Source organism: Candidatus Peregrinibacteria bacterium (assembly GCA_016699755.1).
Classification (GTDB): Bacteria; Patescibacteriota; Gracilibacteria; order CAIRYL01.
Map to the genome: position 1 here is coordinate 865,072 of CP065009.1, position 115,343 is coordinate 980,414.

Consider the following 115,343-nt stretch of genomic DNA (forward strand, 5'->3'; position numbering starts at 1 on the left):
GCTACTAAAGTGGTGGAGAATACGTTTCGAGACATTAATATTGCGTATGTGAACGAACTCGCCAAATCGTTTGATCGCATAGGGATTGATCTTGTTTCAGTGCTTCGCGGAGCAGCAAATAAGCCCTTTGGTTTTCTAGCACACTTTCCGGGATGTGGCGTTGGCGGACACTGTATTCCTGTTGATCCGTACTATCTTATTCGCGAAGCGGAAAAAAGTGGGCTTGAGCACTCTTTTTTGCGAAGAGCGAGAGAAATTAATAACAGCATGCCAGAGTACACGGTTTCTCTTTTAGTGGATGCCCTTAATGATTGCCACAAATCAATTCGAGGAACGCGCATTGGGATTCTGGGCATTTCCTATAAAGCTGAGGTGGGAGATATTCGGAATAGTCCGGCAATGCACATTCGGGATATTTTGGAAGAAAAAGGGGCAGAAGTTCAGATGTACGATTCATTTCTCTCGGAAGTATCCGACAAAAAAAATACTGCTGAAATTTTGGAATATGCTGAGGCAATTCTTATCGCCACCAACCACAAAGAATTTCGTGCCCTTTCCCCTGAAGATTTTCTTCGCTACGATATAGGGGTCGTTATTGATGGAAAAAACATCTTCCCTGATCCGAAGTGTTTCTGGGAAAATGGCATTTCTTACCGTGGCATTGGACGCGGAAACCCCTCTTCTCCCGCATGACACACCTCCTCATTGCCCTCCCCGCACTGAACGAAGAAAAACGCATTAGCTCTGTTTTAAAATGCCTGCCCAAAAAAATCCTTGGCATTGAAGAGGTGCAAATATTGGTTATTGATGACGGAAGCCACGACAACACCGCAAATATTGCGCGAGAATTCGGGGTGGAGGTAGTGCAACACAAAACAAATCAAGGTGTTGGTACCGCCTTTCAAACCGCTGTCAAAGAAGCGCTCGAGCGAAAGGCAGATATTTTAATGACATTTGATGCCGATGGACAATTTAGTGTTAATGAAATTCCGACTTTGCTACAACCAATTCTTCAAAAAGAAGCAGATTTTGTAACGGGAAATCGATTCCCAAAAGGAGCTACTCGTCCAAAAAATATGTCTCGAGTAAAACATTGGGGAAACAAGAGGATGAGCAAACTCATTTCACGACTCTGTGGAGAAGATATTCAGGATGCAGCATGTGGCTTTCGAGCCTACTCTCGAGAAACCCTTTTAAACCTTAATCTCATGGGGAGTTTTACTTATACTCAAGAAACCATTCTCGATTTGTGTCATAAAAAATTTCGACTCGCACAAGTTCCTATTGCGGTTCAGTATTTTTCAGATCGATCTTCACGGGTTGCTGAGAGTATTTTGCGATATACACAGCAGTCGCTTCTCATTATTTTCCGAGCCTACCGAGATTATCATCCTCTTCGTTTTTTCGGATATTTCGCGCTCCTCCAAATGGGAATTGGTTTTTTTTTGGGAACAATACTTTTCCTTCACTATATTATCGCAGGAAGTTTTACTCCTTATAAGTTCCTTGGATTCGCTGGACTCGCCTTTTTCCTTTTTGGCGTCATTTTATTTGTAGTTGCCATTTTTGCAGATATGCTCGACCGCATTCGAAAAAATCAGGAACGGATCATTGCCCTTCTTAAAAAACAGGAATATGGAGAGTAGAAATATTTTTATTCTGCTCGGAACACGAGCACAACTCATTAAAATGGCACCAGTCATGGTGGAATTACAACAAAGAAACGCGCCATACCAATTTCTTTTTACCGGTCAACACCAAGAAACTATTGAGGACATCATTCAAAACTTTGGCATAAAAATGCCAGACAAAAATATTGGAGGAGATGAAGAAATCATAGGAGTTTTTCAGATGTTATTGTGGCTTATTCGCGTTTACAAAAATACCATTCGCAAAAAAGAAGAATTTTTTGGAAAGACCTCGCCAAAAGATATTCTTGTTGTGCACGGAGATACTATTTCCACTCTCTTGGGAGCTTATATTGGGAAAAAAATTGGACTTCGAGTGGCACATGTGGAATCTGGACTTCGTTCGTTTCGCCTTTTTCATCCATTTCCCGAAGAAATAGTACGACTTCTCACCTTTCGTCTTTCGAATATTTTCTTTTGCCCAGGACAATGGGCATTGCAGAATCTGAAAAAATACAGAGGAAAGAGAAAAAACACCGGACACAATACCCTACTCGATGCCGTGCGCCTCGTAAAAAATCCTACAAAATCTGAAGACATTATTCCGAACACAAAATTTATTCTTTGCTCTATTCATCGATTTGAAAATATTTTTCATCGAAAACGTTTTCAGAGAATTCTTGAACACATTATTCTTCTTGCCCACACTTTTCCGGTTCTTTTCGTCCTTCATCCCACCACAAAAAATCAACTCCACAAATATCCAGATTTACTTGAAATGCTCATACAAGAAAAGAATATCTCTCTGCGACCTCGATATGATTTCTTCACATTTATCAGCCTTCTCAAAAAATGTGAATTCCTTGTTACTGACGGAGGAAGTAATCAAGAAGAGTGTTTCTATCTCGGAAAACCATGCCTTTTGATGCGAAAAAAAACAGAACGCCAAGAGGGACTCTCGGAAAATGCCATTCTTTCAGAATACGAGCAAAAAAAAATAGAATACTTTCTTAGGAATTATTCTTCTTTTGTACGAAATCCTATTCCCGAAACAATTTCCCCTTCTCAAAAGATTGTTGATTTTCTCTTAAAATAGATAAGAATGATTTCTTCACTCGCCATCATTACCGTCAATTGGAATAGCGCCAAATTTACCAAGGCATTTTGTGAAAATTTAGATCGCCTTTCCTTCTCCCCCTTTTGTATTGTGGTCAATAACGACCCAAAAGAATCTGTAGCAATGCAAAAACTCTCAAAAGAAAAGCGGGTGATTCTTGAGACGGGAGAAAACAAAGGCTATTCCGGAGGAATAAATGAAGGACTTCGATACGCTATGAAAAAAACGGATGCTGAGTTTTTTCTCATCATCAATAACGATGTTTCATTTGAGGAAGATTTTTTTGATATTCTGCTCCATGGAATGCAAGCACAGGAAATTCGAAGTCCCATTATATTTTATATGAATACAAATATTATTCAAAACACAGGCGGGAATATTTCCCTTTTTTTGGGAGGAACACGAAACTGCAATAAAAACGTCCCACTCGAAAAGATAAAGGAGGGATCGCCAGATTTCTTGAGCGGCTGTTGTCTTCTCCTTTCTCGAAAAACGATAGAAGAAGTTGGATATTTCGATGAAGACTATCACTCTTACTACGAAGATGTCGATTTTTCTGTTCGGGCAAAACGAAAAGGATACAAACTCAACACTCTTACAGGAGCAAAACTCTGGCACTACCACTCGGCTTCCACAGAAAATGTTCCCGAATACAAAATTCGCATGATTGCTCGAAACAGCATTCTCTTTGCTCGAAAACAACTTTCTTTTCCAAGGAATGGACTATTTATTTTTTGTTCCATTCTTCGGGGCGCGTTGCAACACATTCCCAAAAAAAAACGAGTTCCGTTTTGGCAAGGAGTCTCCGAAGGATTCTCATTTCGTTTTTCCAAATAGGAGATGTTTGATACTTTTCAGCGCTACTTATTTCCGGTGCAATATATTAAAACAAGAATCATGCGCCCTCCCCTCCCCGTACCTATTCTTGAGGTGGGACCAAATGGTCCTGGTCTTTTTCGCTGTTTCCAAAATTCTGACATCTCCCTCACAACACTCGATATTACAGATGCTCATGCAGGGGAAAAAAAAGAATATCCTGAAATTAACTTTATCACTTATGATGGAGAAAAAATGCCGTTTCCCAGTGACGCATTTGAAATAGTGCTTTGTATTGATGTTCTTGAACACATTCCACCAGAAAAACGGAATCATTTTTTGGGCGAACTTTTTCGAGTATCTCGTAAAACAATTTTCCTTTCGTTTCCAGTCTCCACCTCACGTGCCCCCGAAAAGGTGCTCCAGAAAATCTTCTTTAATCGCTTTTCCTTTTTACGGGAGCACGAAAATTTTGGACTTCCTGAACTTTCAGAAATACATTCCCTCGTAGAAAAAAATACCGATTGGAAAAGAGTAAAAACTGAAGGAACAATAAACCGATGGCTGTGGATTCCCGTAAAACTCTTTTCTTCTCTTCTTCATCAAATACTCAAAAAGAAGAAACAGGGAATTCGACGAACATTTTCATTGCATCAAAAAAGCCTCGGAAAATTGCTACGATTCGGCACATGCTACTCTTATACTCTTCTTCTCGAAAAAAAATGAAAAATGGTATCTCCGCATATCTCGTGGCATATCATGAAGAAAAAGTCATAGAGCGATGTCTCAAGAGTCTTGTCGGAGCAGTTGATGAGATTATTGTTATTCACGATGGTCCCTGCCGAGATAACACCATAAAAATTGCCCAAAAATATACGAAAAACGTATACGAAGGAGAGCGACGAGGAATGACCGAACTCCATCGCATTGATGCCCTTCAGAAATGCTATTTTCCTTGGGTGCTTCAAATGGACGCAGATGAATTTCTTTCTGAAGAATTGCGAAAAGCACTCTCTAGTCTCACTCAAGAAGATGATATAAATGCTTATGGATTTCTCTGGAAAATTTGGAATGGAAAAGAATATCTCACGAACTCTTTTCCTTTTAAAACCGTTCTCTTTCGCAAAGAACAGATGGGATACATCGCCTGTCCTCACAAAAACCCATTCGTTCGCGGAACAACAAAAAATATCCCGCTTCCCCTTGAGCATCAGCCAAGTTTCAATAATTATACGCTTCGCATATTCCAAAAAAAATGGCGCCCATGGATAAAAGTGCACGCCACTTTTTTGACGAATGGTGATTTTCCGGCGTTTCAAACCTCCTCGAAAGAGCTTGAAGTATTCCAAAAAAAACAATGGCGAATACGGAAATATGCGCATCCAATCCTCGCACCAGTTTGGTTTTGCTATGCTTTTTTGAAATCACTCTCTGCTGGATTTTATAAAAACCCAAAGGTATGGCACATCCCTATTCTTCAGGGAATGTATGGTTTTTTCCTTTGTCTTGAAATATGGAAAAACAGGAGAAACTAGATTTTTCCATTATTATTCCGGCATATAACGAAGCAAAAAACCTACCACGATTATTTGCAAGTATCTCTCACATCGATTATCCGAAGGAAAAATTGGAAATTGTTGTCGTAGATGATGCCTCACAAGATGAAACGCTGAAACTCAAGAAAAAATATGAGTCGATTCATTTTATTCAGCACAAAGAAAATAGAGGGCGGTTTGCCACCAGAAAAACAGGAGCTCTCACAGCAAAAGGAAAGTGGATTCTTTTTCTTGATGCCCGAACCATCCCCTTTCCTGATATTCTAAAAAACATCTCTAAATTGCCGTATGATATTATTTTGGGTCACAGCCTTCCCCAAGAAAAAGAAACAATTTTTGAAATTTTGTTTCGAGCAATTCGAGAAAAATTTTTCTCTCGTTTTTATAGAGAAAAAGAAGGAATAATTCTTTTGACAACAGAAAATTTTGATTCCTATCCCAAAGGAACAACTCTGCTTTGCGTTCGAAAAGAAGTATTCATAAAAGCATATACTGTTCTCGATGAAAAAGATTTTGGAAAAGATTCATCCGATGATACCAAGGTTCTTCGATTCCTAGTGGGACTTGGGAATATGGCAATATGTCCAACTGTTCGTGTGATAAGCTACGGAAGGAATAATTTTTTTCAAAGTGCTCTTCATCTTTTTTTGCGAGGAGCAAAGTTTTTCGACTACTACGGAACGAGAGAGAAAAAGAATTTTTGGCTTGTCCTCATCATTCCAGTTATCTTGGGCACTATGCTTATCACTTTTCTTTGGGCTTTTCCAAAAATCGGACTTCTTCTTTTTGGAGCCACGTGGATTCTTCTCTCCTTCTGGCTTTCGGGAATGCAGAAGAGGTTCCTTCCTATTTTTCTTATGCTCCCTATTGTGACAACGCTCTTTTATCTCGGTATAATACGAGGAATTCTTTTGAAGATATTCGCAACAGAAAGAAAATGAACCATTTTCAAAGAAGCTGTACACTGACTTTTGATATTTGTGAGTTAAAAATGATTAAAAAGATCATTCGCCCCACATCATGAAGTGGAACCAGAAAAATATTATCATCGGGATATTTCTTGCTTTCTTTTTTCTCTTTTCAGGAATATTCCTCACAAAAAGCGAAGGAACACTTGAAAGGCTAGAGGAAATTCCTCTTTCTATTTTTGGGATATTGGCACTCATTGTCGTTATTGGACTTTTTTTGAACGGGCTCTTTCTTTCACTTGTCGCAAAACCATTTGGCATTTATATTCCTCGTGCCTTCCTTCTTTCTTGCGCCGCTTCACTTCTCAATATGATTACTCCATTTCGAGGAGGTGCTGTTTTTCGAGCATGGTATCTCAAAAGCACCCTTGGAATGAAATATAAAGATTTTGTCATCAGCCTTTTTGGAAACTACCTCATTGTCTTTCTCACTTCCTCTGGAGTGGCACTATGTCTGCTCTTTTTTATTCAGATGAAAAAGACTGAGTTCTTTTTTCCTCTTGCTCTATTTTTCAGTATTCTTTTTCTTGGGTGTATCAGTATACTCCTCTTTCCAAGACCAACATTACGAAAAGGATTTTTTGCTCACAAATGGAATAATGTTGTACAAGGCTGGAACCTCATTAGATCATCCCGATTACTTGTATCAGAACTCATTGTTATTGCCCTTGGAAATCTGCTTCTTGAAGCCATTGGAATTATGGTTATTTTTCATGGACTGAGAGAATCGATTGACGCAATCTCTGCTCTTTTTATTGCCGCATTTTTGGTGGTAGGAATTTTTATCAATATCACTCCTGGTTCTCTCGGAATTTCAGAGTCACTCACAGTTTTTGCAGGAATTCTCCTTGGAATTTCACCAGAGATTATACTCCTCGGAACACTATTGCGACGTGGTATTGGAATAATAACCATTCTCTTTTTGGGAATTCCTGCAAAATTCCTTCTTTTGTATTCCCACTCCCCCCTTGAAAAACAAGAAATATAACAATTTTCAGCGCCTTCTTTTGGTGTGTATTTGGACATCCCTTGTTGTTCAAGGACTTTTTTTTGTGTTCTTCATAAAAGAAGCGGTTACACCAGATGAGAACTATCATCTCTCGCTCATTGAACTTCACGCACACTCATGGAAAATGTACCCCTCGCATGTTCCAGAAACCGAAGTACATGGAGCGATAGAGGGTACTCCATACTTCTACCACCTCTTTATGGGAAAACTTTTCCATCTTCTTCCTCAAGGTATTCCTCTCCGAATTTTAGTAAAGATGATAGGATTCCTCTTTTCTCTTGGAACGATTTTCTTTGCATGGCGCACGTTTGAACATGTCGCGGGAAAAGGATACATAAACATTCTCGCTCTTGGAATCTCATCGCACCTCCTCGGATACATCTATTTAACGGGATCGGTAAGCTACGATATTTTTGCGAACTTTTTCGCCTCTGGAAGTATTTTTCTCTTTGTTGTTTTTTTGCAACAAAAAGATACTAAATCATTTCTACTCTGTATTGGATTTCTGGCACTCGGTTCCATAAGCAAAATCACCATACTTCCACTTGCAGGAATTCTTGGAATTTTGATGTTTGTTGCCGGAAGAAAACAAATATTTCAAAAACAATTTTGGGCGCCCCTCTTTGTAAAAAAAATGGGATATTTTCTTTTGCTCAGCACCGTGGTTCCAGTGTTCCTTGGAATCTACCTTTACGGAGGAAACCTTTTTCAATATCACCGATTACTTCCGACCTGCGAGCAAGTACTCTCAAGAGAGGTGTGTCAAAAAAACCCTTTTGTCAAACGGGATGAACGATTTGGAAAAGAACAAGAAAATATTCAAAACTCCTACGCCTACACGCCAATGAGCTATGGACTTGAATGGGCTTCGCTGATGAATCAAAAAATCACGGGAATAGAGGTCTATCAAAAAATCTGTCATACCAAAAATGCTGATTCTTGCTCGTTAGCTCCTGAAGAGTATTTTTGGTGGAGAGAACATATTTATCCTCCGAAATGGTTTCAGAATATAACAATAGTTCTTGTCGTGATTTCGTTTTTTTGTGCGACTCTCTTGGGAGCCACTTCTTTTTTTAAAATTCCGCTCTTCTCATATATGCCAAAGAAAATTCCTTGGAAATCTCTACTCACACTTACTATTATTACGATTTTTTATGCGACAACTATTCTGTGGGTGAACTATCATGCATACCTTCTTTCAGGAAGAACAAATACAGCACTTCACGGACGATACCTTTTTCCTGTTCTTCCAATACTGTGTTTTTTGGGAGTCTATTTTTTTCTTATTTTTCTTCCAGAGCGATTACAAGCGGTAACAACAGTATTCCTTTTTTCTCTCTTTTTTTGGGGATCGCTCCCCACTCTCCTACTCCATTCAGAGAGCAAATATATCACGACATTTGAAGAAGGACTCCTTCCCGATGGACCGTGCAATGCGCAATCTCCATACTGTGGACCGCTCAATCCAGATCAGTGGGAATATTGCCCTTCAGAACGCGCATGGAAATGTATTGACAAATAAGAGGGCTATTTCCGATTCCAATTCCGGACAAGAATACCAAGAAGAATAGCACAAAGGAGAATAACAGAGGTGGGAATAACACCGTACTCCAAAAGAGCATCGGTTTCATACCCTTTGTAATTTCTTCCGAAATCAACAAAAGCACTCTGCACCACAAGCCCCCCTAAAATAGTAGGAATAAAGAAGAGAAGGAGAAAAGAAAACCATTTTCCCAGTGGATATTTTGCATGTGCATTTACAAATGAACGAATATTTTCCGCCCCATATCCCCATGCCAAAACAAGAACTTCTGTAAACCCAACAGCAAAAATTCCATATTGAACAATAAAATGATCAACAATTCCCAAAAGGTAGAGACCATTTCCAAACGCAAAAGGAAGAGAAAGGAAAAAAAGAAGGGTACAAACAATAAGCACAAGAGTGGAGTAATCTCTTTTTGGAAAATAATCCACCACGGTAGAAACAACTGCTTGCACCAAAGAGATCGCGGACGTAAGTGCCAGAGAAAGAATAGTGAGGAAGAAGAGAATCGCCAAAATATTCCCCGCACCAGATGGAAGGAGAGTGAGGGCTTTTGGAAAGATAATGAAGGCAAGTTCTGGACCACCCTTAACGACCTCTGTCACCGCAACCCCCTCTTCTCCCGCCATATATCCAAGAGTAGAAAAAATAGCAATACCCGCAACAAAGGCGATAAAAGTATCTCCCAAAACCACAAGAAATGCGGATTTTACGAGATCTGCTTTTTTCTGGAAAAGTGCGCCATACGCAAACATTACTCCAAACCCAAGCGTAAGAGTAAAAAAGACCTGTGCAGCAGAGGCAATCCAGATGTCAGTATGCAAAAGCTGCTCCCATTTTGGAACAAAAAAGTATAAAAGTCCTTCTCCGGCATTTTCAAGAAAAACACCGTTGATTGCGAGAATACCAAGACAAAAAAGTGGAAGAGGCGTAAGAATAAGAACTGAACGAGAAATCGATTTCATGCCCAAAAAGAGAATGAAATAGACAAAAATCCACACGAGTAGAAGCCCAACAGCAATATGAAGAACTATGTCCCCCCACTCTTCAATACCCGAAGAACGGTGTAAAACGGTTTCGTAAAAAAATCGCTCTGTATCCGCTCCCCATGCGAGCGTTGGAGAGGAGATAAGATAGTTTACCGACCAACTCATGATAACCGAGTAATAGCTCATTACTCCTGCTGCAGAAAGCACCGCCCAAAAACCGAGAAATCGAAATGTTCCGCGTTTATCTGCTTTAGCAAGTGCCTCTGGTGCCGCTTTTCCCGTTTCTTGCCCTACTGCACTTTCCATAAGAAGAATAGGAAACCCAATAAGTGCAAGACAAACGAGGTATGCCACAAAAAATGCGGCTCCTCCGTACTCGTATGCCATATACGGAAAACGCCACACATTCCCAAGTCCTGCGGCAGAACCAATGGCCGCCAAAACAAATATTTTCCAGCTCGGCCAAGAGGAGAGCATTTTTGAGGTCGTCATAAAAGCAAACAAAAACAATCTGTTGTATGCCATACATTCCGGTTTTCATCCACTTTTTTTTCGTGCGCTTTCCTAAAAAATGTGGGATACTGGCGTTACTTTTTTACAGAATTGAATGTATACCGGACTCATTTCTCAGTATTTCGGACAGAATGGAAAACACACACAGCATGTCTCACTTCTTGTTCCAACGGTCATTGACAAAACTCCTACCGGAGAACGAGTTTATGATATTTATTCTCGTCTCCTCGAAGATCGCATTATTTTTCTCGGAAGTGCGATTAATGATGCCGTAGCAAATACGGTTATTGCCCAGCTCCTCTTTCTAGAGAAAAAGGATCCAAAGAAAGATATTACCCTCTACATTAATTCTCCTGGAGGAAGTGTTTCCGCAACACTTGCCATGATCGACACTATGGATGTTATTAAGCCAGATGTTTCCACAGTTTGTGTTGGAATCTCCGCAAGTGGCGGTGCACTCACGCTCGTTTGTGGAACCAAGGGAAAGCGTTTTGCTCTTCCTCATTCGGAAGTTATGATTCATCAACCGCTTGGAGGCGCAGAAGGTCAAGCAACAGATATCGCCATTGCTGCAAGTCACATTATTAAAACAAAGGACCTTCTAAATGAAATGATTGCTGAGCGCACTGGTCAAAAATTAGACAAGGTTAAAAATGATACAGAGCGTGACTATTTTATGAATGCAGAAGAGGCAAAAAAATACGGTATTGTCGATGAAGTTATCGGAAAATAATACCGTTTGATTTTTTATCATGCCACTTCTTGAATCTTCCCAAATAAATATGGGAGAGTGAAAGTCGGTGTGAGATATTCTTTTTTTCCTCTTTTTCTTTGGGATCATGAAATCATTCACAATTGCCTTTCTCTCCTTCTTTTTGCTGAATCCAATTGCTATTGGATTTTCCGATACCGAGCAACCCTCTGTTATTCGACTATTAGAAGCAAATATTTTTCCAGATGAGGAATATTTTCATCCTAATGAATCTTGTAAAAGATCAGATTTTGTCGTTTGGGCACTCAAAAATATTGGAGAAGATGTTTCGGGGGGACATTTTTTAGAACCTTTTGCTGATGTTGCTCCTTCACAAAACTTTTCTCCTTTTGTAGGAAAAGCTTGGCAAATGGGGATTGTTGAGACGAAGAAACTCTTTTGGCCATCTCGTGGAATTCAAAAAATTGATGCGCTCTCCATGGCACTCCAACTAGAAGGAATAAATATTCCTCGCGGTGGATTTTCGCTCGAATACAAAGACCTTCCCAAAGAGAGTTTTCAACAAGGAGTTATTGCCAAAGCACTTGAAATGGGCATTACACGAGACGAAACAAAAACAACGTTTGGCACAAAAAAACAATTAAGTCGATTGGAATGCGCACAAATTCTTGATGCTGTTCGTCTTTCTCGAAGCTCAGAACACCCTCTTCATATTCAAATCAAAACGAAAAAAAGTGAATCAGATATTCCTCATGGTGATGTGCTCTCTGAAGTTTTGCAGGCACTCACTACACAATATCTTCGCGCAGAAACCTTGAACGAAGACGGACTCATGGAAAGTGCCATTCGTGAGATGGTGAACACTGTCGGAGATCCCTACACGGTATACTACAATGAAGAAGAGGTGCGACAATTTCTTACGAGTGTTGGAGAAAGTAATGAATTTGGTATTGGTGCACAGGTCGATCTCAATAAAGAAAATCAACTTGAAATCATAAAGCCTCTCCGCAATAGCCCCGCAGAAAAAGCAGGTCTTCAACCAGGAGATATTGTTTTACGAGTAAACGATGTCGATGTTACCGGAATGCTCCTCGAAGAATCTGTAAAGCTCATTAAGGGAGAAGACGGAACGGATGTTTTTCTCACTATTCTTCGAGGAAAGCGAGAAAAAAAAATAACAGTAACTCGTGGAACAATTACACCAGAATCCATTTTTGCCAAACCATATGGAGAATATCTTCTTATAGAAATGAGCTTTTTTGGGAAAGATACTGTTTCCAAATTTCAACAAGTAATAGAACAATATCCAAAACTTGCAGAACAAGGAATTCTTCTCGATTTGCGAAACAACCCTGGTGGCTTTCTCGATACTGCTATTAATCTGTTAGCACTTCTTCTTCCTCCAGATTCTGTGGCCGTTAAAACAAAGGGGCGAGACATTTTTCACACAGAAACCGTCCGAGGACCAGGAACATACTCATCATTCCCTCTCATAATTCTGGTAAACGAAAGGTCGGCATCGGCGAGTGAAATTGTAGCAGGAGCTATTCAAGATCATAAACGAGGATCTATTGTGGGAAACACCACTTTTGGAAAAGGAACCGCACAAAATCTTCTTCAATTTAGTGATGGTTCTGCCCTTAAAATGACGATTGCTGAATGGCTTACCCCAAATGACAGAAGCATTCAGGGAATAGGAATTACCCCCGATTTTCCATTTATCGAAAAAGGAAGTGATACAGCAATTTTGGATTTTGCTTCTCGACTTATTCGACGAAACCAATGGAAACCGAGCGAAAAGGAATAATTCCCGCAACTTCTCATTTTTATATTGGAGAATACCAGTGGTCTTAAAAAACATCTCCGCGAAATAATCCTTTTATTATTCCGCATTCGTATGCCATCTCACTCCCCAAAAAACGTTAAAAAGAAGTCTCCTCCAAAAAGTCAAAAGGAGAGAAATGGTGAAAAATCACCACAAAACTCCAATGAAAAAAAAGAAGGAGTAACACCCAAAGCGCTACAAGTGCTCTCTTCTTTTTTTCAAAAGGGAAAAATCTTTTTCAAGGAAAAATTTCTTCTCTTTCGCAAAAACGTTCCAAGAGTCCAAGAAGCACTCATAAGAGGAGTTCCTTTTTTGGGAAAATGTAGTATAAAAGCGATCACCATGAGTTTTGAAATTCTCGCCTTTTTCATCACCATTACGATTATTTGGCGTTTTCACGCTCCACTCCTTCTTTCGTCTCTCAATTTGTACGACGAAGGAGTTTCGCTTATGGGAGCAAAACGGCTCAGCATGGGTGAACTCCCCTATCGGGATTTTTTCACCATTTACATGCCACTCAAGTTCACACTTCTGGGTGGCGTTTTTTATCTTTTCGGAACAAACATTTTTGTGGCACGCGTCTTTTTTCATGTCATTTCCCTTTTTGGATTTTCAGCGATATATCTTCTTTTAAGACGATCTTCAAATATATTCTTTGCTGTTTTGGGAACACTTTTCCTGTCACTTTTTGGAGAGTTATCACTAACCCCATTTTTTCTCGTCTTGCTTGCTTGGTGGATACGAGAAATGACACAAAAACCAACGGCACGATTCCTTCCTTTTTTTGGCGGAATACTCCTTGGGCTTCTTCTTCTTTTACGCATTGATTTTGGAGGAATGATGAGTATTTCGGTATTCTTCCTCCTGAGCACTTTTTTTCTTCTCTCCCGAAAACAGGGAACCTCTTCTCCCCTCTTTCTTTCACTCATTGGAAAAATAGGTATTGGACTTTTTGGCATCTTATTTCCAGTAGGAATAGCTTTTTGGAAACTTCAGCTTTTTTCCGAGTTCTGGAGCCAAGCTATTTCTTTCCCTCTTTTTGGAAAATACCAAGAGCTCCGTCACCTTCCTTGGCCAACACCCTCTTCTCTTGCCGAACCACTCTCGTCTTTTACCATCAATATACTCTCTCTCTCGCAAACATTTGCTTGGTTTTTTTGGATGATTCCATTTATAACCGCCACGGGATATTGGGTGTATCGTGGATCGCAAAAAGGATTCCCCAAAAGTGCATTCGTTACCAATATGTTTCTTGGGTTTTCTACTCTTGGCGCATTTTTCTACGCGAGTCACCGATCAGACTTTGGGCATGTTCTGTTTCTCAACGTCTTGGGAGCTCTTTTTCTTATTCATCTCTGCACGACCTTTCGACAAAAACGAGATACCCTATTCGTGCTTCCATTCCTTGTGCTTCTCGCACTTTCTCCCGCAATTGATATTTTGAAGAATCGGTCAGATATATTGGTATCAGGAAAGAAGGAGTATACTTTCTTCCCCGTGGCTTTTCCAGTATCACCACAAAATGACAATCTTCAGAAGACACTCGACTTTTTTGAAAATGTTCCAAAAGAAGAAAAAGTATATGTTGGCGTTCGGGATACGAGTCGGGTATTTGTCAATAATGTTGTTCTTCCTTTTCTCTTAAAACAACCGGTTGCCACAAAATACCACGAACTTCATACAGGAATTGTTACAACGCTCCCTATTCAGCGAGAAATGATTCAAGAACTCAATGATGTAAATTTTGTCGTGCTTTGGGAACAGTTTATTTGCGAGCCAAATTTAGGATGTGTTTCCACAAATGTTCACGTACTCGATGAGTACATTCAGAAAAACTTTTCTCGCGTTCAGAAATTTGGAGAATATGAGATCTTAAAAAGAAAAGAAGCATAGGCTAAGACCCATTCCTTCCGAAAAAAAGTTACGAGAAATCTTGCTTTTTCTCATATTCTTTGGTATTATGAGAATGAACACACAAAGAAAACGCCGAGAAAAAGCCAATTTGGCGAAGACAATGTGTTCAAAATGTTTTTTAATTTTTTTTCTTTTTTTTCACACACACATGAAAAAATTCGCTCAAAAGGGTTTTACCCTCATCGAGCTTCTCGTGGTGATTACCATTATTGGTATTCTCGCTACTGGAGCAACTGCCGTGTATTCTTCTGCTCAGCAGAAAGCACGTGACTCCATTCGTCAGAATGACATTCTCGCCCTTGCTTCTGCTATTGAGCAGTCGTTTGGTGACGATGCCTACTACCCTGCAACGAACGAGCTCTACGCACAGCTCGTATCCAATAAATACATGCAGATTCTTCCTGCTGATCCAAAAACCGGACAGGCAGACTCTGCCACTATTTTTGGATACGTCTATGGGGCAAGCAAAGATAGTAATAATGTTGCCGGACAGCTCTACGAAGTAAGCGCAAACTTTGAGAATGCTGGTAATGCCGCTTCAAAAGAGGTAAATACCTTTGATGGTGGAAACGATGCCGTTCGTTGGGAAAAAGGAGTTGGTCAGGATACGGTTGATACCGCAACTGACACTTCTGCTCCTACTGGTACCAACACCTACGGAGATCGAGACGGTGATGGAACTGATGAGGCTGGTGATGCCACCGCTATTGATGATGTTACCTCAGCTTCCTAATCCATATTGAGATACGGATTTCAAAAACCCCGTCCCGATTTTAATCAGGACGGGGTTTTTTTTATGCTCAAAATGGGAGATACTCCCTCAGATTTTTCTCATAGCACAATGTTCATTGTTCTCGAGGGCATTGACGGCAGCGGAACAACGACCCAAGCGAATCTACTCAGCAAAGCCCTTTTCCAAAAAAATATTATAACCTTTCTCACAGCAGAACCAACAGATAGAAGCATTGGGAAATTCATTCGCACAGCACTTTCTGGAGAGAGACGGTTTTCTCCGCGCGCACTTCAGCTCCTCTTTTGTGCAGATCGAGAAGAGCATTTATGCAAAGAAATACTTCCGGCGCTCAGAAAAGGAGAAACGGTTTTATGCGATCGCTATACAATAAGCACTATCGCCTATTCTGCTCTTTCGGGAGACATGAATTTTTTTTCAGGAATCAGTGCATTCTTCCCAGAACCAGATCTCACTATTTTTCTTACAATATCAGTAGAAAATGCACTAAAGAGAATTGCACAACGCTCAGATCAGCGAGATATTTTTGAACAACAAGAAAAGCTAGAAATTATCGCCAAAGAATATGACCGACAAATGGAACGGATTTCAGAAGAAAAAAAATTGATTTTGGACGCCATGCAATCTCCAGAAGAAATTCATCAGAAGATTTGGAATCGTATATTTAGCAAGAAAAATTCGTAACCTGTCGTTACCAAATTTAAAATGGAAATGGGGATTATTCTGTCAACCAGCGTGGTTGACCAAGTGTCCAGCGAATTGTCTTTTCCAGAGAGTCCTCAAAGGTTTTTGGCATTTTCCATCCCAACGAGAAGATTTTTGACCCGTCGAGACTATATCGAAGGTCGTGTCCTGGGCGAGAAGAATGAAAATCGGTCATTTCGTAATGGAGCGGCTTTTCGAGAATCTTCGCAATAAACTCCGCCATTTCCAAGTTATCGACCTCTTTTTCTCCGGTAATGTGAAAATCCTCGCCAATCACCGAAGCACCTTCTTCGATCTTTTGAATTAAAAAAGAATAGGCATCTGCCACGTTTCGCGCATGAATATAAAAACGACTTCCTGCTTTTGTTTTTTCAGGATTGGAATGAATAGAAATAGCTTCTCCACTTTGAACAGCATTGATCACCTTGGGGATAAATTTTTCGGGATGTTGTCGCTCGCCAAAAATATTCATAGAACGAGTGATGATCGCCGGCAATTGATATGAATTTCGGTATGATTTTACAAGCATCTCTCCACCACTCTTTGTTGCAGAATAGGGATTTGTCGGGTTATGCCGATCCTCTTCTCTGTAGTTGATTCCCTCAGAAGCCGGACCGAACACTTCATCCGTAGAAAAGTAGAAAAAACACTGCAACTGAGGAAGTGACCGAGCAAATTCCAAAATATGATATGTTCCAACAACATTACTGAGTACAAAAGGCTCGGGGTTCGTAATAGAGTGATCGACATGGCTTTCCGCACCAAGGTGGAGAATGTAATCTACATTCCCAATTTCTTGTTTTACCCCAACTGTAAGCGGATAACAAAAATCGGCACAAAGTACGGTGACACGCTTATCATCATATGCAGAAATATCGCGCAAGCGATCGAAACCAAGCGCCGCGTAATTGAGCTTATCGAACACAACAATCTCGACATCGGTTGTTTTGAGAAAATGTTCCACAATATGATGTCCCACAAAACCTGCTCCACCAGTGATAAGAATGCGCATAAGATTACAAATACAAAAAAACGAGACTATTATTTCAGAAAAAAAATGAAAAAACACTTTTCTTTTTTGAGAGAAAATATAAAAACTATGGTGTGCAAAAGACGAATTGGAAAAATCGACTTTACAGAGCACATAACCAAAATCAGGATGACTGACTCTCTCTTTTCTCACACCGCAAAAATATCTGCGCCACTTGCAGAGCGTCTTCGCCCCATATCGCTTACCGATATATTTGGGCAAGATCACTTGCGAGAACCTTTTCAGAAACTCATTGCTTCTGAGGGGATGATTTCTTTTGTCCTCTGGGGTCCACCCGGAACAGGAAAAACAACCATCGCTCGTATTTTTGCAGATCAGAAAGATGCTCATTTCGAACCATTTTCTGCCGTTTCTGAAGGAGTCAAACGTATACGAGAAATTGCAGAAGAATCAAAAAACAGACGAGAACTTTTGGGGAAAAAAACCATTCTCTTTGTTGATGAAATCCATGCACTCAAAAAAAGCCAACAAGATGTCCTACTCCCCCATTTAGAATCGGGAATTTTCTATCTCATTGGTGCCACGACAGAAAATCCAAGTTTTTCTCTGAATAGTGCCCTCCTTTCGCGCATTCGTGTATTCCTTCTTCGAACGCTTTCAGAAGATGCTCTTCGAAATATTCTCCAACACGCGAAAGATACCTCTGGAAGAGAAGTTGAAAAAGCGGCAGAAAACTTTCTCATCGCTTTTGCCAATGGAGATGCACGAACTCTTCTAAATCTCCTAGAAGCTTCTTTTTTACAGGAAAATGGAATGATAAAAGAGAAACATCTTCGTAAAATTGCCACAGAAAAAACAATTCGATACGACGCATCAGGAGATGAGCATTATTGGAGTGTATCCGCATTTATCAAATCGATGCGAGCCAGTGACGAAAATGCCACTGTCTATTACCTCGCGAGGATGCTTTCTGGCGGAGAAGATCCGCGATTTATTGCAAGAAGAATGATTATTTTTGCGAGCGAAGATATTGGATTAGCAGATCCAAAAGGGCTCCTTCTCGCCACCACCGCTATGAACGCAACAGAAAAAATAGGAATGCCAGAGGTACGCATTGTTCTCTCACATGTCGCAACATATTTGGCTCGTGCCCCAAAAAATAATGATACCTACTGTGCCATTAATGCGGCAATGGAGGAAGTTGCAAAGAGTGGAAATCTTCCTGTTCCTTTGCATCTCAGAAATGCCTCGACAAATTTCTTAAAAACTATTGGTTTTGGGAAAAATTATGAATATCCGCATAATGGAAAGAAGAACACAAAAAATCTCCCAAGCGTTCTTGTAAACACAAACTTCTTTCAAAAAGAAAGTGAAATTGAAAGCCGTTCATAAAAAACATTTGACAGAAGAGAAGTGAGTTTCGTAGAATTCTCTAGCTATTTTTTTTGGGGATTGTCGAAACAGAGTGATGTGATTGAAGCGGAAGGGGTTATAGAAGAATGCCTTCCTAATGCTATGTTTCGGGTTCGTCTTACTGAAGGGCCTTTCCCAAAAGATCATCAGATTTTCGCTCACGCTGGAGGAAGACTAAAAAAATACTCCATTCGCGTTATTGTGGGAGATGAGGTGACTGTTGAAATCTCTCCTTACGATCTTACCAAGGGACGAATTGTGTTCCGAAAATCAACCTCTTCCTATCGAAAGAAATCATGAAAGTTCGCGCCTCTGTCAAAAAAATATGTCAAAATTGCAAAATCATTCTTCGTGATAGGGTGGTTCGTGTCATTTGTAAGGACCCAAAGCATAAACAGCGACAAGGCTAACTCATAATTTCTTTTTTCCGAGGTCAAGTGCCAACAAGAATTTCTGGAATAACGCTTCCCAACAAAAGAGCTGTTATTGCCCTAACGTATGTTTATGGAGTAGGAAAAACAACAGCAGAAAAAGTGCTTCAGAAAGTAGGAATTGATATGAACAAGCGCGCCGATAGTCTTACGGAAGAAGAAGCAACTCTTATTCGTAAGGAACTCGAAAGTATTCCTCACGAAGGAGATCTCCGCCGAAAACTTCAGAATGATGTTAAACGGCTTCAGGAGATTAGTTGCTATCGTGCCTATCGTCACCGACGAGGACTTCCATGTCGCGGACAGCGGACTCGTTACAACGCTCGTACGAGAAGAGGAAGAAAAGTGACCATTGCGAATAAGAAAAAATAATTTTTCCCTGATTCATGCCTCCAAAAAATTCTTTAAAGAAAGGTCAAAAGAAACGCGTTCGCAGAACAGTTCTTTCTGGCGTTGTTTCTATTCTTGCAGGGTTTAATAATACCATTATCACTATTGCGGATGAGGAAGGACAGACCATTTCGTGGTCAAGTGCGGGATCATCTGGATTTAAAGGATCTCGGAAAAGTACGCCTTACGCCGCTCAAGTCGCCACAGAAAAGGCCGCAGAAACCGCAAAAATTGCGACTGGTCTTGAAAAAGTTCGCGTTCTCGTAAAAGGTGTAGGACCAGGAAGAGAACAGGCCATTCGAGGACTTCATGCATCTGGATTGGAGATTGTTGCTATTATTGATAGGACACCCATTCCTCACGGAGGCTGTCGGGCAAAAAGACCACGGCGAGTATAAGTATTTATTTTTTTACGCTCTTCACATGAGATATACGGGCCCAAAAGCACGGCTTTGCAGAAGAGAGGGGGTAAACCTCTTTGGACCAGAGAAGTATACAAAAATCACCCAACGACGGGCGAGTGCCCCTGGTGTACATGGATCAGCACGAGGAAAAAAACTCTCAGAGTTTGGGAATCAGATGCGCGAAAAGCAAAAGGCAAAACGAATGTATGGAGTTTCTGAAAAACAATTTCAGCGATATGTAAGTCGTGCAACTCGCTCAAAATCCACAACTGGTAATCGACTTCTCCAACTTTTAGAACTTCGTCTTGATAATGTCATCTATCGTGCTGGTTTCGCTCGAACACGAATGCAGGCAAGACAGTTTGTTACCCATGGACACCTCTTAATCAATGGAAAAAAAGTTGATATTCCTTCAATTGAAATATCTGTTGGAGACGTCGTTTCTCTCCATGAGAGAATATTTGATAGCCCCTATCTTTCAGATATCGCCTCACTACAAAAGTTTGCTCCAAAATGGCTCCAAATTGATGTCAAAAAAAAGACCATTACCATTTCTCGACTCCCCGAAGATGACGAACTTGAGATGGCAATTGCTGTTCATCGAATTATCGAATTTTATTCCCGCTGATTTCTCTTTCCCGTCATCCTCCGATGCATATCATTCATGAAGAAATCGGGCTTCCCAAAATTACTTTTCAGGAAATTGGGAAAAATACTGCCCGCTTTACAATCTCCCCCCTTCCAAACGGATACGGAAGAACACTCGGCAATACTCTTCGCAGAGTTCTTCTTTCTTCAGTACCAGGAGCCGCTATTACTGCAGTTCGCATTGAAGGTGTCTCCCACGAGTATTCTACCATTCCGGGAATGAAAGAATCTGTTCTCGACTTTTGCCTCAATCTCAAAAAGGTGGCAGTTCAAAAGCATGGAAAGGGAATAGAAATCGCTTCTCTTTCGACAAAGCGTGAAGGAGAAATTTTTGCGAAGGATATTCACTTCAGTAGTGATGTAGAATATCTTAACCCAGATTTTCCCATTGCCTTCCTCGGAAAAAAATCTGATGGAATAAAGGCTGAAATAAAATTAGACAAAGGAGTTGGCTATCTTCCTGCCGCACAACAACAGCGAGAAGCAGAAGAGGGAGAGAATTGGATCTATATTGACGCTACTTTTTCTCCGGTGACACGAGTCCGATATGATGTCTCTGCAACACGTGTTGGAGAGAATACAAATCTCGATAAGCTTGAGGTTGAAGTAGAAACAAACGGATCGCTTAGTCCTGAGGATGCAGTGAAGTTTTCTTCAAATATTCTTCAATCATATTTTTCCTTTTTCCAAAGAGAGGGGGATCTTGTTGTTGAATCAGATTTTATGACAAGCTCAGCGAATATTGCCATTCCAAAAGAAGAAGAATATGATGATGCTCCTCAAGAAAGCTATACTCCCATTGAAGTACTCAACCTTTCACCACGAACCCTCAATGCCCTCATCAATGGAGAAATCGGATCTATTGAAGAGCTTGTAAAATGCTCTCCCGCAAAGCTCGAAAATCTCCGTGGATTTGGAAAGAAGGCGATGGATGAGGTGCGAGATATCCTTGCTACTCGAGGCTTTTCTCTTACTGAAGAAGAAGAATGAATCACAGAAATGCTCATAATCGACTTGGCAGAATTGCAAAGCAGCGAAAAGCGCTTGTGCGAAATTTGATGACATCCCTTCTCCGCTCAGGGAGAGTCCGAACAACAGAGGCGAAGGCAAGTGTTCTTGTTTCGGAATTTGACGAGCTCGTCACCACTGTTCGTCGTCAAAAAGAAAAGAGAGAGCAGGTTCGTACTGCAAAGAAAGTTCTCTTTGGGGAAGAAGCACAGCGCGCCCTCTTTGAAAAAGTAATCGACAATGCACAACGATCCTCTGGATACACCAGAACAACTCGTCTTGGACCACGTCTTGGGGATTCCGCAGAACTTATTCTCGTAGAACTTTTTTCCTCTGAAAGCGTATGAAAACTCGTATTCTCACCACTCCACCAAAAGAAAGAAAATGGCACCTCATTGATATGAATGAGAAAGTACTTGGTCGTACAGCAACTCATATTGCTGATTTGCTCCGAGGGAAAGGGAAAGCAGATTTTACTCCTCATATTGATAATGGAGATGGGGTGATTGTTATTAATGCCAGCACCATTCGTATGACAGGAGAAAAATGGTCACAAAAGAAATATTATTCTCATTCTGGATACCCAGGGGGGATAAAGGAGATATCCGCAGAAAATCTCCATGAGAAGGATCCATCTGCTCTGCTCCACAAAGCTGTTTCTGGAATGATTCCAAAAAATAAACTCAAGAAAGACATCCTGAAGAGACTTCGTATCTTCCCCTCTGCAGAACACACCATGCAAGCTCAAAAACCAGAGCCGATCGCTCTGTAATTTGTTTCTTTTTCTTTCGTCCGTCCATGCCAGCAAAAAAAGAGGAAAACATTTCCGAGAAAAAAAATACTCAGGCAAAGAGTGTCAAAAAGGAGGAATCTAAAAAAGAGAAAGGAACTTTAGAAAAAAAGACCTCCCCTACTCCAAAAACTCCAAAAAAGAGCTCTGATGAAGTATCGAAAACAACCTCTTCAAAGGGGAAGCAGAAAAAGATTCGTATTGAGGAAAAATTTTCTGGTCGACAGTATACCCTTGGTGTAGGAAAACGAAAGAGTGCTACCGCCCTCGTTCGACTTTACGAAAAAGGAAAGGGAGAGCTTTTTGTAAACAACCAACCATTTTCTCAGTACTTCTTCGATATTCTTATCGAAAAAGCTTCTTCTCCAATGGATATTATCGGACAAGAAGCATCGTTTGATATTACGGTAAAAGTAATGGGAGGAGGAATAAATGCACAATCTGAAGCAGTTCGACATGGAATTGCTCGAGCACTTGTTCTACATAATTCAGAATGGAGACCACTTCTCAAAAAAGCAGGATTACTCACCCGTGATGCACGTGTAAAAGAGCGAAAGAAGCCAGGGCTGAAGCGTGCTCGAAGAGCACCTCAGTGGAAGAAGCGTTAGTATCAAAAGGGAGCTTTTTTCATTGTTCTTCTAGGGGCGCCGAAGAATTTCCTCTCTTCTCTTTTACACTCTTTTTCTAATGAAGCGAATTGTCATCGTAGTGGCACCAGAAAATTTTCGCGATTCTGAATATATTGTTCCGTACTCCTTCTGGAAACAGTTTGGGGCTAGCGTTAATCCTTCTTGTTCGGAAAAAACGGCAGTTGGGCGTTTTGGGTACAGAGTCGAAATCGATCTTCTTCTTTCTGAAGTAAGAGAAGAAGATTTTGATGCTCTTTTCTTTGTGGGAGGAGGAGGTAGTCTTTCATATGAGTCTGATCCACACGCAAAAACACTTACAGAATCTTTTGTTCGTGCGCAAAAGCCAGTTGGTGCTATTTGTGCCGCTCCGCAAAATCTTTTAAAATGGGGTCTTCTCTCTGGAAAAAAATGTACCGGTTACAATGTAGATGGTGTTTTTGAAAAAATGTGTGCAGAATATGGCGCGGAATACGTCCACGCACATACAATAACCGATGGTCTCTTCTGTACTAGCTCAGGACCACTTGCAACCGAAGAAACAGCAATCGCATTTTGGAATCTCATCTCCAATAAAGAGGTATAAGCAAGATTCTTAATCTATCACTCGACACCGTGACTTGATTTTTTCCGCTAGAAATCAGAGAATTCGTTCGATTTCTTTTTTTTCCTATTCCAATGAACGGAGAAGATCATTTTGCCGATTTTGACGAGGAACTTACAAGTCAACCCATCTCCTCTGCTGGCAATGGTAATAGATCACAACAGCAAACACGAAGTCAAAGTAATTTTCAGGGGAACAGACAGTTTTCTCAGGAAGTTTTTTCCGAAAAAATTTCCGCAAAAATGCGAACATTCTTTGTCGATGTTAAAGAGAGTTCAAATGGAAGATTCTTGAAAATTTCAGAGAAGTCTCGTGGTGGACAGAAAAGCACCATTATGATGGATGCTGAAGATCTTCCGACATTTATAGAGGCTCTCAAAAAAGCGTATGAAGTTATGTCTTCATAGAGAATCGTCACCACCCTCTGGTCTTCATATTGCCATTATTATGGATGGAAATCGCCGATGGGCTTCTCAAAAAAGTCTTCCGTCGGCTATGGGTCACAGAAAAGGAGTACAAGCACTTGATGCTATTGTTCGTATTGCTACAAAGCGGAAAGATGTTTCCGTACTTTCGATCTATGCACTTTCGACAGAAAATCTTCAGAGGAGTCCAAAAGAACTCAAAAATATCTATGGACTCCTCAAAAGTTATGCGGCTGAAAAAGAGGAGGAGTTTCAAAAAAATGATGTTTCTGCCTTTTTTCCAGGAAATCTTCAGCTCATTCCAAAGGATATCAAAGAAGCACTTGAAACACTCTCTAGAAAAACAAAGGGTGGAAAAGCACTTCAACTCCATATCTGTATCGCATACGGTGGGAAAGATGAAATTATTCGCGCAACAGAAAAACTTATCCAACGCAATCTTCCTGTGACAGAAAAAAATTTGGAATCATGCCTCGACTTTGCAAATACTCCTCCGGTCGATCTTCTTATTCGTACGGGAGGAAAAAAGAGAATTTCCAATTTTCTTCTCTGGGAATCTGCGTACGCAGAAATTTTCTTCTCTGACGTTCTCTGGCCAGATTTTTCAGAAAAGAACTTAGAAGAAGCCCTTCAGTTTTTTGCGGAACAGAAACGCACATTTGGAAAATAAACACTCACCCCTTCGCTCCCTCTGCTAGATCAAGCAATGCTGTCTCTGGGTTTTCCGCTTTTGTGATTCCGCTTGCAATAAGCACTCCCACTGCACCAAGTTTTTTTGCAATGCGAACATCTTCTCCATTTTTCACCCCTGCTCCGACGAGTACTGGAACTCGGGAAATCTGCTCAACGGAATGAGAAATAAGCTCTGGACGAGCAGTAGAAATAGAAATATCACCGCCAATGAGCTCTGGAGGCTCTACTGCAATAACATCCGCTTGGCACATTTCAGAGAGCTCCTTCCCCTCTTGATCTGTTTCTGCGCAGACACAAACAAAGAGACCGACTTCTTTTGCACGTTGTACGGCAGAAATAAGCTTTTTCCGCTCAGAAAAACGATGCTCACTATGGTTGAGAATTACACCACTCGCCCCCGCCTCTCGCAAAGCTTCTGGAAGCATCCATCCGGTATGAGAACCATACGAAATACCATCACAGTACTGAGCAAAAACGGGAATACAAACCTCTTGAGAAATACGAAAAATGTCCACTGCTTGAACCGCTACAGCAATGGAAACCCCTGTTTTTTGAGAAACAGATTCGTGAATCTTTGCGAGAACAAGAGCATTTTTTCCTGTCCCACTCAAAGCTGTTTTAAAATTCGTGAGGATAACGGGAATATTCATAAAGAGAAGAAAAAGCACCTAAGAGTATGACGTATTCTTGAAAAGAGCTCAAAAAAAAGAGAAGGTATGTACATGGCAAAAGCAAAATCATCTTTGGCGCTCCAAAAGAAAGAGAACATTTTCCTTCTCACCGGAGAAAATGGGTACGATCTCCAAAAATTTCGAAAAAATTGGGAAGATGGAGCGCAAGAAAAGTATGGGGAATATAATATTGTTCGATACGACTTAGAAGAAAAATCAGTTTCAGAGCTTCTTGGCGAACTTTTATCACCTCCTTTTTTTGGAGACGGGCGACGAGTATTTTTTTTAGAATCCTTTCCACCTCCGCCCCCTCCTCGACCATTTTCTGAAAAACGAAAGGAAGAGTTTGCTATACTCATTGATACTCTTGCAAAACTTCCCGAGGAATGTGTTGTCATTCTCATTTCTCCTACTCCCGATAAGCGCACAAGCGCTTGGAAAACAGCGGAAAAAATTATAGGAAAAGTCTATACTTTCCCCTTGTGGGAGCGAAATCGAAACGGAATCTTTTCTTTAGAAGGGCTTTCACAAGCGAGTAATTGGGCACAGCAAAAAATAAGAGAATTCGGAGAAGAGCTCTCACCGGCATCGGCACGTTTTCTTGTGGAATATATAGGAGGAGACCCATGGAATATCGCAGAGGAATGTCAAAAATTAGCACTTTTTTCACAAGAAACTGGAGAGAAAATTTCTCTCAATCATATCAGAAAGCTCTGTATTCCAACGGAAGAGATGGAGAATTTTGCTTTTGGAAGCACCGTTCAAAAAGGGAATATTTCGGATATTGTTACACTTTTTGAACAACTCGTTGTTGCGGAAAGTAGCCCACTTGCTGTTTTTGCACGAGATATTCTCACAACATTTCGAAGTATTCTTCTCTCGCGAATTGCTAGGGACGAAAAACTATCTGCCGAAGATGTTGGATTGCACCCATTTGTATTTCAGCAATCTCGAGAAACCGCACTTCGCTTTGAAAAAAGTGATCTCCTTCATTTTTATGACACCCTCAAACGAATAGACCAAGAAATAAAAAATGGGCTGATTCCTGTCAACTCAGAAAAAACAGCATTCTTTTTGTTAGAAATTGAGCGTGCTCTCCTTCAGCTCTTTCGGCTATTTCCAAAGCGCCACTCTTAAAGCAGATTGTCAGGATACAGAAAACAAGAGAAGATGGTGACAGACTTTTTTCTTTCCTTTTTTATGAAAAAAAATTTCTTTCTTTTTTTTGTGGGTACGCTCTTTCTTTCGCCACTCAGTGCAGAAGCAATGTTCACAGATGTTCCAGAGGTTTCTTCCAATTATGAAGCCATTTTATATGTTCAGTCTCGCGGACTCGTACAGGGATATTCTGATGGCAGTTATCAACCAAACGCAAAAATTAACCGCTACGATTTTACCAAAATTATTATTTCGGCACGTTTTTCCGAGGAGGATATTTTTCGTTGCAACACCACGGAATATTTCTTTTCTGATGTTGCACAAGGACAGTGGTTCACACCATATATTTGCACCGCCAAAAAGAATGGAATCATTAGTGGATTTGGAGATGATACTTTTCGAGGAGAAGAAAACGTGACCATGTATGAGGCGCTTAAAATTATTTTCGAAACTTATGAAGTCGATACGTCCTCATACGAAAAACCCGAACAAGAGTGGTATGAAAAATACATAGACGACGCCAAATCGACAGGACTCTTAGTGGATGCCTCTCACGAGGCAAATGACACTATTACTCGAGGAAATATGGCAGAACTTATTTTTCGCCAAGAAGTGCCCATCAATGAAAAAGCGATGCCAAAAGAAACACCAACAGCAAAAGAGGCTCCTTCACATTCCGAAGCAGAATCCATGAATGAAGTATTTCGGGGTCTCGACTAGTTAAGAGATTTTTTTCGTAAGATTTCCAGTATTTTATCATAGAGATTTTCATTTCAATAATTGAATCGGAATTCTGTTTCTTTTAAGTGAAGAAGGGACTTTTCTTTCTGAATTCCGTTGAAATTTTCCTCCTGCTGGAGTCTCCTGCAAGGGACTCCGGCAGACTTATTGCCTGTTTATTTATTCATACAAAACATCAACGCTATATTGCCCTACTCCAGCTACATAATTCAAGACACTGGAGTGGAGATATAGCTGATGAAGTGGTGGCGCACTCTATTTAGTGCTTATGTGAAACGATTAACGCTGGAGTCCTCTAAGGAGAGACTCCAGCGGGAGGAAAAGACACTATAAAAGTAGTTTATCGGATTGATTATCATCTTTATTTCTTCTTTTTTCGTCTTGCTCCTGAAGCGTCCCCTTCTCTTTTTCTTCATCTAATAATTCTTGAAATATTTTTCTGTCTTCTTCGTTCATTTCTTCAAAATTGTGATACCACCAAGTATCTCCAGTTTCAGAGTTAATCTTGGCGAAAGTAGGGAAATCTTTTTTTGATGAATAATTATATTCTATGTCTTTATTGAAAACTACTTTTTCGTATAAGTAAAATTTTTTATTTTCATTTGGAAAAATAATAATTTTTACCGGTTTTCCTAGTATATATATATCTATCTACTAATTTATAGTTTTTTACATCTGTAACAGTAGGAATGCCCTCCCTTCTTTTTGAAAAGGAATAGGTTCCATCTTCAAGCCAATTCTCATAATCTATGAGACCTATCATTTCAATCACTTGAGAATCGAGTGAAGCTGGCAGTATTAACTCTTCAATATTAAAAAAAGAACCAGCACGCATAAGCACAAAAGCACGATTATTGTAAATATATGCAGAAAAGAAAAAAAGTATCACAAAAACAACAAAGAGAATCGCTCGTCTTTTTTCCTTTCTGCCAATAATGTCTTGTTTAGGATTCATTTATAATTGAGATTAATCATCACTATTTTCTTCTTTCTTTTTCTTCTCTCTTTTTTCAGAAATATTAATATGAACATTATAATTATTTATTACTCCAGATTGTTGATCTTCATAAGCCATGTTATTTATTGCTCCAACAGCACTACCTTTGAGAGATTGATATTCCTCCTGCTGGAGTCTCCTGCAAGGGACTCCGGCAGATAAAGCCAACAGAGTGCTTATTCATATAGAACATCAACATCATAATGTCCTATTCCTTTTTCATAATTCAAGGCACTGGAGTGGGTATATCGTTCGGGAGTATCTGCTAAATTCCAAGGAGGTTTACAAGGGTTGTTGTGAATATAATTTAGTTTTTGATGATACAGGTCTGCGTTACTCATTATCTTAGAGTCGTATCTGTCTTCAAAGACTTTATGTCTTGCTCCTTTTTCTCTTCTGGCTGCTTGAGAGAATAATTCTAAAATATCCTGTTTGTTGTCTTCCAATAAATATTTTGAAATCTTGTATGCCATAAAGCGTTTTGCATTTTGGATAAGCTTAGGGATTGGTGGAGATTTATCTGAGATATAAATGAGACCATGAAAGTGATTGGGCATGATGACGTATCCATGAATCTTGTTTTGGTATTTTTCTTTTTGATGATCGAACCATTCATAAAAGAGATCAAAGTATTTCTGAGAGGTGAGTATTTTTTGCCACTCGCAAATGGTAAACGTGATGAAATAGATGTTATTTGCTTCAAACTCTGTTTTGTTACGAGTAGCCATGAGCTGGAAATGAGGAAGGTATGATATTGTATTTTAATGTTTATGTGAAACGATTAACGCTGGAGTCCCCTATCGGGAGACTCTAGCGGGAGGAAAAGACACTATAAAAGTAGTTTATCGGATTGATTATCATCTTTATTTCTTCTTTTTTCGTCTTGCTCCTGAAGCGTCCCCTTCTCTTTTTCTTCATCTAATAATTCTTGAAATATTTTTCTGTCTTCTTCGTTCATTTCTTCAAAATTGTGATACCACCAAGTATCTCCAGTTTCAGAGTTAATCTTGGCGAAAGTAGGGAAATCTTCTATTTTTTTATAGTATTTTCTTAAATCTTTCCCTTGCTGTTTATAGTCCAATACATAATATCGAAAATCATTTCTAATGGATTGATGATTTCCCTTTGGTTTTTCAAGAATATATATATATATATCATCTACTTTAAAATTTATGATATGATCATTTATTGGAAAATTATCTTTTGAATATTGGAAATATAAACTGCCATCATCAAGTCGTTGAATATATTCTGTGTTTCCAATTTTTTTTAGAACTTGAAAATCGAGTGAAGCTGGGAGTATAAACTCTTCAATATTAAAAAAAGAACCAGCACGCATAAGCACAAAAGCACGATTATTGTAAATATATGCAGAAAAGAAAAAAAGTATCACAAAAACAACGAAGAGAATCGCTCGTCTTTTTTCCTTTCTGCCAATAATGTCTTGTTTAGAATTCATTTATAATTGAGATTAATCATCACTATTTTCTTCGCCGGACGGGGTATGTCTTTAGACTACCCCGTCCGAAACATTTTGTGCTATGGAAAAGAGCAGAAGGAGTCATTAGTTTTTACAAACGCGGAAACGTTGCGAACGGAGGGATTTCATCTAATTTCGTCGGGATTAGGGGAAGCTATTTTCTTATATAGCTCTGAATCAGAAATTAAGATATTGATTTCTGCATTCTCTGAATATTCATATTCTTCTTGATTTTTTCTTTCATAAGCTACACCTCTCGATATAATATACCAATATTCTAATATTTCTCCTTTTTCTTTATCGTAATATTTTCCTAAAGGAAATGATGTAATATTTTTTTTAACACATTGTAAACTATCATCCTTAAAATAATAATCCGATTTTAAATCTTCGTGAGAACCATCAAAAAACACTGAAATTTTTTTTAGTTCCTTATTATCAAGAAGATATTTCTCTATATTAATTGTTGCGAGGTTGTAAATTTTACTCCCTTCTATTGAATATGATTCTGAAGATAAATCTTTATATAGGTTCACATCCTTGAGAGTTATCTTGTTGAAATCTGAAATATGCATTTCTATATCTTGGCAATAGCTATAAATATTATTTAGTTTTACATGGGGACTGCTGTCGCCAGTAGTAAGGGAAAAAACGACAAAAAAAAGGTATATTATTGTTTTCATTCTTCTTCAAAAGACATTTGAAAATGAGGTGGATCAACAATCCCATCGTCTTCGATAGTCCAATCACCTCCCCACTCAAATCCAAGATTTTTTGCATATTGAGCTATATCATCCGTAATATGTGTCCAAATTGGTTGACCATTTTCGTCCATTTTAACAACATCAATAGCAAGTCCATAGTTATGGTAACTTTGCCCACCTTTTGCATCTGTTACGATATTCCCAGGAGTCGTTCTTCCCTGTTCATAGAGTCGATCTTGTTCTTCAATAGAACGATAGCCTGTCGTAATTCTAAGCTTAGTACCATTTTCTTCTGTAGTGTTAATAAAATCTGTTGCAGAAACTTGTAAACGTGAATCCAAGACTGATATTCTTCTATTCGTGACAGAATCCCACGTTTCATCTGTAAAAGATTCAGGGTCGCTGAGAAATCTTTTTAATGCTAAGCCTGTTTTTTTCAATAGGTCTTTCCCTATGCTTTTGTCTTCAGGATTATCTTGGTATTTTTGGTAGACATTATGTAACCATCCTTCTCCATCAGGATCCCCTTTTAAAATTTTAGAGACCTTACTGGAAAGAGAGTCATCTTTCTTTATTCTTCCCGTTGGATCCACATACTTCAACGGATTATTCCGCACATACGCATACTTGTTGAGAGATTGTGGATCGGTGAGATCGCCTGCCCACGGATCAAGTGAAAGAAACCGTGCGATGTTCGAGTCGTAGTAACGCGCTTCGTAGTAGAGCAGGTCGGTGTCTTCGTCTCGTTCTTTTCCGGTGTACGTATAATCGTTTTCATATTCTCCTTCTTCTATTCTGCTATCTCCAAAAGGATAATAGTCATTAAGGGCAATAATTTTTCCGGTTTCGTTGGTATCGACACTGGCTCCGCTCAGGTGATCGGTGTGGTGGTAGATCAGTTTCTTTTCTGGTTCTTCTCCGTTTTGGGGTGGGGTGAGTTTTCCGGTCTGGGCAAGGGAGCCTCCGGTTTGTATACGAATTCCTCCTCCGTCAAAAATAGGTTCAGTGGCAGGAGCAAAGGGGTCGGCAAAGAGAGTGGAATAAGAAATCATAACTGTATTGTAGACTTTTTATGTCCGAGTCCAAAAGACTCGGATGAACGGAGGGACAACTTTTTTATTATACAGCTGGCTTCATCTAAAAAAATATCCTGGTCATCTTCTTTCGCCAGCATCGTGATAACCACTGGAATATTTTTTATAATATACTCAAAATATACCCCCTCGACACTATCTACACCATAGTTGCATATTCCCAACCTAACAGGTCTTTCAGAAATTAAGTAATCTATCATTGAAAATGATTTTGCATTATTTATTTTAAGACATTCATATTTCATACTGTCATCATCCATCGTCCCAGCACGAATAAGGATTTTATTAGTGAAACCAAAATCATCGGTATTTTTAAAAAAGACATCCGACAAAGGAATATTGTATTTTTGTTTCTCCTCATCACCTACCTGCTTCCAAATATAATTGCATGACACTTTTGAAAGTTTTGAACTGCTAATACTTTTGCCAAGATCAATGATCCGTTTTTGATCAGAAAATTGATAAAAAACAAGAGAAACAGAAATCATACAAATCGGAACCAGTAAGTAATAACTTCTCTTGAGTAAGTCTGACTTATTTTTTGATGGAACAAAAATAAGCTTAATTCCATAGAGCATTAGTAGCCCGATACCAGCTAGACCGACAGAAGATACAAATAAATCCATAATTATAATTCATAAACCTATTCAGACTCTTCCTCGTTTTCTTCATCTTCGTCATCCCCCCCAAAAAAATAATTAATTGCATTTGTAAGAATGGATTTTCCGGTAGAAACAATTCCTTCGTTTGCAATAGAATCTTTTTTCCTCCTGCTGGAGTCTCCTGCAAGGGACTCCGGCAGACTTATTGCCTGTTTATTTATTCATACAAAACATCAACGCTATATTGCCCTACTCCAGCTACATAATTCAAGGCACTGGAGTGGAGATATAGCTGATGAAGTGGTGGCGTACTCTATTTAGTGTTTATGAGATACGATTAACGCCGGAGTCCTCTAAGGAGAGACTCCAGCGGGAGGGAAATCGTAGGCGTAGGTTCTGGTGTAATCATCATTATTAGCGGTATTGGTGATGGTGGCAGAAGTGAGACGGTCGAGATCATCATACGTGTAATTTGCAGTCTTGGCGGCATCGGTTGCTGAAGCATCTCTTATTTGGGTGATGTTTCCGGCTTTGTCGAAGGTGTAGGTTCGTCTTTTGGATTGGTATGCGGAATACTTTCCTGAATATGATTTTCTGGATTGTTTTGTGGTTTGATGATGTGTGAATTTAGTGAGCAAGTGATGGATGAATGTTTATCGAGATAATAGCGAAAGTTAGGATTAATGTGAATGACGATTAACGCAGGAGTCCTCTAGGGAGAGACTCCAGCAGAAGGGAAGCGATGCCAAAAGAAACACCAACAGCAAAAGAGGCTCCTTCACATTCCGAAGCAGAATCCATGAATGAAGTATTTCGGGGTCTCGACTAGTTAAGAGATTTTTTTCATAAGATTTCCAGTATTTTATCATAGAGATTTTCATTTCGATAATTGAATCGGAATTCTGTTTCTTTTAAGTGAAGAAGGGACTTTTCTTTCTGAATTCCGTTGAAATTTTCCTCCTGCTGGAGTCTCCTGCAAGGGACTCCGGCAGACTTATTGCCTGTTTATTTATTCATACAAAACATCAACGCTATATTGCCCTACTCCAGCTACATAACTCAAGGCACTGGAGTGAGTATATAGCTGATGAAGTGATGGCATACTCTATTTAGTGTTTATGTGAAACGATTAACGCTGGAGTCCTCTAAGGAGAGACTCCAGCGGGAGGGAAAAATCTATGATCTGTTTTTAATGCTTGAGCTAAGAAAACATTTCATATTCTCTGCAGTAATATAAAATGTTCTTTCTCCTCGAAATGCAAAAATAAAAGATACATATGGATAATTACCTTTGTCCATTGAAACATATTCTAAAGTGGCATCTTCAGACAAAGGAATTTTCTCATTGCGTTCTGTAACTTGTATCCCATAAAAATTAATGAAGCAAAATTCTACACATGTATACTCCTTGTCATCAAACAATCTTTCCCCATGGCATTCAAATATCAGGGAAAGTGTATTTTTGTATGTATCAATCGCCATTCCCGCAAAGTATACGCCATTATGTAAATCTATTATGCCTTCCGAAGTGGGAACTTCGATGCCCGGTATAGAGAAATCTTCCCAAAGAATTTCTACATTTTTTTTATTCATGAATAATATAAATATTTAAATTTTACCTTCATCCACCACTACTTTTTTCTGCTCCTGCTGGAGTCTCCCGATAGGGGACTCCGGCAGATAACGCCAACAGAGTGCTTATTCATATAGAACATCAACATCATAATGTCCTATTCCTTTTTCATAATTCAAGGCACTGGAGTGGGTATATCGTTCGGGAGTATCTGCTAAATTCCAAGGAGGTTTACAAGGGTTGTTGTGAATATAATTTAGTTTTTGATGATACAGGTCTGCGTTACTCATTATCTTAGAGTCGTATCTGTCTTCAAAGACTTTATGTCTTGCTCCTTTTTCTCTTCTGGCTGCTTGAGAGAATAATTCTAAAATATCCTGTTTGTTGTCTTCCAATAAATATTTTGAAATCTTGTATGCCATAAAGCGTTTTGCATTTTGGATAAGCTTAGGGATTGGTGGAGATTTATCTGAGATATAAATGAGACCATGAAAGTGATTGGGCATGATGACGTATCCATGAATCTTGTTTTGGTATTTTTCTTTTTGATGATCGAACCATTCATAAAAGAGATCAAAGTATTTCTGAGAGGTGAGTATTTTTTGCCACTCGCAAATGGTAAACGTGATGAAATAGATGTTATTTGCTTCAAACTCTGTTTTGTTACGAGTAGCCATGAGCTGGAAATGAGGAAGGTATGATATTGTATTTTAATGTTTATGTGAAACGATTAACGCTGGAGTCCCCTATCGGGAGACTCTAGCGGGAGGAAAAGAAATCATTTTATTGATCCATTTTTTATTGTGTGCTTTATAAATTCTATTTAACCCCTCGTTTGGTCGAGTCTTTTGGACTCGACCGTTTCTCTTGCCAATGGAACAAGGAATATGGAGTATTCTGTTTTGGTAAATACATTAATCCATTTCACAATAGTGAAAGTGAGAAAATAGGGAATGCTAGGTTGTTTGGATTTACAGTTCTTTGTCATGGTTGTTAGGGGTTATTTTTATGGTCGAGTCCAAAAGACTCGACCGAACGGAGGATGCTCTCATTTTAAAGAAAAAAGATCTGTAACTTCTGAAGAAAACCAAAAAATAAATAATTACAACTCTGCCCTCCAAAAGAAAATTTCGCAACTTGCCAACCTGGCAAGCTTATAAAATCAAAAATATATCCAAATATAAGGAGAAAAAAAGAAAAAAAGAGTGATACCGGCGGAGCAAAAAAAAGAAAAGAATATTTTTTAGTTTTTCTATATAGGGAATAGGAAAGATGGATTGAAATAAAGAAATAAAGAACAGTGGAGAGAAAGGCAAAATTAATAGACTCACATGTCGCAACTGATTGGTAATACTTCAAAAGAATAAGGCTTATGCCAATAATAGAGAAGGACAGAAGAATATATTGCAAATATTCTTCTCTACTTTTGAGAGCAAACTTTATTCTTCCAAGAATAAAAGCATAAAAAAAGAAATATCCAAAAGTAAAAATTGTAAAATAGCCAAAATAGAAATTATATATATCAGAATTAATTTTATCTAACTGAGCAAGTGATGTAGAAGTAACGAATATTCCAAAAGGAAAAAGGATTAAAAACAGAAAATCAAAAATAATATTGAGGACATTTTTCATAAAATAATTCTAAAATGAAGGTGTATAAACGACTGGAGTTACATTCCCCCACCAAACTTCAGATCTCCACTCAAATGGAACCCCAGAAAAAGGAAGCCTTGATGGTCTTGGTTTGTATCCACTAAAACTTACAGATCCCTGAGATGCATAGACAGGTGTCCTAAAATGTGTAGAGAAAGCATTTCCTATGCTCCAGTCACCACCAAAAAAAGCATGGCATGAATAAAGATGAATTTGTAAATTCTTATCTTTTGATTTATTTCCAGTAAACAAATCATAAATGCTCATATCACTACTATTTTTATACATCTCTAATGAGGCATGTTCATCATTTGTTATCGCATAACGATATCTTCTTTCTCCTGAATCAAGTTTTTCTTTTTGATCATCGGTAAGTTCATCATACGGAACAGTTGAAAGAAAAAGTGAACTAGAATCACCATGTCCATAATATTCAATCATATCAATATCGTCTATCGTTTTCAGTGCTTCGTTAAATTCATCTGGAGTTTTTGCATAAACGACATGCACTTCTTCTTCATACCCATCTTCTATTAATTGCTCCTTTCTCTGATTCGCTTTATCAACAAATTCTTTTGGATTATCTTCATTTTCATAATTTTCACCTGCAAAAATTACGGCATCTAACCCAAATGGATCCACATACTTCAACGGATTATTCCGCACATACGCATACTTGTTGAGAGATTGTGGATCGGTGAGATCGCCTGCCCACGGATCAAGTGAAAGAAACCGTGCGATGTTTGAGTTGTAGTATCTCGCTTCGTAGTAGAGCAGGTCGGTGTCTTCATCTCGTTCTTTTCCGGTGTAGGTATAATCGTTTTCATATTCTCCTTCTTCTATTCTGCTATCTCCAAAAGGATAATAGTCATTAAGGGCTATTACACTTCCATTGATGTTAGTATCGACACTCGCTCCGCTCAGGTGATCGGTGTGGTGGTAGATCAGTTGATCTGATGATGGTTCTTGTTGGGGTGGGGTGAGTTTTCCGGTCTGGGCAAGGGAGCCTCCGGTTTGGATATGAATTCCTCCTCCGTTTTCTATGGTAATGGAGTAGGTGTTCAGGTCTACTTCAAGGGTGCCGGTTTGGGTTATGGTGAGGGTCACGTTGTGGGGAGATTCTATGCCTTTCGGGAGACTCCAACAGGAGGGAAGTAGCATGTGTTGCCTAAAACTTTCAATATCAGCACCATTAAATTCATGTATTGCATGAAGTATATCCACATCTTCGCCTACAAATTGATTATTATTCATTGTTCTTGAATTTCTTTTTCAATTATTACTGCATTAAAGATGTCAGTTAAATCTTCGATAAATAAACCTAATTTTGTTGGCTCATCATTACAGTCTAAGCCAAGTTTAAGGAATAGATTTATCAATTGCTCAAAAATATTCAAAATTTCTTTATCAGTATAAAAATTTGCCCCTTCTTTAAATAAATATTCAGGTAAATAAAAATTTAAAAAATCAACTTGCCCTCTGTTAAGTGTTACTTTATTAGTCATTCTTCTTTGATTTACTTTTCTCCCTATAACCTTTTTTATTTGTTACTCTTATGATAATTACTTTTCCTAATTTATTCAATACGACAACAGCATTCTTACCAAATGAGCCTTCAGGGATCTCTAATTATAAAACTTTGAATTTCTTTAGTCATATTATTTTTAAATTTTGTTGAACCTATACCAATAATTAAATATCTTTTCCAATTATCCCATCTAAATTCATCAGGGATCGCAGTAAAAAAGAAATTTTCAATAACCTCTTTGGTATTTTCAGACTCTATTGTTCCCGTTATAACCTGATCTTTTTCTGGAGAGTCTAGTATGCTAAGTAAAAAAAGAAGATTTTCAAAAACCAAATCTGAATATTCTCCTGCTATCCAAATTCCAACAGGATTACTCATAATCACATCAGACAAAATTTTTTGAAGATAGCTTTTATCATTTTCAGAATATTTCTCAAAATAAAATAAAATCATCGAATTATGAAAAATACTCTTTTTGATAAATAAATTTAATAATAATTCATTAGACTCATAAAAAACATCTTTATCTAAATAATTGCCTAAAAAGTTTATATTACTGGTCATATTATCCATTACCACCATTGGAATTACTACTTCCATTACTTCCACTTCTTTTCAATTTATTCCGCCTTATGAACCTTCTTATGGTTTTTATCTGATTAGCAACATTTTTTATTGTACCCTGTACTTGTGATTTGTACTCTAATTTACTAACTTTTTCCACATGAATTCTTAGTGATTTTCTTGCTGAATCCAAAGCCTTGAAGACTGATCCCGAACCATTTTCTTTATATTGCTTTTTTAACTGATTATAGATTTTTTTATTTATTGTTGATGTTTTCTGTACGGTTTTTTGTACACCTTCTCCCGTTTTAACTGCTTTCACCCCATCCACCACATCATCACCCTTCTTTGCCATCGTCATGGCAACCCCAGCTCCTCCGGGAAGACCGGGGATAAGCGTCGCACCAGCATCAATGGCAGAAGCAAAAAGGGCTTCTCCAAATTCTTTTGCATCTTGTTTTAAACCCTGAACAGCATCTGTTTTTAGAGATTCATTTTTAGTAAATACTCCATAGCCATATCGTACTCCTTCGTATGCAATCTCGACTGTATTCTTTACAAGGGTGCCAATATCTATTGATACATTTAACACATCCCAACCGGTCTCAAAGAAATTCCCCGTCGGATCCACATACTTCAAAGGATTATTCCGCACATACGCATATTTGTTCAGAGATTGTGGATCGGTGAGGTCGCCTGCCCATGGGTCAATCGAGATGAATCTGGCGATGTTCGAATTGTAGTATCTCGCTTCATAGTAGAGCAGGTCGGTGTCTTCATCCCGTTCTTTTCCGGTGTAGGTATAGTCGTTATGAAAGTCTGTTGTTGTCTCTTCTATTCTTTCATTTCCGTAGGGGTAGTAATCGGTAAGTTGGAGAATGTTTCCGTTATTGTCGGTATCTACAGATGCTCCGCTCAGGTGATCGGTGTGGTGGTAGATCAGTTTCTTTTCTGGTTCTTCTCCGTTTTGGGGTGGGGTGAGTTTGCCGGTCTGGGCAAGTGAGCCTCCGGTTTGTATGTGGATTCCTCCTCCGTTTTCTATGGTAATGGAGTACGTGTTCAGGTCTACTTCAAGAGTGCCGGTGGGGGTTATAGTGAGGGTCACGTTTTGGGGAACAGTAACACTTTGGGGGGCGGTTTGGAAATTGGCAATCATAACTGTATTGTAGGCTTTTTGTGGTCGAGTCCAAAAGACTCGGATGAACGGAGGGCTATTTCTGCAAAAATCGAAAACTCTCTGCCATCTGATTATCCAAAAAGATTCCATCATTATTCCAAAATATTCCCTCTTGTCCGATATCCCATGAAACAGCTCGTTTGTTTTTTGCATCGTATTTCATAACGGTCATAAAGTTCAGAAAACAATCAGATTTTCCAAGCTCTTTTCCATCATAAGGAGTAAGAACATCAAAAACATCCTGCTGAGATATCGGAACTTTTTCTCCAAGACTACACTTCTCTCCGTATGTTTCCTTAATAAATTGATCGAGCTCTTCGTCATTGCTCACGGCTTTAAAATTCATTCTCCAAATTTTTGAATTTTCTTTTTCTAAAAGGTCAAAAGTGTTTTCCTTTTTCTCACAATCTTCCGTATAAAAATATTCTTTTGCGACATAAACCACATTATCTTTTTTGAAGAATTGAATTGGAGTTGTCTCTTCTGTACAAGAAGAAAAACTCGATACACTTACCGGATAACGAATTTCAAAACCGAGCCCTGGGTCTTTGTGTGTTTTCCAGAGAAAGACATCATTTTTTTCAATTTGAGGCTTATCGTTTATCTCCTGTGGTTCTGGTTTTTGTGACAAAAAAAAGAAGGAGGAAAGAGCGATGAGCACAATAACCGAAAAAGTAAAAAACGTGGTTTTTTTCATTATCTTCATGAAATTTAATCGTCATTATCTTTATCCTCTGTAGATTGTTTTGTGGCTGGTGTTGATGGAGAAGAAGTATATTCCTCTGGATGAGATTCTTTGCTTTGATTCTCATACCGTGCCCATCCACTAACACTATAACCATTGAAACGGCTATCTACTGTATACACAGCCTGCCCATCTTCATTATAAGTTCTGGTAAATTGTTGAGCGAATAGTCCCCCAGAAGAACTGGCATTTTGTTCTACCGTGTATACCCATCCATTCCCTGTGCTTTCTTCAAAGGTAACTTCTGCTATAAAACCTACATGACCATATGTCCCTCCAGACCAAGAAATAATATCATTTTCCTGTGGCATAACTGTACCGCTATTTTGATATACAGTATATGTCCCAGGATTATCTTTATTGTTTGCATTAAAAGCATTGTTAATCTTCTCTTGATTTCCGTAATGAACACCATTCCCCGTGCCACCTAAATTCACACCGTATTCTGACAATGCAAATTCTTTGGCTAATGTAGTACATTGATAAGGGTGATTTCCTGTCCCTGTTTTATTTCCACCACTTATTATTTCTATTCCTCTATATTCTCCCATTTTTTCCCCAAGTTCGTAACGATCTCCATTTTTAGGGGAAAATACTTGGTATTCTGAAACTTTCATCCCCGTTGGATCCACATACTTCAGCGGATTATTCCGCACATACGCATACTTGTTGAGAGATTGTGGATCGGTGAGATCGCCTGCCCATGGGTCAATCGAGATGAATCTGGCGATGTTTGAATTGTAGTATCTCGCTTCATAGTAGAGCAGGTCGGTGTCTTCATCCCGTTCTTTTCCGGTGTAGGTATAGTCGTTATGAAAGTCTGTTGTTGTCTCTTCTATTCTTTCATTTCCGTAGGGGTAGTAATCGGTAAGTTGGAGAATGTTTCCGTTATTGTCGGTATCTACAGATGCTCCGCTCAGGTGATCGGTGTGGTGGTAGATCAGTTTCTTTTCTGGTTCTTCTCCGTTTTGGGGTGGGGTGAGTTTGCCGGTCTGGGCAAGAGAGCCTCCGGTTTGGATATGAATTCCTCCTCCGTTTTCTATGGTAATGGAGTATGTGTTCAGGTCTACTTCAAGGGTGCCGGTGGGGGTTATGGTGAGGGTCACGTTGTGGGGAACAGTAACACTTTGGGGGGCGGTTTCAAAGGTGGCGATGGTACAGTTTTCCGTGAGTCTCCATTCGCCCGTTTGGGGAATAGTACAGGTAGTGGTTTGATTCGTACCAGTAGAGGATTCAAGGGTAGCGAGTTTCAGTCCGTTCACCGAAACAAAGGCTTTCTCTTTTCCTGCTTCAATATCCAAAAGATGACTAACGTACAGAGTTTCTTTCCCTGTCGTTTCGTTATATTTTTTAACTCTCGTCACGCCTTCATCGTAGGTATACGAAACAGTTGCGTTTGAAGAAGCAGAAGCAAGCAGGCGATCTTTTGCGTCCCATGTGTGTGTCCACGTACCGTCTTCGGTCAGGTTTCCATCATCATCGTAGGCAAAGGTTTGGCTCCCCGCTTGGGTAACGGCATGGGGGTTGCTGTGCACTCCTTGCGCAGTAGCTGTTTCTCCACCCGCGTAGAGATAGCTTCCCACATCGGACTTGTTCGTGATATTCCCGAGAATATCGTATGCGTAGGTTCTCGTATAATCTTCGGTATTGGCGGTATTGGTAATGGTAGCAGAAAGTAGGCGGTCGAGGTCGTCGTAGGTATAGGTCGCAGTTTTTGCAGAATTGGTTTCGGAGGTATCGAGTATGTGGGTGATATTCCCCACGGGATCAAAGGTATACGAAATTTTTTGAAGTTTTGTTCCAGTACCATTGACGGTTTCTTTTTCCGTCATGCGGTAGAGCTGATTGATATCGTAGGTTTGAGTGGTCGTTACGCCGTTGGCGTATTCAATGATGGTGGGGGTTCCCAGAGGAGCATAGTCGAGGTTGGTCACAAGATTTTCAGGATTTTCTCCATTTTGGGAATACTGAACCGTTTCCGCTTGGTTTGCGTTATTATATCCGTAGATCACAATGGTGTTTTTAGCATCGGGATAGATGATCTCTAAGGGATTCCCAATGAGGTCGTAGGTGGTTTCGGTAGTGTATGGAGTTCCATCAATAGTTCGTATTTCTTTGGTTGTGCGCCCCAAAGAGTCGTATTCGTAGACTTTGATAAGAGCACTTGAGGTAATGCTTGTGGGAAGCCCAATGCCGTTAGGAGCGGTGTCGTACACAAAGCTCACATCTGTTTCAGTGGTTTGGTCGCTGTCTTCGGTGAGAATTCGATCAAGTTCATCGTAGCTATAGGCAATGGTTTGGCTCTTGGGATTGGTGGTGGAAACCAAGTTGCCGTTGATGTCGTACTCGTACGTCCATGTGCCAAATGTCGTGTCGGTGGGAAGGTGAAGATCGGTTTCCGAAAGCTTTCTTCCGAGTTTGTCGTAGGTGAAAGTTTTTTCATTTCCCTTCGCATCGGTTATTGTAGTGAGAAAGTTGTTGGAGTCGTAGGTATAGTGTGTGGCATACGCCTGCCCATTGAGATATTCCTTGACCGTGATTAGGTTCCCCCGAGCATCGGAAACAAAATCTTTTTGTTTTCCATTGGCATCAATCGTGGTCGTTGTCCAACGGTCGTAACTCGTGGTAGTGGTTCCGACAGGAGTTGTTGCGGTCAGTGTTCGTCCGAGCGCATCGTAGGTGAACGCCGTATGTGGCTCGGAAGCAGTGAAAGCAGAATAATTCATGCCCGTTTCATATTGCGGAAGAAAATTTATTTTACAAACGAAACATCATGGAGGGGGTGGTATACCCCGTCCGGCGGAGAGCTTTATTTTGGGAATTCATCCAAGTAAATATCACCCAACAACTCTTGTTGTAACTGCGAATGTTCCTTCATGCGAATAATTACCGAAGTTTGCCCGTCGTAAACTTGATCTAATGGAATTGTGAGAAAACTATTACCATATTGGTCTAACGGCTGAGGAAAGGATGTGACAGCCTTATTATTGGTTATTTGAGTTACTTCAAAATTGTTATTAAAATTTTCTATAAAATCCTGTTTATTATTGTCTTCCAATGAATCAATAGGGCTCTCGAAGGTAACAACCAATATTACTAGTGAACCCATTCTTGAGTTTGGAAACTCAACACGAATTTCATTCCATGCTTGATTTTCAGCATCATAAAAAAGATACTTAGCTGGTCTCTCTATATAAAACAATATGGCTATTGTCAATAGAACAAGCAGGATGCCTGTCGATATCACAGGAAGTGCCCATTTTGTGATTGATTTTTTGTTATGCATGAAGAAGAAAAAAATACCTTAAAAATTATAGACTACTTATCATCAGATTCGTCTTTTTCGTCATTATTTTCATCATTTGTATCATCTATATTGTCCTGCTCAAACATACCGTTCATACCAGAGATAAAAGTGTATCCGTCATAGTCACTGATATTTTCATTTTCATATAGCTCTCCTGCAAAACCCCTAGGGGTTGTTGCTGTTCCTAAATCTATATTAGTAACATCGAGAATGATCTGTTGAACAAAATCAGTACAATTGTTTAGTAATGTATTATACTCTTGTAGCTCATTTTGATTTTGTGCAGAATTTTCTAGTTCAGTCTGAAGCTCTGATTCATTGGTTGTGTCAATTTCTAGCCTAAAAACTGTAAATTGATCACCCTCGTTTAGTTCTATATAATTATTTCTTTGTTCTTCAGTCATATTTTGCATTCGTTCATTACCCTGATTATCCTCCCAAAATCCAAATGTTTGATCGTAATCGTCATGCGTAATACGAATCATCGAATGCCCAAAATCGCTTGCCTCACCAGTTTCATCTGTTCTAACCCAAATTTCAGTGGTTTCTCCACTCGGATCCACATACTTCAACGGATTATTCCTCACATACGCATACTTATTCAAGCTCTGCGGATCAGTGATGTCCCCGCCCCAAGGGTCAAGAGAAATGAATCTTCCGATATTGGAGTCATAGTATCTCGCTTCGTAGTAGAGGAGTTCGGTGTCTTCATCTCTTTCTTTTCCGGTATATGTATAGTCGTTGTGGAAGTCAGTTGTTGTGTCTTCTATTCTGCTGTCTCCGTAGGGGTAGTAATCAGTGATTTGAAGGATGTCTCCGTTGGTGTCGGTATCAACAGATGCTCCAGAGAGATGGTCTGAGTGGTGGAACATTAAACCCCCCTCACCCCCCTTATCAGGGGGGGATAAAAAGTCGGTTTGTGCAAGACTCCCTCCGTTTTCTATCAGTATTCCTCCAGTGTCTTCGATAGTGATGGAATTGTTATTGAGATCGACTTCTAGTATTCCAGAGCTGGCGATGGTAAGTGTTGTTCCGGCGGTGATGGTGACGTCTGCGGGGGCGGTTTCGAAGGTGGCGATGGTGCAATCTTGTGTTACTGTCCAGTTGCCGGATGTCGGAACAGAGCAGGTGGTCTGTCCTCCACCGGGGTCGTTGCCTTCTTCAAGGGTTGCCAGTTTTAGATCGCCAGAAAAGAAGTAAATCTTTTCTTCGCCGTCTTCAATATCAAAGAGGTCATTGATGTAGGTAGTGATCTTTCCGGTAGATTCGTTGGTCTTTGTAACTCTGGTTTTGGCTTCATCGTATTCATAGCTGACGGTTGTGCCGGATGTGGAGGAGCTGATAAGTCTGTCTTTGTAGTCCCAACTGTGGGTCCAGTTTCCGTCTGTTTGCAGGTTTCCGTTGTTGTCGTAGGTGAAGTTTTGGGTTCCCGCCTGGGTTACGGCATGAGGGCTGGCGTAATTATTTTGTAAATAGGTATATGCACCGACATCAGACTTATTGGTGATATTTCCGATGGAATCGTAGGCGTAGGTTCGAGTGTAATCATCATTATTAGCGGTATTGGTGATGGTGGCAGAAGTGAGACGGTCGAGATCATCATACGTGTAATTTGCAGTCTTGGCGGCATCGGTTGCTGAGGTATCTGTTACTTGGGTGATGTTGCCAGTTTTGTCGAAGGTGTAGGTGAGGTCTTGTAGGGGCACAGTGCCCTGTGCCCGTACGGTTGATTTGTGCACGAGTTTGTAGTTTTGGTTGATATCGTAGGTATTTGTTGTGGTAACACCGTTGGCATAATCGATCACAGTCGGGAGACCGATGGGGTTGTAGTCGATGTTCGTTGTGATGGAATCGGAGGCAGTATCTACTGTGCTCGTTTGCCCGGCGTTGTTGTAGCCGTAGATGACGATGGTATTTTCTGAATCGGGATAAGTGATCTGTTTTGGATTTCCCAAAAGGTCAAAATCGTATTGAGTAACATAATCGGTACTGTCTATGGTTCTGGTTTCTTGAGTGATGTTCCCGAGAACATCGTATTGGTATGATTTGGTAATATTGGGAGAAGTGATGCTAGTGAGTTTTCCGATTCCGTTTGGTGCAGTATCGTAAGTGTAGGTATTCGTGGATTGACCGGAATCTTCCGTAAGAATTCGATCCAGTTCATCATACGCAAAATCTGTTGTCTGGTTCTTGCTGTCTGAGAGTTGGGTCAGGTTTCCATTGTTGTCGTATTCATACGTCCACTGGCTAAAGGTGCTGTCGGAAGGATTGTGAAAGTCTCCTTCGGTCAGTTTTCTTCCGAGAAGGTCGTAGGTGAAGTCTTTGATATTGTTTTGGGAATCGGTGATGCGGGTGAGGTTGTTGTTTGGGTCATAGGTATAAGTGGTGGTGTAGGTTTGAGAGTTATTGTGTTCCTGTACTTGGATGAGGTTTCCCCGGCTGTCATAGGCGAAATCTTTTGGAGTGCTGTTCGGATCGGTCACGGTCTGATTCCAGCGGTCGTAACTGGTAGTGGTTGTTGCCGTATCACTTGATCCGTAAGGAACGGTAGCAGAAGTCGGACGACCTAAAGCATCATAAGTATATGTGGCTCCGGGATCATTGGCATTTATTGTGGAAAATCCGAGTCCGGTTTTAAATTGGGGGAAGAGTTCTTTTTGCACATTTCCGCGTTCATTATAAATTGTTCCGGTAACAGTATAGTTTGATCCTTCTGCCTCTGATCGGGTTTGGATGGTTCGTCCGAATCCATCGAGATATGTTTTGGAAGTGATTTCTATGGGATTACTGTTTACATCGGTGTTATTTGCATACGCCACAGTTGTCACAGAAACCGGAGAGCTGGAATAATCATAACTGGTGGCAGATGTGGTGATGAGCTCAGATGGAGCATCGGGATTGGTGATCTTGGTTTCTGCCACCCGTCCGAGAGCATCATAGATGGTTTTGCTCTTGAGTCCGTTGGGGTTGGTAATTTCTTCGGGAATACCGAAGAGCGGATGGTAGGAGTAGACGGTTGTTTGATTCTTTGCATTCGTAGTTGATTGTGGATAGAGGTTGTTGCTGTCGTAGACAATGGTTGTGTGATATCCGCGGGGATTGGTGACATCGGTGGGAAGTCCGTACGAGTTGTAAACGGTTTCGGTAGTGATGTATTTCAAAGGAGAATTGGTGGCTCTGGTTTCTGATTTGGTAGCATTTCCTTTGTTTACCTGCCCCAAAGCAAGATTGTCGTAATAGGTCTTTTGCTCTCCGATAATGGCGTTATTTTGGTCTTTTGATTCCGTTCTACTCGGAAGTGAGAGAATATGTTTTGAGGTATTTTTCGCATACTCAATGTTTGTGGTGATTTTGTCGGTTCCGGTGTCGGTGAAACTTCCATCACCATCATAGTCTCCATTGGCATCCACATCGTCATCATTTAAAGAAACCTCTCCCAAGTCGATCTGCTGAGTAAGATTTCCATTGCTGGTGTTGTATGTGGATTCGGAAGCCGAAGATCTTCCGGTCTGTTGTCCGTCAAAAGTGATGGAAACGGTTTTGGAGGCATACGGGAAAAATCGGTCATTTTCCGGGTCTTCATCTGAGAGTTGAGCTTTATCCCATTTGGTGATGCTGACAGACTGGAGTTCGTCTTGATTATTGTAGGTCTCTTGCCGCCAGATCTTTCCTTTTTTGGAGATATGGTCATCATATTCGCCCAGCTGGGAGCTCACGGAATTGTCATGTGCGAATTCTGACTGATGAAAATAGGTATTACTTATATTTCCTTCCGGATCGGTGACGATCACCTTTGCGAATCCGGCATATTCTCTTTTAAAAACATCCTGTTGGTCGAAATAATAATGACCGCCACCGTATTCATACGTGGTCGTGGCAGATATACCAGAAACCGGATCTGTATTCGTAACAGTATGAATAGTGTTTACAATAAACGGAAGGCTTGTGTTCATATACCCCTGCGCTTCCGTGCGATATGCGGTGGATGGTTTGTAGGTAAGCTCTGTAGTTCCTCCATACATTCCGGTAACAGTTTTGAGAAGATGCGGTTTGGTAATAAGCGAACCGGGAGCGTATGATTCGGTGCCATCGTAATAAGAAAATGTTGTGGGAGGAAGTGACTCGGAACCGTTTTTTACAGTGATCGATCTGATTTTATGAAACACCGTGTCGGCATCGGCATAATCCAGTTCATAACTCATCACCAACTGTTTGTTTCCGGGTCGATACGAATAAATGTTGATATCCGTAACGCGATAATTCGTCTCCAATTTAAATCCGGATACATATGTTACCGGTGCAAGACCGACATACTCTTTTACGAATTCAATTTCATAATCTCCAGAGTTGGCACCGTTTCCGGTATAACGAATCGATTCGGGATAGACCTGCCCGGAATCTTTAGAGTAGGTAAAGGTCATAAAATTTCCACTTGTATCTTCCACTTTATCCAAAAGCCATTTGTATACCCGCGAAGTGTCGTTGGGATCGGTGTGTTTTGATGCCAGATTTGAACCGAAATAATATTTCGTTCCCTGCGTGTCGGTTGCTGTCCAAGAATCAGAAGCATCATCGTACTCATATTTGGTGAAACTCCCTTCTTGCTTTGGGGAATACACATCATTTGCCGCATCCGTGACAATGAGTTCTTCATAGCTTCCAAAGAGACTCGCAGAAAAATCATCTTCCGTATACAGACGATCAACACCCTTTCCAGTGCTTCGAAAAATCGCATTTGTGGGAAGCAACCACCCGTACCCGGTGACAGAATTAAAATTCTTATCGGTGTTGGAATACGAAAGAGAGACCGATGGTTGTATTCCGTTTCTTCCTGGTGGAACCTGGATCGGATACGAGAAAGATGCCGAACCGGTAAAAAAATCAGTATTAAAATTTCCATCAAAACCCTTAAGACGTGCAAAAGAGTCAGCAGCAAGAGTCGAAGGAGGAAGAAATTCTTCTTCAGGATCTCCACTTGCCATAGCCTGAATCTCACCTCCCTCAGCCCCCAACAGTGCTTCTTCTGAAGATAATTCTTCACTTGTTGTCATTAGCTCTTCTTCTAACACAGGACCGATAAATTCTTCCAAAACCAATTCAATATTGTTAGGATTAATCTCTAAGATGCTCGTCTGCTGTAATATTTCTTCTTGAACAACCTCATCTGCCAATACGAAAGTCGGCAAAAGAAGACAGCAAAAAAGTTGTACAGAGAGAATAAAGAATTTTACTGTGGAAAGACGGAAACAAGTCATTATAACAAAAAAGAAGAATCAGCCAGCGCAGTCACCGAAGTAATGCCATTCATTATTACCCCCATAGCCATCTATATCTCTATAGATGCATTTATAATCAAGTTCAAATCGAAGACCTCCAGTATTAAGAAATACTCCAAACGTATAACTCGTTGGAGAATAAAGGGGAACATAATGTATGAGGACATCAGTAAGTCCGTCCCCGTTAATATCAGTCAAAGAGTTGTAAATCCTCCCGCTATTCCCATTTGATGCAAAGGCCATATAATAAAGAGTTTGTGCAGTCGTATCTGTCGACTTTAGGTTAGGAGATTCTGGCAAAGAAGTATAATCAAAGATACTGGTAAATGGGACGTTGGCAGAACTTGCGGTGTCTGCACAATCGCCATAATAGTTATTCACTGAGTCTCTTTTGTACACACACTTATATGCAAAATCGAAAGTAAAATCCCCTTTATTTAGGAATACCCCGTAAGTCTGATTGGTGCTAGTTAATGCATTATGGTAAGCAAAATCAGTAAGCCCATCACCATTAAAATCAGCAATGGAATTATAATTTGTTGAGTTGTAGACAGAGGAAAGGGTATCTAATGCTTGTGGCATTAAGTCGTCATCTTTGGGGGCATTTGATGTCGGCCAATTCAGATAATCATTAAATACATCCTGTAGCGGCACCATTTCACTTCGAGAGGGATCTGCACAATCGCCATAATACTTAGGATCGCTGCCGGAAGGTCTTGTGTAGACGCATTTATAAGCTAGTTCGTAGCTCAGATTTCCTTTGTTCACAAACACGCCATAATTGCTATATACACCATTACCATAATGATAAAGAAGATCAGTAAAACCATCACCATTTATATCTATTTGAGTTGTTATTGAATAGACAGAGTTATACCCTGTTTTAAGGTTGTTAAGTATCAAATAAAGAACATCCTCTTCTTTCGGAGCACCAGAAGCAGTCCAAGATTGGTAATCAGAAAAAATACTCAATGTGTTTACATCAAATCCTGCAAAGGCAGAAGGCATCCAAATATTTTCAGGTTTTGATAAGGTCACATCATTCTCATAGTAAGAAAAGTATACTGATACAGACAAAATAATGGCTGTAGCCGAGAGGAAGGTGGCAAAAAGATAAGAGGATAATTTCATTTAAAAGAAAAAAGAAGAATTTTTAAAAACTTAAGTTTACTGGCCTATTGACACGCCCCAATACAGAGATCGCCATTAGGGAGGATGTTCCCCGTGAGACGAATATTCCCCACGATATCAAGAGCTTCTTGCGGTGAAGAAGTACCGATTCCTACATTACCGATGATGTAGTGAATGGCAGAACCGACCTGTGTCCAAAATCCACCAGTTCCTCCGCCTCCACTATAGATACAAGCAACTGCCTCTGATGAAGGTTGACTTATACCCCCTTCACAATTCTGATTGTTAAGAGTCCAATATTTGATCTGCTCTTCAGAAGCGGGACATTCGGTCGGATCAAGAGTGTAGCTCCAGTCTGACTCCGTACAAGCGGGCGGGCTTCCCCCACCATCGTCTGCAGTAAGATTGAGGACCTGTACAGGCGTACTAGAAGTGGAGTTTCCAGTCCCGTCACCAAGAGAACCTTCATAGTCATCACCCCAACATTTAACAGTATCATTGTTGAGTCTCGCACAAGTGAAGCCATACCCTGTACTGATATGAGTGGCTCCGGTAATGCCGACAACAGAAACGGGAGTCTTTTGCGGAGTGGATGAAGAAGTTCCGTTTCCCAATTGCCCGCTGATATTATCTCCCCAGCATTTTATTGCCCCTCCTGTGATAATGGCACATGAATGAGTCGTATCGACATCGTAAGAGAAATTAGCAGAAATAGCAGTAGCGGTAGTGATTCCAGAAACAGAAACAGGAGATGAGCTGTTTGCTGTAGTGTTGTTTCCGAGTTGCCCCCTTGTGTTGTCTCCCCAGCACTTGACTGTTCCGTCGGAAAGGGTGGCACAGGTGTGGTAGGAGCCAGCATCAATATCAGTTGCCGTGGTAATACCAGAGACAGCAACAGGAGAATTTCTGTTGGTCGTTGTACCGTCTCCGAGTTGACCTTTGTTGTTTTTTCCCCAGCATTTTGCTGTGCCTCCGTTGAGAATTGCACAGGTATGATATTCTCCAACAGTGAGATCAATGGCATTGCTGACACTAGAGACAGATGTTGGAGAAGAACGATTTATAGTAGTTCCATCTCCGATTTGACCGAATTCATTGCTTCCCCAACACTTGATCGTTCCACCAGAAAGAAGAGCACAAGAGTGATCACTTCCTCCTGAAATTTTTGTCGCTCCGGTGATTCCACTTACTGAAACCGGTGTTATTCGGTCTGTTTCGGTTCCGTCTCCCAGTTGCCCAGACCAGTTTGCCCCCCAGCATTTTACCGCTCCTCCGCTTACGATAGCACAACCATGGTACATGTTCGCAAAAGCAGATATGGCATCACTTATTCCAGAAACCTGTACCGGAGAAAATTGGGTATTCGTATTTCCATTTCCGAGCTGCCCGCCCCAGTTTCCCCCCCAGCACTTCACCGTGCCATCACTCAATACACTGCAATTATGTTCTGCACCGGATGATACATCGAGAGCAGCATCGACTTGAGTGGCATGTGCCGATGGACTCAAGAAAAAAAGAAGTGCGAATATTGGCAAAAGGCGTTTTGTGGAGGACATGGAGGGAAAAAAATGAAAAAGTGAAAGAACAAAGGAAGGGTCTTGGGGGTTGTTTCTGGTTTTATTTTTATGATTCCTGACTTAGGCGGAGAAGTTTTTCTACTCGCAATGCCCTGGTATGTGATTTTATTTTTTGAATGACAGCATCTTTGATACAGACCACTTCCGCATGACTACTTTTGGGATGTTTTTTGGAACAAGTAGTGTATGTTTTTTCCAAAAATTGAAACTGCGCAATTTTTTTCTCCCTTCTCTTCGTGACTTCCTGCTTCTTTTTCTGGATGAGCACTTTTTTGGAAAGAAGATTTTGCTTCGCATCTTTTTTTTGCTGCCTCTTTTCTGCCTGAATCGATTTCTTTTCTTTTTTCTCTAATTCCTGAATCTTCTCTGCCCGTCTCTCTTGCGCCTCCTGCTTTTTCTGCTCTTTTATGAATATATCTGCATCAGCAGAAAAGGGAGAAAAAAAAATGAAAGAGAGTGAAATGAATAATATCACAAAAAACCCTGCTTTTATGAGCAAGGGGGAAGAAGAGGTGATACGCATAGTTTCGAGCCGTAAAAATATCCTTATCATACATAGTGCGTTTCCCGTGACAAGAAAATCATCTTTACAAATGTATAGACTTGGTGTGAAAAAAGTATTGAAATGAATTTTAAGTCGAAGCGCACCGAGAGCATCAAAAACAATATCTGGATTTACTTTTGTCTCTGTAAAGGCGTCTAAAAACCAATCGGACTGTTCTATCGAAAGAATCCTTCCAAGAAGAAAAAGTAATCCATTTTTTGAAGCGTAAATGTGGATGGATTACTGCTCAACTAAAAGATCTGAAACGATTGCAAAAAATTGAAGAAAGAAAAGAATATATCTCAGGAGAGTCATTTCTTTATCTTGGTCGGCAATATAAATTGATTGTTAAAAATGGGAAAAAAACTCTGTCCACTTTGAGAATGGAAAGATTATCTTGGAGACAAGGGAGAATGTTAATGATTCAGAAAAAAATGAAGAGCTCATAGAATCATGGTACGAGAAAAGAGCAAAACTGATATTCTTTGAACGCTATAGGCAGATGTTAAAGAAATTTGACTACGACTTTGCCCCCGAACTCGCCCTTAGGAAAATGCCAAAACGATGGGGCAGTTTTCTTTCAAAAAAGAAAGTATTACTGAATCCTGAGCTCGTAAAAGCATCTAAGGAATGCATTGATTATGTCATTACCCATGAACTTTGCCATATGAAATACCAAAACCACAGCAAGGAATACTATCGATTCTTGACCTCAAAATGTCCAAACTGGAAGAGCATCAAGGATCAGCTTGAGCTCAAGTTTTCAAAAAACTAAATATGCCCTTACTGCCCAGCCATCATGAGTGTATAGGTCTCCTCTAAATCAGAGTTTTTGAAGGATTCAAAGGGATAAAACCCAAAAAACATCCGAAATACCATCCACTATAGTGGGCTGGAATCGGGTGTCATTAGTGCACAGTCTGGCGGAGAGAGAGGGATTCGAACCCTTCTAAAAATGCGCTTCAATCCCCATAAGCATTAACAAGATTTCAAAATACAGTTTGTCCGAATTCTTACTCCTCATAGTGGACGGGTCGTGTTTTTACCCTTTTTGAATTTGATTATCCGTTGTAATTCGCTATAGTTAATATAGCGATTTATGAAAAATATGGAGGACTTGTTATTTCATCATCGGTTTCAAAATATTTCTGCTTCCATTTGGGAAAAGATTGTGCGAATAGAAAACCTCAAAGGGCAGTGGATTTCTGGAGCAAAGCTTTCTCCTCAGATATTGGGACGACTCAAAAAATCTGTGCTCGTTACTTCTACTGGGGCATCTACTCGTATTGAAGGGTCCAAGCTTTCTGATGAAGAAGTAGAAAAACTTATGAAAGGCTTATCAGTACAGAAATTTTCAGATCGGGATACTCAAGAGGTTCAGGGATATTATGAACTCCTTCATGATGTTTTCGATTCTTGGAAACACATTCATCTCACGGAAAATAATATCAAAAATCTGCATCAACAAATGCTCAAATATGCAGAAAAAGATCAACTCCATCGAGGAGAATACAAAAAGAAAGAAAACAAAGTTCATATGGTCAATGATGTTGGGGAATCCATTGGAATTCTTTTTGATACTACGGAAGCCTTTCTTACGCCCAAGCAGATGCAAGAGTTGGTGGAATGGACAAATGAGGCTTTGTCTAAAAATACTTTCCACCCTTTGCTTATTCTTGGACATTTCATTGTTGAATTTTTGCATATCCATCCTTTTGAAGATGGAAATGGTCGTATCTCACGAATTTTGACAAATCTGCTCTTGCTTCAAAATGATTTTGCATACATGCCATATGTTTCGCATGAAAAAATTATTGAAATCAATAAAGCGGAATATTATCTGGCTCTCAGAAAAACACAGAACACATTAAGAAAGAATGCAGAAGAGCAAGATATTACTCCGTGGTTAGAATTTTTTCTTTCGATGGTATTGGAGCAATCAAAACAGGCTATTGAACTTCTTTCGAGTGCGAATCTAGAAAAATTACTCACCGCTAAGCAGTTAACCGTTTGGGAATATATTCAATCGGTTGAATTTGCAAGTCCCAGAGAAATTTCTGAGAAAACTGGAATTGCTTATGCAACGGTTCGTCAGTCGCTTGAGAAATTACTAAAACTAAAAAAGATTGAACGACTGGGGCAAGGGCGAGGGACGGTGTATAAAGTTAATTCTATAATAAAATGAAAATTCCAAAATTTCATATATACGGAAAAGATAATCCACAAGTGGAATATTTAATTCAAGCCAAACTTGATTTGCGAAGTTGGGAGGATTTAACAAAGGAAGAAAAAGAAATAATACTATTACAACTTTCAAATAATGGATGGATAAAAGATTATTCAACAGAAATTTTACATGCGATTAAGGATTTGAATTATCATTTTTTAAGAGAATGCCCAAGGAAAAGACTGCATAAAACACCTCCACAAAAAGAAGATAGAAGAAGATATGACCTAGATTATGACCAAATTCGTGCGGCGACAGAAGATTTTAAAGACATATTTTTAAATAAAAAATCAGAACCCCTTATTTTTCGTATGCTTAGTAAATTTGCAGAGGGGTTTATTGATCATACGAATTATCGTTGGGCAGAAGAAGCAACCGAAGAAGAAAAAATAAACCAATATATAAAAGAAGCATTTTCTAAATTTGATAGATTAGCGAACTGTCTTAATCATATTTTTGAGCAATTTTCTATCAATGCGTTAATGACAAGGGAAGGGATCATTCCCAGACAAGACCAAAAAATAGCAGAAGATATTTATGTTCCAGTAATCCAACTCTTGAGCAATCCTGAGTGGAAAGCTGTTAATGAAGAGCTAAAAAGTTCCTTTGATAATTTCCACAATAAAAAATATGAAGATTGTATTGCATCAGCTCACAATGTAGTACAAGGATTTTTACAAATATTAATTCATGGAGAGTATGGGAAAAATGGCTCTGGGGAGTTAGCAAAACTATTTTCAGAGGCAAAAACAGAAAAAGAAAAATATTTCAGTGAGGATTTTGATTTTTTCAAAAATTTCTTTTCTGCATTTAGGGCGAATAAAAGTACATCTAAACCGAAAAAACAAAGTGCAACTTCTGATGATGCTTTATTGATGTTAAATGTAGTGATGATTTTTCTGCAACATGGACTTTCTCAAGTAGAACGAAAGAAATAGCTTTCTCATTTTAAAAAACGAAACCGGTATTACCGAAAATGAACGAAGCAGAAACCACAGCTTTTGTAATCGCCCTTATTGCCCAGCCATCATGAGTGCATGGGTCTCCTCTCGATCAATGCTCCACAAACGAATTCAAAGGTTTATACAAGGAAAAAGCCCGAAACACCATCCACCATAGTGGACTGGAATCGGGTGCCATTAGTGCACAGTCTGGCGGAGAGAGAGGGATTCGAACCCTCGATCCGGATTGCTCCAGATAACACCTTAGCAGGGTGCCGCTTTCGACCACTCAGCCATCTCTCCGTGGACCACAAGAGTATGCCAACCTTGTTTCCGAAAATCAAATTTCTCGCTAGCATTTTTTGTGACATACTTGTTTTTGGAAAATTTTATGAGAAACAAGAAGATTCTTTCATACATTCGGCTCTTCTTTGGGATCCTCTGGGCATCTGTTTTGCTCGGTGGTCTCTGTTGGATTTTTTCTTATGTTCTCAAATACGGATGGAATGAAACAAAAACGTCTCTTCAAACTCTCATTGCCTCAAAAGGCGAGAGTGCGATATTCTACTACCTACTCCTTTTTTCACTCCGAAGCTTTCTCTTCCTTCCTTCCACTGCGCTTGTCTTTTTGGCAGGTATGCTCTTTGACCCCCTCTCGGCTTTTTTCTTTGCTCTCATCGGAACTACTATCTCTCTTTCTCTTGTCTATCTGGGGGCGCAGTTTCTGGGAAAGGAATTCGTACAATCACACGAAAACGAGTGGTTTCAGCGCATTGACAAAACACTTTCACAACAAGGATTTTTTGCAACACTTATCCTCATTCTTCTCCCTCTTCTCCCCGCAGATTCCATTGCTATTGTGGCAGGAGTTACTCAGATTTCATTTCTCGACTTTTTTCTTGGCATTCTTATAGGTTCCGCGGCAACCGTTGCACCATTTGTGCTCCTCGGAAATTCCCTGACGCATATAGTCAGTCTTAGTATTGCTATTTTGTCATTTCTGTTTGCCATTATCATCACTCTGTGGGCATGGAACCATCCACATTTTCGAAGTTTGTTTCAAAAAAAATGAAAGTTGCTATTATCCACGAACTTTTAGTGAAACTAGGAGGCGCCGAACGAGTCGCAAAAGTACTTATGGAAATGTTTCCAGAAGCCCCAATATTTACACTTCTCTACAACGAAAAAACATGCGGATCAGTGTTTCCAAAAAAAAGAGTTCGAGTCGCTCCATGGCTCCAAAAAGCATATCGCATGGGTATTCCTCGACGTGCACTTATTTCGTGGATGAACACAGCAGTTGAAAATTTCAATCTCACGGAATACGATCTCGTTATTTCATCGAGTTCGGCATTTGCTCATGGTGTTCTCACTCTGGCAGGCACAAAGCATATTTGCTATTGTCACTCCCCTGCTCGATATTTGTGGGATCAGACTTTTTCCGTACAGGAACAACAAGCACATCGAGGAGCGCTTTCTGGAGCAAAATCTTTCCTTCTTCCTCGTATTTTTCACACCCTGCGCCAATGGGATGCGGTGGCGGCAGGTCGTCCAGATATTCTTCTCGCTAACTCCAAAACGGTTCAACAACGTATTTCTAAATATTGGAGAAAACCTTCTCAGGTTCTCTTCCCTCCTGTGCGCGTTCGTGAGTTTTCTGCACAAAAAGAACACGGAGAATATTTTCTTATTGTTTCTGCACTCTCTCCATTCAAAAATATTGATCTCGCGGTGCGAGTGTTTTCACGACTTCCAAAACACAAACTCGTCATTATTGGTGATGGAGTCGAGCGAAAACGCCTCGAAGCACTCTCTGGAGAAAACGTGGAATTTCTCGGAAGAAAATCGGATGGCGTGGTAAAAGAGTATCTTCAAAATTGTCGTGCGCTTCTTTTTCCCGGAGAAGATGATTTTGGAATTGTTCCAGTAGAAGCTATGGCATGCGGAAAACCTGTTATTGCACTTGCACGTGGCGGTGCCACGGAAACAGTGCTCGCAGAACAAACCGGTATTTTTTTTGATGAACCAGTAGAATATGCCCTAGAACATGCGCTTATTCGATTTTTTCAGCACGAACCACATTTTGACACGCATAGCATTCGAAAACATGCGCTTTTATTTTCGGAAGAGAGTTTTCGAGAGGGAATTTTAAAGAACATACACCATCCTTCCTAATCCTTTATCAAACAAAACTTATTGCCTTTCAAACAAAAAGATTCGATACTTTTCCATGATTTTTTATTCCTCAAAAATGACTGATGCTCTTGTCTATACTCTTGCCAAAAATCTCCGAGAATTCTTTCGAAAATCGGGAAAAATAAAAGCAGTTGTTGGTATTTCCGGCGGAGTCGATTCGGCAGTAACCGCCGCCATTGGTTCTTTAGCACTTGGAAAAGAGAATATTTTTGCGCTTCGAATGCCACACCACCATTTTTCTTCTTCAGAAAATCTAGAAGATGCTCGTAAGGTATGCGAAACATTGCAACTTGAGTGTCAGGAAATTGATATTGCACCATTTTGCGAACAATTTTTCGATCTCAATTTTGCCACCAAAGTGATGACACGAGGAAATATTATGGCGCGTGTACGTATGACTCTTCTCTATGCGGCGGCAAATGAACAAGATGCACTCGTTCTCGGAACGGGAAACAAGACAGAAATTCTCACGGGATTTTTTACAAAACACGGAGATGGAGCAGTGGATATAGAGGTAATTGGTGAATGCTGGAAAACAGAAGTCTTTCAGATGGCAAAAACACTCGACCTTCCAGAACAAGTATTTACAAAACCTCCTACAGCAGAGCTCTTTCATGGACATACAGACGAGGCAGAGCTTGGTATTTCCTATAGCGAACTCGATGCAATTCTCCAAAAAATGGAAGGAATCACCTCATTTACGCCACAATCTCCACAGGAAGAGCTCGTAATGAATATTACTAAAAGAACAGAACATAAGCGTGGAGGAACTCCCACTCTCTCCCGAAGAGTATAAGAGGATTACACCTCTACAATACTCTTTCTCCGTGCCAGCAAAAATGTAGCACCAAAGAAGAGAGAGAAGAGTCCCAACGCAAAGGTAACCATATTTGACATTCCGGTTTTAGGCGATAATGTTTCTGATGAAGCAAGAACTACAGGAATAGTGGTTTTCGCTACTTCAGAAGAGGAAGTTTCGTTCTGAATATTATCCCACTCCTGAAGAGGAGTATTTTTTTCTGCTTTTTTTGAAGATGAGGAATCTTTTGGCATTACGGCAGGACCAATAAAAAGATTTTCATCGGGACGAATATCAATAAGAAGCGTATCTTTTTGAAAATCAGCAGCAGAAATAGCATCGGATACCGCTTGAACGTTCACAAAAGCATTTTTTGAAGAATCTTGAAAATCTTCCTGAGCATCTTGAAACGAAAACATCCCCGATTTTTCTGAGAGCAACACACGAAAACGAACACTTGTTCGATTATCATATATGTCTCTGTCGGGGGTAGGAGAAGTAAGACTCACATAGCTCGTCGCAAACCCTGGTCGTGCACCCACAGAAACACGAGCAGCATATTGAATATTCTTGTCTATTCCTGGTTCAACATCTCCAAGTTGACACGTTATTTTTTTCCCCGTATCAGTACAATTTTTTGGAATACGAAATTCATAAAAATCAGTTGTGCCTCCATAATAGTCTTCGAGAAGAACATTTTTGGCGGTTTCTGAGCCATTGTTTCGATACGTCACCAAATACTCCACATACTCTCCTTGGTGAATACCTTCTTCGGCAAGAGTGTTCGCTATTATTTTTTGAACATAGAGATCGGCATCAGCAAGAGCAACAGAAAATGGTGCTCCAAAAAGAATAAAAAGAAAGACAATTTTTAAAAGATACCCGTGAAGAGAAAACATGGCAGGAGAAAAAAATCAAAAAGCGAGAGATTCTGTCATTTCAGCTTCAGATGGAGATGCAAGAAGAAAGACTTCTGCTGAAAGCGCATCAGGCTTGGAAACGAGAGAATCATAATAGAGAGAGAAAAAGACTTCTTCTCCGGGGGCAACATCGAGTTCGTAAAACAACACCGCGTTGCCTATTGGCAAAAAATGACCATTCGCACTAGAACTGAGAAGAGAGATTTTCTCCGAAGGAATCGGGAAAAAAGCGATAAAATCTCGAGAAGAAAAAAAATCATCATTGCGTATCATCAGGTGAATAAATCCCACTTTTCCCTTCATTTGTGAGGAAGGAAGAATCTCCACCGGAATTTTTTGGGAAAAAACGATACTATGCGGAAATACAATTTCTTGCTCCCAAAAATTATTCTGCTCATTTCGATCTTCTTGCATAGAAGACACTCCTACTTGGGAAAACATTTTATATCCCCCATCTTTTGCTTCGCTCATGGGGAAGAGGAATACTGAATAAGAGAATGAGAGAGTCTTTCCAGCAGGAAGGAAGAGGGAAGAACAAGTGATTTTTTGACGAGCAAAAAGACACGACTTGGGAATATCTCCAGAAGCCTTTATAATTCCTCCTTGATAATAATCTTTCACCACAACAGAAGTTGCTACCGCTGGGCCATTATTTGTTACCGAAACAGTCACATCTGCCACCCCTGGTTTTTCCTCAGAAAACAGAAGTGTTTTTGCTACGCTAAGATCAGAAGAAAGCCGGTATTCTTTGTCTGAATCCGCACTTGAAAGAATTCGCTGACCCACCAAATAAAAAACAGGACTTGAGGAAGAAGTATTCTCTACAGAAAAAGTTTCAAAGAGAGCATGAGAATCATTTTGGAAATCAGAATTAGGAGAAAGTGCATCTGATGGCATAAGCGAGTCGACATCAAAAAAATCCTCTTCATCAGCAAACGCCAAAAAAACACTCCCAAAAACTGATGCCAAAAAAACAGAGCCAACAAGGAGGAGTTGAAAAACTTTTTGTAAGAAATACATTGATTCTTTCAAAAAACATTATAAAGGATATAATTTTTATAACTTTTTACTTTTATTGTCAAATAATAATTGTGTTTTAAGAGAAAAATTGGTATAATTAAATGTGTTTTCTCTCCAAAAAATATAATGAAACTCTCTCCCGGAATTGTTACTGGCAAAGACTATAAAGCACTTGTTTCCTCTGCGAAAGCGGGAGGATACACCATCCCTGCAGTAAATGTTGTGAGCTCTTCTGGCATCAACGCAGTGCTCGAAGCGGCGGCAAAAAACAAATCGGATGTCATTATTCAAATCAGTAATGGCGGAGCCCAATTTTATGCCGGAAAAGGACTCACGGATAGCTTTCGGGCAAAAGTACTTGGTGCTATTTCGGCGGCGCGACACGCACATACGGTTGCCAAGGAATATGGAATATGTGTTGCCATGCACACCGATCATGCGAATAAAAGCCTTATTCCTTGGGTAGAGGCGCTTATTGATGCCAGCGAAGAAGAGTTTCAAAAAACAGGAAAACCACTTTTTTCCTCACACATGCTTGATCTTTCAGAAGAGACTCTTGAAGACAATCTCTCGGAAAGTGCGAGAATTTTACAACGCCTTACACCAATGGGGATGAGTCTTGAAATAGAACTTGGACTCACAGGAGGAGAAGAGGATGGTCTTGGATCGGAACTCACAAATGACGATGTAGGGAATCCAAAACTCTATACTCAACCACAAGATGTTTTACGAGCGTACGAACTCCTTTCTCCGATCGGACATTTTTCTGTGGCGGCTTCTTTTGGAAATGTTCATGGAGTCTATAAACTCGGAAACGTAAAACTTCGTCCGGAGATTTTGAAAAATTCGCAAGATCTCGTTATGTCTGTGAAAAATACAGGAGAAAAACCACTCAATCTTGTCTTTCACGGTGGATCGGGGTCGGAGGAAGAAAAAATTCGAGAGGCGGTTGGATATGGAGTATTTAAAATGAACATTGATACCGATATGCAATTTGCGTATTCCCACGAAATTGGAAAGTACGTCAAAGAACATTCAAAAGCCTTTGACTTTCAAATTGATCCAGATGATGGCACTCCGTACAAGAAACAATATGATCCTCGTGCATACCTCCGAAAGGGAGAAGAGGGAATTATACAACGACTTTCTGAGAGCTTTTCCATTCTTGGATCGCGAGAAAAAAGCCTTGCACAGGCACCTTCTGAAATTGCTTGAGGATAATGTTCTAAGAAATCATTTTTCAATTTCCTGTTTTCTTGTCAGGAGGAAAAAAAAATCTCATACTAGTGATGCTTTCTTTATCCTTTTTTTCATGTCTGCCGTTCATTTTACCGATGATAGCTTTCAGGCTGAAGTGCTTCAATCTGATATTCCGGTGCTTGTTGATTTCTGGGCAAGCTGGTGCGGACCGTGCCAAATGATGGGACCGGTGATCGATGCTCTTTCTGGCGATTTTGCCGGAAAAGTAAAGGTGGGGAAACTCAACGTTGATGAAAATCCAAAAACTGCTCAAGAGTATGGTATTATGAGCATTCCTGCATTTAAGGTTTTTCAAAACGGAGAAGTTATCGGAGAAATTGTAGGAGCCATGCCAAAAGATGCATTCGTCGAAAAATTGAACGCTATTGTTGGGTAAGCAAATGTTCTTACCTTTTTATAATTTTGTTGAAATTGTCACACGCGCGATAATGAATCGGAAAAACACTCCTCAACGGCAGAATATATGCATGTGCTCATGCTACAAGATCCGATGTATTTCGGGGAGGCGTTTTTAGTATTCTAATTCTCTCGACAAAAAACGACCCCCTCCCAGAAATTTCGGAGGGGGTTTTTCTTTTAGGATAAATATGCATTTTCCTTCTCAACACAGGCTCCCCAATATACTCGTTGTCGACAACTATGCCCCAAATCATCCAGACTACGAACGTATTGCCAAAACAACGGGGTATCTCTTTCGAAAGAAAATTCAAAAACGCATACGATCACTTTGTCACCTTCTTTTTTTTGGAGAAGTGCATATTCTTTTTCAAAAAGCAGAATGTTTGCCAAAAACAGAACTTTTGCAGTATCTCTTTTCGCCAAAATGGGATCTGATCATTGTAACGGGCTCCCCGTTTAATGCCCATGACGAACATGAATGGATTACAAATCAAATTTTTGCCTATCAAAAGGTTCTTGAAGGTGTAATTTATGCCCCGCTTCTTGGTATTTGTTTTGGACACCAGCTCATAGCGCTTTCAGGAGGAGGAAAAATTGGTTCAACACAACAGTACTACCATGGAGACACCTCCCTGCTCCTCATGAATGGAGAATCTCTTCCCATCTTCCGATCACACCGATACTATGTTTCTCATATCCCCGAAACAGCACACATCCTTGCGACAAGTGAGGATGTTATTGAGAATAAAAAACTCCCGTATGCACTTTCGTATTCCACGACAAACAAGAGCTGTATTATTACTCTTCAACCACACCCAGAGCATCCTCCTCACAGTAAAAACAAAGAGCTCATTTCGCTCCTTCGAAGATGGCTGTGTGTGAGAACAATTTCTTAAGAGGATCAAAAAACCCTTGCTTTCTTCAGGACAAGACCTACAGTAACACAGGTGACAGAATTACGAACGACAACGTTGGCGAAAGCATTTTTACATGCCATTGATAGGAAAAATGCAAAAGAAACCCCTTGGGAGAAAGAGGGAAACGAAAGTCAATGGAGCAAAATATACCGCAAAAAAGCGTTTCGATTTCTTCCTTTCCTTCGGTACTGTCCTGGTATTCGAGGTGTTTTGGTCTGCAACTCGGTTGCATTTGGTACTGCGGAAAAATCATCAGATATTGATTTGCTCATTATTACTGCTCCAAAAAAACTATGGACGGCACGCGTTTTTTCTACGGTAATCCTCCATATTTTAGGGGTTCGGCGACATGGAAAAAAGATTGCAGGGCGTTTTTGTCTTTCGTTTTTTGTGACGGAAAATGCACTCAATTTCTCACACATTGCACTTCCAAATGGCGATCCGTATCTCGGATTTTGGACAAAAACGCTCATTCCAATATTCGGAGAAGAAGTCTTTCGGAACATACAAAAACAGAATCAAATCTTTGTGAAATACGAAACCGGCGAAGAGATATCCGACAAAAAAATACCAACGGGAGATTCACACTTCCGTAATCTGCTCGAACATTGTTTCAAAGAGAAAGCAGAGGTATTTTTCAGAAAACATCTTTTCCCCCGAACACTACGCAAGAAAGAGAATCTTCCCAATACGTCTGGCACCATTCTTTCAGACACCATGCTCAAATTTCATGATCAAGATCGACGGGAGGAGATTCGGAAGAAATGCCATAATTTTTTACAGCATCAAGATGTTTCCCCTCCTTCTTCTCTGGAATCCCTTTTTCGGGCAAGAGAACGGTGAATGTTGTTCCCACATTTTCTTTGGATTCAAATTGAATCGTTCCCCCAAACTCTTCAATAATGGATTTTGTAATGTAGAGGCCCAAACCGTTTCCGTTTACCTCTTTTTTCTGAATATTATCAGCACGAAAGAGTTTTGAGAAAATCCTGTCCTTTTGATACTTCGGAATACCATATCCTGTGTCAGAAATAGTGATTTTAAAGAATCCATTTTCCCGATGAATATCAATAGAAATTTTCCCCTGTTCGGGAGTGTATTTTATCGCATTTCCCACAAGATTTTGAAAAACAATGTGTATTAAATTGGAGTCGAGAGGAATATGAGGAAGATGTGCGGTGATATTCTTCTCAATATGCATTTTTTTCTGAGCAACAAAGAGCGAGAGCTCCTGAAGAACTCCATCGAGTGTCTTTTCTATATCAATAGGTTTTGAATCCACTGCAAGCGTTCCAAGATCAATGCGAGAGACATTTAAAAGAGAATCAACCAACCCTCCCATACGCTGACTGCCTTGTGCAATTTCAGTAAGAAACTCCCTTTGCTCTCTATTTATTTTTCCCGCATCTCCACTCAGGAGAAGCTCTGCATACCAGTTGAGTGTTGTCAGCGGTGTACGGAGCTGATGGGAAGCGAGGGAAACAAATTCACTTTTTGCTTTATCGATCCCCTTTTCACTGGTGATGTCCCGTTCAATTCCAACATAAAAAAGAATATTCTTCTTTTCGTCGAGAATAGGAGAAATAGAAACGTTAACATCATAAATCTCACCATTTTTTCGACGATTTCTCATTTCTCCTCGAAAAACATCCTTTTTGTTTGAAATCGTATCCCACAAAAGAGCGTATGTTTCCTTGTCCATCAACCCCCCCCAGTTTTTTCGGGTTCCTGCTTTCTTGCCTATAATCTCCTCTCGTAAAAATCCGGTAAGCTTCTCCATTGCTTTATTCGCAAAGAGAACAACTCCCTCAGCATTCGTAATAATAATGTGATCGGAAGCATTTTCCACGGCAAGTTGAAATTGCTTCAGCTCATTTACAAGATTTTGATATTTTTGTTTCTCGTTCTCGATATCCTTAAGAATTTTAAGAATAACATCCTGTTGGTGTTGCAGCTTTTCATTTTTTTTTTCTGATTCCTTTTGTTGGAGTCGTTGCTCTGTCATATCTTCAAAAGAGCCAATCACCTCTATGGCTTTTCCATTTTTTCCAATAATACAAGAGATGTTTTTTGAGATGAGCATATCATTTCCATGTTTTGTTTTTATGGTTCCCTCTTTGTGAAGCACGAGAATATTTTGCTGACCCGAAAAAAATGGAGAAGAAATATCTACATCTATCAGTGCATTCGGTTTCTTTTTGTTTATCTCCTGTATCGTATACCCCGTAATTCGTTCGGCTTCTAAATTCCAGCCGATAATATTTTGCTTGGCATCCATACGAAAAAAAGCAATGGGGGCTCCACGAAAAAAGAACTCCTGCTGTATTTGAGAGAGACGATAGCGATGGAAGATGGCAAGAAGAACAACAACAAAAAACGCAAAACTGATGGCAAAAAAGACACCCAAAAAGAACGAAGAATTACCCCAAAAAGAAATGCTTTCTTGTAAAAAATGACGCGTTTCCATTGTGTCGAAAAATATTAAACAGGAACCACCGCAACAGAAAGCCCTCCACTAGGAAGAGAAACAATGCGACGCGTTAATATCGTATCTCCAGATGGAGAAACCCATTGGCGAGATTGCACAAGGAGAAGCAGATTTCTTCCAAAAACACTCCCACCTTGCATTTTTTTAATTGGTAAAAAATTTTGAAACGACAAGGTTTGCCCATGTAAAAGAAGAGGAATATTTTTTTCTTCCACATGAAGAATAGTCGTATTGTCCGATTCTTCCATTCGTTGAATGAGAAAAAATTGTTGTACTTCTGGTGGTAAAAGAGGTGAACACGCCTCACCACAAACAGAGAGTGGATTTTCCTCCTGAACTTCTCCCTTTAAAAGAGATTGTATCTTTTCCACAAGTTCTGTAGGACCATATTCTGATTTTTGTAAATAGACATTTGCCCCAAGACGCTTTGCAAGATCAATATCTTGTTGTCGACTGAGATTGCTGTTAATAGCAATAAAAACATTCATAGAAGAATTATTACGAATAGCACTCAACACCTCAAAACCATCCATCTGCGGCATCATGATATCGAGGAGAATAACATCGGGACGGAATTCAGGTGCCTGTACAATGCCGTCCATTCCGTTTCCCTTTGAACGAACATCGAAACCTTCCGCACTAAAAGCAGTTTTATAGAGCTCGACAAGATCTTCGTTATCTTCAATGATGAGAATTTTTTTGGGATTCATAGGAGAGAGGAAGAGTAAAAAAGAAAGTGGTTCCATTGCCTATTTCACTGGTAAGCCATATTTCGCCATCCATTTGTCGAACAATCTCCTTGGCAATACTGAGCCCAAGCCCTGTCCCCTTTGCCTTCCCTAGCTCCTTATTTTCGACCTGATGAAATTTCTCAAAAATACGTTCTTGTTCCTCAGGAGGAATGCCGACTCCTGTATTTTTTACAGAAATTGTGAGAAACCCCTGACGAAGTGATTTGCTGAAGGAGAGCTCAATATTTCCTCCTTCTGGAGTAAATTTTGCCGCATTTCCAATGAGATTTATGAGAACTTCTCGCGTTTTTTCAGGATCGGCAAACACAGGGGTGCTGGCATCATTAAGATGAGTAATATCAAGAGAAAGTTGCTTTTCTTCACAAATAACCTGAAAATCTTGAACAACATTTTCCACAAGATACGAGACGAGAAAAGTCTGTTTTTGAAATTGCATTTTTCCGATTTCCAGCTTTTGAATATCGAGCATGTCATTTACCAAATGGAGCAGGTCGGAAGCGTTTCGATGAATTTTTTCAAGAATACTCTTCTGCTGACGATTAATGGGACCGTATTTTTCTTTATGAAAAAACTCAATAAAACCACGGATAACCGTTAGTGGTGTTCGAAGCTCATGAGAGACAATACCCACAAATTTATCTTTGAGCATGTTTGTTTGCTCTAAGTGATGGCGAATCCGCTCTTGCTGTGCAAAAAAAGAAGAAACGAGGATAATCAAAAGAATGATGCCGAGGAAGATCCCAAGAAAATGCCAGCGAACCGCATTGAGATTTTGAACATGATATTTTTGGTCAATTTCCATAAGAACGATAGCATTTGTTCGTTTGTTCACAGTACCAAAAGAAAATATCGGAGACGCCACTCGTCGAAGCGCACCGAGAGCATCAAAAACAATATCTGGATTTACTTTTGTCTCTGTAAAGGCGTCTAAAAACCAATCGGACTGTTCTATCGAAAGAATCCTTCCAACAGGAACAGCTTCTTCACTTTCGGAGATACTACCGTCGCCATTTCGGTCACGATCAAAACGATGATCAGAAAAAAGAACCTGAAGTTCGTTAGAATGATTTGTTTTCGTAAGAATCTGAAGGGAATAGATGTCTGAACTTTGCGCAAAAACATGGCGCATAATTTCAGAGATATCTTCCGGAACACCATTATGAGAGCTTTGCAGTTTCTCAAGAAGTTCTGCAGGAAAATGTGACGATACCATTTCTCCAAGCGTGTGGAGATATTTTTCATTTTGCGCGTAAAGCGTATCTTCAATGGCAAGAAAAAGACTAAGTACTAAAGCTCCTGAAAGAGTGATTCCAAAAAATGTCACAGGAAGATTCTGCCAAAAACGCAAAAGATCAATAAATGATCTTTCTTTCTCTTTTGGGGTACGCTTATTTGCCACACGTGAACCGCGGAAAAAAATCATCTTTTTTGTTTCTTTGTATATTGCTTTTATTATACTTGAAAAATGGCAAAAAGAAAACTGTCCTTTTCTCAAATATTTCTGTCTCTTCTGTTTTTCTACTCAAGAAATATGGAAAAAGAAAGAAAAAGAGTATAATATGGTGGAAAGTATAAAAAAACAAAGCATGACAAAAACCAAAAAGGAAATTGATATTCTTCTCGAATCAGGATACCTATTAGAAGAGGATGCCAAAAAAATCCTCAAAAAAGCTGAGATACTTCATGTTTCTCCGCTTCAAATTCTGGTGACGGACGGAATACTCTCGCGAGTGTTGATGGGGCAAGCTATTGCGGAATATTACAAAATTCCTTACGCGAACCTCTCTGCAAATTCCTCCGAAAAGGAAGAAGATATATTTCACATTCCAGAACGAACTGCCACAAGCCTTAGAGTTGTTTTTGTTTCGGAAAAAAACGAAACCGTTCACGTTGCCACCGATACACCAGTTATCGAAAATATTTCCCAAAAAATATCTGAGTTCTTTCCCAAGAAAAATATTGAGGTGCTCTATGCTCTTCCCGAAGAAATAGACATGGCGCTCGTTCAATATCGAAAACCACTAAAAACAAGATTCTCGCAGATTATCACAAAAAAAATACGAATTGCACCGGAAATACTTCAAGAAATTCTAGAAGATGCGCTTATATATCAAGCATCCGATATACATCTAGAGCCAAAAGAGGACGGAACTCTTATTCGATTTCGTATTGATGGAATTCTAAAGGAAGCCGGAAATATTCCAAAAGAACACTATGGAAACCTTATTAATCATATTAAAGTTCAATCTCGACTGAGGATTGATGAACATAACACAACACAAGATGGTGCTATGCGCTACGATTTTTCAGGGGGAAATATTGATATTCGCATTTCCATTGCTCCTACTATTGGCGGAGAAAAAGTGACTATGCGTCTCCTTACAAATTATGTACAAAGTCTTCAACTTGCAGAAATTGGTCTCTCTCGGGAAAATCAGAAGTTTTTTGAAGAAGCATCTCAGAAGCCATTCGGAATGATTCTTGTCACCGGTCCCACCGGTGCTGGAAAAACCACAACACTCTACTCACTACTACAAATTATTAGTAATCCGGGAGTCAACATTACGACCATTGAAGATCCAGTAGAATATCATCTTCCCGGACTCAATCAGATTCAGGTAAATACAGAAAGGAATATTACATTTAGCAAAGGACTTCGATCTATTGTTCGACAAGATCCCGATATTATTCTTGTTGGAGAAATTCGAGATGAAGAAACAGCAGAAATTGCCGTAAATGCTGCACTTACCGGACATCTTCTCCTCTCAACTTTTCACGCAAACGATGCCGCCACTGCTATTCCACGCCTCTTGGAAATGGGGGTCGAGCCTTTTCTCCTTGCTTCCACTCTTGAACTTATTGGCGCACAACGCCTCATCCGAAAGATATGTCCTCACTGTCGATATAGTATTCCTCTCGATGCAGAAGAGATGAAGGACATACGAAAACGGTTTGAAGATTACCTTCCCAAAGAAGCAGGAGTCCTCTACAGAGCCAAGGGATGCGTTGCCTGTCATCACACCGGATACAAAGGAAGAACCGGAATATTTGAGTGCATTCCGGTGAGTCAAGAACTTCAAGATCTTATTTTGCAACATCCCTCAAGCAAACAAATTTGGGCACTTGCCCGAAAAAAAGGTGCCATCACACTCTTTGAGGATGGCATGCTAAAAGTACGTCAAGGAATCACTACTCTTGAAGAGCTTCTTCGTGTTGCCTCTCCACCAGAGTTATGATGAAAAAAAAGAAACATTGGCACGAGTTTTTCTCCTTTTTGTCTCAAAAACATAAAAAGGAAGAAGATCAAAAACGAGGACTCAATATTTTTTCGCGAATTGGCATTGCGGAAGATCAGGAAAATCTTTTGGAAAATCTGAGTATGTTGGTGGAATCGGGTATGGATATACCGGAGACGCTTCGCTCAATCGCCACAGAAATGCGTACTCCTCAAATGAAACGCATGATGATGCAAGCAGAAGAGGATATTGAAAATGGTCTTCCTGTATGGAAAGCCCTAGAAGAAACAAATATTCTTCCACCACATATTATTGCCCTCCTCCGTATTGGAGAAGAATCTGGGCGACTCCCAAAAAATTTAAAAATGGTGGCACTCCAACAACAAAAGCAGAGGATGCTGCTCTCGAGAGTCCGGTCTTCACTCGCCTATCCCATGATTGTTTTGTTCCTCTCTCTTTTTATCGGAGTGGGAATTTCATGGTTTATTCTCCCAAGACTTTCAGTAGTTTTTTCTCAACTCAAAATTGATCTTCCATTCGTCACAAGTCTTTTTATCGGCTTTGGAACCTTCCTTGGAAAGTACGGGAATATTGCGATTCCAGCGTTCTTGCTCGTCTTTTTTCTCATTTTCTATTTTGTATTTTTTCATCGAAGCACCAAGCATATTGGCCAAGGAATTCTCCTAAAAACTCCTGTTATCCATCAACTTATTAAACAAGCCGAACTCTCGCGCCTCGGATACATGATGGGTGCACTGCTTGAAGCAGGCATATCGGTCATTGAAGCACTCCTCTCTCTCGAGAAGGCTTCTGTTTTTCGCTCCTATAAAAAACTCTATCGTCTTCTTCGGGAAAATATGGAAGAAGGTATTTCATTTGGAGAAAGCTTTGGAAAGCATAAAGAAACAAAAAAACTAATTCCTGCCCCTGTTCAACAACTTATTAGTTCTGGAGAACAATCGGGAAATCTGTCGCAAATCTTCTTCAAAATCGGAGAGTCGTATGAAGGAAAAACAGAGTACACCACAAAAAATATGGCGGCGCTTCTGGAGCCGATTATGCTCATTATTATTTGGATTGGTGTTGTTTCTGTTGCCCTTGCTGTAGTACTTCCCATTTATACACTGGTTGGAAATATGAATACCGGCATTTCTTCACCACCAAAAGCAAAAATTGTTGCTCACAAAACCATTCCCCAAACAGAATCTCAAAATATTCCACAACCAATACACGCTTCTGGGGAAATACAAAAAAATATTATCGGAACAATTACGCCAGAAAAACAAACAGAACCTAAAGAAGAGAAGGATAATGAAGATTTTTCCCAAGAAAAGAGTCAGAATGTACTCTATTCTTTAGGGGATTTTGAATATCCGGCTTTGCCAAGGAAAGAGAATATAAAAAATATAGAAGTGCTTTCGAATATTCCGGCGCTCAATGTTCGAAGTGGTCCATCAACAGATTTTTCAGTTCTCACACAAATTTTTCCGGGAAATAGTTACCCCGTCCGTGAAGAATCAGGGCAATGGCAAAAAATTACACTTCCCAATAATGAAGAAGGTTGGGTGCTTGGCACATACACGCAGGAATCTTTTCAAGAAATTGAAGAAGACGTTCCTGATGAGAAGAGTGAAGATACTCCTGCCCTTGTAAGGCTCCAAGATAATCTGCAAGGACTCAATATTCGCTCAAATCCAACACAAGAGGCAACTATTATTGGAACCATGCTTCCAGAGGACCGATATGAAAAAATAGGAGAGGAAGAAGGGTGGTTTCACATTCATTTCGAAGAAGAAACCGGCTGGGTTTTGGGATCACTTGTGCAAGAAACAAAAGAATGAAGCACTTTGCTAAATACAACAGTGGTTTTACTCTCCTCGAGATTCTCCTCGTGGTAGCACTCTTTACCGCACTTGCAGGAGTCTCGCTCCCTGTTTCTCTCGCTTTTCTTCAGAAAAGCAGTCTTGATGTTACTGCACAAAATACCGTGCAAACTCTTCGACGAGCACGAACACTCGCTCAATCTTCTGCACACGACATGAGTTGGGGTGTCTACGCAGAAGGTGGACAGATAATACTTTTTGGAGGAGATTCGTACGCCACACGCAATACCTCTTTTGACGAGACCCTTCCTATTCCTGAGCTCATCTCTGTTTCTGGACAACAAGAAACTGTTTTCGAAAAATTCTCAGGAAAACCAAAAAATGCAGGAACGCTTTCCTTTCAGGCGCTTAATGATACGCTTCCCATCACCATCGGAGCGAACGGGCTTCTTTTTTACTAATGGCTTTTCTTCTTTAGAAGCACTCCTTGGGGTAACCATGTTGGGACTCTTTGGAACTGCCATTATGGGAGCTCTCGTTTACGGGCTTCAAGGAATTTCCGTTTCTGGAAACTACGCTCGTGCCACACTACTCGCAGAAGAAGGAATCGAAGCCATCCGAAATATTCGAGATGAAGATTTTTCCAATTTAGTAGACGGAACACACGGACTTGCTCTTTCTGGCGGAACATGGATTTTTTCGGGCTCTTCAGATACGACAGATGTTTTTACGAGAACAACAACCATTAGTACCATTAGCGCGAGTGAAAAAGAGATTTCTTCAGAAGTCACTTGGAATGGGCAAAATGGAAGAACAGGGGTGATAACGCTCCTCACACGCCTCACCGATTGGAGACTTCCAGATGCCCCAACTATAGGAAACTGGTCAAATCCGGCACAAGAGTCAACAAGTAATCTTTCTGGAAATCAGAATGGGATTCGCCTTGCTCTGCAGGGATCTTATGTTTACCTCATTCGAAATGGCGGAAATCCAGATTTTATTATTTTGAATATTTCCAACACCGCAAGTCCTTCTGTTATTGGGTCGCTCAATCTTGCTGGGAATCCGCGTGACATCACCGTAATCGGAAACTATGCCTATATCGCCTCCAATCAAAATAATGCAGAACTTCAAGTAATAAGTATCAGTAATCCTGCCTCACCTTCAGTCGTCAACACGATCAATCTCTCGGGAAATCAAGATGGACAATCGGTTGCCGTTGATGGAAACACGCTCTTTTTGACAAGAGCTTCAAGCGGAAACGACGAATTTTTGACGTATGATATTTCTTCTCCTGCCAACCCATCATTTCTTGGATCAGAAGACCTCGGAAATGGAAATAATAGAGCAATGTATATAAATGGGTCTCACGCCTATGTTGTTTCGAATCAAAACAATCAAGAACTCAAAATTATCGATATTTCCAACTTGAGCAGTCCTTTCTTCGCTACAGCGTATGACATGACAGGAAACAACGATGGAAACTTTGTCACTGGTTTTGGAAGCACTCTTCTTGTTGGACGATCGAACGGAGAACTCGCTATTTTTAGTATTTCGAGTCCTCTCTCTCCAGTTCTTCTCGGAACATTTGATGCTCAAAGCGCTATCAATGGTATTTCACTTGGGAATAGTGGTACATATGCGTTCCTTGCAACGGATGAAAATTCGGCAGAATTTCAGGTGGTGGATATTTCAAATCCCGCATCGGCAACACTTGTGGGATCACTCAATCTTGGAGGAGATATAGACGGAATTGTTTACGATGAAGGAAAAGATCGTGCCTTTGTGGCAGGAGAAGATAATGCCGAAGAATTTTCTGTTTTTATGCCCCAATAAACAGCATAAGGAGTACTCAAAAAAATGGCGGATTTACTCTGGTAGAAGCACTTCTTTCTATTGCGCTTCTCGCTGTTCTTTTACAGGGATCCTCCATGCTTTTTTTGGAATCAATTCGAACGCGCGCAAAACTGCAATCAGTTGCCGAAGTAGATTCTCAGGGGACGCAAATTCTTCATGTTATTACCGAGGAAATACGTAATGCAGAGAGCATTGTTTCTCCAAATTCTGGAGCAAGCTCTTCATCTCTCACCATTTTTGCAAATGCGCAAAACACTATTTTTGTTCCGTTTGGAACAACACTCGTTATGGCAGAAGGTGCTCATCCATTTGCGGCACTCAATTCTTCTCGAGTTCAAATTGAGAGCATCACCTTTGAAAACCGATCACGCACTGGCACTCCCGGAACTCTTCACATCTCCCTTACGCTCTCGCATTACAACCCAGAAAATCGAGCAGAATTTGATGTAACCAAAACATTTACCGCTTCCGCCAGCCTTCGCACTCCATGAATATTCGTCAATTTCTCCGTCGGCAAAAGGGATATGTCCTTCTTATTTCCGTTCTCATGACGGGTGCTATTGGAACAATTATTGCCAGTGCTATCCTGTTTTTCAGTACCGATTCTCTCCGTATGAGCACTACATTTACCGAAGGAGCTCGCGCACGGACACTCGCGCACGCCTGCGCAGAACATGGACTGAATGAATTACGACAAAATACTTCGTACTCGGGAGGAGAAACGCTTTCTTTTGGAGATGATTCGTGTGAAGTTGTTGCTGTATTAGGAGGAAACATTGTACAGGCAGAAGGAATCGCAGGAGATGCTCTTTCGCGCGTAGAAGTAGAAGTATCAGATATTGATCCAGAAATCATCATCTCCTCATGGAAAGAGGTTGCTTCTTTTTGAAAAAATATCTTTTTATATTCAAAAAAATAGGTTATTATATGTATGAAATTTTTTTCTAAAACAAAATTATGAAATACTATGATACCTCGTTAAACAAAAAAGGGTTCACCCTCCTTGAAATTCTTCTCGTTGTTGCCGCCATTGCTATTCTTGCAGGAATTGTTATTTTGGCGATTAACCCAGGGAAACAGCTCGCCGAAACACGAAATGCTCAACGCCGATCAGATGTGAACACCATTTTGAACGCCGTATACCAGTATGCCATTGATAACAAAGGAACGATTCCGTCAGTTATTACAACAACCCAAACCGAGATTTGCGCCGACCCCTCTGGAACCTGCACAGGACTCGTCGATTTTGATACACTTGTCCTCAATGAAAAATACATTGTTGGTATTCCAAGCGACCCAACCGGAGCTTCTGGAAATGGTGCTGGATACGAAATTGTAAAATCTGCGAATGGACGTGTCACTGTTAGTGCTCCAGATGCAGAAGAAGGCGAAACTATTGCCGTAACACGATAATTCTATTTTATAAAAGTAGATGACGAACACCAAAAAAAAGAAGATTCTCGTTGTTGAAGATGAAATTTCATATCTCAAGGTATATCGCCTCAAGCTAGAAAAAGAGGGATTTGAAGTTCTTTTTGCAGAAGACGGAGAGGAGGCACTTCAAAAAATAAAAGAAAAACCGGACATCATTCTTCTTGATATTATTCTTCCAAAAAGAGATGGATTTTCTGTTCTTGAGGAAATACGAAAAAAAAAAGATTTTGCTCATGTACCAATTGTTGTGGCATCAAACTTGGGACAAAAAGAAGACCAAGAGCGCGCCCACAAAATGGGGGCGCAAGATTATTTCGTCAAGGCGAATACGAGCATGGCAGACATCGTAAAAATAATAAAGAAGCACCTTTCTGAAAAATAAGGAGTTATTTTTTTAGGGAGATTCTCGTGAGACCACCAGTAAATGGATGGAGAACTTTTGGAATATCGACCGATCCATCTTCGTGCTGAAAATTTTCGAGAATAGCAACAAGCGGACGGCTTGAAACTGCTGTGCCGTTGAGTGTGTGTGCCATAACAATTTCTCCATTTTTTTGGCGAATACGGATATTCAAACGACGTGCCTGAAAATCGGTGCAATTTGATGTACTCGTTACCTCACGATATCTCCCCTGCCCTGGAAGCCACGCTTCAATGTCATATTTTTTTGCCGCACTCGAACCAAGATCTCCAGCAGCAATAAGCACCAACCGATAGGGAATTCCGAGTTTTTGAAGAAGCGTTTCCTCTGCTTCTCGCATTTGCTCGTGAATAGAAAAAGACTCTTCAGGAAGACAAAGTGCCACCATTTCGATTTTCTCAAACTGATGTACTCGTAAAATCCCTTTTGTGTCTTTTCCATAGCTTCCTGCTTCCCTGCGAAAACACGGAGAATATCCCGCGAACTTTTTTGGCATCTCCTCTTCCTCGAGAATTTCTCCAGCGTAATAACTCGCAAGAGGAACCTCACTCGTCCCAATAAGATAAAGATCATCCACCCCAGGATTCACCACATAGTTTTCATCTTTTTGAAGATACCCCGTTCCAAAAATAGCCTCTTTTCGAGTGAGAAATGGAGGAATAGTAGGAGAAAAACCGAGTTTTTGAATTTCGAGAAAAGCCCAGTTCATGAGTGCCATTTGGAGAATGGCAAGTTCTTCCCGAAGAAAATAAAAACGCGAACCAGAAACTTTTGCTCCTCGCTCCATATCGAGAATTCCAAGACGTTCGGCAATTTCCCAATGTTCTTTGGGAGAAAAAGAAAATTCAGGAATGTCTCCCCATTCTTTCATTACTACAAAATCTTCTTCTCCTCCATCGGGCACATCAGAAAATGGTGGATTTGGAAGGGTGTTGAGAAGATCATCATAGAAAGATTGTACCGCTCGCAATTCTTCCTCCGCTTTTTTGAGTGATGCCGAAACCATCTTCATCTCCGCAAGTGCCAACTCTTTTTCCGCACCAAAAAGGGTTGGAATACGTTTATTCTCCGCATTTTGACGAGAACGAAATTCATCACAATGCACCATAAACTCACGACGCTTCTCATCAATTTCAAGAAGACGAGCGACTGTATTATCAGGAATACCTTTTCGAGTAAGGGCGGATTGTATTTTTTCGGACTGTTCCCGAAGAAGGCGAATATCGAGCATAGAATAACAAAAGAGATGTCAGGAGGGATGCTACCACAGATCTTTTTGTTTCAAAAGAGGATGTTCTGGATAACAATATCATAGGCACTTTTGAGGTACGTTCATAATGCTCTAGAGGTATTTTATAATCGTTGTGGTCTTTCGGAGTTAGAGAATATAAGTCATTCAGTCAGTTTTGGGTTGAATTCACTTGGATCAAGTATCCGATTTCCGAGTTGGATAAATTCTTCTTAAAGTGTTCTATTGAATCGTTCGATCTCTGGATTGTCTTTCGAAGCTTCATTTTTTCCAACCGGATGTATTTTTTGCGAAGAGTGATAATCCTTATCTCCTCGTAAAATACCAATGGACATTAAGAGAAGTGTTTTCTGATGTTATGGAAATGTTCTTTACTCATCTTTTTGAGCCATTCCCATTTCTTCATAAGAGGTGGGTATGGTTTTATAGGTTTGAGAATTAAGGTCATCGAAGACAGAGAAAAACTCTATCTTAGAAGTGCTACCGATGTATCTTAATTTTTTCAGAGAAGAATACAGGCGGCGACATATCCAATATATCCTGATTTATTTCCCCTGCTGGAAGAGCTCAGCAAACATTTTTTTGTTCGTGAGAGAGCAAAAAGTTTCATAAGCAGAAAATAAATGACAAATATTTGAATTCTTTATGAGTTTATCTCTTGTTCGGTTGTATTCTTGAATGATCCCATTCGAAAAATTAAGTTGACAGCCTCTTATGTTTTCCAGCAAGATACGTTGGCGCTTTTTGGCGAGTGGTCTCTTTTGAGAGACTTCTCCTCACTTTCATTTTCATAAATCGTGCTCATTCCGAAAAAGCTAAAATATCGAAAAGTTCACAGAGGACGCGGAACCCTTCGAGGGGTGGCGCAAACTGGTTTTGAACTTGCGTTTGGAAGTTACGGACTCAAGGCAATTGGTCGAGGGGAAATTACAAGTCGCCAAATAGAATCAGCTCGAAGAGCTATTAACCGATACGTGAAACGCACAGGAAAGCTTTGGATACGTATTTTCCCACACAAGCCTGTTACTCAAAAGGCCGCAGAAGTTCCGATGGGATCGGGAAAAGGATCTGTGGAGTTCTATGTATTTCCTACTCTTCCTGGAAAAGTTATCTTCGAAATGGAAGGGGTTACAGAGAGCATTGCCAGAGAGGCATTTCGCCTTGCTTCCTATAAGCTTCCTCTGAAGACAAAATTTGTGAAAAAAGAATTCTAATATCTTCATGAAAACAACTCAACAAATTCGGGACCTCTCTGATAATGAAATCCGTAATGAAATTTTGCGGACAGAGCATCACCTTGTGGGACTCCGTATGAAAATTGTCACCTCACAAGAGAAAGACACCTCTAAAAAGGGAAAATTTAAAAAGTATATTGCTCGTCTCAAAACTATTTTGAATGAGCGTTCCATTGGTTTTTCTGCCACTCTATGAGAACAAAAAAAGGAATCGTTTCTAAGAAATCTGGCGATAAAACAGTGGTGGTAACCGTTCATCGATATGAGATGCACCCGAAATATCACAAGAGATATCGCGTTTCAAAAAAGTTTCATGCACATGACGAAGGGAATACTGTGCAAGTAGGAGATGAAGTAGTTATCCTTGAGACACGTCCTCTCTCTCGCCTCAAACGTTGGCGAGTTGTGACATCAGAAGAATTTTCTTCACTTCAACAATCATGATTCAAGTACAAACCATTCTGTCTGTTGCAGACAATACCGGCGCAAAAGAAGTGATGTGTATTAAAGTACTCGGCGGAAGTAAACGTCGATACGCAGGAGTGGGAGACATTATTGTCGTTACCGTAAAAAAGGCTACTCCAAAAGGCATTGTAAAACGGAAGTCTGTTCAAAAAGCAGTAGTAGTAAGACAGCGACGCGACGTTCGTCGTCAAGATGGATCCATCATTCGTTTCGATGAAAACGCTGTTGTCATTGTCAATAACGCAAAAGACCCTCGTGGAACTCGTGTTTTTGGTCCTGTTGCTCGTGAGCTTCGTGCAATGGGTTTTCAGAAAATTATCTCTCAAGCCCCTGATGTTCTTTAGCAAAACACAAAGAACACTCAGAAAGGCATTGACAAACACTTTTCCTCTAGGGCAAAATTTTCCGGCTTTTTTCTCATCGTGAAAATCAAAAAAGGCGATCATGTCGTCATTATCACCGGCAAGGACAAGGGAAAGAAGGGAAACGTCATTCGCACTATTCCTTCAGAAGAGAGAATTGTCGTGGAGAAGGTGAACCTTTGCACCAAGCACCAAAAAAGAGACCAGAAGAGTCCTGGAGGAAAGATTCAGTTTGAGGCGCCTATTCATGTTTCAAACGTAAAAATCATTTGTCCAGAGACGAAAAAGAGCTCTCGTGTTCGCTATGAGCGAGGAAAAGATGGAAAAAAATACCGCATCGCACAGATTTCGGGAGTAAATATTGAACGTCCTTTTGTAAAATCTTAATATGTCATTCACAAAAGAGTATCGGCAGAATATTGTTCCAGAGCTTCAAAAGAAGCTGGGGAATCGAAATATACATGCAGTCCCCGCTCTTCAAAAGATAACGGTGAGTGTTGGAGTAGGAAGTTATTTGAAAAATGAGAAAACTCCTGCTTCAGTAGTAGATGGAATTACGAGAGTAACTGGACAAAAACCAATTATTCGAAATTCAACAAAGTCGATTTCAAACTTTAAACTTCGAGAGGGAATGCCTGTTGGTGTTTCTGTTACACTGCGAAAAGAGAAGATGTATGACTTCTTGGAACGGCTCGTGAAAATTGTTTTTCCTCGTATTCGAGACTTTCGTGGCTTTTCTTCACGATCGTTTGATGGACGAGGAAATTACTCACTTGGAATTCGAGACCACCTTATTTTTCCAGAAATTCCTACTGATGAAATTATTCGTTCTTTTGGAGTGCAGGTAACATTCACCACGAGTGCCAAAAATGACAAAGAAGCGAAACTCCTCTTAGAGGCTTTTGGTTTTCCCTTTCAAAAATCCTGATGGCAAAAAAATCAATGATCGTAAAGGCTGAACGAAAGCGTGAAAAGGTTCGACGAGCTGCTCTTCTCGGGAAGAAGGCAAAAATGGGTGTTCGTGCCTATAATTGTTGTAACCAATGCGGACGAACACGATCCTACTTTCGATTTTTTGGTCTTTGTCGCATGTGCCTTCGGGAACATGCTCGTCGGGGTGAGATTCCAGGGCTTACAAAATCGAGTTGGTAATTTTATTTTTTTTCCTATGCAGAGCGATCCCATTGCAGACTTCTTGACGCGCATCCGAAACGCCTCGCAAGCAAAAAATGAGGTACTTATGTGTCCCTACTCAAAGATAAAAGAGGAGATGGGAACAATACTTGAACGAGAAGGTTTTATTGAGAAATCACGAGTAGACAGAAGTGGAAAATTTCCAGTGCTTCGAATCTCACTCTCTCCAACACGTGGTCAACTCTCCCTAAAGCGAGTAAGTCGCCCTGGACGACGTGTTTATAAATCTGCTAAAGAAATCCGCTCTGTACAAAATGGGTTTGGAATTTCCATCATCAGCACAAGCTCTGGTCTTAAGACCGACACTGAAGCGAGAATGGGGAAGATGGGGGGGGAGGTACTCTGTGAGATTTTTTAATTTTTCTTACTTTTCATCATATGTCACGAATTGGAAAACAACCGGTTGTGATTCCTAACGGAGTAGAAGTATCCATAACAGGTGACATCATCGCAGTAAAAGGAAAAAAAGGAGAGCTCACATTCTCTCATCACTCTCATGTTTCGGTTTCAATGGAGGAGGGAATGCTACAAGTAGTGCGAAAAAGTGATGAGAAGGAGGACAGAGCACTTCATGGACTCACTCGGGCACTTATTCAAAATATGGTTACCGGTGTAAACGAAGGATTTTCTATTCGACTCGAGATCATCGGAGTTGGGTATCGAACACAGGTTTCCGATTCAAAAATCACACTCAGTCTTGGTTTTTCTCATCCTGTTGAGATGATTACTCCTGAAGGAATTACAGCAGAGATCGATAAGGACACAAAGCAACTTGTTCTTTCGGGAATTGATAAACAAAAAGTTGGTCAATTTGCCGCTGAAATTCGCTCCCTTCGAAAACCAGAGCCCTATAAAGGAAAAGGAATTCGATATGCCGGAGAACATGTTCGACGAAAAGTTGGAAAAGCGGCTGGGAAAAAATAATTTTCTAAAGTTATGACTATGAAAAAACGACAACAATGGTTCAATCGTAAAAATCGAGTTCGAAAGACGATTGGAAAGGGAACCTCTCTGCGTCCAAGAATGCTCGTATTTTGTAGTAATCGGGCACTTTATGTGCAGATCATAGATGATGAAAAACAAGTGACCGTTGCCTCAGTACACTCACTAAAAGAGAAAAACGGATCAACCATGGAGACCGCCAGAAAAATAGGAACAGAAGTTGCCAAGCGTGCCCAAGAAAAAAAGGTGCAGTCTATCGTTTTTGATAGAAATGGCTACCAATATCATGGAAAAGTAAAAGCAATTGCAGAGGCGGCACGTGAAGCTGGTCTTCAATTTTAATTTTCTTCTTATTAAGACTACATATGAGCGATGAAATCAAAATTACGACCCCCTCAGGTGAGGATTTAAATACTTCAGAAGAAGAAAAGGGTGTTTCTTCTCGAGGAGGAAAAAGAGGAAAAGGGGAGCGCTCAGGAGGGAAAGGCCGAAAGAGAAACCGTCGAGAAGGTGGGGAACGAGAAGCAAAAGAATTTGAAGAAGAGCTCCTTCAGGTCGACCGTGTAACGCGCGTTGTAAAAGGAGGACGTCGTTTGCGTTTTCGTGCCACTGTTGTTATTGGTGATCGAAAAGGGCGAGTTGGTTTTGGAACAGATAAAGCAGCAGAAGTGCCACAAGCTATTCAAAAAGCCGTTCGGGATGCCAAAAAAAATCTTATTACTGTCCCCATGGTCAATGGAACCATTCCACACCAAATGAAAGTAAAATTTAAATCGGCAAAAATACTTATTATGCCAGCAAAATCAGGATCAGGAATTATTGCCGGAGGTGCTATGCGAAAAATTGCAGATCTTGCTGGAATTGAGGATATTCTTGGAAAAAATATTGGAACGAGCAATAGGATCTCTTCAGGAAAAGCAATGATGATTGCTCTTAAAAACCTTTCCCAACCAAAGGAAGAAAAGAAAGAGTTTGCCAAAGAGACAGTAGCTTTGGCAAAATAATTGTCCCTTTTATAAACGATTTTTATGAAACGATCAGATTTAGTACCGGCAGTAGGAAGCAGAACGAAGAAGGTTCGTCGTGGACGAGGCGATGGAAGTGGGTCTGGAAACTATTCCGGAAGAGGAATGAAAGGGCAAAATGCTCGTGCTGGAGGAGGTGTTCGTGTTGGATTTGAAGGAGGTCAAACTCCCCTGCTCCGCAGAACTCCAAAACAAAGAGGATTTCGAAATCCAAATCGTGTTGAATTTCTTGCCATCAATTTTCATATTCTTGAAAAGAAATTTTCAGATGGAGAGGTCGTTTCTCCTGCTACTCTCCTCGAAAAGCGAATTATTCGAAACCTCAATAAACCCGTAAAAATTTTGGCAACTGGTACCCTTACAAAACAGGTTTCATTTGAAGGTATTACTTTTTCCAAATCTGCGGAAAGTGTTCTTCAAAACAAGAAGGGATCTGTTCCAAAAAAGAAGTCTTCAGTGCAAGTGGCACCAAATGTTTCAGAAGAAGCTCCTCAATAAAGAAATCTTAGAAACACATTTGAAAAAGCCGCTTGAAAAAGCGGTTTTTTTGTATTTTTTATCTCTTATCTGCATCAATCTCTATGAAAAAAACTTTTCACTTTTTTGCTCCAGAAATACGAAAATACAAGTGGTGGCTTGTGGGAATGATTATGAGTATTTCTCTCGTCAGCATCACTCAAAGCGGATATCCATTTCTGTTGCGAAAAATTGCAAATATATTTTCCAATGATCCATCAAGAGAAAGTGAAGTCCTTCTCCATCAGGTCTTCTTGAGCATTTTTGGACTTTACGTGTGCACATTTTTTTTATGGAGAATCTTCGAGTGGACAATTATTCATTTCGAGAGCCTGTCTATGCGAGACATTGACCAGCGATCTTTTGCGATCATACAAAAAAAGTCATTCCGTTTCTTCCAAGAAGAACATATTGGAAGTCTTGTCAAAAAAGCAGGTCGTTTGGTAAATGCCTTCGAAACATTCTTCGATCAGCTCTCGTTTATTCTCTTTCGAAATATTCTCGACATCCTCATTATTCTCACTATTTTTTCAATTCAAAAACCAATTATCGGACTTCTTTTTGGCGTGTGGAGTATCCTTTTTATTGGAGGAAACTACTTCTTCTCCCGTTGGAAACTGAAATATGATGAGGCGGTTGCAAAAGCAGATTCGCAAGTAGGAGGAGTATTCACCGACTCTTGGGGAAACTTTGGCGCCGTAAAAAGCTTCGCAAAAGAAGAAGAGGAGTTCGAGAGGGCGAAACATGCCACAAGCTATTGGGAGAAGAAGAATCGAAAATCATGGATTTTGAACAATTTTTCCTTTGCCATTCAGAGCTTTCTCATGATTTCTATGGAAATTATAATCATTCTTGTGCTCATCAATGGATGGAAGAAAGGAACCACAAATGTTGGGGATTTCATTTTTTTCGAAACATTTCTTATTCCCCTGTTTCGCACACTGTGGGACTTTGGAAAGAATCTTCGGCAACTTTTTCGCGCTATCGCTGACGCGAAAGAGATGGGAGAAATTTTGGAACAAGAAGAGGAAGTAAAAGATATCTCAAATGCTCCAGAAATTGTTGTAAAAAAAGGAGATATTGCCTTTCACGATGTTCAGTTTTCCTATTCTGGAGATCGACAAGAAATTCAAAACATCAGCCTCACCATTCCTGCTGGACAAAGCGTAGCGCTTGTTGGAAACACAGGATCTGGAAAAACAACTATCACAAAACTTCTCTTGCGATTTTTTGATATCTCTTCTGGAACCGTCACTATTGATGGACAGAATATCGCTCATGTAACGCAACAATCGCTTCGAAGGAGCATTTCCCTTGTTCCGCAAATGCCAGAACTCTTCTTTCGAAGTATTTCAGAAAACATCGCCTTTGGAAAAACAGGAGCCTCAAAAGAAGAAATCCGGAAGGCGGCAGAAAAAGCAGGAGCGATTGATTTTATCAATGCCCTTCCAAATGGTTTTGACACACTCGTAGGAGAACGTGGAGTCAAGCTTTCAGGTGGAGAAAGACAACGCATTGCTATTGCTCGTGCATTTCTCAAAGATGCTCCCATTCTCGTACTGGATGAGGCGACAAGTGCGCTCGACTCCATTACTGAAAAAGCAGTTCAAGGAGCGATAGAAGCGCTTCTCAAAAATCGAACGAGTATTGTTATTGCTCATCGACTTTCAACTATTTTGCAAGTTGATCGAATTCTTGTACTCGAAAAAGGAAAGATTGCGGAAGATGGTACGCATGAAGAGCTCCTCAAAAACAAGGGGTGCTATGCGGAAATGTGGGAACATCAGTCTGGAGGATTTTTACAAGAGGATGATGTTTCTCTTTGAGAAGATTTGTGAGACTTCTCAGGGAACCCGAACTGCACCAAAAAGCTGATCGAGAATGTGATCTGTTGTTACCTCTTCTGCTTCTGCTTCGTAGGTTGGAATAATACGGTGTCGCAAAACATCTTTTCCAATATCTTTTATATCGTCTGGCGTCACAAAATCTCGATTCCTCAAGAGTGCCATTGCTTTTGAAGCCAAAAGAAGCGCTATAGAAGCACGTGGAGAAGCGCCAAAGGCAATAAGTGGCGTAAGGTCGGGAATTCCGGCAGATGCTGGGTGTCGACTCGCAAAAACAATATCTCGGATGTAATGCTTTATAGAATCATCCGCGTATACTTTTTTACAGATTTTCTGAAGTGCAAGAATATCTTTTCCCGAGATTACCTTCTTTGACTCTTCTTCTTCAAAAGTTTCATTCAAATTCATAATGGCAATTTCTTCTTCTGGAGAGGGGTAAGAAACGGTTACCTTCATGAGAAAGCGATCTGTTTGGGCTTCGGGAAGCGCGTAGGTTCCCTCTTGTTCAATAGGATTTTGTGTCGCCAACACAAAAAATGGTGATGGCAAGGCAAGGGTTTCTTCTCCAATAGTCACCTGCTTTTCTTGCATAGCTTCGAGCAAAGCACTTTGAACCTTCGCCGGTGCACGATTGATTTCATCCGCGAGAATAAAATTGGCAAAAACTGGACCTGTTTTTACAGAAAAAGTGTGATCTTTTGGGTTGTAGATACGTGTTCCAATGAGGTCGGAAGGAAGAAGATCTGGGGTAAACTGAATACGACGAAAAAGAACACCCATAGTTTTTGCAAGAGTGGATATGGACTTCGTTTTTGCAAGACCCGGAACGCCCTCAAGAAGGACATGTCCACCGGAACAAATAGCAATAACAAGTCGCTCCAAAAGATCTTGCTGACCGATAATAGCTTTTTTCATTTCTGCCAATACTTCTTGAAGCAAAACATTGGCAGAAGAAATATCCATTTCTTTTTTACTCATACGTTGGGAAAAGAAGAAAAAAGATGATGTGTGCGATGAAGGAGATTGGTTTTATCAAGAGATTTTCGAGCAAAAAGCGCGCCATCCAATGTTTCTAAAAGAGGTTGAACATACGGAAGAAGCTGAGAAGAACGCTCTTGCAAAACAGCGAGAATTTCTCTGCTCGTCATCTCTTCGGCAGAAATCCCCTCTGTATGCGAAATAAAAAGACGGAGAGCAGAGAGAAGTTTTTTCGCAAAAACAGCGTCATCTTCGGAAACATGCGGAAGAATAATATCAGGAGTTTTAGGAGGAAAAAATTCCTCTGAGGGAATAACTTTGGAGATGCGATTTTTTTTTCGACCAAGAAGAAAAGATATTCCTCCTGCACACACCCCAATAACCAAGAGTAAAACTGCCGTGGTGTTCCACACTTTTTTTTGCTCTGGAATGTGCTCCTCATCCTTCATAAAAGAGGCTTCGGAAGATTCTGAATTATCTTTCTGATGAATTTCTGGAGGAGAAATGACAGAAAGGGAGAGAATATTCGATTGAATTTTTTCTCCACTGGAAAAAACAACAGTCGCTGGACCAAGGGAAAAAGTTCCGGTCTTCTGCGGAAGAATCGTGGTATGTAATTGGAATTCTGAATTCATTTTCCCATTCACAACTGTCATTCGACTACTTTGTGAAGTTCCCTGCTGTATAAACTCTGGTGGAATTGGTACATTTACAGAAGCGATAGAAGCATCTCCGGTTCCTCGCAATATAAGACTCACAGAAAAGGATTCATTCACAATAATATTTTCCGTTTGTAAAACAAGTTCTGCTGTAAATGACCCTTCGCTTCTTCCCGAAGATATCGGCAGAAGAAAAAGGAGAAGGAAAGCGCTGACAGAAAGAAGAATGCGCGAAAACATATTTCGTATCGCGAAAGAGCATACCGTTTTTCATGGATATTTTCAATATCCGTTTATCTCACCAACTCTCTCGATTAATGTGCTCAGGGGAAACTCCTTTTTCCATCAAAATTTGTTGCATTTCCTTTACCATAGTATATCCCCCACAAAGTGAGACTTCTGCATTTTCAAAAAAACTTGCGTCTAGTGTGGATGCAATAGTTGTTACACGTCCCTCTCTATAGTTTTCTGGCGGAAGCTTTGGCTGACTCACACAAAAAGTGATATGACACCTTTTTGGGCTTTTGGATTCCCAATGAGAAAACTCTTCTTGAAAACAGAGATATTCCTCATTTCGAACTCCAAAGAAAAGAAAGATCTCTGGCGCATTTGACTCAGAAGAAAAGAAATGAAGCATACTCCGAAATGGGGCAATTCCTGTTCCAGTAGCAAAAAAGATTTGCCGTTTCTGAGGAAAACGAATGCCAAATTTCCCAAGAGGTCCAAGAAAATCAACCACTTTTCCAGGAAGAGAGTCCCACAGAAATGTACTCGCTTTTCCATTAGGAACGTGTTTCACTACCAATTCAAAAAATGGAAGCTCTTGTGGAGCAGATGCAAGAGAATAGGCACGACGAGCGCCATCATCTGGTAAACAGAGAAGAAGAAATTGTCCAGGAGAAAAAGAGGAGGGAGAAGTCTCAGAAGAAATACAAAATCGAAAAGACCTCGTTTCGTGTGCAACGTCTTCAAATTGCACAAGTTTGGCAGAAAAAGAGGGATTAGGAATCTTACTCATGACGAATGGAAAGAAAGAGAATTCTTTTGACGAAGAGAAGTATCGAGCAGCAGGGATATTATCAAGTATCCAATAATAATACCCCCAAGAAGGAGAATTTTTCCAAAGGTTTCAAGCTGAAGGCTCGCCCATCCCAAAAAAACAGATGGCAGAAAAAAGAACAAAAGAATCATGCGATCAGAAAAACCCGCTTTTCGAAGGCGATCATGTAAATGCAATTCATCCCCTCCTTGAAGGGGATTTTTTTTCGAGAGAAGACGCCGAAGAATCACAAACAACGCATCAAAAAATGGAATTGCCAAAACAAGAAGAATGGTCGCCATTTTTCCTCCAGAAAAAACAGAAAGCGTGGCAATAATAAATCCGTAAGACATAGCGCCCGTATCTCCGAGAAGCATTTTTGGAGGAGGAATATTGAAGAGGAAAAATCCAAATGCAGAGGCAGCAAATACAAAGGAAAGGAGTGCAATTTCTGTTTGAGAAACAAGTGGGGTAAGACTGAGCCACCCCAAAAAACTACCCGCAGAGGCAGCAGAAGCAGAAGAAAGCCCCGGAACACCATCAAGCCAATTGAGGATATTGGCAAAGCCAACAATCCAAAGCATCGTTATAATCTCTGGAAGCCAGAAAAAAGCATCTCTCAGAAAGAGTGTCTCTCCAAATGGATTCCCCAAATACTCAATAGAAACTCCAGAAAAAACAACCATTCCTGCGGCACAAAAATGAATCAGGAGTCGAAATGCCGAAGGAAGATGTCGTCGATCATCCCAAAAACTTACAAGGGCAATACAGGAAACAGCTCCACAGAAAAAAAGGAGGGAGACATTGAGTTTTGGAAAAAAAAGAAGAATAGAAACAAGAAAAGCACATATCGGAGCAACTCCTCCGGGATAAGGAATAGGAGAGCGCTTATACCCATATTTTTCTGGACGATCGAGAAGTCCTATTCTCGGAAAAAAATGAAGTGTTGCAAAACACAACAAGAGACTCAAACAAAAAGAGAAGGAAATAAGAAAAAGTGGAGAAAACCAGAAAGACATTTTTCAAGGGAGCAAAGAGGTGCACCCATTTTCTCACAGAGAAAAGAAAAAGAGAATACAAGAAAAAAAAGACTATTCCTATTCGGAATAGTCTTTAAGAAGTCTTTAAAAGGAGGAGGGATTAGTTTTCTTCGCTAACAGCAGGAAGAACCACTTCGAAGAGAACAGAATACCCTTCTACCATCCCTTTTCCTCGAGCAAGGCATATTGGAGAAAGGAGTGCTTGTGGAGCAGAATCCCCTTCCATAAAGTATCCGCATTCAAATCCTGTGAGCTCTGCTTCAGAAACAGGAACAGTGTCACCTCTTGCAACATCATAGAATTTACGACGATCTTCAGTAGCAATAGCACCAGGATATTGCAGTTCTACGTTACCAAGTTGAAAAATCCCCTCTTGTAAAAAACTTGTCACCGCTTCGACATTTTTCGTAGGAAGAGTGGTCTGCTCAGTAATATTGGGGAAGTTTGAGTAAAGAGCCGTGATCATTTGGTCATTCACATGAACATCAGCAACACCTATTTTTCCTGGAGTAAAAGTAGAGGAATCTTCTTCAGACTCGTTTCCAAGAGACAAAACCGGAAGAGAAAGGTTTGGGCGGAATCGATACCAAACATCTCCTTGCTCTTTCTCAAATGTCTCCACTGAATAAGGGAATTGCAACAATCCCAAATGAGAAAGTGTATCACCTACTTCCTGTCCAGAACTAACGGGGCTCCCCGAAAGATGAAGATTTGGAGCTGAAACAAAAAGGTGATAGACATCGTATGTCAAAAAGAATTCTCCAGTTTTCACATTCACCACATTATACACCTGCTCATTCATACGGAGGATATGTCCAATAAGACCAAGATTATCCCGAAGCTCTTTGACAACATCATATAGAGTTTTATCGAGTGGACGTGCGAGAAGGTACACAGGAAGCGTTTCGGGAAGATTGGTAATAGAAGAAAAATCATCTGTTTTCCACGAAATTTGATACGTTTTTTCTTTTTTGGGCTGTGGTTCTGATCGAGAAATAGAAGTATCTTCGAGTTCTTTCTTCTGAGGTTCAGTAAAAAACTTGTATTCATTCTGTAAGCCAGCTCCAAATACAGCTTCTTGTACATCTTGAGCTGTTGGAGGAGGTGGTGGAGCAGGCTCGTTTTCAGGAGGTATTTTTTCTATATCATCTTCAATATCCTTACTCGTATCGTCATCATCTCCACGATCATAAGCAGGGGGCGAAAGAAGAGTGTCATTTTTATTTTCTTGGGGTTCTTGTGGTTTAGATGCCAAAAAAGCAAGAATTGCCAATATGACAACCAACAAAATACCTCCAACAATGAGAACCGGCTTTTTCATGGGAGAGAAGAAAAGGATATATCCTTATTCTACAGAGGACAACCAAGAAAATCAAATCCCTTATAGATACATATCTGTATTCCAAGCCCACCACAAAACCCCTTTCACGAAGAGACAAACTTTATCTCAGGAAGCCCTGATGAAAAAAATCTTTGTTTATAAGAGTATTTCCGCACTCCTCGCAGAATGGCATTGAATATTTATGGCAACCGGAAGCGATGCCATGTGTGTTGGAGCATACTCAATATGTGTTGAAAGCACAGTGGTATTTCCACCAAACCCCATAGTTCCGATTTTCAATGCGTTTACTTCTCGTGTGATTCTTTTTTCAAGTGCAGTATATCGCGCATCCGAATCCACATCTTTTGAGGGACAAAAAAGAGCGCGTTTTGCGAGAACAGCAACAGAATCGAATGTTCCTCCAATACCAATTCCCAAAATCCACGGGGGGCAACTTGTTCCTCCTGCTTTTTTGGCAGTTTCTAAAACGGTTTTTACAACCCCCTCTTCTCCGTCTGCTGGACGAAGCATGGTGAGGGTTGATTTATTTTCTGCCCCTCCACCTTTTGGGAGAAAAGTTATGCGAATATTCTCTCCCAAAACCTGCTCCAAGTGAAGAAGTGGTGGAGTGTTGTCTTTTGTGTTTCTTCTATCGAAAAGTGGATCAAAAACAATACTCGCTCGGAGTCGGTACTTTGTATAGCTCTCCGAAACCGCTCGTTTCAGCGTTTCGAAAATCGGTTCTTCGAGTACTACCCCCATTCCTATTTCCACAAAAAAAACGGCTGTTCCGGTATCCTGACAGAGCGGAAGTTGTCTTTCTGATGCTTGCTTTGCGTTTTGTATAATTGTTTGAAGCGCTAATTTGGCAGAAGCATTTTCCTCTTCCCCCTCTGCCTTTCTGATTTTTTTCTGTATCTCTTCTGGCAAGACAAAATTTGCCGATTGAATGAGTTTTTCTGCCGCTAAAAAAATATCACTTGCCGGAATTGTCCTCATAATATTCTCTGAAAGAAAGCAAAAACTATTTTGCCATAAAAATAATGGAGTACAAGAAGAAGGTTGTCATCAACGCATGTATCAAGAATTCGTATGATAATTCCTTAAAAGTGCAAGTATAAAAGGAACATTATTTTTCTGTTTTGCAAGTTATTTTTCTTGCGAAATAAAATAGAGAGAAGATATATTTCCCAATCAGACTTCTTTTTATTGTTACTGAAAAAAGAAGCATTTTTTTCCTGAAAAAATGGAAGAATATGGGGCAACAACCACCGCACCACCCGAGAAACAATTTTCCAAAGCAATTGCGACAGAGATTCATGATCTTATTGCAAAGGCACAGCGTATTGCTATTATTTCTCACCGAAGTCCAGACGGAGACACAAGCGGATCGGGGCTTGCTCTGAGGATTTTGCTTGAAGATCAACAAAAAATGGTCACCAATGTTTGTGGAGATCCACTTCCAACCTCATTCCAATTTCTTCCAAATGCCTCTCTTTTTGTTCCAGATTTTCATCCAGAAGAGTTTGACCTTCTTCTCACGGTAGACGCGGCAACAAGTGGTCAAACTGGATTTTCTGAAACAAAACCAGAGCTCTTCTCTGGAAAATATCCGCTTGTAAACATTGATCATCACATCTCTAATGAGCTTTTTGGAACCATAAATCTTGTTGATGCAAAGGCAAGCAGTACAACTGCGGTACTCTTTACTCTGTTTACCCTGTTTGGCTGGCGCATTTCACCAGATATGGCAACGTGCCTCCTTAATGGATTGATGACAGATACGGGATCGTTTCAGCACACGAACACCACCCCCGAAACTCTGAGAATTGGAGCAAAACTTCTTTCTGCCGGAGCAGATCTCGAGAGTATCCGTCGGTATGTATTCCGTACTACTCCGGTTGAAACTATGCGTCTTTGGGGAAAAATTCTCTCTCGTGCCGAAAAGACAGCCGAAGATATTGTGGTTTCTTCCGTTCGGGAGGAGGACTTTCAGAGAACTGGTGCAGATCCAAAAGATGCGGCAGGAGCAATCGACTATCTCAATATGATTCCAAACGCAAAATATTCCATACTCCTCACCGAGCGCGGAGGAAAAGTAAAAGGGAGTTTACGCACACAACAGGACTCTGTGAATGTTTCTGAAATTGCGGGAAAATTTGGAGGAGGTGGACACATAAAAGCGGCGGGATTTACCGTTCCAGGAGTACTTCGGATGGAACGACGTTTTTCGATTATCTCTGAAGAGAAGACAGAAAATATTCTCCAAGAAGCAAAAGTACATTCATAAAAAACATTTTTCTTGAGGGAGTGAGTGACGAGTCGCTCGAAAATCCTTTTTGACATTAGTAGAACCTCTTTTTTTTATAGGAATATGTAAGCATATGTATGCGTTTAGAGAGGTGTTTGCATTTTCTTTTTCATTCACTTTTTTAAAAAAACACGGAACAATGGAAACTCCTCACCGATCTCCTTTTTTTAACATGTCGAATTCTCCTTCGTTTGTTCATCTTCATGCGCATTCCCATTATTCCCTTCTTTCTGCACTCGGAACACCAGATGAAACTGCAGAGACTGTGGCAAAACATGGACAAATGGCAGTTGCTATCACTGATTCGGGGAATATGCATGGAGCGGCAGAGTTTTCTATTGCCTGCAAAAACTCCGGAATAAAACCAATATTTGGGTATGAAGCGTATTGCGCCCCTCGGAGTCGACTCGATAAAGAACCTGTTGATGCAAGATGGAGTCAGCTCGTTTTGCTCGCAAAGAACAAGGAGGGGTATCACAACATTCTTCGTATTGCGACAGAAGCCGCACTTTCGGGCATGTTTCACGTTCCACGAATTGATTGGGAACTTCTTGAGAAATATGGAGATGGCATTATTCTCCTTACGGGTGGAGTTCGTGGAGAACTTGTTCAATATCTTTCTGGAGGAGGAAAAGAGGAGAAAGCAAAAGAGATACTCCATCGGTACCAAAAGCGTTTCGGGGAAGATTGTTACATCGAACTTCAGCGTCACCCCACTCAACGTCAGTGGGCAGAGGTGGAACCGATTCTTCGAAAACTTTCACAGGAACTCAATATTCCGCTTGTCGCAACAAATGACGCATATTACACAAAGGTAGAAGACGCGGCGGCGCATGATATTCTTCTCTGTATTAAAAACAATACGCAGAAAAACGATCCAAGTCGTCCCACCATGCTTGGAGACAATTTTGCACTTCGCTCTTCCGAGGAAATGCGTGAACTGTTTGTCGATCTTCCCGAGGCGTGTGACAACACCATTACTATTGCCGAGAAGTGTGATGTCGCCATCGATTTTGGTGGTTCTTTGCTTCCCTCCTTTCCGGTTCCCGAAGGGGAGACACTCGAGAGCTATTTGCACAGAGAATGCTTTAATGGAATTGAAAAGCGGTACCATTTTCTCCCAAGTGCTCCCGAAACCGAAGAGCAGAAAGCCATTATTGAGCGTCTCGAATTTGAGCTCTCCGTTATTAATAGCATGGGATTTCCCGCTTACTTTTTGATTGTGGGAGATTTTGTCCAATGGGCAAAAGCGCGTGATATTCTTGTAGGTCCTGGTCGAGGAAGTGCAGCAGGTTCGCTTGTTTCCTATGCACTGACGATTACGAATATCGACCCGATTCGATATGATCTCCTTTTTGAACGATTCCTCAATCCTGAGCGTGTCTCAATGCCAGATATTGATATAGACTTTCCCGATGAAAGACGCGATGAAGTGCTCGAATATGTTCGCAAAAAATATGGAGAAGATCGCGTGGCACAAATCTGTACATTTGGAACACTCGCAGCGCGTGCTTCTATTAAAGACGTGGGACGGGTAATGGGGCTCAACTTTGCGGATATGAACGGCTTCGCGAAGCTTATTCCCGAACGCCCCGGAATTACCATGGATGAAGCCCACGAAACCGCTCCTGATCTTCGAAAAGCACTTGAAGACAATCCTCGATTCGCCGAAATTTGGGGGATTGCAAAACGTCTTGAAGGAGGTGTGCGCCATGTTTCCGTGCACGCGTGTGCTGTGGTGATTTCTCCTGATGAACTCACTCATCATACAGCACTTCAGTGCGCACCGAAAGACGATCGCACGGTTATTACACAGTTTTCCGCAAAGCCCATCGAAAAACTCGGTCTTTTGAAAATGGACTTTTTGGGACTGAAAAACCTCACTATTCTCGTGCGTACCCTTGAAGTGATCGAAAAATATCACGGAACAAAGATTGATCTCGACACCATTCCACTCGATGACAAAAAGGCATTTACGCTTCTTTCAAGGGGACAGACAACTGGAGTATTTCAGTTGGAATCTTCCGGAATGAAGCGCTATCTCAAACAACTCAAACCGACCAATCTCGAAGATATTATCGCTATGGTGTCGCTCTATCGTCCCGGTCCAATGGAGTGGATTCCTGATTATATCTCAGGAAAACATAAGGAAAAAAAGGTAAAATATGCGCACGAATCACTCAAAGGTGTTCTTGAAAAGACTTTTGGAATTGCTATTTACCAAGAGCAAATTCTTCAAATTGCACAGGTATTTGCTGGATTTTCTTTGGGACAAGCCGATATTTTGCGTCGAGCGATTGGAAAAAAAATTGCGTCCGAACTCGCCGCTCAACGCGAAAAATTTATTGAAGGCGCAAAGGAAAAAGGGCATTCCGAAAAACTTGCCGTCAAAATCTTTGACGAAGTGATCGAACCGTTCGCCGGATATGGATTTAATAAATCTCACGCCGCGGGATACGCCATGATTGCGTATCAAACCGCATATTTGAAGGCGAACTATCCCACCGAATTTATGGCGGCGCTCCTTGCTTCTGACCGCGATAATACCGACCGCGTTATTATTGATATTGAAGAATGCCGTGAGCTTGATATTGAGGTGCTTCCGCCAAGTGTAAATGAATCGGGTACCAATTTTACGGTAGTGGAAGACCGAAAAATTCGCTTTGGACTTGGTGCCATTAAAGGAATTGGTGACAGCGTGGTGGAAAGCATTGTGGAGCATCGCGGAGAAGAGCCATTCGAGACTTTTCCCGACTTTCTTGTACGTTGCCCAGCACGTATTCTCAACAAAAAATCGCTTGAGGCACTCGCAAAATCTGGTGCGCTTTCTGCCTTTTCTGAGCCAAACGAAATTCTCGAAAACATAAAACTTATTACCGATTTCGCGAAAGCGGCAGAAAAATCTGCGGCGGATGAAAATCAACATTCTCTTTTTGACGAAGGAGGTCACGCCGGATACGAGCTTGTTCTTCCTGAAACAAAACCAGCGAGTGAAGTAGAACGCCTTTCATGGGAACGAGAAATTCTTGGACTTTTTGTTTCCGACCACCCCTTACGACGCGCAAAATCTGTTTTTCGGAAAAGAGGAGTGCTTATTGCAGAAGTTCCGCAAAAATCTGGAAAATACGGCAAAAAAGGAAAAAGCATCACAGTAGGGGGGCTCCTCATGGGGCTCCGAAAAATTGTCACCAAAACGGGGAAACAGATGGCAATTTTGCAGATTGAGGATCCAAGCGGAAAAATGGAGGCAGTCGTTTTTCCAAAGAATTATGAAGAACTGTCAGCGAAACTCATTGAACAGAACGATGTCGTTTTCTGGATAACGGGAAAGGCAGAAGACCGCGATGGGCAATGGCAAATGATAGTCGATAAAATTGAACACCAACCGCTTCTTGAAATCGAGGCACTTGCAAAAAAATATGCCGCGGAAAAAGGAGAACATTCGTCTTCAGGTTCAGAGGAATATACTTCCGATACCCCTCCATGTGAATTGGATTTCGTGAATCAGGAAGAAACAGAAACCTCGAGAGATTCTTCTGACGAAAAACCACATCTATGGAAATTGCGTCTCAAAAATAGTCTTCTCAAAAGTGATCTTTTTCGTCTTCGAGATATTTTACGTCAACATTCTGGAGGCACTCCAGTAGAAATCCATGCATTTGGACAGGTATTTTATCTTGAAACAGGAGTACAAATGAGCAACGCGCTTTCTCAAAGTATTCAAGAGTTTGTAACAATGGATTAAGAGTCTCTATGAGTGAGTTTTTGTTGTATGAGAGTTGAAATTTCCTTTGGAATTATCACTCCCTGTCCAAAGAAGAATTTGTCGTGAATGCCATGTATGGTGCTATTCCTTTTTCCCCTTGTTTTCGTAACGAGTGTAAAGTTGAGGGGAGTAAGATCGTATTGTCCAAAAGCGTTAAGAATATTGGCAAGTGCATAGGCGGGGACATGTTTTTCGTAGCTGATAATTTCCACAGATCCTTCTTTCTCGCATATAATGACCTCTGGCATTTCAGAGAACACTTCGTTTTTCCCATTGCTTTTCTCCAGAATCTTATTTTGTTCCCCATTCTCAATAGCCATATATTCTTCTATCGCTTGATCAAGAGATGGTTTAGGCTCGGTTCCCGTATATTTTACTTCAAGCGTAACAAGTGTTTTGTCTTCGTCAAATGGTAGGGCAGAAGCCTGATCAATGGACCAGTGATGATTTGAAAAGGCAATCCCCATATTTTCTAGGGCAGAAGACGTTCTCGGGACACGAAAGAAAATTTTTGCAACCATTCCTTCTTTTTTCTCTGGGAGAATGCTATAGGCGACTTTTTGTTCAGGATCTTTTTGAATTGTTTCATATTCTTTTTGCATTGAGCCATAATCAAAATAGTGAATTACCTTTTCTAGGCACGTAAGAGGATTTGATAATGCTTCTGTAATTTCTTCATTTGAGGCCTTTCCAAGAGCGTCTATCATTCTTGTGTAGAGTGCGGATGGATACTTTTTAAGCGAATCTCTGTACTTCTCAAGTTCTCCATTTTGAGGGTTTATGCTCGTTTTTTCCACGAAGGAATCAGAGAGAGAATCCCAAAAAAACTCCTCATTGTTTCCTCGGAGTGCACCACGAATAAAATGCAGAAACTGGTACTGTTTGTAGAACCTTGAGAGTGCCGTTTTTATTTCAAAAAGATCTGTTCGCTCTGGGTTAATAGCAACTTTTCGAGCAAGATTAAGAGCAAAAAGAGAGGCAAGGAGATGCTCTTTATCAGTAAGCTCTTGAGAAAGAGCCTCAATGGCAATAGGATTGACGTGTTCCCCAAAAACAGTGATATCAAACTGAAATCTTCCCGTTCGCACCTGCTTTGATCCTTCTTTATTTCCTGGCGGGATAAGGCATCTTTGGTGTTCCACCAAAAAGTTAACGTCAGTAATTTCTTCAGCTGAAAAAATCTTTTGTTGTGGATCAACTTCCCGAAGAGCCTCCTCTACACCTTTCTGACTATTACGAATGAGCAATGCAAGCCGAAGAACTTTTGTGTTTCCCGACTTTTCAATACTATTCCAAATACATCGGATATCTGGATCATCTGCAACGTGTTTTTGTAAAAAGAGCATGCTGGCAAGCATTTCATCTCCTTTGGAATAGCAGTCGTCTTTATGAATCGTTTGAGCCATGTCCTTATATGCTGGAAATATTTCTTGAAGCAATTTCATTCGCGAAACCCAAAGTATAGCCTCTGAAAAAAATCGTGTTTCAATGAGCTCCGTAAAGAAGAAATTTTGAAAATGAAGGAGATCCTCTTTATCGCTCGCAACCTTTTGAGCAGATGCATACAGATGTGATGCTGTTTTTGCGTTTGGATGAAAACCATTTTTCCCAACATATCTTAGTGTCGATATAAGGAAATCAACTTTTGATATTTTTTCTATTGATCCCTGAAAATTAAGTCGCCCTTTTTCTTCACAAAAGCCGTCGCGAAGTGGTATTTCTCGGGAAATTCCCTTAGCACCCTGATCTCTAGATATGGGTTCTATAATTGCAAGAGCGGTTTGAATATCGACAAAAATTTCTTCAATATTGGAAATATTCTGCATCGCCCACTCCAAAAATTCTGGTGTTATGGTGTTGGCTTCTGTCATTTTTGAGGTGGAACCTGAGGGAGCAACAGAAAAATATCGTGCAAGTTGCATTCGTACATAGTGAATGCCCTTTAATCCTTTTTCTGCTCTTTCTAGTGATATTTTTGCACAATCTTTTTCCTGAAAAAAAGCATAGAGAAGGTCTTCAATTCCTCCGTGATGAACATTTCCTTTTTCGATCAAGAAATTAATACAAGCGGTTTGAAATGGTCTATAGAGCTCTTTTTTTACGTCCAGATTTTTGAGTTGAAAAAACCGATGAATTTTATATGCTTGTTCGCTCGCCATAGTATTCACTTCTTTTTTATTGGAAGCGATAAATTCTTCTATTCCTGTAAAATATTGCTTTGCTGTTTCTTTATCTCCCCCAATATATCGAGAGGTCATATTCTCTCGAATAATCATAAGTGTTTGAATAATGGAGTCATGAAGACATTTTTCTAATTTTTCTTTTTTTATTTCAAAATCTCCTTTTCCCTGATTTTCTATAAATTCTTGGTATTGCCTTTGAAATTCCGAGAAAACATAGGAGTACTCTTCATTCGGAACAATGTCTCTTTGTGCCATGCGCAAGGATTCTTTATACGGTCCTATCACAAGCGATCGACATAATGGAGAAATACCAAGGACATTCACGATAATATCTTCAACAGGATTCTTGATTTCGGGAAGTTGCTGGATGTGCTCTATTCTTTGGCAATGAAATATCCCCCGAACATCATCGGCATCAATATCGAATCCTACTCGCGAAACTCCTAAGATAAAATGATGAATAAAGACTTCAAGATCATTATTTTCACACTCTTTCTGAGCTATTTGAAGGGCTTTTTTGTAGGCATTGGTGACATGTTCTTGATTTGTTCTTTGTATATGAAATCTCTCAAAAATAGCTTCAATAACAGGAGGGGTTTTCTTGGGAATATCCTGAAAGCTGGTTATGCCCTCTCCCTTTAATACTTCTTTAATACAATGAAGCTTCTCTTCTGTTATTCGAAGTCCACCTAATTTTAATGCGTCGAGAAGGTGAGAGAGAAAACGATTGAGCTTCTCCTCATCAGAAACCTCAAGAAGCACCCCCTGTTCCTTTGCGACCTTCTCTATTTCACGAATAATATATTGAAAAGCAAAACCATCGCTTGTTATGGTTCGTAATTGCCTTAGAAGATCTGTGAATTGTCCATTGGCATGGATTGCCGTTTTACTTGGAATATTAGCAACTCTTATGGTGAAAAGTGTACTTGAAACTCCGTCAAAAACTTCTTTTGCTTTTCGAAATGCCTCCCCATCAAATCCTTCTTTTGGAACAAAAAGATAGTCTTTATCAGACTGAGGAAAAATAAGTTGTAGCCCATTTCCACCGTTGGCAATAAGACATCCCATTTCTTTCAATTCTTTTCCCGTTTCCTGAAAAAGGCAGTTTTTAAAAAGAGCGGAAACAAAAGCATCATCAAAATCCGACCGTTCTCGGCAAAGCTTTTGGACATTAACCGCTTCGTATGGAGTATTTGTGAGTATATTATACATGCGCTCATTCATGAGTGTCATTTCTCGAAAGTGAATTTCACTTGGACACCCCCCCCTGAGAAAGCTCTTTCGTGAATTGTATTTCAAACTCTTCTCTGGTCTTTAGGGTGTACAAAAATTCGGTATTTTTTCGTGTTTCTTCAGGGGGAATGTGAGGCGCAAAAGTATTTCGAAATCCTTGAATGATTTGAGAAGTATTATTATTTATTCCAACTTCTCGAAAAATAGGAATGATTCGAGGAGTATTATTATTTATTCCAAAAGGGGGGAAATCTTTGATACCCATAAAAGGGGGTTTAAAATGGAAAAAGGGTTTCATTTATGCTTTTTTCTTTTTTTTCGTCAATACTTTAAAAAAAAATGTTTCATTCTTTTTGAACAAAATGTTTATTTTTTTGTAAAAAACATAAAGAGAAATATGTATTTCTTTTATAATGAGTTTTCAAAATTGTTTTTTTATTCAAAAAAATAAACAATAACGGATTGTTGTCAGAAGCATAATTCTTCTGTTTTCTGTTTTTTTGAAAAAAAGGCATAATTCACTTCGATTTTCTTCTCCGCATGCACTTTTCCGACGCTCTCTTGAGGCAAGTTCAACAAAAAAAATCTGTTCTTTGTGTTGGACTTGATCCACATTTTCATCTTCTGCCCGATGTTGCTAAACATGGAAGAAATGAAACAGAGGCGATTTTCTTTTTTCTTTCCGAAATTCTGGAGGCAGTTTCTCCTTTTGCAGTAGCGGTAAAACCAAACACTGCGTTTTTTGAATGTTGGGGTGTGGAGGGCTGGCGCATACTTGAAAAAATTTCAGAAAAAGCGAAAGAGAAGAATCTTTTGGTTATTGCCGACGCGAAGCGAGGGGATATCGGTTCTACGGCAGAAGCATACGCAGAAGGATTTTTGGGAAAAAATCGTCCGTTCGATGCCATCACTGTCAGTCCGTATCTTGGGCAAGATGGCATCATTCCTTTTGCGGAAAAGGCAGAAGAAAACGAAAAGGGCATTTTTGTACTCGTCAAAACGAGTAATAAAAGTGCAGGAGAATTTCAAGATCTTCCGGTGGGAGATTCTCTTTTACATGAGGAAGTGGCACGGAGTGTGGCACGAATTGGTACTTCATTTTCTGGAGAATCTGGATTTTCTTCTGTTGGGGCAGTAGTGGGAGCAACACATCCCGATGATATCCGTATGCTTCGCTCAGAAATGCCAGCACAAATATTTCTCGTTCCTGGGTATGGCGCACAAGGAGGAACTGTGGAAGACATTGCTCCCGCATTCTATGCGAATGGACAGGGAGCAATTGTTAACTCATCGCGTAGTATCCTCTTTGCTTCCTCAGGATCTCAATTTGCGGAATCTGCCGGAAAAGCCGCTCAGAAAGCTCAGCAAGAGCTTTCGACTACTGTGGGAATTTCCTGATTTTCGTTTACATATTTCTACTATCCCAAGAGGTATTCGTAAATGGTTGCTTGCTCTGTTATTCCCTTGTCCTTTCGAACATAGGTCGTTTTTGGAAGAGGAAAATGATACGAAAGGAGCCTCTGGCGCTTTCCTCTCCCTTTTGTCTTCTGAAAATACTCTTCAATATCTCCTGCACTTTCTCTCCGTCCGAAGAGATAAAAAACATCCCCTTTTGTAAGGTCTTTCTGAAAAATATCTCCCCTTTGAAAAGAGAGATTTGGAAGAGGAAAAACAACATTTTTCCAATATGCATAAGCAAATAAAAACAAGGAAATCTCCATGCCAATTATGATTGCGTCTGGATTTCTTAATGCTATTTCTCGAGCCACCCTTCCGTCTCCACACCCTAAATCTATGAAAACCTCCCTTTTTTGTAATTTTGCCATGCGATGAATTCTCTCAATATCCCGTTTTCGAGTGGGAACCCATGGAGCAATCGAAAGTCCACCCCGAACAAAGAGGAAAAAAAGGAGTATCGCCGTCAGAAGAGCAAAGAAAATATCTATTCGCATTTCCTTCTATTATGTCGTTTTTTTGTATTTCTATCAAAGAGTATTTTGTAAAATGATATTTTCCATTGGAATTTCCTTGACTTTTTACGTGGGAATTCGGGAGAATGCCTTGGCGTTTTTGCACTTTTCTTATGAAAGCGAGCGTTCGTGATATTCGTATTTCTCCAAAAAAGGTAAACCTTGTTGCCGGTATTGTGCGAAACATGCCTGCTAAGAAGGCGGTGAGGTATTTGGCGCTCCTCAATAAGCGTGCGGCAGGGGTTATTAAAAAGGTTATTGATTCTGCCATTGCAAATGCAAAAAATAATGATGGAAAATTGGAGGATGCCCTTCTAGTGGGGAAAATAATTGTAACAAAAGGAAGAACATTGCGTCGTGGTATTCCATCTTCTCGAGGACGTGTCGCTCCTATTAAAAAGCGAAGTTCTCACATTTTTGTGGAACTCACCGACACCTCTCTCTCTGCTTCCGAATAGTTTTTTCTCTCTTCCTCCTCTTTTCATGGGACAGAAAGCAAATCCAAATGATGTTCGTATCGGCATAACCACTCGTTGGCCAAGTATGTGGTATGCAGATGCAAAAAATTTTAGTCGGTACCTGAAACAAGATATCTGTATTCGTAAATTCCTCTCCCGAAAATTAACTGATGCGGGCATTTCTCGTATCGAGATTGAGCGGACAAGTGCTCACACTGCTCTTATTATTCATTCGAGTAAGCCCGGAGTTATTATTGGTCGAAGTGGAACTGCTGTGGAAGATTTAAAAAAAGAACTTCAAAAAGAGTTTGGTGAGAATTTTGAAGTGACCATTCGAGAGGTAAAGGGTCCCGATCTTGATGCTGAAATTCTTGCAGAATCTGTTGCATTTCAAATTTCGCGTCGTGTAAGTTTTCGCCGTGCCGCAAAAGGAATACTCAAAAAAGCAATGGATGCTGGAGCAAAAGGGGCAAAAGTACAGATTAGCGGACGTCTCAATGGAGCAGAAATCTCACGGACGGAGTTCTTTTTGGAGGGAAAAATTCCACTTCAAACGTTTCGAGCTGATATTTCTTACTCTTCCCGAAGAGCAGAGACAACCTACGGAACCATTGGAATAAAAGTATGGATTTTTCGTGGAGAAGTTTTCAAAAATCGCCTTCAGAAGAAAATGGAAATGTCTCCACTCGCAGAAGCAATTTAGTTTTTCCTTGGATTTTTTTGAGATGAGCGAAAGAGCTGTGGAGTGGTAACATCAGAAAATGCGGATCATTCAGCTGAGATTTTCTTGCACTTTTCTTTGAGAAGGTTCATTGGTGTAAAAGCTGTTTTTCTCTAGTATGCGTTTTCGAAATAAAATTATTGTGCCCCTCTTTTTCCTCCTCTTTGCTCCCCTATCGTTTGCCGAAAAAAGCGAGGAGAGGATGACTCATATTTCTCTTGTGAATGAAACAGGCTCGCTTGCTGTAGATGTTTCTTTTTTGCCAACAAAAGAAGGGGGAGACACTATTATCCTTCTTCACCACACGCCATTCCTAAAATCTGATATTTCTTTGGATGATTCTTCTTTATGCCGACTCCTTCCTCGGAAGAAAGCTATTTTTCTTTGCCTATTTCAAAAAGAATCCCCTGAGTTTCAATATCATGTTTCCTCGAAGTTTTCGACAAATACAAATACTCTGCGATTTTTGACCTTTGGAAAGTACGGCAACAAAAGAGATGGTTTTCAGTCTTTTTTTCAGCGAGAAGATCTGAGCTTCCCCCAGAAAACAGAAGAAGACGTGTCTCATGAGCCTTCGGAAGATACTTCTCCTCAAGCATCAGAAGTGAAATATCCCAAAACAAGACCTCCTCTCCCAGAAACACGACTACGAACGATTCCCGATCCAGAATCGAATATTCTCCTTTCTGGAACAAAAGAGAATGTTGTCGGATCCTTTTTCTTTGAGCCAAGAAACGAACCAGCTATTATTGAAAAGCTTGCAGTACAAATCAATGGAGTGGACACCACCGGAATTTTTCCAGATATTCCCGATGATCAAGGTATGGTTGAAGCGGTTTCGTTGTGGCACCAAGATGGAACACCGTTTCTCAAAAAAAATGGAGAAATGGCGAAATCTGGAAGTATTCAGAGTAATGGAATTGTGCTTTTTGAGGGGCTTCAGGTTGTTATTCCTGAAGAGGGAGAGCGTATTTTTGTAACGGTGGATACTCTTCCTATGGTACGTGATCGAAGTGGGTCTACCATTTTTGTTACTATTCCTTTCTTAGCAGGAAATACTCGTATTATTGGCTACTTTAGCCAAAAAGAAATGGTGTTTTCTTCAGATATTCCTCCGAAATCAAATCCCCATTTTTTTATTGTGCGGAGCCGTTTACAAGTTGAAGAAGACAAAAGTCAACCTAACACTCCTCTTCACTCTGGCAAGAATAATCTCCTCAAATTTACCCTCTCTGCTGAAGGGGATCGTGAGGTTTTTTTACAGAACATTGGTGTCGAAATTTCTGCTTTCTCTCATTTGGAGCAATCATTTTCCGTAACAAGTTTGCGTCTTTTACAAGGAGGAGAAGTTATTGCTTCCCTTTCTGGAGAAGACCTTACAGGAAAACAAACTCTTATGGTTGGCTCATGTGCCACTGGTGATTCGTGTTATTCGGACAGTGGAAATCGATATAAAATTAAAAGTCCTCGCTCATTCCTTATTGAAGCGAATATTTCTTCCACAGGGAACTTTTCTGGAGATGAAGTTTTAGGAGCAAGAATTTATATTAATGGAACAAACCCTGGAGAGGATGGATTTCTGTGGGAAGACTACGGATCCGGAGAGAATGACGGTATATCTTTACAGTGGATGCCTCGAAATGATGATCTTACTGAGCTTTTTGGAGAAGTTCGTGCACTATAGAAAGGCTCATTTTTTTCTCATGACAAACGAGTCGAAGTAGAATAATGATTAAGAGAAAGCCGGAATACCCGTCTTGATTTCTTGAATATGGGAGAGGATACTACATGTGTTTTCTTAAAAAAAATGTCTTCTCAAAAAACTACGGAAAATGGCGCACAGAATGCCTTTTTCTATCTCACGAGTTTCTTCTCATTGAGTTTTGTCGCCTTTGGAGTGGGCAATCTCCTTTTCTCCATGGTGCATTTTTACTTTCCAGAAAGTACAAACCTGTATTCTCAAGACTTCTCGCAAGATTCCCTTAAGTTTGGAATCGCAGCACTTCTCATTGCTTCCCCTGTCTATTTTTTCACGACAAAAACTCTTTATCGATTCTTGGCGGAAAAAAAACTTTCCTACGAATCGGGAATTCGACGCTGGCTCACCTATGTCGTACTTTTTATTACCATTGCCACTGTTTTGGGAGACCTTGTCACCACGCTCTATTCATTTTTGGGAGGAGAATTAACCATACGATTCCTACTAAAATCCCTCATTATTTTGGGAATTTCCGGAGGCATTTTTCTCTTCTATTTTCTGGATGTTCATACGAACGATTCTGCTTTTCAGAAAATGAAAAATAGAGTATTCACTGGAATTTTTTGGACAGTTGTTCTGCTTCCTCTCTTTTGGGCTTTTACTATTCTTGAAAATCCTCAAATAACACGAATGAAGAAAATCGATGAAAATACTATTGCTCTTCTTCAGTCACTTCAATACACAGTGGAAGCCTATGCAGAAAATGAAAAGGAACTTCCCAAAGACATCGAAAGTATCGCCTCTCCGCAATATGGAAGTTTTTCTCTTCAGGATATAAAAGACAAAAATATTTCCTATACCCCCACCTCTGAGAGAGAATATACACTCTGCGCCAATTTTGAGAGAGATAATCAACAAGATAACGACACATCATATTTTGGAAACGGAAATTGGAGTCATTCTGCAGGAAATTTCTGCTTTTCGCTCTCCGTAAAAAAAGACAATATCGGAAAAGAATTCATTCCTACTCCTCAGTAAAACGAACCATGGCAGAGATAAAAAACCGAAAGGCATTTTTTGACTACGAAATTCTCGATCGACTTACAGCAGGAATGGTACTCCACGGATCGGAAATAAAATCGCTTCGAGCAGGACGTGGAAGTTTTTCGGGAGCATTTGTTTCTCTCAAAAGCGGAGAGGCGTTTCTGAAAAATTTCAATATTCAGCCATGGGAATTTGCACAAGAAAAACTCAATCCAGAGCGAGAGAGGAAATTACTCCTTAAAAAACAAGAGATTGAGCGACTCATCAAAAAAACAGAAGAACAAGGGCTTACAGTAATTCCCTTAAAACTTTTTTTTACGAGAGGCTATGCCAAAGTAGAAATTGCTCTTGCCCGCGGAAAACGAAAGTACGATAAAAGACAGAGTATAAAAGCAAAAGATACCGAACGCCGCGCGAAACAAACGCTCAGACAATATGGCGGAAAATAAAGAAAATTACATAGATTTTTCAATTCTTCTCCTCAGCCGTTCTGCTCTTTGTTTGATATAAGGAGAGGGTTCTCCAATGCTTAGTCTCGATTCTCCACCAGAATCCTGCACAGCATTTTCATGAGTATATGTATCCTGTTTTAAAAATTGAGTGTTTGCTTGAAGCAATTGCCCCCGACTCCATGTTCCTACAACTCTACTATTTCCAACGATAGCAAAAGTCTTTTTCTCTCCTCGCTGTCGAACAAGAGTATAGGGAATTCCATGAATCTGTTTTTGAAACTGAATGGGGAAATCATTCATATTGATTCCATTCCTATTCACAATATTTTGAACTTTCGTCACATCAGAATCCATACTCGCTTCAATTTTCTCTTGAAGATTTCTACGCGTCGCATTTTGATGAGTCCATTCAAGAGTATATTTTGGACTTTCAGCAAAAAATGCTATTCGATTCTCAAAGAATGTCATGTCTGTTTTTGAAAATTTATTTTATTATACAACTTTTTTGTATTAAAAAATAACAGTCCCGTGAAACACTATGAAGATCCTCCTATTTGTCCACTTACAAACGTGGCAACAAGCGCATAGCTCGTCAAAATAATAATAATACCAATAATGGCACCGCGAACTGTTTTTTTTCCAGATTCTATACGCTCTTCATCGCCAAATGCGGAAATCCAAAGTCCTCCGCCATACACCAAAATCGCCAGTGAAATAACCGCTAAAAACCCAAGAAAATAGCGTAAAATCGCAGTAATCTCATGAATACCACGAGCGGCATCTGGACTGTATTTTACTATTCCATCGCCACTGAGCATATACGGATAAAGCACCTGCTTGACAAGCACTTCATTCAAAAGAATAACTACTACCCCAACGCCAACCCAAGTAAGTACAGTTTTCTGTTGACTAATTTTCTCCGTATCACCAAATGCGGAAATCATATTCCATCCAGAAATAAGGAGAAAAGCGACCGCCGCAATAATAATGAGTGACTGAAACCAGCTCAACGCATTGAGCACTAAGAGTGTTGTCTCTTTCGCTGCTGTGTTGATGAGTTCGGGAGTAGTGAGGTTTCTCAGATCAAGAATATCAAAAATAATGATGTCGAGCACCAAAGAGAATACTAACCCGAGAAGTGCCCAGGTAATTCCCCTCTTTCCATTTTTTACGCTTTCTTCATTTCCTCCAGAAAAAATTATTTGTATACCGCTCCAAGTGATCCAAATAATCGCAATCATCCCCAAAAAGAGACGAATAACTTCAACTGCCGCTTTTATCCCATTGGAGAGAATGGCGGACCCTGAACTTGGTGCATTATTTGCCACTGGATCAGGATTCCAAATTCCAGGGACAGGAGGAAGGGAAACATCGGCAGAAAATACCTCGGCTTCTCCTCCAGCGATGACGAGAAACCCTATGAGAAAAAGGTAGCAGAGAGTAATACGAAATGCCTGCCAAAGAGCGAGTGGTTTTTTCATGAAGATGAAGGAACAAGGGCAGAAACAAGTGCAAACGAAGAGATGATGATAATAATTCCAAGTCCTGAACCGATGATGATTTGCTTTGCTTTCCCCTGCCGCTCATCATCTCCAAAGGAAGTGACATAATATGCTCCAGCAACAACGAGTGCAAAAGTGGTAAGTGACCCCAAGAAGGCAAGAAAAAAATTGAGGAGTCCAGTAAATTGTTCTGCAAAATTCTGAATTTCTGTTTCTCCTAATGTCCGACTTTCTGGATAAAATACAAAGTTTACAAGAGGACCAGCGAGCATAACAGCAATCATACCAAAAAATCCCCACTGAAAAATTTTCTTTGCCTTGTCGACTTCGTCATCTTGCCCATTTGCACGAATAAATGTGAGTCCTGCATAAAAAATCATAATAAGCGCGATAGGAACAACAAAGACTTGCATTCCTGAAACAATACGTTGAAGCAGATTTTTTGCTGGCTCTGGATCGATAATGTTCTCCCCTTGACCAATAATATTCAAAACATCACCGATTTCCGTGGCAAGTGCCACAAGCACAAACCCCAAAATACCCCATGTAACATTTTTCCGCTGAGTCGAAATGGCCTCTTCACTCTCTGCTGTAATAATTCCCATAATATAAATGGTCCAAGTAATAAGCGCCAAAAATTCAAATAAATACCGAACTATCGGCATGAAGCTCTGAAAGAAAAAGGACTGCATCATCTCACTTGTACTTCCATTGGAAAATGAATGAAAAAATTCCTTTATACCAGGCGCCCAATTGTGAAGCCCTGGTTCAAGAGGTCCTGCATAAGAAATTTCTGGAATCAACAAAAACCCGCAAACAAAAAGAAATGGAAACGCACGGAGAAGTTTTTGTTTTTGGGAATGCATTTTGTATGATTTTTTTCCTATTATTTTACTATAAATAATAAAAACAAACAAATATTGACGAACCACGACAATCCTCTTAAAAAAATCCAAGACCATAAAAAGGCATGAAAAGATTGTGTACCTCTTACCATCTGGAGTTCAAACCTAATACATTAACTTTTATCCAAGAAACCATTTTTTCGAGAACGAAATGGTATGCACTAAATATGTCCTTTTCCTATCACTTTAAAAATTCTTACGTTTAGTTTTTTCAGAAAAAAGACGTGTTCTTTTTTGAAGGATAATTCCTCTTTTTTATTTTTCAGAAGAGTATTACCTCTTGTTGAAAAAAGAAAAATATCGGAAAATGAGAATATGTTTCATCGAATCGCACTTCACGCTCGATCGGGAATTTCATCTTCTGCACTTCATCTCGTCATTGATGCCATTGAAGAGAAGACGAAAAAACTTTTTCTCACCCCTGAAACAAGGCAGGGAGAATATGCAGAGTATCCTTCTGTTAATTTTTCGGAGGGTTATGATCTTTTTGTTGTTATTGGAGGAGATGGAAGCGTATTAAGTGTTGTGGGACGCATGGAGGAGTTTTCCACCCCAATCCTCCCCCTTTGTGCGGGAACCGTTGGATTTTTGGCAGACACCCCTCCGCATTCCTTCTCAACGGCAATAACTCGAATGGAAAGTGGAGACTATATACAGGATGAAAGATCACTTTTAGACGTAACATTTCAAAAAAGTAACGGAGAAGAAACAATATTTCATGCCCTCAATGATGCTGTGGTATCGCAATCATCCGTTGCTCGACTTGTTTCCATTCGCACACTCATCGACGGAAAATATCTTACAACATATCGAGCGGATGGCGTTATTGTTGCTACTCCTACCGGAAGCACCGCTTATTCACTTTCTGCAGGTGGTCCAGTTGTGCATCCAGAATTTTCTGCGCTTCTCCTAACTCCGGTGTGCCCTCATACGCTTTCGCATCGCACGCTTGTGCTTCCAAAAGAAAAAGAAATCTCTCTCTCTGCAGATACCGAAAATCGAGAAGGGTTATTGGTCACAATAGATGGACAACGAGTGATCTCTATGGAAAGAAATGATATTGTACATGTTCGCATAAGTGACAAAAAAGTGATTTTTCTTCGTCTCCCAGAAGAACATTTTTTCAAAACTCTCAAACGGAAAATGCACTGGGGAGGAGGAGAAATTTAAAAATCGAAATAAAATTACCAATACCACCCACCAAGAATTTTGCTGTTGGTTTTTCTGACAAAAAAAGAGTATAATTTAGAGTAGTCTCACCTCCTCTTTTCCTCTTCATAATGCCAAAAAACGAGAGACGCTACACTATTCTTCGGGCCATTGTTCAAAACTTTATTGAAACGGCTTCTCCTGTAGGGTCGCGTGCGCTCCAAGAAAGCTTTGGATTTGGGTTCTCCCCTGCAACTATCCGAAGCGAAATGAGTATTTTGGAAGAGGAAGGATTTTTACGTTCTCCACATACATCTGCAGGACGTATTCCTACTGAACATGGATTTCGACACTACGTTTCGACATGTCAATCGGATCTTGCAAAACTACGACCATCGGTAGAACGGGAATTTACACAACATTTTGAGCAATATCTCCAATCAAAAGCTCAGGATGAAAATGTTTATGATGCAGTGAATGTCCTCACTGCACTCACCCCAAATGTTGCTTTTTCTACTATTCCGAGCGCGGATCGCATGTTCTTTTTGGGATTTTCCAACGCTCTGCAACAACCAGAATTTTCTGAACCAGGTATCGCAAGTGGTATTTTTCGTGTTCTTGAAAACAATTTTCGCGCTATTCTCGATTCACTTGAAATTGCTAAGGAGCCACGGATTTTTATTGGAAGTGAAAATGCCATCCCTGAAATTCAATCATGTAGCCTCATTGTGAGCATGTTTTTCATCGGAAAGAAAAGGGAATATATTGGCATTTTAGGTCCCATGCGCATGAATTACATACGAAATATTGCCGCTGTGGAATCGGCAACTGAATTTCTTCAGTATCGATAGTCATTCATGAGTGGAATTCTTTTTTCCTTCGGGCTTCTTCTCTTAACAGGAACTGGGTTATCTCCCTCTCCTTATTCTGAAGTCGCTTCTGCCCTTGTCTTTGAAAAGCGAGTAGCCGATAGTACCGTATTCGCAAGAAATATTGAAGAACACGTTCCAGCACTAGAGCAATGGACAAAAAATATTTTTTCTGTCTCACCAGAAGAGTCTCTTACCGATCCAACGAAACTTATACAGAGTATCCCCGAAAAACTTTCCGTGTGGACATACGGTATTTCCCCAGATTCTTTTCGGTGGGCATACGAATCACTCCAAAAGCGATTCCCCAGCGCAGAAGTAGATATTCGCTTTATCACCAATGAAAATGACTATCTTTTACTTCTCTCCTCTTCATTTCGACAGGGATTGTCTCCAGATATTTTTCTCGTGAGCAGTGTGTGGCGCTCTGAATATGAATCACTTTTTGCTGATGCACCAGAAATTTTCTTTTCTCCAGAGGAATGTTTCGAAACATTCCTTTCATCTTCGTGTTCTGCTTTTGAGAAAGAGGGAAAAATGAAAGGTGTTCCTCTTTTTGTTGATGCTCCTTTTCTCATCGTCAATCGTACACTCCTTTCAGATGATCGTGTTGCCGTTTCTGGAAAGCCAGAAGCAAGCTGGCAGGGATTTCTGAGTAATCGAAAAAACTTTGAAAAATATTCCAAAAATAACAAGAACTCTTTTGTATCCATTCCTCTTCAAGAAAATTCTTCTCTCTTTTCACTTCTCTTCTTTTCTCTTCTTGCACAAGCAGAATCTACCGGAGAAAAGATGACTGACAGTACACTCGAAATATTTCAACTTCTCGATCTTCTTACAACAACAGAAGGCGGGGGGAAACACGCGAATACAGATGCACAAGAGCAGTTTCTTAATGGGGAATCTGCTATTCTCATTGGAACAAATGAAACTCTTCAGCATATTCTTCAGAAAAGAGATGTCGCTAAAAACCCAAAGATTGAAAAAAAAGATATCCTTACTCTCCCCCTCCCCCAACTTGATCAAAAAAATCCAATAATTGCAGGGGAAACACGCGCACTCGTCGTTTCAAAAAGATCCGCTTACCAGCGAGAGGCTTGGGCACTTGCACTCTTTCTTGCATTTCGAGAAAACCAGACCATTGTTCTTCGACAAGACAATTTTTTCTCAGCGCGAAACGATCTTTTTTCGGAAAACAAGATGAAATCTTTACTTTCTGGAATACAAAATCTTCCCAACAATATTTTAGACCTTGCATTTCGCAAGCAACTTTTAGAGAATGGAATGCGCTTCTTTTCTGGTGAAATATCGGCAGAAGAAGCCTCAAGCACTGCTCTCTCTTCTTTCCTTCAGAATCCATGAAAAACAGTAGCTCCCAACAATCGAAAAATCCACCGGATCTGGAAGAAAACACATCTTCATCCTTGAGTGAAGTGGAGGCACTCCAAAAAGATCTTTCCGAAAAGGAAGAACAACTTCTTCGAGCGCTTGCAGATTTGCAAAATGTTCGGAGACGATGGAAAGACGATGCAAGCCGACTTCCTGTTCTTGGGATGGAGAAAGTGATTCTTGCCATTCTTCCGAGCCTCGACCACTTTGAACTTGCCATGAAGAATACAACAGAAGAAGGAGACGAATGGAAAAAGGGTATTGAAGCCATTTTTATTGGTCTTTTCTCTGCACTTTCTACCATTGGCGTGGAAAAAATAGAAGCTACTGATATCCCCGTTGACCCCAATTTTCACGAAGTGATTATGGCAGATGAGGAAAAACCAGAAGGAATGGTGTGCGAAATTCTCCAGAGTGGCTACCGACTTGGAGAAAAAGTAATTCGTCCTGCAAAAATTAAAGCGGGGAGCAAGACACCAGAAAGCTAAGATATACTTTTTGTTTCTGGCACTCAAAAATCACAAATCGAAATATTTGTACAAGCTTTCGCTCTTCTCTTTCAGGGGTATTTTTGGCATACTTTTGCTGATATTTCTTAAAATGTATGTCCCCCGAAAAACGATATAATCACCGAATATTAGAAAAAAAATGGCAAAAATATTGGAAAGAAAACGAAACATTTCGTGCAGAAACGGGATCAGAAAAACCAAAATATTATGTTCTCGACATGTTCCCTTATCCTTCGGGAGCAGGGCTTCATGTGGGGCATCCCGAGGGATATACCGCTACGGATATTATTGCACGCTACAAACGAATGCGCGGTTTTGAGGTACTTCATCCCATGGGCTGGGATGCTTTTGGTCTTCCTGCGGAAAACTATGCCATTAAAACAGGGCAACATCCCGAAAAAACAACAAAAGAGAATATTGCCACCTTTAAGCGACAGATTCAGTCTCTTGGGTTTTCGTATGATTGGAGTCGAGAGTTTTCTACAACGGATTCGGAATACTATCACTGGACGCAATGGATTTTTCTGAAGATGTACAAAAAAGGGCTTCTCTATGAACAAGAAATGCCAATGAACTGGTGCCCAAAATGTCGCATTGTTGCCGCAAACGAAGAGGTAGAAGGAGGATGCCACGAGCGATGCGGAGCAGAAGTGGAACGACGAAATTTAAAACAATGGATGTTTCGCATTACCGAATATGCTGATCGATTACTGGAAGATCTTGAGGAGCTAGAAGATTGGCCAGAAAAAATTATTGCTATGCAGAAAAATTGGATTGGACGAAGCGAAGGAATTGAAATTGAGTATCCTATAGAAGAGCAAGAGGAAGTTATCACCTGTTACACCACACGCCCCGATACTAATTTTGGCGCTACGTTTGTCGTGCTTGCTCCCGAACACAATTTTCTCAAGAAACACCTCGATACTCTTCCAAACAAAACCGAAGTAGAAAAATATAGACAAGAAGCAACGAAAAAATCGGATATTGACCGCATGGCAGATGGACGAAAAAAAACAGGTGTTTTTACCGGACTTTTTGTTCGCAACCGGTTAAATGATAAAAAATTGCCACTCTATGTGGGAGATTTTGTACTGGCTCATGTAGGAACCGGAGCAGTGGTTGGTGTTCCTGGACACGACAAGCGCGACTTTGAATTCGCACAAGAAATGGGAATTGATGTTATTCGTGTGGTCGTTTCGCCAGACGGCGATAAGTCTCCCATCGAAAATATCGAACAAGTTCAAGAAGTCGCTGGAACTATGATAAATAGCGAATTCTTGGATGGGCTCCCTATCTTAGAAGCAAAAGAAAAAATCATGGATTATTTGGTGAAAAAGGGGCAAGGGACGCGGAAGGTAAATTACAAACTCCGCGACTGGATTTTTACTCGCCAGAGATACTGGGGCGAACCCATTCCACTCGTTCGTGACGAAGAGGGAAGTATCTATCCGCTTGATGAATCGGAACTCCCCATCACTCTGCCAGAAACGAATAATTTTCTTCCGACTGAAAGTGGTAAGAGTCCTTTGGCAAAAATTCAAGACTGGGGAAAAATACAAGGAGATATACAAAAAGACGGAAGTGTGAAGCTCTCAAAAACCGGATCACAAATCTTCTTCCGAGAAACTTCCACCATGCCAAACTGGGCAGGAAGTAACTGGTACTGGCTCCGTTTTATGGACGCACAAAATACAAAACAACCTTGGTCACCAAAAGCAGAACAGTACTGGGGACCAGTGGATTTATATGTTGGTGGCGCGGAACACGCAGTGCTTCACCTGCTCTACTCCCGATTTTGGCATAAAGTATTTTTTGACTTGGGACTTGTGAGCACAAAAGAACCCTTTAAAAAATTAATGAATCAAGGGCTTATTTTGGCAGAAGACGGACAAAAAATGAGTAAGTCACTCGGAAATGTAGTCAATCCCGATGAAATTGTGGAGCAATACGGCGCTGATACCCTTCGTATGTACGAAATGTTCATGGGACCGTTTGAGCAAAATAAGGCATGGAACACGAATGCTGCTGAAGGAATGTACAAATTTCTTCAGCGCATTTGGCGTACGTTTCACGAAAAAGAGATTATAGCAGACGCCTGCCCTGGAAAAGAATTTCAAAAACTCGTACACAAAACCGTCAAAAAAATAACCCACGATATTGAAGAATTTAAATTTAATACTGCTATTTCTCAACTCATGATTCTCGTAAATGCGATGCAAAAAGCTTCGCATTTGCCAAGAAACGGCGCCACGAAATTTGTGCAAATTCTCTCACCATTTGCGCCACACCTCGCGGAAGAGCTTTGGAGAGAACGTCTTGAAAAAACAGAAAGTATTACCTATTCCGAGTGGCCAACATGGGACGAAACCCTCACTAAGGACGAAGAAATTGAAATTGCCGTACAAGTTTGCGGAAAACTCCGCGGATCAATAAAGGCTCCGGCAGATATCACAAAAGAAAACGCTACCTTGCAAGCAAAGGAACTCGAAAACGTACAACGATTTCTGGAAGGGAAACATATTCTCAAAGAGATTTATGTCCCAGGGAAAATTGTGAATATAGTGGCGAAATAATATATATACTTTTTTCAAAATTACATATATACTTTACACAAAGTATATATGTTTTTTTATATAGATGTTTCTCAAAATTCCAAAACCAGATGGAAAAAAAATAGATTGGAAGAAGCTGCAAAAACTCATTTTTTCTGATGAATTTCGTTCTTCCGAGCATTGGAAAATATTTTTGGAAAAACAAAACAGTCCTCAATACAAATCGTGGGAGCAGGTACAATATTCTCCTTCTCTTCCCCCCGAACTCAACCCAGAAGAATCGTTTCAACTCCTCTCGATTATCCGTGGATTTTCTGCCAAAAAAACTCCTCTCACCGATACAAACGGAAACCCATTTGTTTGGGAAGAACTCAATCGATTTCGGTTTTTCTGTGATGATTTTTCAAAAAACTTTGGTGTATACAAGTCGCATCACACGCTCTCAAAAGAGAAACAGGAACTCCGAAGGAAAAAAATATTTGAAGGAACCGTAGAAGAAGCCATTGCTTCTTCGCAAATTGAAGGAGCAATAATTACGCGGAAACAGGGAAAAGAGCTTTTACAATCAAAACGAGCCCCAAAAACACATTCGGAAAAAATGGTGATCAACAACTATGAGACTATTGTTCGTATTGAAACCGAATGGAAACACCGAAACATGAGTGAAGAACTTCTGCTCGAAATTCAAAAAAGTCTTACCAGAGGTACTCTTGAGAATTCCGATCAGGAGGGACGATTTCGAACCAAAAAAGACCATATCGTTGTTGGCAACCCACTTTCAAATGAAACTGCTTTTATCCCTCCAGAAGAAAAGCAGATGCGAAAACAACTCTTGCGATGTATCGATTTTACGAATGACACTTTAAAATGTGATGAATACTTTGGAGATTTGCCAAGTGCCATTTTAATTCATTTTTGGCTCGCATATCTTCATCCCTTTTGCGATGGAAATGGACGAACAGCACGCGCACTTTTTTACTGGTACCTCCTTCGAAAAAACTATCTTTCTATTGGTTTTCTTCCCATATCAAACCGGATTCGAGCATCAAAACGGCAGTATGAAAATGCTTTTTTGCTTGCAGAGCAAGATCAGAATAATCTCACCTATTTTTTTGATTACATCATTCGTCAGATGCGTCTTTCGGTAAAAGATTTTGAGCAATACGAAATGAAGGCGACAGAAGAAGAACAAAAGAGAAGACAAATTGCCGAAAAACACCATGACCTTTCGGGAAGACAAATAGAGTTACTGCGGTACTTTGCAAAAAAGAGCGATAAATTTACTACTTTCAAAAGACATCAGCTCTACCACAATATTTCGTATATCACGGCGAGAAAAGACCTCATCGACCTCGAAATAAGAAAGCTCCTCATATCTAAAAAGCGAAAAAAGGATGTTGTATTTTTTCCTACAAAAAAGGTGAGAGACTTTCTGTAGAAAGAAGATACTGAAATTATTCCATATTTTTTCCGAGTGCATCTTCTGCCGCCGCCACTTCTGCTTTTTGCTTACTTGTTCCCAAACCTTCTCCCATTTTTTCTTCTCCCAAAAAAACTCCAACACGAAACATTTTCTCATGATCAGGACCAAATTCTTTTAGGAGATGGTACTCTGGAGTAATTTCTCGTTTTTCTTGCGCCCACTCCTGAAAAGCAGATTTGGGATCAATGTAAAGTTTTTTGGCAACAACCTCCGAAAGACGCGAAAGAACATTTTTTGTAATAAACTCCTGTGCGACGGAGAATCCTGAATCCATATAAATGGCTCCCACCACTGCCTCGAATACATTAGCAAGAATTGGATTTTTTTGTCTTCCTCCTCCCATTTCTTCTCCTCGAGAAAGGAAAAGTAAATTCCCAAAATCAAGAGATTTTGCAATGCCAGAAAGAGAAGCGCCAGAAACAAGGGCACTTCGGTACTTTGTGAGTTCCCCTTCTGGCTTTTCGGGAAAAATACGAAAAAGATGCTCCGTAATAACCAGCTCTAAAACGGCATCCCCAAGAAATTCGAGACGCTCATTGTGCTCCACGCTCTTGTGCTCATTGGCATAGCTCTTGTGCGTAAACGCCAACTCAAAAATGGAGACATCATGAAGAGGAACGCCAAGAAGACCTGAAAGCTGAGAAGGATTCATAGTGGAGCCGGAATTTTCCCAATATGTCGCGCTAAAGAGCTCAAAACACCGTTAATAAATTTTCCAGCAGTATCATCGCCAAACTCTTTCGCAAGTTCGACCGATTCATTAATAACAATAGCCGGAGGTGTGTCAGTAGCAGTGAGCTCAAAACTCCCCAATTCTAGAATGGCACGTTCAACAGGATCGAGTTTTACAATAGGCCATTCTGGGGCAAAATACTGAATGTGTTTATCGATTTCTTCACGATTCTGAAGCACGCCATAGACGAGAAGCGTCAAAAAACTTCGACTCGCTAATCGCTCGTTGAGATCTTCATGGACAAAAGTAATAACCTCCTCAGGGTCAGCGTCTTGAAGGAGAAGCGATACAATCACCTGAACCGCAACTTGCCGGGCAAGATGCCGCTGTTTCATGAAAAACGGAACGAAAAGAATTAAAGACTATGCCTGTACACGAGTGGTTTCTTTCGATTTCTTTTTCTGAAGCACCTGTCGCCCCTTATACATACCACACGCAGGACAAACACAATGACTGAGACGCAAAGCACCGCAAGAAGGACAATTAACACCATGGGTTTCCTCTTGAAGACGGATACGTACTAGGCTTTGAAAATGAGAATATCGGGTTCTTGAGGCGGATTTTGCCGGTTTTTTCTTTGGAACAGCCATGGTTCAAATAAATGATAGCCGTGAGATTTTGAAGGTTTTTTTGGAGAAATGCAAGTCAAAGATTTTTGTTTTTCTTAGAGGATTGTTGATTCTCAAAACTGGTAATCTGAAAAAGCATATTTCGCGCTTCTTCGTGATCTGGAAAAACAACAAGAAAAGACTTAAGAATCTTCTTTGCCTCAGGTAATCGCCCTGTATTGGCATAGAGAAGAGCAAGATTTATATTCCCTTTTTCAGAGAATTGATCAATTTTGAGTTCTTGTAAAAAATACTGC

At 40.2% G+C, this 115,343-nt stretch carries 120 protein-coding genes and 1 tRNA gene (2 of these 121 only partly in view); 75 read left to right on the forward strand and 46 right to left on the reverse strand.

Annotated elements, in window-relative coordinates:
- The 9 genes from IPN35_03805 to IPN35_03845 form a co-directional block, all read left to right on the forward strand.
- On the forward strand, positions 1-693 hold the 3' portion of the coding sequence (locus tag IPN35_03805) for a nucleotide sugar dehydrogenase (GenBank protein ID QQS58701.1). Its footprint begins 606 nt before the window's first position; only the last 693 of its 1,299 coding nucleotides appear in the window; its start codon lies beyond the left edge, outside the window; it ends in the stop codon at positions 691-693.
- Positions 690-1,646, forward strand: coding sequence for a glycosyltransferase family 2 protein (locus IPN35_03810; protein ID QQS58702.1), 957 nt, complete (start codon positions 690-692; stop codon positions 1,644-1,646). The genes IPN35_03805 and IPN35_03810 overlap by 4 nt, the downstream gene beginning before the upstream one ends.
- Positions 1,636-2,724 carry a UDP-N-acetylglucosamine 2-epimerase gene (locus IPN35_03815; GenBank protein QQS58703.1) on the forward strand — a complete coding sequence of 363 codons (1,089 nt, stop codon included), beginning with the start codon at positions 1,636-1,638 and terminating at the stop codon, positions 2,722-2,724. The genes IPN35_03810 and IPN35_03815 overlap by 11 nt, the downstream gene beginning before the upstream one ends.
- 6 nt (positions 2,725-2,730) lie before the next feature.
- Entirely contained in the window at positions 2,731-3,582 is an 852-nt protein-coding gene (locus IPN35_03820) for a glycosyltransferase family 2 protein (protein ID QQS58704.1), read from the forward strand.
- Positions 3,583-3,585: 3 nt separating this feature from the next.
- A complete protein-coding gene (locus IPN35_03825; protein ID QQS58705.1) occupies positions 3,586-4,287 on the forward strand; it encodes a class I SAM-dependent methyltransferase in 702 nt (233 codons plus the stop codon).
- The gene (locus IPN35_03830; GenBank protein QQS58706.1) at positions 4,284-5,096 is read left to right on the forward strand and encodes a glycosyltransferase; all 813 of its coding nucleotides are present in this window, start codon (positions 4,284-4,286) and stop codon (positions 5,094-5,096) included. Before IPN35_03825 ends, IPN35_03830 begins: the two co-directional genes overlap by 4 nt.
- Positions 5,075-6,058 carry a glycosyltransferase family 2 protein gene (locus IPN35_03835; GenBank protein QQS58707.1) on the forward strand — a complete coding sequence of 328 codons (984 nt, stop codon included), beginning with the start codon at positions 5,075-5,077 and terminating at the stop codon, positions 6,056-6,058. The genes IPN35_03830 and IPN35_03835 overlap by 22 nt, the downstream gene beginning before the upstream one ends.
- A gap of 79 nt (positions 6,059-6,137) precedes the next feature.
- Entirely contained in the window at positions 6,138-7,073 is a 936-nt protein-coding gene (locus IPN35_03840) for a flippase-like domain-containing protein (GenBank protein ID QQS58708.1), read from the forward strand.
- Complete coding sequence (locus IPN35_03845) at positions 7,054-8,616, forward strand: hypothetical protein (GenBank protein QQS58709.1); 1,563 nt, start codon at positions 7,054-7,056, stop codon at positions 8,614-8,616. The genes IPN35_03840 and IPN35_03845 overlap by 20 nt, the downstream gene beginning before the upstream one ends.
- A gap of 5 nt (positions 8,617-8,621) precedes the next feature.
- On the opposite strand, the gene IPN35_03850 is transcribed toward IPN35_03845, so the two are convergent.
- Positions 8,622-10,118 (reverse strand): sodium-dependent transporter, encoded by a 1,497-nt coding sequence (locus IPN35_03850; protein ID QQS58710.1) that lies wholly within the window; start codon positions 10,116-10,118, stop codon positions 8,622-8,624.
- A 115-nt stretch (positions 10,119-10,233) separates the two neighbouring features.
- Between IPN35_03850 and IPN35_03855 the strand changes: the two genes are divergently transcribed.
- The 5 genes from IPN35_03855 to tmk all read left to right on the forward strand — a co-directional run bounded on the left by IPN35_03855 (position 10,234) and on the right by tmk (position 16,025).
- Positions 10,234-10,872, forward strand: a complete 639-nt coding sequence (locus tag IPN35_03855) for an ATP-dependent Clp protease proteolytic subunit (GenBank protein ID QQS58711.1) — start codon at positions 10,234-10,236, stop codon at positions 10,870-10,872.
- Between the two features lie 106 nt (positions 10,873-10,978).
- Complete coding sequence (locus IPN35_03860; protein QQS58712.1) at positions 10,979-12,658, forward strand: S41 family peptidase; 1,680 nt, start codon at positions 10,979-10,981, stop codon at positions 12,656-12,658.
- A gap of 90 nt (positions 12,659-12,748) precedes the next feature.
- A complete protein-coding gene (locus IPN35_03865; GenBank protein QQS58713.1) occupies positions 12,749-14,569 on the forward strand; it encodes a hypothetical protein in 1,821 nt (606 codons plus the stop codon).
- 169 nt (positions 14,570-14,738) lie between these two features.
- Positions 14,739-15,323, forward strand: a complete 585-nt coding sequence (locus IPN35_03870) for a prepilin-type N-terminal cleavage/methylation domain-containing protein (GenBank protein QQS58714.1) — start codon at positions 14,739-14,741, stop codon at positions 15,321-15,323.
- 108 nt (positions 15,324-15,431) lie between these two features.
- Positions 15,432-16,025 carry a dTMP kinase gene (tmk, locus tag IPN35_03875; GenBank protein ID QQS58715.1) on the forward strand — a complete coding sequence of 198 codons (594 nt, stop codon included), beginning with the start codon at positions 15,432-15,434 and terminating at the stop codon, positions 16,023-16,025.
- Positions 16,026-16,059: 34 nt separating this feature from the next.
- On the opposite strand, the gene IPN35_03880 is transcribed toward tmk, so the two are convergent.
- Positions 16,060-17,058, reverse strand: a complete 999-nt coding sequence (locus tag IPN35_03880; GenBank protein ID QQS58716.1) for a GDP-mannose 4,6-dehydratase — start codon at positions 17,056-17,058, stop codon at positions 16,060-16,062.
- A 45-nt stretch (positions 17,059-17,103) separates the two neighbouring features.
- Between IPN35_03880 and IPN35_03885 the strand changes: the two genes are divergently transcribed.
- From IPN35_03885 to uppS, 13 genes are all read left to right on the forward strand, one after another.
- On the forward strand, positions 17,104-18,429 hold the full coding sequence (locus tag IPN35_03885) for a replication-associated recombination protein A (protein QQS58717.1): 1,326 nt from the start codon (positions 17,104-17,106) through the stop codon (positions 18,427-18,429).
- A gap of 60 nt (positions 18,430-18,489) precedes the next feature.
- On the forward strand, positions 18,490-18,750 hold the full coding sequence (gene infA, locus IPN35_03890; GenBank protein ID QQS58718.1) for a translation initiation factor IF-1: 261 nt from the start codon (positions 18,490-18,492) through the stop codon (positions 18,748-18,750).
- Positions 18,747-18,860, forward strand: coding sequence for a 50S ribosomal protein L36 (gene rpmJ / locus IPN35_03895; protein ID QQS58719.1), 114 nt, complete (start codon positions 18,747-18,749; stop codon positions 18,858-18,860). The genes infA and rpmJ overlap by 4 nt, the downstream gene beginning before the upstream one ends.
- Before the next feature lie 27 nt (positions 18,861-18,887).
- Entirely contained in the window at positions 18,888-19,253 is a 366-nt protein-coding gene (gene rpsM, locus IPN35_03900; protein ID QQS58720.1) for a 30S ribosomal protein S13, read from the forward strand.
- A 14-nt stretch (positions 19,254-19,267) separates the two neighbouring features.
- Positions 19,268-19,669 carry a 30S ribosomal protein S11 gene (gene rpsK, locus IPN35_03905; protein QQS58721.1) on the forward strand — a complete coding sequence of 134 codons (402 nt, stop codon included), beginning with the start codon at positions 19,268-19,270 and terminating at the stop codon, positions 19,667-19,669.
- A 25-nt stretch (positions 19,670-19,694) separates the two neighbouring features.
- Positions 19,695-20,303, forward strand: coding sequence for a 30S ribosomal protein S4 (gene rpsD, locus IPN35_03910; protein ID QQS58722.1), 609 nt, complete (start codon positions 19,695-19,697; stop codon positions 20,301-20,303).
- A gap of 23 nt (positions 20,304-20,326) precedes the next feature.
- Positions 20,327-21,313, forward strand: coding sequence for a DNA-directed RNA polymerase subunit alpha (locus IPN35_03915; GenBank protein ID QQS58723.1), 987 nt, complete (start codon positions 20,327-20,329; stop codon positions 21,311-21,313).
- Positions 21,310-21,678 (forward strand): 50S ribosomal protein L17, encoded by a 369-nt coding sequence (gene rplQ, locus IPN35_03920; protein ID QQS58724.1) that lies wholly within the window; start codon positions 21,310-21,312, stop codon positions 21,676-21,678. The genes IPN35_03915 and rplQ overlap by 4 nt, the downstream gene beginning before the upstream one ends.
- Positions 21,675-22,103 carry a 50S ribosomal protein L13 gene (gene rplM, locus IPN35_03925; protein ID QQS58725.1) on the forward strand — a complete coding sequence of 143 codons (429 nt, stop codon included), beginning with the start codon at positions 21,675-21,677 and terminating at the stop codon, positions 22,101-22,103. Before rplQ ends, rplM begins: the two co-directional genes overlap by 4 nt.
- A 26-nt stretch (positions 22,104-22,129) precedes the next feature.
- Positions 22,130-22,729, forward strand: a complete 600-nt coding sequence (rpsI, locus tag IPN35_03930; GenBank protein QQS58726.1) for a 30S ribosomal protein S9 — start codon at positions 22,130-22,132, stop codon at positions 22,727-22,729.
- 79 nt (positions 22,730-22,808) lie between these two features.
- Positions 22,809-23,333: a DJ-1/PfpI family protein gene (locus IPN35_03935; GenBank protein QQS58727.1), complete on the forward strand. Its 525-nt coding sequence runs from the start codon at positions 22,809-22,811 to the stop codon at positions 23,331-23,333.
- Positions 23,334-23,425: 92 nt separating this feature from the next.
- Positions 23,426-23,758 (forward strand): hypothetical protein, encoded by a 333-nt coding sequence (locus tag IPN35_03940; GenBank protein ID QQS58728.1) that lies wholly within the window; start codon positions 23,426-23,428, stop codon positions 23,756-23,758.
- Positions 23,739-24,446, forward strand: coding sequence for a di-trans,poly-cis-decaprenylcistransferase (gene uppS, locus IPN35_03945; GenBank protein QQS58729.1), 708 nt, complete (start codon positions 23,739-23,741; stop codon positions 24,444-24,446). Before IPN35_03940 ends, uppS begins: the two co-directional genes overlap by 20 nt.
- Before the next feature lie 4 nt (positions 24,447-24,450).
- Here uppS and tpiA read toward each other — a convergent pair whose 3' ends face one another.
- The gene (gene tpiA, locus IPN35_03950; GenBank protein ID QQS58730.1) at positions 24,451-25,119 is read right to left on the reverse strand and encodes a triose-phosphate isomerase; all 669 of its coding nucleotides are present in this window, start codon (positions 25,117-25,119) and stop codon (positions 24,451-24,453) included.
- Positions 25,120-25,191: 72 nt separating this feature from the next.
- Here tpiA and IPN35_03955 point away from each other — a divergent pair, with 72 nt between their 5' ends.
- Positions 25,192-26,277 (forward strand): hypothetical protein, encoded by a 1,086-nt coding sequence (locus tag IPN35_03955; GenBank protein ID QQS58731.1) that lies wholly within the window; start codon positions 25,192-25,194, stop codon positions 26,275-26,277.
- 63 nt (positions 26,278-26,340) lie between these two features.
- Positions 26,341-27,018, forward strand: coding sequence for an S-layer homology domain-containing protein (locus IPN35_03960; protein QQS58732.1), 678 nt, complete (start codon positions 26,341-26,343; stop codon positions 27,016-27,018).
- A gap of 619 nt (positions 27,019-27,637) precedes the next feature.
- Here the strand turns inward: IPN35_03960 and IPN35_03965 are convergent.
- The 20 genes from IPN35_03965 to IPN35_04060 all read right to left on the reverse strand — a co-directional run bounded on the left by IPN35_03965 (position 27,638) and on the right by IPN35_04060 (position 50,426).
- Positions 27,638-27,994, reverse strand: a complete 357-nt coding sequence (locus tag IPN35_03965) for a hypothetical protein (protein QQS58733.1) — start codon at positions 27,992-27,994, stop codon at positions 27,638-27,640.
- A gap of 12 nt (positions 27,995-28,006) precedes the next feature.
- Positions 28,007-28,204 carry a hypothetical protein gene (locus tag IPN35_03970; GenBank protein ID QQS58734.1) on the reverse strand — a complete coding sequence of 66 codons (198 nt, stop codon included), beginning with the start codon at positions 28,202-28,204 and terminating at the stop codon, positions 28,007-28,009.
- Between the two features lie 8 nt (positions 28,205-28,212).
- Positions 28,213-28,764: a transposase gene (locus tag IPN35_03975; protein QQS58735.1), complete on the reverse strand. Its 552-nt coding sequence runs from the start codon at positions 28,762-28,764 to the stop codon at positions 28,213-28,215.
- Between the two features lie 101 nt (positions 28,765-28,865).
- Positions 28,866-29,495, reverse strand: coding sequence for a hypothetical protein (locus IPN35_03980; protein ID QQS58736.1), 630 nt, complete (start codon positions 29,493-29,495; stop codon positions 28,866-28,868).
- A 146-nt stretch (positions 29,496-29,641) separates the two neighbouring features.
- Positions 29,642-30,199, reverse strand: a complete 558-nt coding sequence (locus IPN35_03985) for a hypothetical protein (GenBank protein ID QQS58737.1) — start codon at positions 30,197-30,199, stop codon at positions 29,642-29,644.
- Positions 30,196-31,272, reverse strand: a complete 1,077-nt coding sequence (locus IPN35_03990; protein QQS58738.1) for a M15 family metallopeptidase — start codon at positions 31,270-31,272, stop codon at positions 30,196-30,198. The genes IPN35_03985 and IPN35_03990 overlap by 4 nt, the downstream gene beginning before the upstream one ends.
- Positions 31,269-31,940: a hypothetical protein gene (locus IPN35_03995; GenBank protein ID QQS58739.1), complete on the reverse strand. Its 672-nt coding sequence runs from the start codon at positions 31,938-31,940 to the stop codon at positions 31,269-31,271. Before IPN35_03995 ends, IPN35_03990 begins: the two co-directional genes overlap by 4 nt.
- Positions 31,941-32,269: 329 nt before the next feature.
- A complete protein-coding gene (locus IPN35_04000) occupies positions 32,270-32,554 on the reverse strand; it encodes a hypothetical protein (GenBank protein ID QQS58740.1) in 285 nt (94 codons plus the stop codon).
- Positions 32,555-33,092: 538 nt separating this feature from the next.
- Complete coding sequence (locus tag IPN35_04005) at positions 33,093-33,509, reverse strand: hypothetical protein (protein ID QQS58741.1); 417 nt, start codon at positions 33,507-33,509, stop codon at positions 33,093-33,095.
- A 105-nt stretch (positions 33,510-33,614) separates the two neighbouring features.
- A complete protein-coding gene (locus IPN35_04010) occupies positions 33,615-34,166 on the reverse strand; it encodes a transposase (GenBank protein ID QQS58742.1) in 552 nt (183 codons plus the stop codon).
- Between the two features lie 964 nt (positions 34,167-35,130).
- Positions 35,131-36,396: an RHS repeat-associated core domain-containing protein gene (locus tag IPN35_04015; GenBank protein ID QQS58743.1), complete on the reverse strand. Its 1,266-nt coding sequence runs from the start codon at positions 36,394-36,396 to the stop codon at positions 35,131-35,133.
- Positions 36,393-36,647, reverse strand: coding sequence for a hypothetical protein (locus IPN35_04020; protein QQS58744.1), 255 nt, complete (start codon positions 36,645-36,647; stop codon positions 36,393-36,395). Before IPN35_04020 ends, IPN35_04015 begins: the two co-directional genes overlap by 4 nt.
- A 110-nt stretch (positions 36,648-36,757) precedes the next feature.
- Positions 36,758-37,243 carry a hypothetical protein gene (locus tag IPN35_04025; GenBank protein ID QQS58745.1) on the reverse strand — a complete coding sequence of 162 codons (486 nt, stop codon included), beginning with the start codon at positions 37,241-37,243 and terminating at the stop codon, positions 36,758-36,760.
- Positions 37,236-38,390, reverse strand: a complete 1,155-nt coding sequence (locus IPN35_04030; GenBank protein ID QQS58746.1) for an RHS repeat-associated core domain-containing protein — start codon at positions 38,388-38,390, stop codon at positions 37,236-37,238. The genes IPN35_04025 and IPN35_04030 overlap by 8 nt, the downstream gene beginning before the upstream one ends.
- 55 nt (positions 38,391-38,445) lie before the next feature.
- On the reverse strand, positions 38,446-39,117 hold the full coding sequence (locus IPN35_04035; protein ID QQS58747.1) for a hypothetical protein: 672 nt from the start codon (positions 39,115-39,117) through the stop codon (positions 38,446-38,448).
- Positions 39,118-39,122: 5 nt separating this feature from the next.
- The gene (locus IPN35_04040; GenBank protein QQS58748.1) at positions 39,123-41,882 is read right to left on the reverse strand and encodes a CHAP domain-containing protein; all 2,760 of its coding nucleotides are present in this window, start codon (positions 41,880-41,882) and stop codon (positions 39,123-39,125) included.
- Positions 41,883-41,965: 83 nt separating this feature from the next.
- On the reverse strand, positions 41,966-42,442 hold the full coding sequence (locus IPN35_04045; GenBank protein QQS58749.1) for a hypothetical protein: 477 nt from the start codon (positions 42,440-42,442) through the stop codon (positions 41,966-41,968).
- 32 nt (positions 42,443-42,474) lie between these two features.
- The gene (locus IPN35_04050) at positions 42,475-47,718 is read right to left on the reverse strand and encodes a hypothetical protein (protein QQS58750.1); all 5,244 of its coding nucleotides are present in this window, start codon (positions 47,716-47,718) and stop codon (positions 42,475-42,477) included.
- Between the two features lie 18 nt (positions 47,719-47,736).
- The gene (locus IPN35_04055; GenBank protein ID QQS58751.1) at positions 47,737-48,870 is read right to left on the reverse strand and encodes a hypothetical protein; all 1,134 of its coding nucleotides are present in this window, start codon (positions 48,868-48,870) and stop codon (positions 47,737-47,739) included.
- Between the two features lie 44 nt (positions 48,871-48,914).
- A complete protein-coding gene (locus tag IPN35_04060; GenBank protein QQS58752.1) occupies positions 48,915-50,426 on the reverse strand; it encodes a hypothetical protein in 1,512 nt (503 codons plus the stop codon).
- 428 nt (positions 50,427-50,854) lie between these two features.
- Here IPN35_04060 and IPN35_04065 point away from each other — a divergent pair, with 428 nt between their 5' ends.
- The 5 genes from IPN35_04065 (at position 50,855) to IPN35_04085 (ending at position 54,156) form a co-directional block, all read left to right on the forward strand.
- Positions 50,855-51,076: a hypothetical protein gene (locus tag IPN35_04065; GenBank protein QQS58753.1), complete on the forward strand. Its 222-nt coding sequence runs from the start codon at positions 50,855-50,857 to the stop codon at positions 51,074-51,076.
- Positions 51,077-51,200: 124 nt separating this feature from the next.
- Positions 51,201-51,440 carry a DUF45 domain-containing protein gene (locus IPN35_04070; protein QQS59935.1) on the forward strand — a complete coding sequence of 80 codons (240 nt, stop codon included), beginning with the start codon at positions 51,201-51,203 and terminating at the stop codon, positions 51,438-51,440.
- Positions 51,389-51,766 (forward strand): DUF45 domain-containing protein, encoded by a 378-nt coding sequence (locus tag IPN35_04075; protein ID QQS58754.1) that lies wholly within the window; start codon positions 51,389-51,391, stop codon positions 51,764-51,766. The genes IPN35_04070 and IPN35_04075 overlap by 52 nt, the downstream gene beginning before the upstream one ends.
- Before the next feature lie 324 nt (positions 51,767-52,090).
- Positions 52,091-53,176 carry a Fic family protein gene (locus IPN35_04080; GenBank protein ID QQS58755.1) on the forward strand — a complete coding sequence of 362 codons (1,086 nt, stop codon included), beginning with the start codon at positions 52,091-52,093 and terminating at the stop codon, positions 53,174-53,176.
- Entirely contained in the window at positions 53,173-54,156 is a 984-nt protein-coding gene (locus IPN35_04085; GenBank protein QQS58756.1) for a hypothetical protein, read from the forward strand. The genes IPN35_04080 and IPN35_04085 overlap by 4 nt, the downstream gene beginning before the upstream one ends.
- A 214-nt stretch (positions 54,157-54,370) precedes the next feature.
- Here the strand turns inward: IPN35_04085 and IPN35_04090 are convergent.
- Positions 54,371-54,462: transfer RNA gene (locus tag IPN35_04090), tRNA-Ser, on the reverse strand.
- Positions 54,463-54,550: 88 nt separating this feature from the next.
- On the opposite strand from IPN35_04090, the gene IPN35_04095 reads away from it, so the two are divergent.
- The 3 genes from IPN35_04095 to IPN35_04105 are packed head-to-tail and all read left to right on the forward strand — an operon-like array spanning position 54,551 to position 57,151.
- Positions 54,551-55,231: a TVP38/TMEM64 family protein gene (locus tag IPN35_04095; GenBank protein QQS58757.1), complete on the forward strand. Its 681-nt coding sequence runs from the start codon at positions 54,551-54,553 to the stop codon at positions 55,229-55,231.
- Entirely contained in the window at positions 55,228-56,334 is a 1,107-nt protein-coding gene (locus IPN35_04100) for a glycosyltransferase (GenBank protein QQS58758.1), read from the forward strand. Before IPN35_04095 ends, IPN35_04100 begins: the two co-directional genes overlap by 4 nt.
- Before the next feature lie 55 nt (positions 56,335-56,389).
- Positions 56,390-57,151: an NAD+ synthase gene (locus tag IPN35_04105; GenBank protein QQS58759.1), complete on the forward strand. Its 762-nt coding sequence runs from the start codon at positions 56,390-56,392 to the stop codon at positions 57,149-57,151.
- A gap of 5 nt (positions 57,152-57,156) precedes the next feature.
- Here the strand turns inward: IPN35_04105 and IPN35_04110 are convergent, their stop codons facing one another.
- Both IPN35_04110 and IPN35_04115 read right to left on the reverse strand, forming a co-directional pair.
- Positions 57,157-58,053 (reverse strand): DUF11 domain-containing protein, encoded by an 897-nt coding sequence (locus IPN35_04110; GenBank protein ID QQS58760.1) that lies wholly within the window; start codon positions 58,051-58,053, stop codon positions 57,157-57,159.
- 15 nt (positions 58,054-58,068) lie between these two features.
- Positions 58,069-59,094 carry a DUF11 domain-containing protein gene (locus IPN35_04115; GenBank protein QQS58761.1) on the reverse strand — a complete coding sequence of 342 codons (1,026 nt, stop codon included), beginning with the start codon at positions 59,092-59,094 and terminating at the stop codon, positions 58,069-58,071.
- Between the two features lie 126 nt (positions 59,095-59,220).
- Here IPN35_04115 and fbaA point away from each other — a divergent pair, with 126 nt between their 5' ends.
- The 3 genes from fbaA (at position 59,221) to IPN35_04130 (ending at position 61,649) form a co-directional block, all read left to right on the forward strand.
- Complete coding sequence (gene fbaA, locus IPN35_04120; GenBank protein QQS58762.1) at positions 59,221-60,309, forward strand: class II fructose-bisphosphate aldolase; 1,089 nt, start codon at positions 59,221-59,223, stop codon at positions 60,307-60,309.
- Between the two features lie 97 nt (positions 60,310-60,406).
- Positions 60,407-60,730 carry a thioredoxin gene (trxA, locus tag IPN35_04125; GenBank protein QQS58763.1) on the forward strand — a complete coding sequence of 108 codons (324 nt, stop codon included), beginning with the start codon at positions 60,407-60,409 and terminating at the stop codon, positions 60,728-60,730.
- A gap of 211 nt (positions 60,731-60,941) precedes the next feature.
- Complete coding sequence (locus IPN35_04130; protein QQS58764.1) at positions 60,942-61,649, forward strand: hypothetical protein; 708 nt, start codon at positions 60,942-60,944, stop codon at positions 61,647-61,649.
- A gap of 742 nt (positions 61,650-62,391) precedes the next feature.
- On the opposite strand, the gene IPN35_04135 is transcribed toward IPN35_04130, so the two are convergent.
- From IPN35_04135 to IPN35_04145, 3 genes are read right to left on the reverse strand one after another with little or no spacing between them, the layout of a single operon-like run.
- Entirely contained in the window at positions 62,392-64,137 is a 1,746-nt protein-coding gene (locus IPN35_04135) for a PAS domain S-box protein (GenBank protein ID QQS58765.1), read from the reverse strand.
- Positions 64,138-64,151: 14 nt separating this feature from the next.
- Positions 64,152-64,868 (reverse strand): response regulator transcription factor, encoded by a 717-nt coding sequence (locus IPN35_04140; GenBank protein QQS58766.1) that lies wholly within the window; start codon positions 64,866-64,868, stop codon positions 64,152-64,154.
- On the reverse strand, positions 64,840-66,309 hold the full coding sequence (locus tag IPN35_04145) for a HAMP domain-containing histidine kinase (GenBank protein QQS58767.1): 1,470 nt from the start codon (positions 66,307-66,309) through the stop codon (positions 64,840-64,842). The genes IPN35_04140 and IPN35_04145 overlap by 29 nt, the downstream gene beginning before the upstream one ends.
- Positions 66,310-66,346: 37 nt before the next feature.
- On the opposite strand from IPN35_04145, the gene IPN35_04150 reads away from it, so the two are divergent.
- The 8 genes from IPN35_04150 to IPN35_04185 all read left to right on the forward strand — a co-directional run bounded on the left by IPN35_04150 (position 66,347) and on the right by IPN35_04185 (position 73,642).
- A complete protein-coding gene (locus tag IPN35_04150) occupies positions 66,347-68,146 on the forward strand; it encodes a type II/IV secretion system protein (GenBank protein QQS58768.1) in 1,800 nt (599 codons plus the stop codon).
- Between the two features lie 38 nt (positions 68,147-68,184).
- Positions 68,185-69,987, forward strand: coding sequence for a type II secretion system F family protein (locus IPN35_04155; GenBank protein QQS58769.1), 1,803 nt, complete (start codon positions 68,185-68,187; stop codon positions 69,985-69,987).
- Positions 69,984-70,430 (forward strand): type II secretion system protein, encoded by a 447-nt coding sequence (locus tag IPN35_04160; GenBank protein ID QQS58770.1) that lies wholly within the window; start codon positions 69,984-69,986, stop codon positions 70,428-70,430. Before IPN35_04155 ends, IPN35_04160 begins: the two co-directional genes overlap by 4 nt.
- On the forward strand, positions 70,381-71,805 hold the full coding sequence (locus tag IPN35_04165) for a hypothetical protein (protein QQS58771.1): 1,425 nt from the start codon (positions 70,381-70,383) through the stop codon (positions 71,803-71,805). The genes IPN35_04160 and IPN35_04165 overlap by 50 nt, the downstream gene beginning before the upstream one ends.
- Complete coding sequence (locus tag IPN35_04170; protein ID QQS59936.1) at positions 71,781-72,317, forward strand: prepilin-type N-terminal cleavage/methylation domain-containing protein; 537 nt, start codon at positions 71,781-71,783, stop codon at positions 72,315-72,317. The genes IPN35_04165 and IPN35_04170 overlap by 25 nt, the downstream gene beginning before the upstream one ends.
- Positions 72,314-72,715: a hypothetical protein gene (locus IPN35_04175; GenBank protein QQS58772.1), complete on the forward strand. Its 402-nt coding sequence runs from the start codon at positions 72,314-72,316 to the stop codon at positions 72,713-72,715. Before IPN35_04170 ends, IPN35_04175 begins: the two co-directional genes overlap by 4 nt.
- A gap of 68 nt (positions 72,716-72,783) precedes the next feature.
- Positions 72,784-73,239: a type II secretion system protein gene (locus IPN35_04180; protein QQS58773.1), complete on the forward strand. Its 456-nt coding sequence runs from the start codon at positions 72,784-72,786 to the stop codon at positions 73,237-73,239.
- Positions 73,240-73,258: 19 nt separating this feature from the next.
- On the forward strand, positions 73,259-73,642 hold the full coding sequence (locus IPN35_04185) for a response regulator (protein QQS58774.1): 384 nt from the start codon (positions 73,259-73,261) through the stop codon (positions 73,640-73,642).
- 4 nt (positions 73,643-73,646) lie between these two features.
- Here the strand turns inward: IPN35_04185 and serS are convergent, their stop codons facing one another.
- Entirely contained in the window at positions 73,647-74,912 is a 1,266-nt protein-coding gene (gene serS / locus IPN35_04190) for a serine--tRNA ligase (GenBank protein QQS58775.1), read from the reverse strand.
- Positions 74,913-75,727: 815 nt separating this feature from the next.
- Here serS and rplP point away from each other — a divergent pair.
- The 13 genes from rplP (at position 75,728) to IPN35_04255 (ending at position 82,495) form a co-directional block, all read left to right on the forward strand.
- Positions 75,728-76,144 (forward strand): 50S ribosomal protein L16, encoded by a 417-nt coding sequence (rplP, locus tag IPN35_04195; protein ID QQS58776.1) that lies wholly within the window; start codon positions 75,728-75,730, stop codon positions 76,142-76,144.
- Between the two features lie 7 nt (positions 76,145-76,151).
- The gene (gene rpmC, locus IPN35_04200; protein QQS58777.1) at positions 76,152-76,361 is read left to right on the forward strand and encodes a 50S ribosomal protein L29; all 210 of its coding nucleotides are present in this window, start codon (positions 76,152-76,154) and stop codon (positions 76,359-76,361) included.
- Complete coding sequence (rpsQ, locus tag IPN35_04205; protein QQS58778.1) at positions 76,358-76,609, forward strand: 30S ribosomal protein S17; 252 nt, start codon at positions 76,358-76,360, stop codon at positions 76,607-76,609. The genes rpmC and rpsQ overlap by 4 nt, the downstream gene beginning before the upstream one ends.
- Positions 76,606-76,974 (forward strand): 50S ribosomal protein L14, encoded by a 369-nt coding sequence (rplN, locus tag IPN35_04210; GenBank protein ID QQS58779.1) that lies wholly within the window; start codon positions 76,606-76,608, stop codon positions 76,972-76,974. Before rpsQ ends, rplN begins: the two co-directional genes overlap by 4 nt.
- Before the next feature lie 78 nt (positions 76,975-77,052).
- Complete coding sequence (gene rplX, locus IPN35_04215; GenBank protein ID QQS58780.1) at positions 77,053-77,379, forward strand: 50S ribosomal protein L24; 327 nt, start codon at positions 77,053-77,055, stop codon at positions 77,377-77,379.
- Position 77,380: 1 nt separating this feature from the next.
- Positions 77,381-77,920 carry a 50S ribosomal protein L5 gene (gene rplE, locus IPN35_04220; GenBank protein ID QQS58781.1) on the forward strand — a complete coding sequence of 180 codons (540 nt, stop codon included), beginning with the start codon at positions 77,381-77,383 and terminating at the stop codon, positions 77,918-77,920.
- Positions 77,920-78,144: a 30S ribosomal protein S14 gene (gene rpsN / locus IPN35_04225; protein QQS58782.1), complete on the forward strand. Its 225-nt coding sequence runs from the start codon at positions 77,920-77,922 to the stop codon at positions 78,142-78,144. Before rplE ends, rpsN begins: the two co-directional genes overlap by 1 nt.
- Before the next feature lie 16 nt (positions 78,145-78,160).
- Entirely contained in the window at positions 78,161-78,544 is a 384-nt protein-coding gene (gene rpsH / locus IPN35_04230) for a 30S ribosomal protein S8 (GenBank protein ID QQS58783.1), read from the forward strand.
- 20 nt (positions 78,545-78,564) lie between these two features.
- Positions 78,565-79,110: a 50S ribosomal protein L6 gene (rplF, locus tag IPN35_04235; protein ID QQS58784.1), complete on the forward strand. Its 546-nt coding sequence runs from the start codon at positions 78,565-78,567 to the stop codon at positions 79,108-79,110.
- Positions 79,111-79,122: 12 nt separating this feature from the next.
- Complete coding sequence (locus tag IPN35_04240) at positions 79,123-79,470, forward strand: 50S ribosomal protein L18 (protein ID QQS58785.1); 348 nt, start codon at positions 79,123-79,125, stop codon at positions 79,468-79,470.
- A 23-nt stretch (positions 79,471-79,493) separates the two neighbouring features.
- Positions 79,494-80,132 carry a 30S ribosomal protein S5 gene (rpsE, locus tag IPN35_04245; GenBank protein ID QQS58786.1) on the forward strand — a complete coding sequence of 213 codons (639 nt, stop codon included), beginning with the start codon at positions 79,494-79,496 and terminating at the stop codon, positions 80,130-80,132.
- 24 nt (positions 80,133-80,156) lie between these two features.
- Positions 80,157-80,651 (forward strand): 50S ribosomal protein L15, encoded by a 495-nt coding sequence (gene rplO / locus IPN35_04250; protein ID QQS58787.1) that lies wholly within the window; start codon positions 80,157-80,159, stop codon positions 80,649-80,651.
- A gap of 83 nt (positions 80,652-80,734) precedes the next feature.
- A complete protein-coding gene (locus tag IPN35_04255) occupies positions 80,735-82,495 on the forward strand; it encodes an ABC transporter ATP-binding protein (GenBank protein QQS58788.1) in 1,761 nt (586 codons plus the stop codon).
- Between the two features lie 18 nt (positions 82,496-82,513).
- Here IPN35_04255 and IPN35_04260 read toward each other — a convergent pair whose 3' ends face one another.
- The 6 genes from IPN35_04260 to IPN35_04285 all read right to left on the reverse strand — a co-directional run bounded on the left by IPN35_04260 (position 82,514) and on the right by IPN35_04285 (position 88,549).
- Positions 82,514-83,491: a MoxR family ATPase gene (locus tag IPN35_04260; GenBank protein ID QQS58789.1), complete on the reverse strand. Its 978-nt coding sequence runs from the start codon at positions 83,489-83,491 to the stop codon at positions 82,514-82,516.
- The gene (locus tag IPN35_04265; protein QQS58790.1) at positions 83,488-84,390 is read right to left on the reverse strand and encodes a BatD family protein; all 903 of its coding nucleotides are present in this window, start codon (positions 84,388-84,390) and stop codon (positions 83,488-83,490) included. Before IPN35_04265 ends, IPN35_04260 begins: the two co-directional genes overlap by 4 nt.
- 58 nt (positions 84,391-84,448) lie before the next feature.
- Entirely contained in the window at positions 84,449-85,168 is a 720-nt protein-coding gene (locus tag IPN35_04270) for an FAD-dependent oxidoreductase (GenBank protein ID QQS58791.1), read from the reverse strand.
- Complete coding sequence (locus tag IPN35_04275) at positions 85,165-86,208, reverse strand: undecaprenyl/decaprenyl-phosphate alpha-N-acetylglucosaminyl 1-phosphate transferase (GenBank protein QQS58792.1); 1,044 nt, start codon at positions 86,206-86,208, stop codon at positions 85,165-85,167. The genes IPN35_04270 and IPN35_04275 overlap by 4 nt, the downstream gene beginning before the upstream one ends.
- 121 nt (positions 86,209-86,329) lie before the next feature.
- Entirely contained in the window at positions 86,330-87,550 is a 1,221-nt protein-coding gene (locus IPN35_04280; protein QQS58793.1) for a hypothetical protein, read from the reverse strand.
- Positions 87,551-87,706: 156 nt separating this feature from the next.
- Positions 87,707-88,549 carry a fumarate hydratase gene (locus IPN35_04285; GenBank protein ID QQS58794.1) on the reverse strand — a complete coding sequence of 281 codons (843 nt, stop codon included), beginning with the start codon at positions 88,547-88,549 and terminating at the stop codon, positions 87,707-87,709.
- Positions 88,550-88,796: 247 nt separating this feature from the next.
- On the opposite strand from IPN35_04285, the gene IPN35_04290 reads away from it, so the two are divergent.
- Together IPN35_04290 and dnaE are read left to right on the forward strand one after the other, a co-directional pair.
- Positions 88,797-89,840, forward strand: a complete 1,044-nt coding sequence (locus IPN35_04290; GenBank protein QQS58795.1) for a bifunctional oligoribonuclease/PAP phosphatase NrnA — start codon at positions 88,797-88,799, stop codon at positions 89,838-89,840.
- 193 nt (positions 89,841-90,033) lie between these two features.
- Positions 90,034-93,606: a DNA polymerase III subunit alpha gene (gene dnaE, locus IPN35_04295; GenBank protein QQS58796.1), complete on the forward strand. Its 3,573-nt coding sequence runs from the start codon at positions 90,034-90,036 to the stop codon at positions 93,604-93,606.
- Here the strand turns inward: dnaE and IPN35_04300 are convergent.
- Both IPN35_04300 and IPN35_04305 read right to left on the reverse strand, forming a co-directional pair.
- Positions 93,603-97,043: a hypothetical protein gene (locus IPN35_04300; protein ID QQS58797.1), complete on the reverse strand. Its 3,441-nt coding sequence runs from the start codon at positions 97,041-97,043 to the stop codon at positions 93,603-93,605. The two genes, dnaE and IPN35_04300, sit on opposite strands and share 4 nt — an antisense overlap.
- A 16-nt stretch (positions 97,044-97,059) precedes the next feature.
- The gene (locus tag IPN35_04305) at positions 97,060-97,308 is read right to left on the reverse strand and encodes a hypothetical protein (GenBank protein ID QQS58798.1); all 249 of its coding nucleotides are present in this window, start codon (positions 97,306-97,308) and stop codon (positions 97,060-97,062) included.
- Positions 97,309-97,604: 296 nt separating this feature from the next.
- On the opposite strand from IPN35_04305, the gene pyrF reads away from it, so the two are divergent.
- Positions 97,605-98,441 carry an orotidine-5'-phosphate decarboxylase gene (gene pyrF / locus IPN35_04310; GenBank protein QQS58799.1) on the forward strand — a complete coding sequence of 279 codons (837 nt, stop codon included), beginning with the start codon at positions 97,605-97,607 and terminating at the stop codon, positions 98,439-98,441.
- 20 nt (positions 98,442-98,461) lie between these two features.
- Here the strand turns inward: pyrF and IPN35_04315 are convergent, their stop codons facing one another.
- Positions 98,462-98,995, reverse strand: coding sequence for a methyltransferase domain-containing protein (locus IPN35_04315; protein ID QQS58800.1), 534 nt, complete (start codon positions 98,993-98,995; stop codon positions 98,462-98,464).
- 131 nt (positions 98,996-99,126) lie between these two features.
- On the opposite strand from IPN35_04315, the gene rplV reads away from it, so the two are divergent.
- The 5 genes from rplV (at position 99,127) to smpB (ending at position 103,384) form a co-directional block, all read left to right on the forward strand.
- Entirely contained in the window at positions 99,127-99,471 is a 345-nt protein-coding gene (gene rplV, locus IPN35_04320) for a 50S ribosomal protein L22 (protein ID QQS58801.1), read from the forward strand.
- A gap of 25 nt (positions 99,472-99,496) precedes the next feature.
- Positions 99,497-100,174, forward strand: coding sequence for a 30S ribosomal protein S3 (gene rpsC, locus IPN35_04325; GenBank protein QQS58802.1), 678 nt, complete (start codon positions 99,497-99,499; stop codon positions 100,172-100,174).
- A gap of 136 nt (positions 100,175-100,310) precedes the next feature.
- The gene (locus IPN35_04330) at positions 100,311-101,876 is read left to right on the forward strand and encodes a hypothetical protein (protein ID QQS58803.1); all 1,566 of its coding nucleotides are present in this window, start codon (positions 100,311-100,313) and stop codon (positions 101,874-101,876) included.
- A gap of 123 nt (positions 101,877-101,999) precedes the next feature.
- Positions 102,000-102,929: a hypothetical protein gene (locus IPN35_04335; protein ID QQS58804.1), complete on the forward strand. Its 930-nt coding sequence runs from the start codon at positions 102,000-102,002 to the stop codon at positions 102,927-102,929.
- Between the two features lie 8 nt (positions 102,930-102,937).
- Positions 102,938-103,384, forward strand: coding sequence for an SsrA-binding protein SmpB (gene smpB / locus IPN35_04340; GenBank protein QQS58805.1), 447 nt, complete (start codon positions 102,938-102,940; stop codon positions 103,382-103,384).
- A 6-nt stretch (positions 103,385-103,390) separates the two neighbouring features.
- Here the strand turns inward: smpB and IPN35_04345 are convergent, their stop codons facing one another.
- The 3 genes from IPN35_04345 to IPN35_04355 form a co-directional block, all read right to left on the reverse strand.
- On the reverse strand, positions 103,391-103,855 hold the full coding sequence (locus tag IPN35_04345; GenBank protein QQS58806.1) for a hypothetical protein: 465 nt from the start codon (positions 103,853-103,855) through the stop codon (positions 103,391-103,393).
- A 68-nt stretch (positions 103,856-103,923) separates the two neighbouring features.
- The gene (locus IPN35_04350) at positions 103,924-104,868 is read right to left on the reverse strand and encodes a hypothetical protein (protein ID QQS58807.1); all 945 of its coding nucleotides are present in this window, start codon (positions 104,866-104,868) and stop codon (positions 103,924-103,926) included.
- Positions 104,865-105,692: a hypothetical protein gene (locus IPN35_04355; GenBank protein QQS58808.1), complete on the reverse strand. Its 828-nt coding sequence runs from the start codon at positions 105,690-105,692 to the stop codon at positions 104,865-104,867. The genes IPN35_04350 and IPN35_04355 overlap by 4 nt, the downstream gene beginning before the upstream one ends.
- Positions 105,693-106,109: 417 nt before the next feature.
- On the opposite strand from IPN35_04355, the gene IPN35_04360 reads away from it, so the two are divergent.
- The 6 genes from IPN35_04360 to IPN35_04385 all read left to right on the forward strand — a co-directional run bounded on the left by IPN35_04360 (position 106,110) and on the right by IPN35_04385 (position 113,700).
- On the forward strand, positions 106,110-106,964 hold the full coding sequence (locus IPN35_04360) for an NAD(+)/NADH kinase (GenBank protein ID QQS58809.1): 855 nt from the start codon (positions 106,110-106,112) through the stop codon (positions 106,962-106,964).
- A 110-nt stretch (positions 106,965-107,074) separates the two neighbouring features.
- Positions 107,075-107,794, forward strand: a complete 720-nt coding sequence (locus IPN35_04365; protein ID QQS58810.1) for a hypothetical protein — start codon at positions 107,075-107,077, stop codon at positions 107,792-107,794.
- Between the two features lie 6 nt (positions 107,795-107,800).
- Complete coding sequence (locus tag IPN35_04370; protein ID QQS58811.1) at positions 107,801-109,174, forward strand: extracellular solute-binding protein; 1,374 nt, start codon at positions 107,801-107,803, stop codon at positions 109,172-109,174.
- The gene (locus IPN35_04375) at positions 109,171-109,689 is read left to right on the forward strand and encodes a nucleotide exchange factor GrpE (protein QQS58812.1); all 519 of its coding nucleotides are present in this window, start codon (positions 109,171-109,173) and stop codon (positions 109,687-109,689) included. Before IPN35_04370 ends, IPN35_04375 begins: the two co-directional genes overlap by 4 nt.
- Positions 109,690-109,805: 116 nt before the next feature.
- A complete protein-coding gene (locus IPN35_04380; GenBank protein ID QQS58813.1) occupies positions 109,806-112,283 on the forward strand; it encodes a leucine--tRNA ligase in 2,478 nt (825 codons plus the stop codon).
- A 64-nt stretch (positions 112,284-112,347) separates the two neighbouring features.
- The gene (locus tag IPN35_04385) at positions 112,348-113,700 is read left to right on the forward strand and encodes a Fic family protein (GenBank protein QQS58814.1); all 1,353 of its coding nucleotides are present in this window, start codon (positions 112,348-112,350) and stop codon (positions 113,698-113,700) included.
- 16 nt (positions 113,701-113,716) lie between these two features.
- On the opposite strand, the gene rnc is transcribed toward IPN35_04385, so the two are convergent.
- The 4 genes in view from rnc to IPN35_04405 are tightly spaced (at most 55 nt apart) and all read right to left on the reverse strand, a layout consistent with a single transcriptional unit that may run on beyond the window.
- Positions 113,717-114,397: a ribonuclease III gene (gene rnc, locus IPN35_04390; GenBank protein ID QQS58815.1), complete on the reverse strand. Its 681-nt coding sequence runs from the start codon at positions 114,395-114,397 to the stop codon at positions 113,717-113,719.
- The gene (nusB, locus tag IPN35_04395) at positions 114,394-114,813 is read right to left on the reverse strand and encodes a transcription antitermination factor NusB (GenBank protein QQS58816.1); all 420 of its coding nucleotides are present in this window, start codon (positions 114,811-114,813) and stop codon (positions 114,394-114,396) included. Before nusB ends, rnc begins: the two co-directional genes overlap by 4 nt.
- A 27-nt stretch (positions 114,814-114,840) precedes the next feature.
- Positions 114,841-115,068 carry a 50S ribosomal protein L32 gene (gene rpmF / locus IPN35_04400; GenBank protein ID QQS58817.1) on the reverse strand — a complete coding sequence of 76 codons (228 nt, stop codon included), beginning with the start codon at positions 115,066-115,068 and terminating at the stop codon, positions 114,841-114,843.
- A 55-nt stretch (positions 115,069-115,123) separates the two neighbouring features.
- Positions 115,124-115,343 carry the end of a glycosyltransferase family 39 protein gene (locus IPN35_04405; GenBank protein ID QQS58818.1) on the reverse strand. It continues 1,454 nt past the right edge of the window, so only the last 220 of its 1,674 coding nucleotides appear in the window; the start codon falls outside the window, past its right edge; it ends in the stop codon at positions 115,124-115,126.

What these genes read in the sequence shown, in the direction of transcription:
- IPN35_04290 (QQS58795.1), top strand. Translation starts at nt 88,797, where the DNA reads ATGGAAGAATATGGGGCAACAACCACCGCACCACCCGAGAAACAATTT.
- nusB (QQS58816.1), bottom strand. Translation starts at nt 114,813, where the DNA reads ATGAAACAGCGGCATCTTGCCCGGCAAGTTGCGGTTCAGGTGATTGTA.
- rplN (QQS58779.1), top strand. Translation starts at nt 76,606, where the DNA reads ATGATTCAAGTACAAACCATTCTGTCTGTTGCAGACAATACCGGCGCA.
- IPN35_04360 (QQS58809.1), top strand. Translation starts at nt 106,110, where the DNA reads ATGTTTCATCGAATCGCACTTCACGCTCGATCGGGAATTTCATCTTCT.
- IPN35_04270 (QQS58791.1), bottom strand. Translation starts at nt 85,168, where the DNA reads ATGAGTAAGATTCCTAATCCCTCTTTTTCTGCCAAACTTGTGCAATTT.
- IPN35_03825 (QQS58705.1), top strand. Translation starts at nt 3,586, where the DNA reads ATGTTTGATACTTTTCAGCGCTACTTATTTCCGGTGCAATATATTAAA.
- IPN35_03960 (QQS58732.1), top strand. Translation starts at nt 26,341, where the DNA reads ATGAAAAAAAATTTCTTTCTTTTTTTTGTGGGTACGCTCTTTCTTTCG.
- IPN35_04165 (QQS58771.1), top strand. Translation starts at nt 70,381, where the DNA reads ATGATACGCTTCCCATCACCATCGGAGCGAACGGGCTTCTTTTTTACT.
- IPN35_04110 (QQS58760.1), bottom strand. Translation starts at nt 58,053, where the DNA reads ATGTTTTCTCTTCACGGGTATCTTTTAAAAATTGTCTTTCTTTTTATT.
- IPN35_04035 (QQS58747.1), bottom strand. Translation starts at nt 39,117, where the DNA reads ATGAAGATAATGAAAAAAACCACGTTTTTTACTTTTTCGGTTATTGTG.
- uppS (QQS58729.1), top strand. Translation starts at nt 23,739, where the DNA reads ATGAAGTTATGTCTTCATAGAGAATCGTCACCACCCTCTGGTCTTCAT.
- IPN35_04180 (QQS58773.1), top strand. Translation starts at nt 72,784, where the DNA reads ATGAAATACTATGATACCTCGTTAAACAAAAAAGGGTTCACCCTCCTT.
- smpB (QQS58805.1), top strand. Translation starts at nt 102,938, where the DNA reads ATGGCAGAGATAAAAAACCGAAAGGCATTTTTTGACTACGAAATTCTC.
- IPN35_04030 (QQS58746.1), bottom strand. Translation starts at nt 38,390, where the DNA reads ATGATTGCCAATTTCCAAACCGCCCCCCAAAGTGTTACTGTTCCCCAA.
- IPN35_04160 (QQS58770.1), top strand. Translation starts at nt 69,984, where the DNA reads ATGAAGCACTTTGCTAAATACAACAGTGGTTTTACTCTCCTCGAGATT.
- IPN35_04345 (QQS58806.1), bottom strand. Translation starts at nt 103,855, where the DNA reads ATGACATTCTTTGAGAATCGAATAGCATTTTTTGCTGAAAGTCCAAAA.
- IPN35_04315 (QQS58800.1), bottom strand. Translation starts at nt 98,995, where the DNA reads ATGCGAATAGATATTTTCTTTGCTCTTCTGACGGCGATACTCCTTTTT.
- IPN35_04330 (QQS58803.1), top strand. Translation starts at nt 100,311, where the DNA reads ATGCGTTTTCGAAATAAAATTATTGTGCCCCTCTTTTTCCTCCTCTTT.
- IPN35_03830 (QQS58706.1), top strand. Translation starts at nt 4,284, where the DNA reads ATGAAAAATGGTATCTCCGCATATCTCGTGGCATATCATGAAGAAAAA.
- tpiA (QQS58730.1), bottom strand. Translation starts at nt 25,119, where the DNA reads ATGAATATTCCCGTTATCCTCACGAATTTTAAAACAGCTTTGAGTGGG.
- IPN35_03965 (QQS58733.1), bottom strand. Translation starts at nt 27,994, where the DNA reads ATGAATCCTAAACAAGACATTATTGGCAGAAAGGAAAAAAGACGAGCG.
- IPN35_04080 (QQS58755.1), top strand. Translation starts at nt 52,091, where the DNA reads ATGAAAAATATGGAGGACTTGTTATTTCATCATCGGTTTCAAAATATT.
- rpsN (QQS58782.1), top strand. Translation starts at nt 77,920, where the DNA reads ATGGCAAAAAAATCAATGATCGTAAAGGCTGAACGAAAGCGTGAAAAG.
- IPN35_04365 (QQS58810.1), top strand. Translation starts at nt 107,075, where the DNA reads ATGCCAAAAAACGAGAGACGCTACACTATTCTTCGGGCCATTGTTCAA.
- tmk (QQS58715.1), top strand. Translation starts at nt 15,432, where the DNA reads ATGTTCATTGTTCTCGAGGGCATTGACGGCAGCGGAACAACGACCCAA.
- rpmJ (QQS58719.1), top strand. Translation starts at nt 18,747, where the DNA reads ATGAAAGTTCGCGCCTCTGTCAAAAAAATATGTCAAAATTGCAAAATC.
- IPN35_03995 (QQS58739.1), bottom strand. Translation starts at nt 31,940, where the DNA reads ATGGATTTATTTGTATCTTCTGTCGGTCTAGCTGGTATCGGGCTACTA.
- IPN35_04015 (QQS58743.1), bottom strand. Translation starts at nt 36,396, where the DNA reads ATGAATAATAATCAATTTGTAGGCGAAGATGTGGATATACTTCATGCA.
- IPN35_04025 (QQS58745.1), bottom strand. Translation starts at nt 37,243, where the DNA reads ATGGATAATATGACCAGTAATATAAACTTTTTAGGCAATTATTTAGAT.
- rpsC (QQS58802.1), top strand. Translation starts at nt 99,497, where the DNA reads ATGGGACAGAAAGCAAATCCAAATGATGTTCGTATCGGCATAACCACT.
- IPN35_04265 (QQS58790.1), bottom strand. Translation starts at nt 84,390, where the DNA reads ATGTTTTCGCGCATTCTTCTTTCTGTCAGCGCTTTCCTTCTCCTTTTT.
- IPN35_04065 (QQS58753.1), top strand. Translation starts at nt 50,855, where the DNA reads ATGAATATATCTGCATCAGCAGAAAAGGGAGAAAAAAAAATGAAAGAG.
- IPN35_03880 (QQS58716.1), bottom strand. Translation starts at nt 17,058, where the DNA reads ATGCGCATTCTTATCACTGGTGGAGCAGGTTTTGTGGGACATCATATT.
- IPN35_03860 (QQS58712.1), top strand. Translation starts at nt 10,979, where the DNA reads ATGAAATCATTCACAATTGCCTTTCTCTCCTTCTTTTTGCTGAATCCA.
- IPN35_03915 (QQS58723.1), top strand. Translation starts at nt 20,327, where the DNA reads ATGCATATCATTCATGAAGAAATCGGGCTTCCCAAAATTACTTTTCAG.
- IPN35_04385 (QQS58814.1), top strand. Translation starts at nt 112,348, where the DNA reads ATGTTTCTCAAAATTCCAAAACCAGATGGAAAAAAAATAGATTGGAAG.
- IPN35_04045 (QQS58749.1), bottom strand. Translation starts at nt 42,442, where the DNA reads ATGCATAACAAAAAATCAATCACAAAATGGGCACTTCCTGTGATATCG.
- IPN35_04040 (QQS58748.1), bottom strand. Translation starts at nt 41,882, where the DNA reads ATGAATTATTCTGCTTTCACTGCTTCCGAGCCACATACGGCGTTCACC.
- IPN35_04005 (QQS58741.1), bottom strand. Translation starts at nt 33,509, where the DNA reads ATGAATAAAAAAAATGTAGAAATTCTTTGGGAAGATTTCTCTATACCG.
- IPN35_04280 (QQS58793.1), bottom strand. Translation starts at nt 87,550, where the DNA reads ATGAAAAAGCCGGTTCTCATTGTTGGAGGTATTTTGTTGGTTGTCATA.
- IPN35_03980 (QQS58736.1), bottom strand. Translation starts at nt 29,495, where the DNA reads ATGAATTCTAAACAAGACATTATTGGCAGAAAGGAAAAAAGACGAGCG.
- IPN35_03810 (QQS58702.1), top strand. Translation starts at nt 690, where the DNA reads ATGACACACCTCCTCATTGCCCTCCCCGCACTGAACGAAGAAAAACGC.
- rpmF (QQS58817.1), bottom strand. Translation starts at nt 115,068, where the DNA reads ATGGCTGTTCCAAAGAAAAAACCGGCAAAATCCGCCTCAAGAACCCGA.
- dnaE (QQS58796.1), top strand. Translation starts at nt 90,034, where the DNA reads ATGTCGAATTCTCCTTCGTTTGTTCATCTTCATGCGCATTCCCATTAT.
- IPN35_03840 (QQS58708.1), top strand. Translation starts at nt 6,138, where the DNA reads ATGAAGTGGAACCAGAAAAATATTATCATCGGGATATTTCTTGCTTTC.
- IPN35_04050 (QQS58750.1), bottom strand. Translation starts at nt 47,718, where the DNA reads ATGACTTGTTTCCGTCTTTCCACAGTAAAATTCTTTATTCTCTCTGTA.
- IPN35_04255 (QQS58788.1), top strand. Translation starts at nt 80,735, where the DNA reads ATGAAAAAAACTTTTCACTTTTTTGCTCCAGAAATACGAAAATACAAG.
- IPN35_04380 (QQS58813.1), top strand. Translation starts at nt 109,806, where the DNA reads ATGTCCCCCGAAAAACGATATAATCACCGAATATTAGAAAAAAAATGG.
- IPN35_04300 (QQS58797.1), bottom strand. Translation starts at nt 97,043, where the DNA reads ATGACACTCATGAATGAGCGCATGTATAATATACTCACAAATACTCCA.
- IPN35_04085 (QQS58756.1), top strand. Translation starts at nt 53,173, where the DNA reads ATGAAAATTCCAAAATTTCATATATACGGAAAAGATAATCCACAAGTG.
- IPN35_04240 (QQS58785.1), top strand. Translation starts at nt 79,123, where the DNA reads ATGACTATGAAAAAACGACAACAATGGTTCAATCGTAAAAATCGAGTT.
- IPN35_04020 (QQS58744.1), bottom strand. Translation starts at nt 36,647, where the DNA reads ATGACTAATAAAGTAACACTTAACAGAGGGCAAGTTGATTTTTTAAAT.
- IPN35_04130 (QQS58764.1), top strand. Translation starts at nt 60,942, where the DNA reads ATGCATTTTCCTTCTCAACACAGGCTCCCCAATATACTCGTTGTCGAC.
- IPN35_04060 (QQS58752.1), bottom strand. Translation starts at nt 50,426, where the DNA reads ATGTCCTCCACAAAACGCCTTTTGCCAATATTCGCACTTCTTTTTTTC.
- rplV (QQS58801.1), top strand. Translation starts at nt 99,127, where the DNA reads ATGAAAGCGAGCGTTCGTGATATTCGTATTTCTCCAAAAAAGGTAAAC.
- IPN35_04105 (QQS58759.1), top strand. Translation starts at nt 56,390, where the DNA reads ATGATTTTTTATTCCTCAAAAATGACTGATGCTCTTGTCTATACTCTT.
- IPN35_04140 (QQS58766.1), bottom strand. Translation starts at nt 64,868, where the DNA reads ATGAATCCCAAAAAAATTCTCATCATTGAAGATAACGAAGATCTTGTC.
- IPN35_03955 (QQS58731.1), top strand. Translation starts at nt 25,192, where the DNA reads ATGGCAAAAGCAAAATCATCTTTGGCGCTCCAAAAGAAAGAGAACATT.
- IPN35_03990 (QQS58738.1), bottom strand. Translation starts at nt 31,272, where the DNA reads ATGATTTCTTATTCCACTCTCTTTGCCGACCCCTTTGCTCCTGCCACT.
- IPN35_03885 (QQS58717.1), top strand. Translation starts at nt 17,104, where the DNA reads ATGAAAAAACACTTTTCTTTTTTGAGAGAAAATATAAAAACTATGGTG.
- IPN35_04375 (QQS58812.1), top strand. Translation starts at nt 109,171, where the DNA reads ATGAAAAACAGTAGCTCCCAACAATCGAAAAATCCACCGGATCTGGAA.
- trxA (QQS58763.1), top strand. Translation starts at nt 60,407, where the DNA reads ATGTCTGCCGTTCATTTTACCGATGATAGCTTTCAGGCTGAAGTGCTT.
- rpmC (QQS58777.1), top strand. Translation starts at nt 76,152, where the DNA reads ATGAAAACAACTCAACAAATTCGGGACCTCTCTGATAATGAAATCCGT.
- IPN35_04010 (QQS58742.1), bottom strand. Translation starts at nt 34,166, where the DNA reads ATGGCTACTCGTAACAAAACAGAGTTTGAAGCAAATAACATCTATTTC.
- IPN35_04175 (QQS58772.1), top strand. Translation starts at nt 72,314, where the DNA reads ATGAATATTCGTCAATTTCTCCGTCGGCAAAAGGGATATGTCCTTCTT.
- IPN35_04370 (QQS58811.1), top strand. Translation starts at nt 107,801, where the DNA reads ATGAGTGGAATTCTTTTTTCCTTCGGGCTTCTTCTCTTAACAGGAACT.
- IPN35_03815 (QQS58703.1), top strand. Translation starts at nt 1,636, where the DNA reads ATGGAGAGTAGAAATATTTTTATTCTGCTCGGAACACGAGCACAACTC.
- rpsQ (QQS58778.1), top strand. Translation starts at nt 76,358, where the DNA reads ATGAGAACAAAAAAAGGAATCGTTTCTAAGAAATCTGGCGATAAAACA.
- IPN35_04285 (QQS58794.1), bottom strand. Translation starts at nt 88,549, where the DNA reads ATGAGGACAATTCCGGCAAGTGATATTTTTTTAGCGGCAGAAAAACTC.
- rpsK (QQS58721.1), top strand. Translation starts at nt 19,268, where the DNA reads ATGCCTCCAAAAAATTCTTTAAAGAAAGGTCAAAAGAAACGCGTTCGC.
- IPN35_04275 (QQS58792.1), bottom strand. Translation starts at nt 86,208, where the DNA reads ATGTCTTTCTGGTTTTCTCCACTTTTTCTTATTTCCTTCTCTTTTTGT.
- rplQ (QQS58724.1), top strand. Translation starts at nt 21,310, where the DNA reads ATGAATCACAGAAATGCTCATAATCGACTTGGCAGAATTGCAAAGCAG.
- rpsI (QQS58726.1), top strand. Translation starts at nt 22,130, where the DNA reads ATGCCAGCAAAAAAAGAGGAAAACATTTCCGAGAAAAAAAATACTCAG.
- rnc (QQS58815.1), bottom strand. Translation starts at nt 114,397, where the DNA reads ATGAATCCTTCTCAGCTTTCAGGTCTTCTTGGCGTTCCTCTTCATGAT.
- rplF (QQS58784.1), top strand. Translation starts at nt 78,565, where the DNA reads ATGTCACGAATTGGAAAACAACCGGTTGTGATTCCTAACGGAGTAGAA.
- fbaA (QQS58762.1), top strand. Translation starts at nt 59,221, where the DNA reads ATGAAACTCTCTCCCGGAATTGTTACTGGCAAAGACTATAAAGCACTT.
- rplE (QQS58781.1), top strand. Translation starts at nt 77,381, where the DNA reads ATGTCATTCACAAAAGAGTATCGGCAGAATATTGTTCCAGAGCTTCAA.
- rpsD (QQS58722.1), top strand. Translation starts at nt 19,695, where the DNA reads ATGAGATATACGGGCCCAAAAGCACGGCTTTGCAGAAGAGAGGGGGTA.
- IPN35_04135 (QQS58765.1), bottom strand. Translation starts at nt 64,137, where the DNA reads ATGGAAACGCGTCATTTTTTACAAGAAAGCATTTCTTTTTGGGGTAAT.
- IPN35_03940 (QQS58728.1), top strand. Translation starts at nt 23,426, where the DNA reads ATGAACGGAGAAGATCATTTTGCCGATTTTGACGAGGAACTTACAAGT.
- rpsE (QQS58786.1), top strand. Translation starts at nt 79,494, where the DNA reads ATGAGCGATGAAATCAAAATTACGACCCCCTCAGGTGAGGATTTAAAT.
- IPN35_04185 (QQS58774.1), top strand. Translation starts at nt 73,259, where the DNA reads ATGACGAACACCAAAAAAAAGAAGATTCTCGTTGTTGAAGATGAAATT.
- IPN35_04100 (QQS58758.1), top strand. Translation starts at nt 55,228, where the DNA reads ATGAAAGTTGCTATTATCCACGAACTTTTAGTGAAACTAGGAGGCGCC.
- IPN35_03985 (QQS58737.1), bottom strand. Translation starts at nt 30,199, where the DNA reads ATGAAAACAATAATATACCTTTTTTTTGTCGTTTTTTCCCTTACTACT.
- IPN35_04350 (QQS58807.1), bottom strand. Translation starts at nt 104,868, where the DNA reads ATGAAAAAACCACTCGCTCTTTGGCAGGCATTTCGTATTACTCTCTGC.
- rplM (QQS58725.1), top strand. Translation starts at nt 21,675, where the DNA reads ATGAAAACTCGTATTCTCACCACTCCACCAAAAGAAAGAAAATGGCAC.
- IPN35_03975 (QQS58735.1), bottom strand. Translation starts at nt 28,764, where the DNA reads ATGGCTACTCGTAACAAAACAGAGTTTGAAGCAAATAACATCTATTTC.
- IPN35_03855 (QQS58711.1), top strand. Translation starts at nt 10,234, where the DNA reads ATGTATACCGGACTCATTTCTCAGTATTTCGGACAGAATGGAAAACAC.
- IPN35_04115 (QQS58761.1), bottom strand. Translation starts at nt 59,094, where the DNA reads ATGTATTTCTTACAAAAAGTTTTTCAACTCCTCCTTGTTGGCTCTGTT.
- IPN35_04335 (QQS58804.1), top strand. Translation starts at nt 102,000, where the DNA reads ATGTCTTCTCAAAAAACTACGGAAAATGGCGCACAGAATGCCTTTTTC.
- rplO (QQS58787.1), top strand. Translation starts at nt 80,157, where the DNA reads ATGAAACGATCAGATTTAGTACCGGCAGTAGGAAGCAGAACGAAGAAG.
- IPN35_03820 (QQS58704.1), top strand. Translation starts at nt 2,731, where the DNA reads ATGATTTCTTCACTCGCCATCATTACCGTCAATTGGAATAGCGCCAAA.
- IPN35_04260 (QQS58789.1), bottom strand. Translation starts at nt 83,491, where the DNA reads ATGAGTAAAAAAGAAATGGATATTTCTTCTGCCAATGTTTTGCTTCAA.
- IPN35_03935 (QQS58727.1), top strand. Translation starts at nt 22,809, where the DNA reads ATGAAGCGAATTGTCATCGTAGTGGCACCAGAAAATTTTCGCGATTCT.
- IPN35_04305 (QQS58798.1), bottom strand. Translation starts at nt 97,308, where the DNA reads ATGGGTATCAAAGATTTCCCCCCTTTTGGAATAAATAATAATACTCCT.
- IPN35_03850 (QQS58710.1), bottom strand. Translation starts at nt 10,118, where the DNA reads ATGACGACCTCAAAAATGCTCTCCTCTTGGCCGAGCTGGAAAATATTT.
- rpsH (QQS58783.1), top strand. Translation starts at nt 78,161, where the DNA reads ATGCAGAGCGATCCCATTGCAGACTTCTTGACGCGCATCCGAAACGCC.
- IPN35_03870 (QQS58714.1), top strand. Translation starts at nt 14,739, where the DNA reads ATGAAAAAATTCGCTCAAAAGGGTTTTACCCTCATCGAGCTTCTCGTG.
- IPN35_03865 (QQS58713.1), top strand. Translation starts at nt 12,749, where the DNA reads ATGCCATCTCACTCCCCAAAAAACGTTAAAAAGAAGTCTCCTCCAAAA.
- IPN35_04095 (QQS58757.1), top strand. Translation starts at nt 54,551, where the DNA reads ATGAGAAACAAGAAGATTCTTTCATACATTCGGCTCTTCTTTGGGATC.
- IPN35_04055 (QQS58751.1), bottom strand. Translation starts at nt 48,870, where the DNA reads ATGAAATTATCCTCTTATCTTTTTGCCACCTTCCTCTCGGCTACAGCC.
- serS (QQS58775.1), bottom strand. Translation starts at nt 74,912, where the DNA reads ATGCTCGATATTCGCCTTCTTCGGGAACAGTCCGAAAAAATACAATCC.
- IPN35_03835 (QQS58707.1), top strand. Translation starts at nt 5,075, where the DNA reads ATGGAAAAACAGGAGAAACTAGATTTTTCCATTATTATTCCGGCATAT.